This window comes from Flavobacterium sp. Root186, assembly GCF_001428525.1.
Classification (GTDB): Bacteria; Bacteroidota; Bacteroidia; order Flavobacteriales; family Flavobacteriaceae; genus Flavobacterium.
On the sequence record NZ_LMHW01000012.1, the window covers coordinates 288,357 to 403,699 of the forward strand.

General features: G+C 33.2%; 95 protein-coding genes and 6 tRNA genes (1 of these 101 only partly in view). 59 read left to right on the top strand and 42 right to left on the bottom strand.

Going from position 1 to position 115,343, the window contains the following annotated elements:
• Window positions 1-11 precede the first annotated feature (11 nt).
• Genes ASD98_RS12485 through ASD98_RS12555 form a run of 16 tightly spaced genes read right to left on the bottom strand, consistent with a single transcriptional unit; the run spans window position 12 to window position 20,533 of the window.
• The gene (locus ASD98_RS12485; protein ID WP_056205117.1) at window positions 12-839 is read right to left on the bottom strand and encodes a DUF6734 family protein; all 828 of its coding nucleotides are present in this window, start codon (window positions 837-839) and stop codon (window positions 12-14) included.
• The gene (locus ASD98_RS12490) at window positions 836-1,414 is read right to left on the bottom strand and encodes a hypothetical protein (protein WP_056205121.1); all 579 of its coding nucleotides are present in this window, start codon (window positions 1,412-1,414) and stop codon (window positions 836-838) included. Before ASD98_RS12490 ends, ASD98_RS12485 begins: the two co-directional genes overlap by 4 nt.
• Window positions 1,415-1,425: 11 nt before the next feature.
• A complete protein-coding gene (locus tag ASD98_RS12495) occupies window positions 1,426-3,144 on the bottom strand; it encodes a contractile injection system tape measure protein (protein ID WP_056205124.1) in 1,719 nt (572 codons plus the stop codon).
• The gene (locus ASD98_RS12500; protein WP_056205127.1) at window positions 3,128-6,577 is read right to left on the bottom strand and encodes a hypothetical protein; all 3,450 of its coding nucleotides are present in this window, start codon (window positions 6,575-6,577) and stop codon (window positions 3,128-3,130) included. The genes ASD98_RS12495 and ASD98_RS12500 overlap by 17 nt, the downstream gene beginning before the upstream one ends.
• 11 nt (window positions 6,578-6,588) lie before the next feature.
• On the bottom strand, window positions 6,589-9,294 hold the full coding sequence (locus tag ASD98_RS12505; RefSeq protein ID WP_056205130.1) for a hypothetical protein: 2,706 nt from the start codon (window positions 9,292-9,294) through the stop codon (window positions 6,589-6,591).
• Entirely contained in the window at window positions 9,282-12,692 is a 3,411-nt protein-coding gene (locus ASD98_RS12510; RefSeq protein WP_056205134.1) for a baseplate J/gp47 family protein, read from the bottom strand. Before ASD98_RS12510 ends, ASD98_RS12505 begins: the two co-directional genes overlap by 13 nt.
• 13 nt (window positions 12,693-12,705) lie before the next feature.
• A complete protein-coding gene (locus ASD98_RS12515; protein ID WP_056205137.1) occupies window positions 12,706-13,116 on the bottom strand; it encodes a GPW/gp25 family protein in 411 nt (136 codons plus the stop codon).
• A 2-nt stretch (window positions 13,117-13,118) separates the two neighbouring features.
• Window positions 13,119-13,409: a PAAR domain-containing protein gene (locus tag ASD98_RS12520; RefSeq protein WP_056205144.1), complete on the bottom strand. Its 291-nt coding sequence runs from the start codon at window positions 13,407-13,409 to the stop codon at window positions 13,119-13,121.
• 49 nt (window positions 13,410-13,458) lie between these two features.
• Window positions 13,459-15,204 carry a type VI secretion system tip protein VgrG gene (vgrG, locus tag ASD98_RS12525; protein ID WP_056205149.1) on the bottom strand — a complete coding sequence of 582 codons (1,746 nt, stop codon included), beginning with the start codon at window positions 15,202-15,204 and terminating at the stop codon, window positions 13,459-13,461.
• A complete protein-coding gene (locus ASD98_RS12530; protein ID WP_056205151.1) occupies window positions 15,205-15,900 on the bottom strand; it encodes a hypothetical protein in 696 nt (231 codons plus the stop codon). It lies immediately after the preceding gene.
• Between the two features lies 1 nt (window position 15,901).
• Window positions 15,902-16,063: a DUF5908 family protein gene (locus ASD98_RS24125; protein WP_199866293.1), complete on the bottom strand. Its 162-nt coding sequence runs from the start codon at window positions 16,061-16,063 to the stop codon at window positions 15,902-15,904.
• A 7-nt stretch (window positions 16,064-16,070) separates the two neighbouring features.
• Complete coding sequence (locus tag ASD98_RS12535) at window positions 16,071-16,517, bottom strand: phage tail protein (RefSeq protein WP_056205153.1); 447 nt, start codon at window positions 16,515-16,517, stop codon at window positions 16,071-16,073.
• Window positions 16,518-16,519: 2 nt separating this feature from the next.
• Window positions 16,520-16,948, bottom strand: coding sequence for a phage tail protein (locus ASD98_RS12540; protein WP_007806487.1), 429 nt, complete (start codon window positions 16,946-16,948; stop codon window positions 16,520-16,522).
• Window positions 16,949-16,976: 28 nt separating this feature from the next.
• On the bottom strand, window positions 16,977-19,076 hold the full coding sequence (locus ASD98_RS12545; protein WP_056205155.1) for a phage tail sheath C-terminal domain-containing protein: 2,100 nt from the start codon (window positions 19,074-19,076) through the stop codon (window positions 16,977-16,979).
• A gap of 21 nt (window positions 19,077-19,097) precedes the next feature.
• Window positions 19,098-19,934, bottom strand: coding sequence for a hypothetical protein (locus ASD98_RS12550; protein WP_056205157.1), 837 nt, complete (start codon window positions 19,932-19,934; stop codon window positions 19,098-19,100).
• Window positions 19,931-20,533, bottom strand: a complete 603-nt coding sequence (locus ASD98_RS12555; RefSeq protein WP_056205160.1) for a DUF4255 domain-containing protein — start codon at window positions 20,531-20,533, stop codon at window positions 19,931-19,933. The genes ASD98_RS12550 and ASD98_RS12555 overlap by 4 nt, the downstream gene beginning before the upstream one ends.
• Before the next feature lie 919 nt (window positions 20,534-21,452).
• Here ASD98_RS12555 and ASD98_RS12560 point away from each other — a divergent pair.
• Genes ASD98_RS12560 through ASD98_RS12570 form a run of 3 tightly spaced genes read left to right on the top strand, consistent with a single transcriptional unit; the run spans window position 21,453 to window position 29,016 of the window.
• Window positions 21,453-24,683: a hypothetical protein gene (locus ASD98_RS12560; RefSeq protein ID WP_056205163.1), complete on the top strand. Its 3,231-nt coding sequence runs from the start codon at window positions 21,453-21,455 to the stop codon at window positions 24,681-24,683.
• 11 nt (window positions 24,684-24,694) lie between these two features.
• Complete coding sequence (locus ASD98_RS12565; protein ID WP_082577840.1) at window positions 24,695-28,495, top strand: DUF6443 domain-containing protein; 3,801 nt, start codon at window positions 24,695-24,697, stop codon at window positions 28,493-28,495.
• 5 nt (window positions 28,496-28,500) lie between these two features.
• Window positions 28,501-29,016, top strand: a complete 516-nt coding sequence (locus ASD98_RS12570) for a hypothetical protein (protein ID WP_056205167.1) — start codon at window positions 28,501-28,503, stop codon at window positions 29,014-29,016.
• Window positions 29,017-29,187: 171 nt separating this feature from the next.
• Here the strand turns inward: ASD98_RS12570 and ASD98_RS12575 are convergent.
• Window positions 29,188-29,259 (bottom strand) — tRNA-Glu (locus ASD98_RS12575).
• A gap of 117 nt (window positions 29,260-29,376) precedes the next feature.
• Window positions 29,377-30,867 carry a hypothetical protein gene (locus ASD98_RS12580; protein WP_128414829.1) on the bottom strand — a complete coding sequence of 497 codons (1,491 nt, stop codon included), beginning with the start codon at window positions 30,865-30,867 and terminating at the stop codon, window positions 29,377-29,379.
• Between the two features lie 156 nt (window positions 30,868-31,023).
• Between ASD98_RS12580 and yiaA the strand changes: the two genes are divergently transcribed.
• The 6 genes from yiaA (at window position 31,024) to ASD98_RS12615 (ending at window position 35,882) form a co-directional block, all read left to right on the top strand.
• Window positions 31,024-31,497 (top strand): inner membrane protein YiaA, encoded by a 474-nt coding sequence (yiaA, locus tag ASD98_RS12585; RefSeq protein WP_056205171.1) that lies wholly within the window; start codon window positions 31,024-31,026, stop codon window positions 31,495-31,497.
• A 162-nt stretch (window positions 31,498-31,659) separates the two neighbouring features.
• Window positions 31,660-31,890: a hypothetical protein gene (locus tag ASD98_RS24200; RefSeq protein WP_056205174.1), complete on the top strand. Its 231-nt coding sequence runs from the start codon at window positions 31,660-31,662 to the stop codon at window positions 31,888-31,890.
• Window positions 31,891-32,395: 505 nt separating this feature from the next.
• The gene (locus ASD98_RS12600) at window positions 32,396-32,581 is read left to right on the top strand and encodes a class IIb bacteriocin, lactobin A/cerein 7B family (protein WP_157849153.1); all 186 of its coding nucleotides are present in this window, start codon (window positions 32,396-32,398) and stop codon (window positions 32,579-32,581) included.
• 366 nt (window positions 32,582-32,947) lie between these two features.
• Complete coding sequence (locus tag ASD98_RS12605) at window positions 32,948-33,493, top strand: lysozyme inhibitor LprI family protein (RefSeq protein WP_056205183.1); 546 nt, start codon at window positions 32,948-32,950, stop codon at window positions 33,491-33,493.
• Window positions 33,494-33,657: 164 nt separating this feature from the next.
• The gene (locus tag ASD98_RS12610; RefSeq protein WP_056205187.1) at window positions 33,658-35,046 is read left to right on the top strand and encodes a serine hydrolase; all 1,389 of its coding nucleotides are present in this window, start codon (window positions 33,658-33,660) and stop codon (window positions 35,044-35,046) included.
• A gap of 164 nt (window positions 35,047-35,210) precedes the next feature.
• Entirely contained in the window at window positions 35,211-35,882 is a 672-nt protein-coding gene (locus ASD98_RS12615; protein WP_128414830.1) for a hypothetical protein, read from the top strand.
• Window positions 35,883-36,000: 118 nt separating this feature from the next.
• Here ASD98_RS12615 and ASD98_RS12620 read toward each other — a convergent pair.
• A tRNA-Met gene (locus ASD98_RS12620) sits at window positions 36,001-36,073 on the bottom strand.
• A gap of 99 nt (window positions 36,074-36,172) precedes the next feature.
• Here ASD98_RS12620 and era point away from each other — a divergent pair.
• Window positions 36,173-37,054, top strand: a complete 882-nt coding sequence (era, locus tag ASD98_RS12625) for a GTPase Era (protein ID WP_056205193.1) — start codon at window positions 36,173-36,175, stop codon at window positions 37,052-37,054.
• Window positions 37,055-37,273: 219 nt separating this feature from the next.
• Window positions 37,274-38,581, top strand: a complete 1,308-nt coding sequence (gene der, locus ASD98_RS12630; protein ID WP_056205196.1) for a ribosome biogenesis GTPase Der — start codon at window positions 37,274-37,276, stop codon at window positions 38,579-38,581.
• A 76-nt stretch (window positions 38,582-38,657) separates the two neighbouring features.
• Here der and ASD98_RS12635 read toward each other — a convergent pair whose 3' ends face one another.
• Window positions 38,658-40,529, bottom strand: coding sequence for a hypothetical protein (locus tag ASD98_RS12635; protein WP_056205198.1), 1,872 nt, complete (start codon window positions 40,527-40,529; stop codon window positions 38,658-38,660).
• A gap of 344 nt (window positions 40,530-40,873) precedes the next feature.
• Here ASD98_RS12635 and ASD98_RS12640 point away from each other — a divergent pair, with 344 nt between their 5' ends.
• Window positions 40,874-43,636: an outer membrane beta-barrel protein gene (locus tag ASD98_RS12640; protein WP_056205201.1), complete on the top strand. Its 2,763-nt coding sequence runs from the start codon at window positions 40,874-40,876 to the stop codon at window positions 43,634-43,636.
• A gap of 89 nt (window positions 43,637-43,725) precedes the next feature.
• Here ASD98_RS12640 and ASD98_RS12645 read toward each other — a convergent pair whose 3' ends face one another.
• From ASD98_RS12645 to ASD98_RS12685, 9 genes are all read right to left on the bottom strand, one after another.
• Window positions 43,726-44,463, bottom strand: coding sequence for a DUF2490 domain-containing protein (locus ASD98_RS12645; protein ID WP_056205204.1), 738 nt, complete (start codon window positions 44,461-44,463; stop codon window positions 43,726-43,728).
• Between the two features lie 163 nt (window positions 44,464-44,626).
• Window positions 44,627-47,173 carry a TonB-dependent receptor gene (locus ASD98_RS12650; protein WP_056205207.1) on the bottom strand — a complete coding sequence of 849 codons (2,547 nt, stop codon included), beginning with the start codon at window positions 47,171-47,173 and terminating at the stop codon, window positions 44,627-44,629.
• Between the two features lie 253 nt (window positions 47,174-47,426).
• Entirely contained in the window at window positions 47,427-47,840 is a 414-nt protein-coding gene (locus ASD98_RS12655) for an Rrf2 family transcriptional regulator (RefSeq protein ID WP_053470541.1), read from the bottom strand.
• Between the two features lie 12 nt (window positions 47,841-47,852).
• Entirely contained in the window at window positions 47,853-48,632 is a 780-nt protein-coding gene (locus ASD98_RS12660; RefSeq protein ID WP_056205210.1) for a tetratricopeptide repeat protein, read from the bottom strand.
• Window positions 48,633-48,671: 39 nt separating this feature from the next.
• Entirely contained in the window at window positions 48,672-49,487 is an 816-nt protein-coding gene (locus ASD98_RS12665) for a YgcG family protein (RefSeq protein WP_056205213.1), read from the bottom strand.
• A 3-nt stretch (window positions 49,488-49,490) separates the two neighbouring features.
• The gene (locus ASD98_RS12670; protein WP_056205215.1) at window positions 49,491-49,928 is read right to left on the bottom strand and encodes a TPM domain-containing protein; all 438 of its coding nucleotides are present in this window, start codon (window positions 49,926-49,928) and stop codon (window positions 49,491-49,493) included.
• Between the two features lie 62 nt (window positions 49,929-49,990).
• Entirely contained in the window at window positions 49,991-50,581 is a 591-nt protein-coding gene (locus tag ASD98_RS12675) for a LemA family protein (protein ID WP_056205218.1), read from the bottom strand.
• 33 nt (window positions 50,582-50,614) lie between these two features.
• Window positions 50,615-50,947 (bottom strand): MerR family transcriptional regulator, encoded by a 333-nt coding sequence (locus ASD98_RS12680; RefSeq protein ID WP_053470537.1) that lies wholly within the window; start codon window positions 50,945-50,947, stop codon window positions 50,615-50,617.
• Between the two features lie 47 nt (window positions 50,948-50,994).
• On the bottom strand, window positions 50,995-51,972 hold the full coding sequence (locus ASD98_RS12685; RefSeq protein ID WP_056205221.1) for a peptidoglycan DD-metalloendopeptidase family protein: 978 nt from the start codon (window positions 51,970-51,972) through the stop codon (window positions 50,995-50,997).
• Between the two features lie 279 nt (window positions 51,973-52,251).
• On the opposite strand from ASD98_RS12685, the gene alaS reads away from it, so the two are divergent.
• Window positions 52,252-54,888, top strand: a complete 2,637-nt coding sequence (gene alaS / locus ASD98_RS12690; protein ID WP_056205223.1) for an alanine--tRNA ligase — start codon at window positions 52,252-52,254, stop codon at window positions 54,886-54,888.
• Window positions 54,889-55,097: 209 nt separating this feature from the next.
• Entirely contained in the window at window positions 55,098-55,475 is a 378-nt protein-coding gene (locus ASD98_RS12695; RefSeq protein ID WP_056205225.1) for a GxxExxY protein, read from the top strand.
• Window positions 55,476-55,570: 95 nt separating this feature from the next.
• On the opposite strand, the gene ASD98_RS12700 is transcribed toward ASD98_RS12695, so the two are convergent.
• Window positions 55,571-57,316 (bottom strand): ABC transporter ATP-binding protein, encoded by a 1,746-nt coding sequence (locus ASD98_RS12700; protein WP_056205227.1) that lies wholly within the window; start codon window positions 57,314-57,316, stop codon window positions 55,571-55,573.
• A gap of 265 nt (window positions 57,317-57,581) precedes the next feature.
• Between ASD98_RS12700 and ASD98_RS12705 the strand changes: the two genes are divergently transcribed.
• From ASD98_RS12705 to ASD98_RS12745, 9 genes are all read left to right on the top strand, one after another.
• Window positions 57,582-58,376, top strand: a complete 795-nt coding sequence (locus ASD98_RS12705; protein ID WP_056205230.1) for a hypothetical protein — start codon at window positions 57,582-57,584, stop codon at window positions 58,374-58,376.
• 364 nt (window positions 58,377-58,740) lie between these two features.
• Window positions 58,741-59,472, top strand: coding sequence for a hypothetical protein (locus tag ASD98_RS12710; protein ID WP_056205234.1), 732 nt, complete (start codon window positions 58,741-58,743; stop codon window positions 59,470-59,472).
• A gap of 93 nt (window positions 59,473-59,565) precedes the next feature.
• Window positions 59,566-60,525: a GSCFA domain-containing protein gene (locus ASD98_RS12715; RefSeq protein ID WP_056205237.1), complete on the top strand. Its 960-nt coding sequence runs from the start codon at window positions 59,566-59,568 to the stop codon at window positions 60,523-60,525.
• 152 nt (window positions 60,526-60,677) lie between these two features.
• Window positions 60,678-61,910 (top strand): glycosyltransferase, encoded by a 1,233-nt coding sequence (locus ASD98_RS12720; protein ID WP_056205241.1) that lies wholly within the window; start codon window positions 60,678-60,680, stop codon window positions 61,908-61,910.
• Window positions 61,911-62,103: 193 nt separating this feature from the next.
• Window positions 62,104-67,215, top strand: coding sequence for a translocation/assembly module TamB (locus tag ASD98_RS12725; protein ID WP_056205244.1), 5,112 nt, complete (start codon window positions 62,104-62,106; stop codon window positions 67,213-67,215).
• A complete protein-coding gene (locus tag ASD98_RS12730) occupies window positions 67,199-69,517 on the top strand; it encodes a BamA/TamA family outer membrane protein (RefSeq protein WP_082577841.1) in 2,319 nt (772 codons plus the stop codon). The genes ASD98_RS12725 and ASD98_RS12730 overlap by 17 nt, the downstream gene beginning before the upstream one ends.
• A 178-nt stretch (window positions 69,518-69,695) precedes the next feature.
• The gene (locus tag ASD98_RS12735; RefSeq protein WP_056205247.1) at window positions 69,696-70,325 is read left to right on the top strand and encodes a DUF4230 domain-containing protein; all 630 of its coding nucleotides are present in this window, start codon (window positions 69,696-69,698) and stop codon (window positions 70,323-70,325) included.
• A gap of 105 nt (window positions 70,326-70,430) precedes the next feature.
• The gene (locus ASD98_RS12740) at window positions 70,431-70,967 is read left to right on the top strand and encodes a hypothetical protein (protein WP_056205250.1); all 537 of its coding nucleotides are present in this window, start codon (window positions 70,431-70,433) and stop codon (window positions 70,965-70,967) included.
• Between the two features lie 48 nt (window positions 70,968-71,015).
• Window positions 71,016-71,576 carry a hypothetical protein gene (locus tag ASD98_RS12745; RefSeq protein ID WP_056205253.1) on the top strand — a complete coding sequence of 187 codons (561 nt, stop codon included), beginning with the start codon at window positions 71,016-71,018 and terminating at the stop codon, window positions 71,574-71,576.
• Between the two features lie 100 nt (window positions 71,577-71,676).
• On the opposite strand, the gene ASD98_RS12750 is transcribed toward ASD98_RS12745, so the two are convergent.
• The 3 genes from ASD98_RS12750 to ASD98_RS12760 all read right to left on the bottom strand — a co-directional run bounded on the left by ASD98_RS12750 (window position 71,677) and on the right by ASD98_RS12760 (window position 74,526).
• Window positions 71,677-73,443 carry an aromatic amino acid hydroxylase gene (locus tag ASD98_RS12750; RefSeq protein WP_056205256.1) on the bottom strand — a complete coding sequence of 589 codons (1,767 nt, stop codon included), beginning with the start codon at window positions 73,441-73,443 and terminating at the stop codon, window positions 71,677-71,679.
• A gap of 137 nt (window positions 73,444-73,580) precedes the next feature.
• Entirely contained in the window at window positions 73,581-74,027 is a 447-nt protein-coding gene (locus ASD98_RS12755; protein WP_056205447.1) for a hypothetical protein, read from the bottom strand.
• Between the two features lie 88 nt (window positions 74,028-74,115).
• Window positions 74,116-74,526: a group III truncated hemoglobin gene (locus ASD98_RS12760; RefSeq protein ID WP_056205258.1), complete on the bottom strand. Its 411-nt coding sequence runs from the start codon at window positions 74,524-74,526 to the stop codon at window positions 74,116-74,118.
• Window positions 74,527-74,910: 384 nt separating this feature from the next.
• Here ASD98_RS12760 and ASD98_RS12765 point away from each other — a divergent pair, with 384 nt between their 5' ends.
• Window positions 74,911-77,061 (top strand): RICIN domain-containing protein, encoded by a 2,151-nt coding sequence (locus ASD98_RS12765; RefSeq protein ID WP_056205260.1) that lies wholly within the window; start codon window positions 74,911-74,913, stop codon window positions 77,059-77,061.
• Window positions 77,062-77,139: 78 nt separating this feature from the next.
• On the opposite strand, the gene ilvA is transcribed toward ASD98_RS12765, so the two are convergent.
• The 4 genes from ilvA to ASD98_RS12785 form a co-directional block, all read right to left on the bottom strand.
• The gene (gene ilvA, locus ASD98_RS12770; RefSeq protein ID WP_056205263.1) at window positions 77,140-78,384 is read right to left on the bottom strand and encodes a threonine ammonia-lyase IlvA; all 1,245 of its coding nucleotides are present in this window, start codon (window positions 78,382-78,384) and stop codon (window positions 77,140-77,142) included.
• 323 nt (window positions 78,385-78,707) lie between these two features.
• Window positions 78,708-79,244: a DUF4136 domain-containing protein gene (locus ASD98_RS12775; RefSeq protein ID WP_056205267.1), complete on the bottom strand. Its 537-nt coding sequence runs from the start codon at window positions 79,242-79,244 to the stop codon at window positions 78,708-78,710.
• Between the two features lie 157 nt (window positions 79,245-79,401).
• Window positions 79,402-81,381 (bottom strand): urocanate hydratase, encoded by a 1,980-nt coding sequence (locus tag ASD98_RS12780; protein ID WP_056205270.1) that lies wholly within the window; start codon window positions 81,379-81,381, stop codon window positions 79,402-79,404.
• 281 nt (window positions 81,382-81,662) lie between these two features.
• Window positions 81,663-81,845: a DUF5522 domain-containing protein gene (locus ASD98_RS12785; RefSeq protein ID WP_056205273.1), complete on the bottom strand. Its 183-nt coding sequence runs from the start codon at window positions 81,843-81,845 to the stop codon at window positions 81,663-81,665.
• A gap of 116 nt (window positions 81,846-81,961) precedes the next feature.
• Here ASD98_RS12785 and ASD98_RS12790 point away from each other — a divergent pair, with 116 nt between their 5' ends.
• The 5 genes from ASD98_RS12790 to hemL are packed head-to-tail and all read left to right on the top strand — an operon-like array spanning window position 81,962 to window position 85,705.
• The gene (locus ASD98_RS12790; protein ID WP_056205276.1) at window positions 81,962-82,297 is read left to right on the top strand and encodes a hypothetical protein; all 336 of its coding nucleotides are present in this window, start codon (window positions 81,962-81,964) and stop codon (window positions 82,295-82,297) included.
• The gene (locus tag ASD98_RS12795) at window positions 82,294-83,202 is read left to right on the top strand and encodes a 1-aminocyclopropane-1-carboxylate deaminase/D-cysteine desulfhydrase (RefSeq protein WP_056205280.1); all 909 of its coding nucleotides are present in this window, start codon (window positions 82,294-82,296) and stop codon (window positions 83,200-83,202) included. Before ASD98_RS12790 ends, ASD98_RS12795 begins: the two co-directional genes overlap by 4 nt.
• Complete coding sequence (locus tag ASD98_RS12800; protein WP_056205283.1) at window positions 83,195-84,079, top strand: glucosaminidase domain-containing protein; 885 nt, start codon at window positions 83,195-83,197, stop codon at window positions 84,077-84,079. The genes ASD98_RS12795 and ASD98_RS12800 overlap by 8 nt, the downstream gene beginning before the upstream one ends.
• Before the next feature lie 39 nt (window positions 84,080-84,118).
• Window positions 84,119-84,373 carry a hypothetical protein gene (locus tag ASD98_RS24205; RefSeq protein WP_056205286.1) on the top strand — a complete coding sequence of 85 codons (255 nt, stop codon included), beginning with the start codon at window positions 84,119-84,121 and terminating at the stop codon, window positions 84,371-84,373.
• 45 nt (window positions 84,374-84,418) lie between these two features.
• The gene (hemL, locus tag ASD98_RS12810) at window positions 84,419-85,705 is read left to right on the top strand and encodes a glutamate-1-semialdehyde 2,1-aminomutase (protein ID WP_056205290.1); all 1,287 of its coding nucleotides are present in this window, start codon (window positions 84,419-84,421) and stop codon (window positions 85,703-85,705) included.
• A 44-nt stretch (window positions 85,706-85,749) separates the two neighbouring features.
• On the opposite strand, the gene ASD98_RS24400 is transcribed toward hemL, so the two are convergent.
• Together ASD98_RS24400 and ASD98_RS12820 are read right to left on the bottom strand one after the other, a co-directional pair.
• Window positions 85,750-86,481, bottom strand: coding sequence for a hypothetical protein (locus tag ASD98_RS24400; RefSeq protein ID WP_242412109.1), 732 nt, complete (start codon window positions 86,479-86,481; stop codon window positions 85,750-85,752).
• 163 nt (window positions 86,482-86,644) lie between these two features.
• On the bottom strand, window positions 86,645-87,085 hold the full coding sequence (locus ASD98_RS12820) for a hypothetical protein (RefSeq protein ID WP_056205294.1): 441 nt from the start codon (window positions 87,083-87,085) through the stop codon (window positions 86,645-86,647).
• 186 nt (window positions 87,086-87,271) lie between these two features.
• Here ASD98_RS12820 and ASD98_RS12825 point away from each other — a divergent pair, with 186 nt between their 5' ends.
• Together ASD98_RS12825 and ASD98_RS12830 are read left to right on the top strand one after the other, a co-directional pair.
• Window positions 87,272-88,291, top strand: a complete 1,020-nt coding sequence (locus ASD98_RS12825) for a 2-hydroxyacid dehydrogenase (RefSeq protein WP_056205297.1) — start codon at window positions 87,272-87,274, stop codon at window positions 88,289-88,291.
• 76 nt (window positions 88,292-88,367) lie between these two features.
• Window positions 88,368-88,964, top strand: a complete 597-nt coding sequence (locus tag ASD98_RS12830; protein ID WP_056205301.1) for a hypothetical protein — start codon at window positions 88,368-88,370, stop codon at window positions 88,962-88,964.
• A gap of 232 nt (window positions 88,965-89,196) precedes the next feature.
• Here the strand turns inward: ASD98_RS12830 and lysS are convergent, their stop codons facing one another.
• Complete coding sequence (lysS, locus tag ASD98_RS12835) at window positions 89,197-90,900, bottom strand: lysine--tRNA ligase (RefSeq protein ID WP_056205304.1); 1,704 nt, start codon at window positions 90,898-90,900, stop codon at window positions 89,197-89,199.
• 325 nt (window positions 90,901-91,225) lie between these two features.
• Here lysS and ASD98_RS12840 point away from each other — a divergent pair, with 325 nt between their 5' ends.
• From ASD98_RS12840 to ASD98_RS12880, 9 genes are all read left to right on the top strand, one after another.
• Window positions 91,226-91,951 carry a hypothetical protein gene (locus tag ASD98_RS12840; protein WP_056205307.1) on the top strand — a complete coding sequence of 242 codons (726 nt, stop codon included), beginning with the start codon at window positions 91,226-91,228 and terminating at the stop codon, window positions 91,949-91,951.
• Window positions 91,952-92,012: 61 nt separating this feature from the next.
• Window positions 92,013-92,816, top strand: a complete 804-nt coding sequence (locus ASD98_RS12845; protein WP_128414831.1) for a hypothetical protein — start codon at window positions 92,013-92,015, stop codon at window positions 92,814-92,816.
• Window positions 92,817-92,883: 67 nt separating this feature from the next.
• On the top strand, window positions 92,884-93,639 hold the full coding sequence (locus ASD98_RS12850; RefSeq protein WP_056205312.1) for a hypothetical protein: 756 nt from the start codon (window positions 92,884-92,886) through the stop codon (window positions 93,637-93,639).
• A 5-nt stretch (window positions 93,640-93,644) separates the two neighbouring features.
• A complete protein-coding gene (lipB, locus tag ASD98_RS12855; protein ID WP_056205314.1) occupies window positions 93,645-94,346 on the top strand; it encodes a lipoyl(octanoyl) transferase LipB in 702 nt (233 codons plus the stop codon).
• A gap of 23 nt (window positions 94,347-94,369) precedes the next feature.
• Window positions 94,370-95,188, top strand: coding sequence for an AraC family transcriptional regulator (locus ASD98_RS12860; protein WP_056205317.1), 819 nt, complete (start codon window positions 94,370-94,372; stop codon window positions 95,186-95,188).
• 79 nt (window positions 95,189-95,267) lie between these two features.
• Window positions 95,268-95,867, top strand: a complete 600-nt coding sequence (locus tag ASD98_RS12865) for an NAD(P)H-dependent oxidoreductase (RefSeq protein WP_056205320.1) — start codon at window positions 95,268-95,270, stop codon at window positions 95,865-95,867.
• Between the two features lie 171 nt (window positions 95,868-96,038).
• Window positions 96,039-96,893: a nuclear transport factor 2 family protein gene (locus ASD98_RS12870; RefSeq protein ID WP_082577842.1), complete on the top strand. Its 855-nt coding sequence runs from the start codon at window positions 96,039-96,041 to the stop codon at window positions 96,891-96,893.
• A 133-nt stretch (window positions 96,894-97,026) separates the two neighbouring features.
• Entirely contained in the window at window positions 97,027-97,608 is a 582-nt protein-coding gene (locus ASD98_RS12875; protein ID WP_199866294.1) for a Crp/Fnr family transcriptional regulator, read from the top strand.
• Between the two features lie 68 nt (window positions 97,609-97,676).
• A complete protein-coding gene (locus ASD98_RS12880) occupies window positions 97,677-100,052 on the top strand; it encodes a carboxypeptidase-like regulatory domain-containing protein (protein ID WP_056205326.1) in 2,376 nt (791 codons plus the stop codon).
• Between the two features lie 70 nt (window positions 100,053-100,122).
• Here the strand turns inward: ASD98_RS12880 and ASD98_RS12885 are convergent, their stop codons facing one another.
• On the bottom strand, window positions 100,123-100,782 hold the full coding sequence (locus ASD98_RS12885; RefSeq protein WP_056205329.1) for a ribonuclease HII: 660 nt from the start codon (window positions 100,780-100,782) through the stop codon (window positions 100,123-100,125).
• A 170-nt stretch (window positions 100,783-100,952) separates the two neighbouring features.
• On the opposite strand from ASD98_RS12885, the gene ASD98_RS12890 reads away from it, so the two are divergent.
• From ASD98_RS12890 to ASD98_RS12910, 5 genes are all read left to right on the top strand, one after another.
• On the top strand, window positions 100,953-102,932 hold the full coding sequence (locus ASD98_RS12890; RefSeq protein ID WP_056205331.1) for a putative porin: 1,980 nt from the start codon (window positions 100,953-100,955) through the stop codon (window positions 102,930-102,932).
• Between the two features lie 51 nt (window positions 102,933-102,983).
• Window positions 102,984-104,345 carry a pyridoxal-phosphate dependent enzyme gene (locus ASD98_RS12895; RefSeq protein WP_056205332.1) on the top strand — a complete coding sequence of 454 codons (1,362 nt, stop codon included), beginning with the start codon at window positions 102,984-102,986 and terminating at the stop codon, window positions 104,343-104,345.
• 80 nt (window positions 104,346-104,425) lie between these two features.
• The gene (locus ASD98_RS12900) at window positions 104,426-104,908 is read left to right on the top strand and encodes a 3'-5' exonuclease (protein ID WP_056205334.1); all 483 of its coding nucleotides are present in this window, start codon (window positions 104,426-104,428) and stop codon (window positions 104,906-104,908) included.
• 74 nt (window positions 104,909-104,982) lie between these two features.
• A complete protein-coding gene (locus ASD98_RS12905; RefSeq protein ID WP_056205336.1) occupies window positions 104,983-106,254 on the top strand; it encodes a DUF2851 family protein in 1,272 nt (423 codons plus the stop codon).
• Between the two features lie 95 nt (window positions 106,255-106,349).
• The gene (locus ASD98_RS12910) at window positions 106,350-106,577 is read left to right on the top strand and encodes a PspC family transcriptional regulator (RefSeq protein ID WP_056205338.1); all 228 of its coding nucleotides are present in this window, start codon (window positions 106,350-106,352) and stop codon (window positions 106,575-106,577) included.
• A gap of 68 nt (window positions 106,578-106,645) precedes the next feature.
• Here ASD98_RS12910 and ASD98_RS12915 read toward each other — a convergent pair whose 3' ends face one another.
• Window positions 106,646-108,097, bottom strand: coding sequence for an amino acid permease (locus ASD98_RS12915; RefSeq protein ID WP_056205340.1), 1,452 nt, complete (start codon window positions 108,095-108,097; stop codon window positions 106,646-106,648).
• 287 nt (window positions 108,098-108,384) lie between these two features.
• Here ASD98_RS12915 and ASD98_RS12920 point away from each other — a divergent pair, with 287 nt between their 5' ends.
• From ASD98_RS12920 to rplA, 14 genes are all read left to right on the top strand, one after another.
• A complete protein-coding gene (locus ASD98_RS12920; RefSeq protein WP_056205341.1) occupies window positions 108,385-109,260 on the top strand; it encodes a helix-hairpin-helix domain-containing protein in 876 nt (291 codons plus the stop codon).
• Window positions 109,261-109,274: 14 nt separating this feature from the next.
• Window positions 109,275-110,417 (top strand): acyl-CoA dehydrogenase family protein, encoded by a 1,143-nt coding sequence (locus ASD98_RS12925; RefSeq protein WP_056205342.1) that lies wholly within the window; start codon window positions 109,275-109,277, stop codon window positions 110,415-110,417.
• A 151-nt stretch (window positions 110,418-110,568) separates the two neighbouring features.
• On the top strand, window positions 110,569-110,763 hold the full coding sequence (rpsU, locus tag ASD98_RS12930; protein ID WP_012024008.1) for a 30S ribosomal protein S21: 195 nt from the start codon (window positions 110,569-110,571) through the stop codon (window positions 110,761-110,763).
• A 132-nt stretch (window positions 110,764-110,895) separates the two neighbouring features.
• Complete coding sequence (locus ASD98_RS12935; protein ID WP_056205344.1) at window positions 110,896-111,789, top strand: tyrosine-type recombinase/integrase; 894 nt, start codon at window positions 110,896-110,898, stop codon at window positions 111,787-111,789.
• A gap of 34 nt (window positions 111,790-111,823) precedes the next feature.
• Window positions 111,824-112,126 (top strand): ribosome hibernation-promoting factor, HPF/YfiA family, encoded by a 303-nt coding sequence (gene hpf, locus ASD98_RS12940; protein ID WP_053472330.1) that lies wholly within the window; start codon window positions 111,824-111,826, stop codon window positions 112,124-112,126.
• A gap of 90 nt (window positions 112,127-112,216) precedes the next feature.
• Window positions 112,217-112,290: transfer RNA gene (locus ASD98_RS12945), tRNA-Thr, on the top strand.
• 121 nt (window positions 112,291-112,411) lie between these two features.
• Window positions 112,412-112,492 (top strand) — tRNA-Tyr (locus ASD98_RS12950).
• A gap of 82 nt (window positions 112,493-112,574) precedes the next feature.
• Window positions 112,575-112,646: transfer RNA gene (locus tag ASD98_RS12955), tRNA-Thr, on the top strand.
• A gap of 55 nt (window positions 112,647-112,701) precedes the next feature.
• Entirely contained in the window at window positions 112,702-113,889 is a 1,188-nt protein-coding gene (tuf, locus tag ASD98_RS12960) for an elongation factor Tu (protein WP_056205346.1), read from the top strand.
• 60 nt (window positions 113,890-113,949) lie between these two features.
• Window positions 113,950-114,020, top strand: a tRNA-Trp gene (locus ASD98_RS12965).
• 19 nt (window positions 114,021-114,039) lie between these two features.
• Window positions 114,040-114,237 carry a preprotein translocase subunit SecE gene (gene secE, locus ASD98_RS12970; protein WP_008466927.1) on the top strand — a complete coding sequence of 66 codons (198 nt, stop codon included), beginning with the start codon at window positions 114,040-114,042 and terminating at the stop codon, window positions 114,235-114,237.
• Between the two features lie 10 nt (window positions 114,238-114,247).
• A complete protein-coding gene (nusG, locus tag ASD98_RS12975; RefSeq protein WP_007807444.1) occupies window positions 114,248-114,799 on the top strand; it encodes a transcription termination/antitermination protein NusG in 552 nt (183 codons plus the stop codon).
• Between the two features lie 66 nt (window positions 114,800-114,865).
• A complete protein-coding gene (gene rplK / locus ASD98_RS12980) occupies window positions 114,866-115,303 on the top strand; it encodes a 50S ribosomal protein L11 (RefSeq protein WP_026713295.1) in 438 nt (145 codons plus the stop codon).
• A 13-nt stretch (window positions 115,304-115,316) separates the two neighbouring features.
• A protein-coding gene (gene rplA / locus ASD98_RS12985) for a 50S ribosomal protein L1 (protein ID WP_012024013.1) crosses the window boundary here: on the top strand, window positions 115,317-115,343 show its 5' end (the start). Its footprint extends 663 nt past the window's final position; 27 of the gene's 690 nt are visible here — the first part of the coding sequence; it begins with the start codon at window positions 115,317-115,319; its stop codon lies off the right edge, out of view.

Here is a 115,343-nt window from a genome sequence, read left to right on the forward strand (position 1 = left end):
TTATAGTTTTTTTAAACGATACCTTCTTTCTCTAAGGCATTCTTTACCTCTTTGTACCAATACGGAAACAGTTTTAAAAGCCTGTTTTCTATTTCCAGAACAATGTCGCTCCTGTATTTTTTTGAACCTGCAATGTGCGTATAGCCAATGTTATCTGCCAGCTGGCTGTTTTCGAACAGGTTTTTTTTCCACAGCAATAATGTTGGTTTAATATTTTTATGATGTAATAATGAAGCAAGATTATATTGTTCTAAAACCAGACAGGGTTCCATTTTTTCTATTGCCGGATTACAATTTTTTGTAAAAATTTCCTCTAAGCCATAATAAGCGCTTAAAAACTGATCCCGAAGTTCAAAGTCTCTAAAACCGAGCACTCCGCAGTTAAATGCATATCCTAAATCCGGGTTCCAATAGTCTAAATCCTGAATATATTGATTAAAAAAATCTAAACGATATTGGTAAATAGTGTACAACTCATAATCATTTTGTTCAACCATTACCCTGTCAAAATCAAAATTTATTTTTTTCTTTATAAAGACATCATTATCAAGGTGCACAAAAGGTTTGACTTGTTTTTTTATAACATCAATTTTCGATTTCATCCAAATAACAGCGTCTTTATTACTACTAATTTTAGTAACTCTGCAAGGCAGCATATAAAGAAATTTATAAGCTGTTTCATCAGCATAAAGCTCGATATCCTGATACCATAAATGGCTATATAATATACTTAATGCGGTCGAATAAATTGTTTCTTTAAATTTATTCCCTTGATTCCATCGGTTATTACTAATAGGAAATGCATCTAAGCTGTAAATTATTCTAGGCTCTTCCTTCATAAAATATTTTTTTTGATAGTATGAATTAAGTTTTTCTCTTCCAGGAAAGTTACATTGTTATACAAAGAAGCTTTTTTGCTGTGTTTATATAATCGTTTCCATTGATAATTGCTGCCTCTTACTTTTGAGGTGTTTAGATGTATTTCATTATTATGATTTTTTTTACTGAATTCAAATGAGACATGCCAGACCATTTTGCCTAACAAAGACGACTGTGTATAAGTTAAATTAGAAAAATCACTTGGAAAGCTGTCTATGTTAATTGAACCTTCCCCAGCGTTGAATATATTTACTAATGCTTCCCCATTTTTTGTTTTATAGAATTGAGAACTATATCTTCTTGTTGCCAATTTGTTTGTCATGGGCTTTAAATCCAGTTCATTTTCAAAAAGGAAATCTATATCATTAATTGTAATGTCATAATATTCACGAAGATTAAGATAGTCTGCAATACCTCCGCAAAAGACTATTTTAGAGAGATTTACATTGTTAAATACAAATTCTAAAGCCATTTGCTGAAGACTGCGAATATTTTTTTTATCGTATTCTAAAAAAGAGGCATTTTCAATATTCATACTTTTAATTTTTACCAGTTAACATATATGATTCGTTTTTTCCAGGCCAATTTTATGATGCTCAAATTCCAGCTTAATTTGTCTAATAAAATATCTTGTGTTTTTTTTTCTATAATTATTGTGGGAGTTTCGTCTCCATTAATACTCAGTTTTCCGGGGCGTTGCAAAAATTCGTTTTGCAGCAATTCTGCCGATGATGTTTTCATTATATCCCAATTGCTCAATACCGCTTGCAGCATTGCCGCACCTTCTTTTTTCATTTCTTCAGAGAGTACAATGTTTCTTTCAATAGGTTGGGCTATTGGAATATTGCATAAGAATTTTTCGAAGGCCATAGCATTCTCATAATCCTGTTCTTTTCCTGTGGCTATATAATGCAAAAGGTGCGTGGCAACTTCGGGATTATTTATAGTATTGTCTTTATTGAGCAGCTTGCAATTGTCAAAAAGGGATTTCAAAAAGGGATGAATCAATACTAAACCTGCATTGTCAAGATATAATTCGCTGATATCTGTACCTAATATCTCATGTTCTTTCTCAAAAAAAGACTCTTTTTTATCTATTACTTCTTCGTGATTATCTGGAGTTTTTTCTTTTGAGTTATTGGATAAAGATTCGATATTTTCATCGTCGCTGTGAACATTCGCTTCTTTGTTTTTTAACAAAATCAAATCTGGATTTGGCGCTGTCTTTTCATTATTTTCCTGAATTTTTTCTGTTTTTATTTTTGTTTCATTTTCTATTTCTGTATCCGTTTTTATCGCTGCTTGGGGTTTTGCGACAGTTTCTATTCCTGTTTCTTTTTCTTTTAAAATAACTTTGCCTAGTTTTTTTTCGATAACCAAAACAATAGCATCAAGATTAGCCAGCAATTCCAGTTCGTTTTGGTTCTCTATCTGATTTTCAATTTCCTTTAGAAAAAGTGCTTTGTGTTCCAAAAAGCTGTTTTTTTTATGAAATTCAAATACACTGTAAATCAATCTGGAAAGTTTTTGTTTTACAATTGCGGTTTTTGTTTCCAAAATGCTTAAAACAACTATTTCCCATGTCAAAAATCTTTGATTCGGAATTAATTGATTTTTTGCAGTACTGTTTTCAAGGTGTTTTTTTATGGCGCTAATCCTGATTATTTTGGCACTGCTGTCACCACTATTTTTTTTAAACAATATTCCCTTTTTAATGATTGTTACAATTTGGCCGTCACTAAATTGTTTAATGAACCTTGTTCTCACAATTGGTTTTTGGACAGCATTTGCCCATTTAAAAGGAAAGGTTTCATCATTTAATACTTCACCAAATGTAGTATCATCGACTATTTTAAAATCAGGATTTAAGGTTGTCCACCAGGCATTTGTACCTGTTTCCAGAAAATAAAAAAAGCTTTCTATTTCTTTTTCTTGTGGTTTGATGAGCTTATAGCCTTCAATATTTGCATCTTCTTTTTCAAAAACTTCTTCAACTTGTTTTATGATTTTGTTTAAAATTTGCTCTTTAAAATCTTCAAAACCCAAATTTTGATTGATGGCAATATCAAGGTTAAGCTTTTCTAATTGTATGCTGTGGGAAGGATTTTTTGTATCCAATTCATTAAAGTAATTTTCTAAAAACGAGAATATTTCCTTTTGTAAAAACGCATCAATATTGTCCTTGAGATAATACCCTTTTTCTTTAGAATTGGTATTTATCTCAAGGAAAACTTTATTGATAATATGTTTATTTGAATTTAACACTAGCTGTAAGGTCTTCTATTTGTATATTTAAATTGGACAGTATAAAATCGATTTTCGGAAACACGGTTAGCATACTTGACAAAAACTCTTTCAACGATCCGTCTTTATCTGTATTGAATTTTATTTCTACGAAACTTTTAAATAAATTATTAAAAAGTAATGCTGCCGGGATAATTTGTTTTTCAGATGCCTTAAGCGTTTCTGGATCCTGACATCTCAAAATAGTGTAATACAATGAAGTATTTAGCGATATAAGTGTTTGTACCGCAGCAATCTGATTTGCATTTTGTGCTCTAATGGCAGCGGCAACAACTGTAGATATAGAATTGAAATATTCCTGTGTAAATAATTCAGATATTCTAGCATTTGACTTACCGTTGATGTAACTCACAAGGTTTTTGTTAACGTCAGCAAATCTGCTTTCAGTTTCAGAAATAAAGGTAATAGTCTCCTTATTGAATTTATTTAAAATGGAAATTTCTTTTAAATTAGAAGTGGTGTTAATTGAATCTCTTACAAATAGGTCTGCATTGTCAAGACATGTATTTACTTCCACTTTTCTAATCTCAATTGGTCTTGGGCCATCGGTTATTGGGCCGCATTTACTTTCGGCAGTTAATGAAACTAAAATAGAAGGTTCATTAAATGAAGAAATTGGTCTTGTTATTGGATCTTTTTTATCTGTTTTTACTATTTCTTTATTAATATCCCAAGTATAACTATCGGCATTTTGGGAATTGTTGGTTAAGGTTAGCATTCCCGTTGGATCTATAACGAATGTAAAATTGGCAGTAGCCAGATCTAAAAGTGTAATGATAAGATTAGATGGTTTGCCGTCGATCAAAATGGTTACGCTTGTTACACCCAAAGGAACGCCAGCCGGATTAAACTGAACTCCTCCTTTTGTTGTTACAACTCCTTCTCCGGAAATTACTGCCCCTTTTATATTTGGTTCAAGGGTAAGAATCACCGGTTTATCGTTTCTGCAAAAGGATATTTTATTTACTAATTTGCCATCTATTAGTACTTTTGGGTCTTCAATTTCAAAGCTCACAGGATGAGTGGTTTGAAAACCGCAGTTGCCATTGTTTGCATTAAGAGTAACATAAAATGTGAATTTTTTTTGTGATTCACTATTGTACTTGTAGATGTGTTTTATTTCTGTTTTTTCATCTGTAACCGGATCGGTTTTGTCTCCAAAATTCCAGGTATATTTATTACCGGCAAGATTATCTCCGGTTACGGTAAAAGTAACTTCGGTTTCGCTAATTCCTGATGGTTTTAGAGGAACTGCGACAAAATCGAATATTGGTTTTTCAAAAATGGTTATCGCGCATTTAGTATCAAAATTATTAACCGTAAATGTTATGGTTTGACCTATTAATTCTTTGCTGACTAAATTTGGATCAAAAACAAGTATTCCATATTCATTTACTGTTACGCCTCCGTTTTGATCAGGTCGAACATTGGCTTTTATAAAACCTCCCGCTGGAGATACTTTAAAAGGCAGCGGCTGTGTTTTGCTGTCAAAACAAATTTTATCTACCGGTAAAGTAAGGCCTATATTGTTTTCATCACAGCATAAATAAGGCAGTGAAAAATCAGCAACAATTGGGTTTAAAATTGGAATGCCCTCCGTAAATTTTTCAAAATCACCGGTTAATGATGGTCTGCGGGTGTTGTAATAGTAATAGTAAGGTACTTTTTCTTCCAGATATATCATTATAAATGTACCTCCGGGAGCTACGCCTGCTTTATGCTCGTAACCATGGTTTTTGTTGAGGTAATATTCGGTGAATTTCTGGATGGTTTTGTCCAGTTCATTAGCATTTACTGCCAGAATCATTATATTAAATCCAAGTCCGTTTTCTAATCTGATTTCTTGAATAGCTTTTAGCGCTTCTTTGTAATTGCGTCCCTGATGTCCTTCAATTCTATAAAAATCACTGTCAAGATGAATTTCGAGCGGTTTTTTAGTATTCAATAAATCGTCATGGAAACTAACATTGTTTTTTTGTAATCCTAAGATGCTTTTATCAAAATCCCAGGCGTTAATAAGCGAATCGTTTACATTATTGTAAAACGGAATGGCTTTTTTACCCAATTTGCCCATTTGCAAAGAGGGTGTAATTTTTATAACATCATATAAAGGATTGTAGTTTTCTAATAATTGTGCACTTCTCAGAATAAGACTGTACATTCTTTGTCTGGCTGTGTCTTCGCCGTAGCATATTTTTATTTCATCTGCTGTTTCTTCTTTTTTCTTTTTTTCTGAATCTTTACTAATAACCTCATCATCTGCAAGGCAGTCATTACAAGTACTAAGGCTTTTTCCTGTAAGCAAAGGCGATTTGTAAAAAGCATGGCGGAATTCAAAACAAGGCTCTGTTTTTATTAGTTCGCCCAGCATTAAGTGTTTTGGAAAAGCATTAATATCTGGAGAACAATAACTATCGTCTATAGTAAGCAGCAGTGCTCTGGTTTCGTTGTAAGTATCAACAAGATCATTAAGCAGATCATATAGGTATTGAAAATCCTGAGGAATTACAGGGTCTCCTTCAAAATTAAATAGTTCGGTTATCTTTTTTTGAACAGCATCTGAAATGATTGGCATATTTAAACCTGTCAGAAGTTTATTGTAGCCCTCCTGCAAATTCTTAACAACATCGTTTTTAAAAATTCCTTTGGTAAAAGTTTGTTTTATGGCATCAAGATGAACAAAATCTTCTTTTTTTAGTACAATTCTGTTTGATTTTAAGTCCGGTAAATTATGGTATAAATTAGAATAATTGATTTTGCCACTCATGCTGTCATAGGTCATTATTTGTGTGGCTACGTCTTTGCTGACAATTAAAACTTTAAAATTGCCCACAATTTCTAATCCCTGATTGTCACAAGAAAGACTTACGCAAAGGTCAGATTCTTTTTCATACGACTCCAGATACAAAAGAATTACGGCTTCTTTAAACTCGAATTTTGTATTTGTGGTAAATTCTGCTAAAGAAAAATAAGGGTCTTTTTCTTTTTTTTGCTGTTCTTCTGTTAAGAGTTCAAAAAGAGGCAATTGCTTGTTTGACCCATCATAAAAAAAAGGTTTGTAAGCCGCTTTTGTATTATCATAAATTTTGCAGTGCGTATAGGTTTTGGAGTCAAAATCGATTTTTTTGTTTCCCAATACATCTGCCTGATATAATTTAAAAAGATCACCATCAGTAGTAATACCAGTTCCTTGTGTTATTGAAATGGCTTGTTGATCCGCATTATAAGCAGTATAAAATCCGCAAACTATACCAACGCCACTCAGATAAATGCGGGACAGGCGATCCTGATCGTCAAAAAAATCTACTACCTCATTAAGGTTTCCTTCTGTAAGTACCTGATTCTTTGTGAATCTTCGGTATTGTGTTGTTATTGTTGAAAGTTTTGCTGACATGGGAATAGTTTTTATAGTGATCCTAAATTCGTTTTTCCTAATATAATTTTATCTGACAATCGCTCGTTTTCATCGCTGCAGTCAAACAGTCGTCCTGTTGGGTAAACATTGTCCAGAACGGTTAGCGCCTTAATAAAGCTGATTAATTGGGGTTCCGGCTGTTCTTGATTCAAATCAGTTTTGGCGAATAAATAGTCTTTATATGTTTTTTCAAATTGAACAAGCTGGTTTTCTGCTGGGTCTTTTACATCCTTTTCCCTATATCCAATCCAGCATATTTTTGCCAGAACGTGAGCCGGTAATTCTTCCTTAATTATTTTTTCTATATAATTTCTAAAATCGGTATTGGCAAACCGCAATGTATATCCCGGCAGCACTACACTCACACGGTAGGAGTAGGGATCTATTGGTTCGCAATTATCGCACTCATCGGCGCAGATAGGCATGAAAGTATCAGGATTTACTGTTGTTAGATTTACATCCGGACGAAGCATCATGTGTTCTATCAAAAACATTCCTTCTTCGGTAAAATCTTCTTTCATGAATTGAATCAATTCCAGAATCGATTTTTCTAAATCTGGTAAATTATTATAGTATTCAAATCGGCGGGCGATAATACGGTTTGGATTTTTCTTGTCTTTAATGGCTGGATTTATAATGTCGTAGGAATATTTTCCAGCATCTGACTGCTGTATTAAAATATTGTCGACAATGGATAAATCTTTTATTGTGCCGTTTTTAAAAGCCTCTTTTATTTTATATTCCCGGGTCTGAATAATTTGCAATACGGCAAAATAAAGCTCCTTATTTGCAGCAGAAGTATCGAAGTATTCTGCAGTTGAAGAAAGTACAATATCACCATGAGTGTCTACAATACGCCATCTATAGACAGATTGATTGTCTGTATCAATAAAATTGTACATTTCGACAAACGAATTAGAAAGATTCCTGCGGCTGTAATCTTTAATACCAATGAGTCTCGAAATCCTTTTTTCGGCTCCTGAAACATTATTGGTATTCCATAAATTGGCAATGGGCTGTTTGTAATAATCAAAAGCATTGCCGCGCTCTTTGCTTACTACTTTATAATCTTTCAAAAAGTTTTCTTTGTCGCGCAATACTACTTGGTCTGTTGTGTTTCCATAAATGGTTTTGTTAACAAATACATATTCCGAAAAATTTTCGGCAAAACGTGACAAGAGGTGATCTAAAATTTTATTTCTTCGTTCGATATTATTGTCCTGCTGGTCAAAAAGCAGTGCTGTAATAGTTTCATCGTCGTAATTTTTTTCATATCCGTTTACAATGTCATCAACTCCTTCAATGTCTTTAACAACTTGAGTAAAAAGTGTTCGGGACAAATTACCGCTTACAGAAAGCAATTCGTTTACCTTGCCTAATTGTTTAAAATAACTTCCTAATATCTGATCAAAAAATAAAAGATATCCTTTTAATTGTTTTGCTTTAGATTTACGTTCAACAGATGATCTGGAAGGAAGTCCCACTTCGCCAATACCATAGGTTTCAGGAAAATCATTTTGTATGGTTGTATAAAAATCGGTGTTCAGATATTCGCCATTTGGGATATCTAATTCTTTATCCTGACTGGCGTTTGTTGTAGCTTTATCTTTTTCGGCTTTTATGGCGTCTGAATAAATTTTTACCTGAGCCTGATTGATATTGAGCGGCAATAATCCTTTGTTGTAATTGAAAACACTTTTGGCACAAACAACAGGTTTTTGGTAAGGTGAAAGGCAGATAAGCCATTTGTTTTCCAAATCATCACCTCCACAATTTCCTAAAGAAATATCTTTAATAAGCAGCACATCGGGTACAGACATTATTATTCTCATGATATCTGAGAGGCGTACTTCGTTTCTCAAATCGGCCGTAAGCAATTCTTTTGTATCAATAAAACCATTCTCTAAACTTGGACCATCAAAAATTTCCAAAGTTGAATATCCTTTGTCAATCATTTGTTTTAGAGAATAAAAATTAACTGTTGTAGATAAGTAACTTTCCAGAGCGTCAATCACATTTGCATGAACCAGTTCTTCATCGGCTTCCGTATCTACTTCAATATCTGCACATATTTTGATAGGGTAGTCTACCACTTTTTTTATCTCAACAAGATCTTCACATAGGTTTCTGTTTGCATGATACTGCTTTCTTATTTTTTCTTTAACAGCTTCTATTTCTGAAGGTTTTGAGCTTTCAAAATCTACATAAAGATCATATAAACCATTGAGCTCAAAAGATTTTCTTAAATTATCTGGCAGGTTTTCATAATCCTTAATATCATAAGAAAGTTTATCTTTTTTGCAGTCCACATACAATGTTTTTTTATGTTTTGCGAGCCAGCAGTTTCTAACTCCTTTTATGTCTATAAAAAGTTTTCTATAATCATTTTGCGTAACTGGACTTGATGACAATACTTCTGAGGCTTTAAAAAACTGTTTTGGAATGCCTTTATTAATGTCATTAGATTCCAGTATATTTTCTATAGGGAGATTGAGTCTCATCCCAAGATCAGAAATGGCGTAGCAAAGCATCTCCAGCATCGTAATTCCTGGATCGTGCTCGTTAAAATCAGTCCAAAATTTACTGCCAAAAGACTCTATGTATTCAATTCCTTTTTTTCTCAAATAAAAGAAATCCAAATCGTCCTCGGTTGCTGATTTTTTAGGAATGGTGATATGTTGATTTAGTACTGACATTTTTCAGGTTCTTCTGGGGTTGGAGTTGGTATTTTGCAAGTTTCTATAGTGGTACTGATAATATGGTTTTTAACAGAGACTAAAATGTTTTTTGGACTTGATGGGGACAGTGTGTTTAAAAAGTCTAAAAGATGTACATTGGCCTCGTTATTTTCCGTATCTTCTAATGTATCAGGGTGTTCCTTATCTGTTTTTTTATCGATATATATCGCCATCTCAAGCTTAGATAAAAAATCGACATAATATAAATTTTCGATATATTCTATAACAATGCTTCGCTGCAGTTCAACCCCGAATATGATTTGTTTAGAGGTGTCAAATGCCCAAGGAGATAAAAATTTTATAAGATCTTCATTGAGCTGTTTTTTATAGAAATTCTCATCGTATTGGGGATAAAACTTGATATTCAATTTTATTATAACTTTTTCATAATCAGGATTAATGACTTTTGCAGACACTAGCATTGAGTTTTTAGAATTAATAAAACCTTCTATACTGTTCAATGTGGCTGTACTCACTCTTGGTTCATAAATATCGAATACATTTTTGTCCACAATATCCGGAATTACTACCAGCGTTACTTTTCCCGGGGATAAAAACGAGGTACTTGTACCCGAAATAAAAGTATGGTTAAGGCATTTTACTCTAAAAACATTTGGAAATTCCTGTAAAATAAGATGCTCATAATCCCAAAGTGTTATAGCCCTGTTTTTGTGTCGCAAGCGTTCACTTACACGCAGATAATAGGAGGGATCAGACTCCAATGGTTTTCCATCAAATGAATTAAAGGGCTGTTCAATACTTTTAATCTGAGGAACTCTGGTAATTAATTTAGATATAGTTTTGGCAGGTAATGTGCTGTCTAGATGCGCTAAATTGTTGTTGTTATCAAAAAATTGGGCAGTAACAACCTGAGTTTTCACATCGATAACTTTGCAAACGGCATCATAGTCTTTGTGCATTTTTGCTTTTATCCAAATTGTATCGGCTGGAAACAGTGTATTGTCATTAGATGCCTGTTTTGGAATGCTAAATTTTACGATACCCGATTTTAAAAAGTTATCGATGCCATTTGCCAAAATATCCTTATCAAGATTTTTCCAATAATTGTCGCATAATATGTACCATGATACTTTTTCTTTTCCTGTAAAAGTGGAAACGCTGATATTTTCGCTTCCTTCTAATATTTGAAATAATAATGAAATTTGCTGCATTGTTTCGGCATCCTGAAGTCCTACATAAAATTCGCCTCCATTGCAATAATCCGGAACCAGACAATTGGTAGTTGGCGTTCCAGTATCTAAAATCTCTTTAGCGATAGCTTGTTGTTTCAAATAAGAATGCTCTTCGCGCTGACCAAAAGGAGCTTCATGAAACAATTTTATTCGGTTAGACTCGTAGTCAGAAGCATCAAAATCAGTAGTTTCCTCAGCAGAATAATTCAGACTTATACTTTCTACAACCGGTGTGTAAGGTTCATTTGGAATAGGCGTTGATGGAGTTGTAGCCACATTCATTATGGCCAAAGTATATACTTTTGGAAATAACGAATGTAAAAACGATTGATTTAATGTCAATCGTATAGGACCGCTTTTGTCAATCGCATAGGTGCTCCCTTTTACATTGATATTAGATTCATATACTTTATCACCATCAGGATCATCAAATAAATTGATAGTTTTATTTTGTTCATCCCAAACTTCTTTGTTTAAAACAGATAATGTTGCTTTAAAATAGTCCTTTGTAACAATTGGATCGTTTGGGTTTATTGTAAGTGAATCGTTAGTTTCTGCAGCAATTTTTGGTTTTGAATCGGTTTTTTTTGCAATTCCATCTTCAGGTTGGTTGGCATGCATTTTGGCGTCACTGCTATCTTTGATGAAAATGGCATCAAGAAAAATTTGTTTACTTATTGTTTCAAGAAAACTTTTTTTATAGGCAGCATAATGGGTTTCGAATGATAATGGAGTGTTTTTCCACTTGATGTTAATATCTGCCTCTGTCCATTTTTTAGAAAAGATTTCGGGATAGTTTATTATAAAGGAACTGTTTTTTTCAGGTTGAGGTGTAAAAGGGTAAAAGGGTTTTGCAGCATTAAGTAAACCGTTATCACTCTCTAATAAAAGAGATTTTACATCCTTAACTTCAACTTTTGTGGTAATGCTGCTGATTGCTTTTGTGACTAAAGCTCTAAAAAGAGTATGGCCATTTTTATTTTGGGTATCGATTAATTTATTTTGCGTATTGATTAAAAATCGAATTACAGGAAGTTCTGTAGAGAAAAATTCGCCTAAAACTTTCTGGTCGTAGTTAACAATTGCCGGATCATCTTTTGGTATCTGAAAAACCAATTTTAATTGTTTGCCGCCAATGCTGGAAGATTCATTTCCAGTCTTAAAAGCGACGCTTTTGCTAAGTTTAAAATTTCCAATCCATCCTTTTTTGCCACTATACAGAATGCTGATGTTTGCCAGAAGATCGTCTGGAGTAAAGGGAATTTTAAAAGTTAAGTCATCAACAAAAGTAATAGTGACAGCGATATTTCTATCGCCTTCTTTAAGATTAAATAATTCTGAAGCTATTGCAAAACCTAATTTGGCATCGTCTAATTTCGGGTACTTTTTTTCATTGGATGTATATCCAAAAGGAAACCAATAGGGAGTGTCTTCTTTTAGCGGTTCTCCTTTTCCGTCAAGGGAATTTGCAATTTCGCTGTATTTTATTTCACCCAGATCAATATCATTATACACACTTTTTAGGTATGCTATATTGGCTTTATTGGCAATAAATTCTTCTGTGGTTTTGTATATTAATTTTTTGCCATCGGGATCTTTTCCTGCATCCAGTTCTGTATTTACGGCGATTTTTTCTTCGGCGATTTTTTTTGCCAGCTCAAAAATGATACTCACCTTATCTGCTTTTGCAGGAAGTTTTTCTATTTGCAGGATGTCTTTATAAAAAAAGTCTAAATGCTTTTTTGTTATAAGATTAAGTTTGTTTTGGGATAATTCCAATAATTTCAGGAAACACACAAACAATGTCATGTGAGGAGTAAGGTCTTGATTGATATTGGCAGTCGATAATGTTTTGGTAATGTTTTCTTTTAAAGCAGCATATTCTTTATCTGTTCTTTTTGGGATGCCATCATCCGGAAGATTATCTTTTGAAAAGCCGAAATAGTTAAAAAATTCCTGCCAGTTGCCTTCTGGGGTTTTATCGTTATTCGTGTCGAAAAAATTGACTTGTTTTGCAAAATTATAAGCAAAGAGCAGCCAGTCTTCAATAGTAAAATCATGAAGCTTCAAGTTGCCCGGCTCTAGTGCGTCACTAAAGCGTTCTTCCTGATTGACTCCATTTCTTTTAAAAATAACATTGTCTATTTGGCTGTTGGTACTCATAGCTTATAAACTTTTAAATATTAGTGCCTTCTCCTTTGTAAAATGGATAAACAAGATTGCTTCTTGAGTTTGTACTTCTTATTCTGTAATCGATTATGACCAATAATTCTCCTTCTAAATCATCGCCTTGTGTGATGTCAATTTTGTCAACATCAATTCGGGGTTCGTAATATAAAATTGCCGTTTTTATTAGTTCTGAAACATAGGTTTTAAGTGTTCTGTCTAATGTTTCAAAAAGTAATTCATCCATATTACATCCATATCTGGGCAGCATAATGCGCTCGCCGATTTTGGTAGAAAGCAATATCTCCAGACTGCTTTTAATATCTGCCTCGTCAGATGTCATCACGACTGCTTTAGTGTTTTTTTTAAACTCTGGCGGAAAACTCCATCCAGTACCTAAAAAAGCTTCTTTATTTTCCATAATTAGCCTATTAAAACGGTTGGACATCCTATTACAATTGTTCCGCCATGTGCAGTTGAATCTCCCATTCTTGCAGCTGGTTTTCCTCCAATGAGCACTGTACTGGAGCCCGCTATAATACTATCAGGAGGACCTGTGCAAGTGATCATATCTCCCAAACAGGCTGCCGGCTGGCCGCCTATCAGTACTGTAGGTGCACCTGGCGGTAATATTGGGCCGCCTACATGAGGAACAGTTGCTGTTACCATTGGGCAAACATGCATATCGTTAATTCTTGCGGCTGGTGCTCCCATAATTTTTTTTATTTAAGAGTTTAAGAACTGAAAATGATGCAGTGATGAGTTAATTTATCTGCACAATGCTGCCTTTTACAATCGCCACTGCTGCCGACGACATTTCTGCGCCAGCACTGCCTTCGGCTTTAAATTGAGCGGTTGCTTTTACATTTACATTGGTGCCTTCAATTTTTACATCACCTGTTGCTTTTATTGTAATATCGCCTGCACTTTCCATTTTTATTCCTGCGCTGTCAATTGTAATCACGTTCGAATTTTCGTCTTCAATAACGATAGATCCTTTGTCTTCGTCCAGTGTTATTTTTTTTCCTGCCGGAGTTTCAATGGCTATCGATTTTTTATCATCATCAAACAGTACTTTCATTTCGCTTCTTGTAAAAATCCCTTTTTGATGGTTATCGTCAGCTGCTTTTAGCGGAGCGGGTTTTGCGCTGCTGTGGAGCATTCCTAATACAATAGCATCATTAGGATCTTCGTTGATGAAGCCAATAATTACTTCGTCTTCAATTTCGGGCCTAAAAAAAGTACCTCTGTTGTCACCAGCATCTAAGGCAGCTACTCTGCACCAAATGCCCTGTTCTTCGTTATTGATAATGGGTATTTTTACCAAAATTCTGTCTTCGCTGTCGGGATCGTCCTGAAGTTGGGTTACAATACCAATATGCAATCCTTTTATGGATGGAATTATTCCTGAAGCCGATGGTGTATTGACATCATAAGTTTCAGAAAACCATTCTGGATTCAATCCAAACTGCGCATTTACAGTCCAATTGCCGTTTGAAATTTCATGGAAAACCCCTGTTATGTATGCTTTGCCATTAAAACGATCTCCTACGCCTTCAAGTGTAATAATCGTGTTGGGTTTTACTGCGGGAATACCTTGAAATTTAACTCTTCCGCGAACTTTTGAAAGCTGTTGGAATAATAATTTTGCATCGGCCCAATCCTGTAGTTCAGTATCGGTAACATGACCGCCGTGACGCAATTCTAAATTTTCGAGCTTTACGATATCAGATAAATCCGAAGGAGATAAATTTCCGTTTAGGCTTACGCTGGGATCTTTGCCTTCAATTTCTAATAATTCCTGATTAGATGCGTTCCAGCTATAGGATGAAACTTTGGCAAACTGATTTCGAGCATCAATTTCGGCATCAAAATCGAGCATACTGGCACCAAAAGAAACTGTTTCAACTGCTTCAGAAGCCAAATCTGGTTTTTTAATCGAAATTTTGCCGTTTTCAACAAAACATAATTTTCCATTGGCTTGTGCACGGGAGACAATAAAATCCCAATCGGAAGTATTGTACTGCACTAACTCTTTATGACTATAATTAGTGCTTTCCACATCTTTTTCTAATCCATAAGTACCTATAATGTCTTCAAAAGCATCACTGTCTTTTACATCATAAAAATATTTGCTTTTTCTGCCAATAGTCAGTTTTACTGCTTCGTCTTTGCATTCTACAATTAACAGGGATGAATTGTCTTTTATTTTTATGGAATGTTTTACAACTATTCCTTTGTAAATAGTTTCTTCGTCACTGTGATAGCCTGCTTTTATTTCTATTTTTTTTCCCGGAATGAGCAAATCTTCGTTGCTTAATTTAAAATCTCGTGCAGCAGCATCTCCATCGGTCAAAATAATTTGCGCCATAGGTATTCTGTTAACCTCATTATGAACTACAATGCTCATTACTTGGTAAATGCCAGACAGCTCATTTCCCTCAATGAGCAATTTGTGCGTTACTAAATCTGCACTTTTACTGGTTTGTATGACGCCGCTATTGTTCATCTATTGTTGTTTTTGTAGAGGAGGGAAAAATATTTTTTGGCCAATTTTTAATTTTCTGAAATTGATAAGCTTGTTAGCTCTTGCTACTTCGAGATAATATTTTGAATCACCATAGATTCTAAAAGACATTAAAGGAAGCGTATCGCCTGCTTTTACAATTCTGGTATGTGTTAAATCAGGAGATTGATTGTTTTGCTGTTTTGCCCTTAACTCATCCTCAACAACTCCTTTGAATTTTCCTTTTGCAATGGCTCTAATGGGTGTTCCATCTGGCCTGAAAAGTTTATACTCAATGGTCATTTCTGTAAGAGATCCTTTGAATAGCAGACTTCCCCAAGCAATTTTTAAATAGTTTGGCTTATGTTCTGTACCATTATATTCTAAAATTACTTTTCTAAAATGCTCAATGTCTTCAATAACGCCATTTTCGGTACTTTCCTTGCCGGCAATTACGCCTGTTCGGTCAAAAACAAAATCCAATTCTAATTCTTCCGGAGCAATTGCTGTAAATCTTGGCGCAGGACTGCTCGTTCCGGCGGCTTGAGTTGTATCTTGCTCTATCTTGTAATGAAAAGTATACTTTTCGGGATTCATCAAAGTAATGAACTCTTCAATATCCGAAATTGGATTGTTGAATTGAGGATCGCTATAAGCAATGATCTTCAGTTTTTTTAATTCACCATTAGTCGTTGTCATATCAGCGTTCTTTTTTTCGTTCAATAATTTTCATTACTTGCTCGACACACTCAGCTATAGTATCTTTTTCAGCAGCAGATGATGAAGAAGCTGGTTTTGCACCCGAATTTGAGCTTTCGTTCACGTTTATTTTAATGTGAAGCTCTTTGATTTCAATTGGCATGGTAAAATTATTTTTTATGAAGAGTGAAATAATTATAAGCAAGCTCAAAGCTTTCAATAACAATTTTGCTTTCTAAAGCACTAAAATCTTCAACTGCCCATTTTACGGGATAGGCATGTATAACTTTCCAGTGCATTAAAGGCTCGTGGTCCTGATTCAAGAGTTTTACAGTTAAATCGACGGGCTTAAACTCGAAATTTTCTAATGCTTTTCTGCACCATTCAATTACGTCAGAATCAATAAGTATCCCCCTTTTTAAAACCAAATTGGGATATTTGGTTTTAACGGGAAGTTTATGTTTGAATCTGTTTTCTCCACCCTCAACAATTTCTTCTGTTTCAAGATCTACAGAAAGTCCTGATACGGATTGAAATTGATGGTCTTTTTCTTTTGTGCCCAGTTGATCAAATTCAACCAGAAAATGAAAACCTACGGGTGGATAATAGTTAGCCATGACTAGTCATTTTGAATAGATAAACCTTCATGAACCAATTCGATTGATTCGATGGCTACTTCGTTTCCGTCGGCTTTTAAATCAGTCGACTGCACTTTTGTTGGCCATGCATTTTTTACTTTCCAGGTAATCACTGGTTCGTGCTCCTCATTAAGTAATTTGATGGTAATATCCCTTCTTTCGATGGTGTTTAGTTTTACCGTATTCCACCAGGCGTAATACTCATTGTCGCTTTTAAAAGTGCCTCTTTTCATGGTAATGTTAGAGTATTTCTGCATGCCCGGCATTTTAATTTTGCTGTATTCCGGACTTGCACCCTGACGGTACTCAATAACTTCAGTTTCTACATCTAATCCGGAAACTTCTGTAAACCCTATTTTTGTTCCTCCCCAGTCAACTGAGAAATGAAACTTTGGTAATGGATAACTCATGATCTATATTTTTTTAAAGATGATTTAATTAAGATTCCTGCATTTTGTGAGAGAAACGAAGAATGATGAACTCAGCCGGACGAACTACTGCCAGACCAATTTCGATTATCATTTTACCGTCTAAAATATCCATAGCCGACATAGTTTGTCCCAGTCCGATTCTTACATAAAAAGCTTGTTCTGGTTTTGCTCCGGCCAAAGCTCCGGCTCTCCATTGAAGAATTAAGAAATTCTCAATCATAGCTCTTACTCTTATCCAGGTATTGGCATCGTTAGGTTCAAAAACAAACTGTTCGGTTGCTTTTTTAATAGATTCTTCGGCCATATTGAAGAAGCGGCGAACTGGTACATAGCGCCATTCACTATCATTACCGGCTAAGGTTCTTGATCCCCAAACCAAGGTTCCTTTGCCGGTAAACGTTCTGATAGCATTGATCGATTTACCTGCAACAGTATCAATATTTAAATTGTCCTGAATGGTATTTGTTATTTGAACGGTTGGTTTTATTACATAGTTCAGACTTACATTTGCAGGAGCTTTCCATACACCTCTGTCTCTATCAACTCTGGCATAAACTCCCGCAATAGCAGAGCTTGGAGGAAGTGTTATTGGCAGGTTGTAAATTTCAGTAAGTATTTTATTAAAAGTCACATTGTCGATACTTTCCAAAGTGCTTAATTTTCTTCCGTTTAATGCTCCATTATTTACATCTTTTCCACTAACAGATTTAATCGCATTTACAAGTGTAAGCAAGGATGCTTTGATACCGGAAAAATTGTTTGTAACTACCGTAATTGCGGTTTGAGTATTCAAAGGAGTATAGCTGACAAGTTTTTTTAATTCTTTATCAAAACTTACAGTATCAGTTGATATAATTTTAAGCAGTTTCGCTGTTGCGTTCTCGTCCTGTATTTTCTTTTTTAATGTTTTTAAGTTTTTATATACAGAGTCAATTTTATTTACGTCACTAAAGTTCAAATTAAATGCAGTTAAAGCACTTGAGATACTATTCGCAATAACCATATCCTCATCAGATATCGTGCTGATTGCAGCATTTGCTTCATCGTTCAGCGAATTTCTCAAAAGCGATAAACTTTCTAAAGAAGTAAGCAGAACATTCAGTTTATTCAGGAAAGCTGTTTTTTTGGCAGGGTTACTAACAAAGGTTCCGCCTAAATCAAAACCGTTTGCATCATTACTGTACATCTGTAAAAGTACATCGCTCATTTGACCCGAAATATTTCCGGGAACAGTGGTAACGTCAATCAATTTAGCTACGGTTGCATCAATCCCTGTAGTAGGATTTTCGATGGTTACCAGTCCTGCAGCGATTTGATCATAGGCTTTTGCTGTATAGGAGTAATGTTTTAATATAATTTTGCTGCTGTCAAAAGCATAGTCCAATATGGTTTCTAAATGAGGATAATAAACAGCTCCGTATTTAATAGTGTCTTTTTCAGAACTAATTTTAGCTCTTAAATCATCTATATTAGTATCTGTTGGACTTGATTCATCATAACTTAAAGTATCAATTAAGGTAAATCTGTCCTGAAGATTTTGGCATTGCATTAATGCATTATTGTATAATCCGTAGAAATCAGTTATCGTTATTCCACTTACTTTTGTTGCATCGGGAAATAGAATTAATGTTGGTTCGTCTACCTTTTCTAATTCTGCTAATCCGTCGTTCAACGCAGTGCTGTTATTGATTGCGGTAATCTGAGTGTCTGCTTCATCTAAATCATTTCCATAACGCCCTACCGAAATAATGTAGCAAGGACCACCGCCATTTGCAAAAAACAACTGCAATGAATAATACATTAAAAAAGGTTGTTTTGAAGTTGGTTGATCGACAACAATAGATCTTGTATCTCCATTATCAGTTGAAACATCATTAATGGTAACACTAATTGTTGTCTCTGGTTTTGCAAAGCCAAAAAAGCGTTCGTATTCTAAAAGAGATGTTATTCTTGTTGGTTTCAATTTCAAATCTCCATTAATCTTGTTCGTAGCTTTTTCTGTATAGCCAATAAAAGCAGGAATCGCTGTCTCTACCTGGGCAACAGAAGGAGGAAACTTTACGATTTCCTCAACATATACTCCAGGCGTTTTGTAAGTTGTTGCCATAATTGATTTGTTTTTTAATTATTAAATAAATATTTCCGAATAGTAATCACTATTGATTTTTGTTATTGATTTTACAGATGGATTTGGGTATTGACTTTCTGCCGGTTGTGAAGGCGTAAAATCGGTAAGCGGGTCAATTTCAACAAAGCCGGAGCGTGTTAATGGTTTTGCGGCATTGGTTTTAATTTCGGTTCCTGCTTTACGGTTGATATATTTCCAAAGTGTTTTTCGATTATCAAAATGGATTTTAAAATTTGGGCTTATCATTTTTCCCAAATTGTTTACTATGTTTCCTGAACTGTTGTCGCCCTTAGCGGTTAGTGAAATAAGTCCAAAGACATTTTGTTGTTCTGACGGCTGCAGTGTTGAAATTAAATTAGCAGTGGTTTCTTCAGATACTAAATAAGCATTGGAAATTAGTTTGTTGTCATTTATTTTTGGAAGATATTCAAATGAAACCGGTTCAGTCAATGGTTTAACATTGCTGAAAAGATATGCCTGAGTAAGAGCAAAATCAAGATTAGTATAATTTTCAAATTGATAATCATTTATTTTAATTAAAAACTTTAGGTTTAAATCAACAGGGACTTTTATAAATGGGTCCAATTCATCTTTCACTTTAATGTATACTCCGAAACCTGTTTTGTTTTTTTTGAATATCATTTTGTAGTTTTTGAGTACAATATTGGTTTCTAAAGTTGGCGTTATTGCCATAAATACATCTGTATTAAATTGCTGCAGCATTTTTTCTTTATCAGCATTTGTCATACTTGCAAAAGTTTCTTCTCCGTTATTCAAAAAATAATTATGAAGAAGTGTTACTTCAAATAGCAATTGATATGTAGCAGTAAAACTCATGACTGTTCTTTTCTTTTGGTTGTTCCTGTAAATTCACCAATAACTTGTCCTTCTGCTTGTACAATATTGCGTTCAATTTGTATCATACTCACTTTATATAAGGCCGACGGAAGCTGTTTTCCGCCCAATGTTCCCCAGATATAATTTAGTTCTTCAAAAGTGGGAGTATAGAGTTCAACCGTAAATCTAAAGTTGTCTACATTGCTCATTGCACTAGTGCTTCTGTTAAAGATGGTATTGGCTTGGGTAAAAAGTCTTTTTCCCTGAAAAAATTCAATTATTTTCGAAATATCCTTAAGTGAGTTGATATATTTATCTCGATTCGCACTAAAAAGTATATACAGATTTAAATTGACGATACTGTTTCTATAAATTGTTTTAGTATTTTCAATAGTATGATTTGGGAAGTTTTTTAAAGTAGCTTCTTCGGCTAAATTGATTAACGTAAGTGCCACGCCATCTTTCAAAGCTGTACCAATATCTTCATTTTGAGACTCTAAAAAAGCAATATTTTCAGGAACAACAGATTTGTCCAGCCCAATTTCCTCGAGATAGTTGTTTACTTGTTCTGAAATTATTTGTATTACTTCAAAAATCATCTTTTGATAAAATTTATTATAAATACTAAATGAAATTGTACTGAAAGGAATTAGATTCAGGGCGCAGATTGTAAATAGAATGGGGCTTCTAACTGTGCTTTAAACTTGTAATGAAAACAAGGCTGATAAGATTTGACTAAATTAGATAAATGTAAGGGTACCAAAAAAGGGGAATTTTCCCCTTTTTTTATTTATTTAAGATATTGGTTATTAGTTTGTTGTGTTGATATTAGGACTTTATGTTTATTTCTTAGTAAAAGCGGGTTTGTTGAATAGTTAAGTGATATCAGAAATATTGAATCTATTAAAAATTGTAATATGCTTTCTAAAACTTAAAATGTGCATATTGATTAGTGGTAAATTATATTCTTAGAGAATTTTTTACTGATAATATTGAATGACAGAAGTTGACCTAGAAATTATCTAAGTTATTTACATTAATCTTTCTTAATTTTTTGGACTTGTTAAATTAATTCTAACTGATAGTTATAAGAAGTAAAAACAAAGAAGTCTGATTATTCTGTTTTTTTTTAAAATTTATAATTTGAAAAATAGTGTTTATACTGTTAATTTTTCTAAATTCGGCACTTCAAAATTGTATTCATAATTTACTTATTGGCGAACTGTTTTTTTATATGAACAGATGTTTAAAATACATACATATTCAAGCTTGTTTTCTAATAACGATTAAAAATTGACTAGAATATTTTGCCATATGCAGAGTAAATGGCTGTAAAATAAATAATCAATAAAATAAATGAATATCCCTCTCAAAGCTAAAAAATATCATGTAAAACGAAAAATACTAAAACCATTTACCTTCCTACTCGAAGTTTGCACCTTACTTAATTTATAAAGATTAATTCTAAAAAAGATCTTTATTATTCGCCTTAAAATTATAATACATTTAAAACTATCTATGAATAAAGTACTTTCTACTACGTTAAAAATTTATATCTTTTTTTTATTAGGAAAAATTTATGCACAAACCCCCTTACTTCCCCCTGCCAGTATGCCTGAAAGTGTAGTAATATCTACACCAGATGTAATGAGTTTCCAGAAATATGGAAATACTCCGATAAATCTTTATAGTGGTAAAAGTGATATTGTTATACCATTTTATGAAATTCAAGCAGGGAAGATTAAAGTTCCAGTTACTTTAACGTATAATTCTGGCGGAATTAAAGTAGATGAAATTGCATCTAGTGCCGGGCTTGGATGGAATCTTAATGCAACGGGTAATATTTTAGTAGGAGTAAAAGATCTGAGAGATGGTGTCTTAAAATATGAAACTTACGGTACCCCTGTAAAAATTCCAATAGATATTGGGTACAACAGAAGATATTTTCTTAAAGACCCAATTTATAATTCAAACGCAGAATTGTATGCGAACTTAGATTCTTCACCAGACTTTTATTATGTTAATGCTCCAGGATTAAATAATGTTTTTATTATTGATGATTCTAATCCTAATGATTATCAGACATCACATACACAAAGAAAATATGTTTCTTCATTTTTATATCCTAAGGGATATAAATTAGCAGAACTAAAACAAGAAAATCTTGGAAGCTTTCAGGGAATTGGTTTTACAGGAGAAGAAGATGGTAATCCTAGTTTAAACATCCCTACAAAACCTGCAGATGTAAATGTTGTTGGTTTTGTTACTTTTAAAACTTTTACTATTACAAATGAGCAAGGACTGGTTTATACTTTTTCTGTTGGTAACATGATTGAAACCAGGACTCTGCCTGTTTTAGTCGATCCAACAATTGCAAGATTAGACCCTTCATACAGTATGGGAATTAATACTTATAATCTAACTTCTATTTATGACCCGTCAACGCAGCAAAAAGTAGATTTTTTTTATGAAAAGTATCAAATAACCCAGCCACAGCGAATTAAATTTTTGTCGAAGAAAAATAATATTGGAACTAGCGATTCCTGCAATTTTGGGTTTATTCCTGAATTTGAAGGACAGCCAATATATTCAAATGAACAGCTGATTAAATACCAGGCAGCGACAAGATTACAAAAGATTGTTTATAATGGTGGGGAAGTGACTTTTTCATATTTATTAGATAGAGAAGATTATAATGATCAATCATTAGATTTAATTACCATAAATGACAATTTGGGTAATACAATTAAGAATTACCGTCTTAGATATTCCTATTTTGATTCAAAAGAAGGGTGTACAGAAAAAGAATGTAAGAGGCTTAGACTCGATCAAATAGATGAATGGTTTCCTAAAGCAAAATTGTATTATAAATTTGAATATAATTATACTAATAAACTGCCTAAACGTTTTTCTTATGAGCAGGATTTTTTAGGATATTACAATAATAATGGCTATCAAAATACAGCATACATTGGGGCAAAAGAATCCGGTCCACAGCCTAAATTATATTTCTATCCAAACAAAGGAGAATTTTCTATTTTACCTTTTGAAAAGAAAAATGATACACAAGGGAGACAAATTACGGGCGATTATAGTTTTGTTCCAAACGATTATTCTTTAACCGGTCTGTTAAAAAAAGTCACTTATGAAACAGGTGGTTTTACAGAGCTTAATTATGAAAATCACACTTTCAATTTTGATGGTGCAGAATATATTGCTGGGGGTGCAAGAGTTGAAAGTCAGGTAATAAATGATGGAAACGGGAATGTTAGGAACATAAAATACAAATATCAGGAAATAGATGGGAAATCATCAGGATATATAAGTGGTTTACCAATATTTGCCTATCCAAATTCTAAAATTACAAATCCTAATTCACCTCCAGGTCAATGGACACCTTTCTCGTTTACAACTTACGATTTTGACAAATCAGGATTAGAATTAACTCATGATACTTTCGTGGGTTATTCAAGAGTAGAAGAAATAGAAACAGGAAATGGAAAGACAGAAACTTTATTTTATTCTCCTAAAGATTATCCGGATAATAAGTCTGTCAAACAATATAGAGATGATTGTGGTAGATATTTAACAGAGAACAGTGCTTTTCCAGGTAAACTTTTTGAAGATTTAAAAAGTAGAAGAGGCACATTGAAACTAAAGAGGATACTTGATGAAAGCGGTAATAAAATCTCTGAAAGCGAAAATGTATATGAATACAAAATTTTTTCGTCTATAGATATAAAAAATCATAGTCCTTATAGAATAAGTGATAATAAATATAATCCGAGAATTCGTGTACCAAATTATTATGTTAGCGAAACCTCAAAAATAAACAGAGAGAGAAATCTTCAGACAAAAGTTATTACTACAGAATATTTTAAAAATAATCCTGTTTTAAATACGAGCACTAACTATGTCTATGATCCTAATTTGGATTTACTTAAGGAGATGACTGTTGTTAATTCTGATGGAAGTGAAATTAAAACAAGATACAGATACCCTTTAGATTATGATCTTGCTCCTTTGTCTTTGGTTTCTTCAAACGATAAATTAATTGATATAGCAGCACTAGTGACTAATAATATAGTAAACACGCCAATTGAAATCAATAATTCTATAGTAAAAGGAGGGGAAGAATACATGACTGATGGACAGCTTAATTATTTTGAAAACTTAAAACCAGAAAAGTTTTTTAAGTTAGAAAGCAGCGCTCTTATTAATGTAAATGATTTTAATTTTTCGACTGTTATGTACCCGCCAGGTTTTGTTGCTGACAGTAGATATAAAGAAAAAACATCTTTTACAAAGTATGATAATAAAGGAAATATATTAGAAATAAAACCGGCGGATGGCATTGTAACAAGCTATATATGGGGTTACAACAGTCAATATCCAATCGCTAAAGTTGTAAATGCTACATATCAGGAGATTACTAATGTTTTAGGTGCTTCTACGTTGACAAGACTTAATGATGGGGTTAAATACATGCCAATACCCCCGAATCCACAAATTCAGAAGATACCATTAACAGATGCAGAAGTCCGCAGTATGTTAAGCGTTTTACGAACAAATTTAACGAATGCACAAATAACAACTTATACTTATAAGCCTCTTATTGGTATGACAAGTGAAACAGACATTAATGACAAAACTACATATTATGAATATAGTGATCTAAATAAATTGAAAATTGTAAAGGATAATGAAGGTAATATACTTTCAGAAAATGAATATAATTATAAAAAATAATTTAGAAGATCATGAAAAAAATAATATTCTTAATGTTTATATTGTTTCCTGTTTTAGTTTTGAGTCAGACAAAGGCAGTAAATTATATAAAAACGACGACCTATAAGGTGCCGGCACAAACTAGTATCCCGGCACCAACAATTATTCAGGCCAATCAAAACATAAATTATTTTGATGGGTTGGGACGCCCTATTCAACAGATTGCACATCAACAATCACCAACTGGAGCAGATGTTGTTACTCCAATAATATATGATGGCTATGGACGTCAGGAAAAGGATTATTTGCCTTATGTTTCAAATGTACCTGCTTCACTTAATTATAATACTAATGCTTTCGCAGAAGTTGGAACATTTTATAATACGGGTTTATATGAGAATACCACAAATCCTTATTCTCAAAAAGGATTTGAAAAATCGCCACTTAACAGAGTTTTGAGTCAGGCAGCACCTGGTGAAGATTGGAAAATGGGGAATGGTCACGAAATAAGATTTGATTATCAGACCAATATAAGCGATGACCAGGTTAGAATTTATGGTGTTTCTTTTACAGCAGGTAATATAGAAGACCCTAAATTGACAAATCTTGGTTTTTATCCTGTTTCTAAATTATATAAGATAATTTCCAAAGATGAAAATTGGCAGGAAAATCAATCCAACGCAAAAGATAATACCTCTGAGGAATTCAAAGATAAACAAGGGCGTCTACTTTTAAAGAGAAAGTATGGGACTGTTGGAGTAGGAACAACTACTGAGAAGTATGATACCTATTATGTTTATGATGATTTTGGTAATCTAACTTTTGTGATTCCTCCTAAAGCAGCAGATATCATTGGAAATAGTTCCAGTAACATATTAGCGGATGAAACATCTTCGGCAAAAATTAACGCACAAAGTGTTCCGCTGAACATAAGAGCTACTAATTCAATTCGGTTAATTGACGGTTTTCATGCACAAGCAGGTAGTATATTTACAGCAGTTATTACGGTTAGTACAGATAACATTTTAGATAATTTATGTTATCAGTATAGGTATGACTCTCGTAAAAGACTTGTAGAAAAGAAAATGCCGGGAAAGGATTGGGAGTATATAGTGTATGACAAGCTAAACAGACCAGTATTAACTCAGGATGCCAATTTGAGAGTTAATAAAAAATGGATGTTTACCAAATACGATCTTTTTAATAGACCGGTATATACAGGTGAATATGTAAACAATGTTGAAACAACTCGCTCTGCTGTACAAGGTTTGGCCAATAGTAGTGTTTTGTTTGAAAGCAGACAAACTGTTGCACAAATAATAGCAGGAACAGCTGTTAATTATTCAAACTTAGCTTTTCCTAATTCAGGAATTAACTTGTTTACTATTAGTTATTATGATGATTATCTAAATGTAGACCTGTACAATGGTACAGCAGCAAATGCCTTATCTTATGGTATAACACCTATGACTAATGCAAAAGGTTTAGTTACGTGTTCTAAAATACGTGTTTTAAATACGAACAGCTGGATAACTTCTGTTATATATTATGATGGAAAATCAAGGCCTATCTATAATTATAATAAAAATATTTTTTTAGATATTGAGAGTACAGTAAAAAGTAAGCTTGATTTTACAGGGAAAATTCTGGAAACAACAAGTACTCATCAAAAAGGAGCAAATGCAGTTATTACAATAATTGATATTTTTGCCTATGATGATATGGGAAGAATGCTTACTCAAAAGCAAAAAATAAATACACAGGATCCAGAACTTATTGTATCTAATACTTATGATAGTTTAGGAAAACTAATCACTAAAGGTGTTGGCGGAAAAGTGAGTAATTCTAATAGATTGCAAAATATTAATTTCACTTATAATATTCGTGGCTGGTTAAAAGGTATAAACGATTCAGACAGTAACAATGCAACCATTACACTGTCTGATAGTAGTTTGTTTGGATTTCAGATTAGTTACAATAAACCTTCTTCTGGAAAAGGATTGTATAATGGAAACATCAGTCAGACTTTTTGGAAGAGTGCGAATGGAGATAATAGCTTAAAAAGTTATAATTACAGCTACGATGTACTTAACAGATTATCTAATGCAGCAGACAATTTAGGGAAATTTAATGAAAGCATGCAATATGATAAAAATGGAAATATTACCTATTTAAAGCGTTTAGGAGAAATAGTAGGTGGTAATATTGTTCCTGATATTAATGTTCCATCTCATTTTGGTGTAATGGATGACTTGACGTATACCTATGATTTAGGTAACAGATTAATGAAAGTCGCTGACTCTGCCCCAATTGACGAATTTGGCTTTAAGGATGATGCTGTAAATACTGCAGCAGATACTCAGGATGACTATAGTTATGATAAGAATGGAAATATGCTAACAGATTCAAACAAAGGAATTATTGGTATTTCATATAACCATCTTAATCTTCCTGAAAAAATAACTTCAAATGCGGGTATTATTGATTATGTTTATGATGCTGCGGGAGTAAAACAACAAAAAACAGTAAATAATATGGTAACCAATTATGCTGTTGGATTTGTTTATGAGAATGGTATTTTAAAGTTTATTTCGCAGCCAGAAGGTTACATTGTTAATAATGGTGGAACTTTTGATTATATTTACCAATATCTTGATCATCTTGGAAATGTGAGGCTTAGTTATGGTGATGCAGATAATAATGGAGTAATTACTAATACTGAAATTATTGAAGAGAACAATTATTATCCTTTTGGTTTAAAACACAAAGGATATAACTATGTAACAAGAATTGGAAAAGGGAATGCAACCGCACAAAGATATAAGTACAACGGAAAAGAGCTGCAAGATGAGAATGTTAATGGTTTTCAGTTAAACTTTTATGATTATGGTGCTAGAAATTATGATCCTGCATTAGGAAGATGGATGAATTTTGATCCTCTTGCAGAAAAAGGACGAAGATGGTCTCCTTACAATTATGCAATGGATAATCCTGCGTATTTTATTGATCCAGACGGAATGTGGCCAGATCCTCCTATTGGTTTTAATGCCAGTTTAAGAATTAGTTTTAGTTCTAGTGGTTTAAGTTTCAAAGCTAATGCATCAATAGGTGTTGGTACTGGCGGGTCGAATCTTCAGGGAGTTGGTTTTGCAGGAGTGAGTGTTTATGCAGGAAATCAATTAGGAACATCTTCAATGGCAAGAGGTATTCAGTTTGATGCTACAGCAGGAGCTTATGCTACCCTGGGAGCTGGTAATGGAAATAGTCATGTTGTAAATACATTAAATCCTGATACGCCATCTGGACTTACTAATGATTTTAAAACCTCAATTACCTATGGACAAATGTTTACTTATAGTTCAGCTATAAATGCAGAACGAGGGCCACGAGATGGTGAAGCTATTCAACGATTAGCAATAATTGGCCTAAAAGGAGCTGATATTTCTTTTACAACTTCAAATGATACTGGAATTATGGGAGGAGGAGATACTGATAAAGGTCAAACAGGAAATGGGACTTTAAATGTTGGTGGAGCAAATGGTTTTTCATTGTCTTATTTAAATTATACAGGTTCTTATGATATGAACCAAAGTAATGACATGAAGGCTTCTACTTTTGTTGGTTATGGGCAATATTACAAACAAACACCATATCAGCAGTCTTTAAACCAATCCGCTTTTAGAATTGATGCGTTAGGTAATAGTGTAATAGGGGGTACAAGTAATGGAAGTATTCAGAATGGTATCCATTCGCAAACAAATACTGGGTTATTTATTTATCCTAACTCTACAATGAACTCGAGCGGTTTATTTAATTTATTTTACAGTTATTAAAACTTATGAGAAGTATTTTACTGCTTATACTTGTGTTATTTGCAAGTTCATGTCGATTAACGCAACATTATACAAAGTATATTGATGAAAATCAGTATGGGAGATTGCATTTGAAAAAAATGAAGTTTGAAAAGTCTTTTACAAAAGAAATGTCTGGTAAAATTGAAGCAGATGCTGTGTATTTTAGTTTTTATGAAAATAAAACTATAGATTTAAAGGGGTATGACTATTTGAGATTTTTCAAGTCAGGTCAATTTGCTATTTTTGGTAGTAAAATTAACGAAGTTGATGTAAACGATGTTCAAAAAGCTTCTGTAGTAGGTTATTATAATGTAGTAAATAATGTTTTGTTATTAGAGCTTCCTAATACTTCATTTAGTAAAGCCGGAAAAAGGACAATTAAGAAATTTGAAATAGAAGGTACTACATTAAGGCAGATAGAGAAGAGCAAGAATGAAACAGAAACAATTTTTACTAAAATAAAAGTAAAGGAAATAAAGCCAGTTTTACCAGATTGGTAAAATTGATACATAAGAATCTAAGACTGCTATAGTAAAACATATCTCTCTTATGGTAATTATAAAAAACGCAAATGTCTCTGACTTTGCGTTTTTTTTTAGAAATGATTAAAGTTTTAAAAGCTTTTACTACAAAACAAAAAAGCTCCAGATTTCTCTGAAGCTTTGTGTTAGTAGTCCGTGGGGGAATCGAACCCCCCTTACCAGGATGAAAACCTGGCGTCCTAACCGATAGACGAACGGACCTGTTTTTCTATTGCGGGTGCAAAAATGTAACTAATTTTTGAAAACCACAAAAGATTTCAAAGAAACTTTTTTAGTTATTTTGAAAGAGTTAAAAGTCAGTAATTTAAAAAAAAAACATTACGCAGAATGTGTAGCAGGGAAATACATTGTCAGGAGATTTAAAGTTGTTTCATAGACCGTTTTTCGTCTTACTTTTGCAAGCAGCCAGGATAAAAAACTCATAATTACAATATCTTTAGGTCCCTTTTGTGCTGTAATTATAAAATCTTCAATTGCTTTTTGAAATTTTTGTGTTTGTATAATTTCAGGTTTCATTACATACTGTTCTACAAACAAAAGATATTGAACAACACGCTCTTCATTTACCGTTAAAAGGTATTTTTTATAACGTCGTTTAAAACTTTTTATTCGGGATAAAGCCAGTTCTGTGTTTTCTTGTTGCACATGCAGAAGAATTTCGACAAGACATTTTTTTATGGTCCAGTCCATGCCCATTTTTTTTTCGTACCAACTGTCGGTATGGTTTAATTTTGCAATTTCCTTTACAGCATTGCTTCCGGCATTTTGCTGTATGTAAAAAACGATAAGCATAAGACGGATGTCGTTACTGTCGTTAAAATCTGCTTTTTTGTTTGAAGAAAGAGATTTTTCGGCAATTTCTATTGCTTTTTGAGGATGCCCCAGATAATTTTCATTAAAGGCAAATAATAAAAAATATCTAAGACAGAAACGCTGATAATACTTGCCGGATTGTTTTTGAAGTTCTGTAAACATCAAATCAAGATAACTTAAAGATTTAGTAAACTGACCATTACGAAAATAGAAGTTAGCGATAAAATACAAAATGTATATATGATAGTATAGATGTCTATCTGTCAGATCAGTTTTTTTACTAATGAACCTGTAGCTTTTAACAACAAAAGGCTGTATAAGTGAGTAATTGTTGTTTATAGAAGCATATTCGTTGGCAATAAATAATATTTGATACAGAGATTTAAAAGTTAATCCCTGTTTTAATGATATTTCATGTGTTTCAATAGTGTTTTTTATAAGTGCCTGAAGATCTATTATCCGACCTTCGTGATAAATAGCAGCAAGTTCACGACGCAAAACAGCATAGCCTAAATTAAGCTGTTCCTCATATTCAAGTTGCTTTTTATTTGCTTTAAACTTTGCTATTATTTTTTCGATAGGTTCTGAAAGATTGAAATGGGCAAATTGTATCTGAGTCAGATAGATTTCATTAAGAAGATTAAAATGCTCAATATTCAGCGCTATTTCTTCAGCTTTTGCAAGACATTTAAAAGCTGTTTTTATAAGTTTATGTTCAAAAAATAACCGACTTACAACAATAAAACGAAGTATTGTATTTTCTTCTGAACTATCATTTTCAAAACTTCGATTAGCCATGAAACTAATCATGTTATCATAAAGTCTTTTTCTAAGAGCATGATAAGCATCGGTACTTTTTTTATCTTCTAAAACCTTTTTATTAAATTTTATATCGTCAGTTTTTAACGAATTGAATAACTCTATATTGCCAGTGTCTTTGCGCTTGTTCTTTTTTGATAGATATTGTATAAATGCTTTTTTATCAGTATAATTCATCATATTCGATATTTCCTGGAGCGCATTCATAAGTATGGTTTTATCAGGATAAAAATAGTAAAAAGTATTTTTATATCATCAGTTTTGTGAATAAATTAGTTTTTAGAACTCCTTTTTCATGCTGACATTTGCCTCATAATTATAAAACATAAAATTATGGAACCGCTAAAATCAAATGAATCAAACAACAATTCAGAATCAAAAAATGCAAAATCAAATTACGGAAATAACTCTTTAAAGCCAAGTGCCGCTTTCGTTGGCGCATCCTGGATGACATTACTTATAGGTATGACCTCCTATTGTATTGGACTTTACAATTCGGCCATGGCTTACAATGAAAAAGGATATTATTTTACAATTCTCCTTTTTGGTCTTTTCTCTGTAATATCAGTACAAAAAAGTGTAAGAGACAGACTGGAAGGAATTCCAGTAACTGATTTATATTACAGTATAAGCTGGTTTAGTACCATTGCTTCGATAGTATTACTAATAATAGGACTTTGGAATGCCAGTTTATTGCTCAGTGAAAAGGGATTTTTCGGAATGTCGTTTGTATTAGGATTGTTTTCTGCCCTTGCTGTACAAAAAAACACCAGAGATCTTAAACAATTTGAATCGACTTCTGTATAGTTTTTAGCGGGCCTCATTACTGTCACACAATTGTGCAGTTTTGAGGTTTTCTAATTTTTAAAAAACCTATGTATATGAAAATATAAATACAAAACGTCTATTTATATTATTGGTGTAATGTTGTTAATAATTAGCATTTTAGATAAAATTTGCTGGATATATATGTGCGCAAAATACACTGAATTTGAAGAAACCAAAGCCGCTTATCTTAGCTTATTTCCTAAGTTTATTGCTAATGCTTTTTTCTTAACTATTATTGATATAATCGCATCGGGAATAGCAGCTATTATCTTTTTTGAATCTAAAAAGGCAGGTTATTTGAAGAGACCATCTAAAGTTTTGATGATAATCTCTTTAATTCTTTGTGGATGGAGTATTTTTTCTTTGATGTGATAGATGGGGTTTTAAATTACAACTATCTTTTGTTTGTGAGGATAACCAAGATTAAGTAAAACAAAAAAAGCTTCGGAGAAGAAATTTTCTTTTGATTCCAGTCTTCTCCCAAATCATAAGCTAATGTTTCCTGTTTTATGTTAAGCTCGTAAATATTCTTTTTATCAGATATTCTATCCAAATCTGGAATAGTTATGCATTTGAATGAATGTATTCTTAAGAGGTAATGTAAATAATTGAATAAAAGTTGCAAAATGAGGTAAGCCCGTAATAATTCAATATTTAGATAAAGTATATTCGTATAATGTAAATTGTTTTCTAAAGAAATAGCCATGAGTGGATTAAAATATTTTCTAAATGATTTTTCAGAAGAAAAGTAAGCATTTGAGAATTTTTTTTTGGTTCAATTATAAATATAGAAAAAATTCTTGCGCGAGGATAGACAAAAAATCCCAGGTGTCTTTAAATGATTGGGGTATTAACTAAATTTTTAAAACTTTCGATTATGTTAAAAAAAATTTTAAAATTAAACGGAGCTCAAGAATTATCTAAAGATGAGTTAAAAGCGGTAAATGGTGGAATAACAGAAATTTGCGTTAAAGGGATTGCAAGTGGACTGGCCATTTTAAAAACAGGACCATGTCCTCCAGAGTATCCTCTAGTTGGCGGAGGATGTTGTTTCGCAGATTAATAATTAATTTGCAAAAAAATATTGATTGTAAGACATGGAAAATTTAAGAGGTTAAGCTACCCCATACAAAGGCAGTAAAATTTTTAAACAAAAAACTTAAACTAATGCTCTTACATTGTTGATTGTATAATGATGTACTATCTTCAATATTTATATTTTTTTAAGAAGAGAGGAATTTGTTTCCTCTCTTTTTTATTATAAAATTTCAAATTTCTTACTGCTGTTGCAATTGTTCCGATCATGAACCCGAAGTTATTTTTTTCTATTTAAGATGATTTGGTAAATCCGAATAATGAGCTTAATTTAGTCCCAAACCTGTTTTAGTTGCGGGACATTATTGGCTGGCTTAGAAAAACCTAATCTTATATGAAACACTTTTTTTTATCAATTATTTTTTGCTTTATAGGAAACATTGCTCTTGGGCAAAATAGTCCAAAAGAAATATCTCCGGAAGTTTTAAAAAAAATAAAAGCAGATGTAGAAGCCCAAATTCCTAAACTAAAACTAAAGCTTGTAAAACAAGAATTAAATCCTGATGAGATAGAATTCAAAATAGACACTTTCCGAATAGAAACAATAACTTCTAAACGAATGGATATTGATTATTCAACAGCAGGAATGAATATAACAGTTGATGAATTGACTACTAATTATGACAAGTTAATGAATAAGTATTATAATAAACTTATGAAATCCCTAAAGCCCGAAGACAAGAAGGTTCTTATAACAGCTCAAAAAGCCTGGTTAGCTTTTCGTGATGCCGAAATTAAGCTAATTGGCACAATGACTGAAGATCAATATTCAGGGGGCGGAACAATGCAGTCAAATATACGAATGGGGCAATATTCCTCTTTAGTAGTTGAAAGGACTATTGATATTTTTCATTATTATAATGGAATTATTAAAGATTAGTAAAGTTATTTTATAAAAAAAACAAAAATTGTGGCGCGAGTGGGACCCTCGAGCCAGCAGGGGATTTTTGAAAACCCATAAGCACTTAATTTGTCACACATATAAATAAGTTGGTGGCAATTTTGCGAGACATCTCACCTACATTAATTATCAAGAAATAAAAAATGAAATTAACAATTACAATCGGGCTTCTTTTAATTGGACATCTTACATTTGGACAAGACAGAATTCAAAAAATTGACAGTTTACTCAATTCTCTTTATTCAAAAGAGAAAATCAATGGAAATTTTCTAATTGCAGAAAAAGGGAAAGTTATTTATAGCCATAGTTTTGGACTTGCAAACGAAACAACAAAAGATAAGTTGAACGAAAATTCGATTTTTGAATTGGCATCTTGTTCAAAGCAGTTCACAGCTATGGGGATAATGATACTTAAAGAAAAAGGGAAGTTGAATTTGGACGATGATATCACAAAATACTTACCCGAACTTTCTTTTTATAAAGGTATAACTGTAAGAAACTTATTGAATCATACTGGAGGTCTGCCAGACTATATGCAGCTTATGGATAGTTTATTTGACAAATCTAAAATTGCCACTAACAAAGACATAATTAATATATTTAGTAAACATCAACCAAAAATAGTATTTGAGCCAAATACTAAATGGGAATATAGTAACACGGGCTATGCACTTTTGGCATCAATAATTGAGAAAGCATCGGGTATGACATACGCTGACTATTTAAAAACAGCTATTTTCCAACCGTTGAAAATGAAAAATACCTTTGTGTACAATCGTAGATTATCGCCAAAGAAAATTGACAATTATGCTTTTGGATATGTTTACTCAGATAGTTTGAAAAAATATGTTTTACCAGACGAATTGAAAGAAACTAAATTTGTTATTTGGCTTGATGGTATTGTTGGAGACGGAACAGTTAATTCAACTGTAAACGATTTATTGATTTGGGATAGAGCATTATATACCAATAAATTACTCACAAAAGAAGGAATGAAATCAGTTTTTGAATTAGCAACTTTGAAAGACGGAGCTAAAAGGAATTATGGTTTTGGTTGGGGAATTGAAGAAAATGCTGATTTTGGAAAAATTGCAAACCATAATGGGGGTTGGCCAGGCTATGTAACTTTTATCGATAGACATATTACAAATGATAAAACAATAATAATACTTCAAAATCACAACAACGTTACAATTCCTTCAAAAGCAATTAGAAGTATTCTATATAATAAACCATTGCCTGTGCAAAAAATCAGAAAAGAAATTAGTATTACTACTGAAGAACTTCAAAAGTTTGTTGGGACTTATGAAGTTGAAAAAGATTTTGAAATCAAAATTTCATTAGATAAAGACCAACTATTTTCACAATTGACAGGACAAGATGCGTTCAGAATATTTGTAGAAAGTGAAATGTTATTTTTCTACAAAGTAGTAGATGCACAAATTCAGTTTGAAAAGAACGAAAAAGGAGAAATTTCAAATTTGTTTTTATTACAGAATGGAAAAAAGATAGAAGCAAAACGGACGAAATAAAAACTGCTACCAACACACACTACAAGTAATTTGGGTATTAGGCTTAATTTGAAATTGGTTTTGTGTTTGAATGATTTGGTGAAATTTGAAAATAGAAATTAATTTAGTTCTAAATCCGCTGTATTCATAGAAATGTTATGCATAATTATTTCAAACCTATTAAAATGAGACACATAATTATCCTTATCTCTCTACTCTTATTTATTTCTTGTGAAAAAAAAGAAGTTGAAAAACTAGAAAAATTAGAAATAGAAATGACAACTAAAGACGTTGTAGGAACTCCGAATTTTCATAAAATTGATTATAGCGTAAAAGAAAATTATTTAGACAGTTTAGCGAAGTTTATAAAACCTAATCGAAAATATCAATATTGGCAATACGTTGCGTATTATCAAAATGCTGCTTCAGAAACCTATACTGTTTTAAAACAAGGCGGAGATTCTTTATTGAGAAAAAAAATAAATGAGAAACCAAGACCAAATTATAACGCTGGAATTTTTTTTGGAGGACATCCAAGTTTTCGTTGTAATTATATTGTGACAATTGATAATGGCAAAGTAAACAGCTTAAAAACCGAAGAACAATTTCGCGATTTTTTAGGAACAATTGATAATCTTGAAGAAGCAATTCTTTTAGCAAGGACTTATGACTATCAGTTAGATAATGATATAAGAGGAAGTGAGTACAGAAATTTGCAAAATGGTTTCGAATTACATCTTATGAAATATCATGAATTTCCAACCCGAAGAGAGTCTGTTGAAATAAAAATTAGTAGAGATGGATTTATTAAGACAAAGAGTCGGGGAATATACTGCGAAGGTTTAGATTGCCGTTGATAAAATATTGTCACCGCTTTCGAACGACTCCTTTTGTGTGACATAAAGTGAATCGACAAATAATTAAAACTATACTAAACAAAAAAGCTCCAGATTTCTCTGAAGCTTTTTATCTTAGTAGCGGGAACAGGACTCGAACCTGTGACCTTCGGGTTATGAGCCCGACGAGCTGCCTACTGCTCTATCCCGCGATGTTTCGGGTGCAAAGATATCCAACGAAAACTTAAAAAAATGTTTTATTTTCTGTATTGAGTTGATATGACTACCTTTGCAAATTAAATATTATGCAAATGTCACATAAAGCAGGTTTTGTAAACATAATCGGGAATCCAAATGTTGGAAAATCGACACTAATGAATGCCTTTGTTGGAGAAAGATTATCAATCATAACATCAAAAGCACAAACAACACGTCATAGAATCTTAGGAATCGTAAATGGCGAAGATTTTCAACTCGTATTGTCAGACACTCCCGGAATCATCAAACCCGCTTATGAAATGCAGGAGTCGATGATGAACTTCGTAAAATCGGCTTTTGAAGACGCTGATATTTTAATTTACATGGTCGAAATAGGAGAGCAGGACTTAAAAGATGAAGCTTTCTTTAATAAAATCATTTATGCTAAAATTCCGGTTTTGTTATTGTTGAACAAAATCGACAATTCAAACCAGGAACAATTAGAAGAGCAAGTTGGTTTCTGGAAAGAAAAAGTGCCAAACGCTGAAATTTTCCCAATCTCGGCTTTACAGAATTTTAATGTTCCGGAAGTTTTCGGAAGAATTATCGAATTGCTTCCAGAATCTCCGGCTTATTATCCAAAAGATCAATTAACAGACAAACCGGAACGTTTCTTCGTAAACGAAACCATTCGTGAGAAAATCTTATTGAATTACAGTAAAGAGATTCCGTATGCAGTAGAAATTGTAACAGAAGAATTTCATGAAGATGAAAAAATTATCAGAATCCGTTCTGTAATTATGGTGGAACGCGATACACAAAAAGGGATTATCATTGGACATAAAGGTGCAGCGCTAAAGAAAGTTGGAACTGATGCCCGTGCAGATTTAGAAAAATTCTTCGGAAAACAAATTCACATCGAACTTTACGTAAAAGTGAATAAAAACTGGAGAAGCAATGCTAATATGCTGAAACGATTTGGTTATAACCAATAGTTTTAATTGTTTCAAGTTGAACATCAGGGCTTAACTTGAAACCTTAAACTTGAAACAAAAACAATAAAAACTTAGGTACTTAGAAACTTAGCATCTTAGCAACTTTTTTTAACTACCTTTGCAAAAAATTTAAAGACAGCATTTTGGATTTACAATTTAATATGATTTTGTCAAAAACAGAATCTAAAATTGGAAATCTAAAATCTAAAATTCAAAAAAATGAATAACATTGTTGCGATAGTAGGAAGACCTAATGTAGGGAAATCAACCCTTTTTAATAGGCTGATACAAAGAAGAGAAGCTATTGTAGATTCTGTATCTGGGGTTACCCGTGATAGAAACTATGGTAAAAGCGAGTGGAACGGAAAAGAGTTTTCTGTAATTGATACCGGTGGATACGTTCGCGGATCTGACGACGTATTTGAAGGTGAAATCCGTAAACAAGTAGAGCTTGCTATCGATGAGGCAGATGTTATTATTTTTGTAGTTGATGTAGAAGAAGGTATTACACCAATGGACGAAACGGTTGCAAAGTTGCTTCGTAAAGTAACAAAACCAGTTTTATTGGCTGTAAACAAAGTAGATAACGCAATGCGTGAAAAAGATGCGATTGAGTTTTATAATCTTGGATTAGGAGATTATTTCACTTTCGCAAGTATTTCAGGAAGCGGAACAGGAGATTTATTAGATGCTTTAATTGATGCTTTTCCAGAAAAAGAACCAGTTGAGGTTACAGAAGAATTACCTCGTTTTGCAGTTGTAGGACGTCCGAATGCAGGAAAATCTAGTTTTATCAATGCCTTAATTGGTAAGGATCGTTATATCGTAACTGATATTGCAGGAACTACGCGTGATGCAATCGATACAAAATTTGACCGTTTTGGATTCGAATTTAACTTGGTTGATACTGCGGGAATTCGTCGTAAAGCAAAAGTAAAGGAAGATTTAGAATTTTACTCGGTAATGCGTTCTGTAAGAGCAATTGAGCATGCCGATGTTTGTATATTAGTAATCGATGCAACTCGTGGCTTTGAAGGACAGGATCAAAGTATTTTTTGGCTTGCAGAGAAAAACCGTAAAGGTGTTGTAATTTTGGTAAACAAATGGGATTTGGTTGAAAAAGATACCATGTCAAGCCGTGATTACGAAGAGAAAATTCGTAAAGAATTAATGCCTTTTACAGATGTGCCAATTTTATTCGTTTCGGCTTTAACAAAACAACGTTTATTAAAAGCATTGGAAGCTACAGTTCAGGTTTTTGAAAGCAGAAAACAAAGAATTGCAACTTCAAAATTCAACGAATATATGTTGAAAGTAATCGAAGCTTATCCGCCGCCGGCTACAAAAGGGAAATATGTAAAAATTAAATATTGCATGCAATTGCCAACGCAAACACCTCAATTCGTGTTTTTTGCCAATATGCCGCAATACGTTAAGGAACCATATAAAAGATATCTGGAAAATAAAATTCGTGACAACTGGGATTTTGCAGGAGTTCCAATCGATATTTACATCAGAGAAAAATAGATTTTCAAGAATCTTTATAAATCAAAAAAGCAGTATTTCAATTCGAAATACTGCTTTTTTGATTTATGAAATGATTTTAAACATCATAAAAGAATAATTGTTCAAGTGGAGTACTACCGTCAGAATCGCCATAATCTCCGTTATGTTTTCTGGTTGACGAATATAGTTTTAATGTATACGTACAGCGCGTCATATCAGCTGGAGGATTATTCAGCTGCGAACTATTATTTGTTCTTTCGTCTACAGCCGGAAGCGCGTTTATTACGCCATCTAAAATATCTCTTTCAACCGTATGACTATTGTTGTTTAAGTGCAGACTACAGCCTGCTAAATATGGATGGTAAACCGTATATCGGCCATGTATTGTGCCGCTTATCGGACTGCAAAGACTGCTTTCGTCTAGTTCTTTTATTGATAATTTTCTATATATAGGATTATTATTCATCACAACAGAATTCAATGTTTTTCCGTTTCCGCCAATAACTCCAAAATTATTAGAAGGTTTATCGATCACTTCTCTGATTTCAAATCTGACAGCAAATTTTTCTAACGGAATTTTACTTCCCGCAGGAATATTCTGCCCCGGATTAATACTGTTTGGTGGAATGCTTGGAGCTGTTGTAAGTACAGTAGTATTTAGCGAAATCAGCGTATCTTCTTCAATAATATTATAAAGAGCTAAATCGGCAGGAGTTAATCCCACGGCAATTAAAGTTCTTTCAATAGCATGATTGACATCAAACCAGCCTTCGGCATCAAAATCACTTTGGTCGCTCCAAACAAAAATATCGTTAAGAATAAAAGAGAAAACTTTACGGGTTAGTTTAGAAACTACGCTAGGATAAAATAACCCAGGTGTTACCCCAACGATTTTGGTAAAATTTGATTCTGGCAAACTCACCGTATTATTTGGTGCCGTCGTGTCACTGACTCTAAAGCGATATTCGATTGGATTTCCTGAACCTGATTTCAGCGCAGCTTGCCCTGTTAATCTTATAACAGAAAATAAAACATTTTTACCAGACCCGGCAAAACCATCGGCATCAAAATCATAACTACTTGATCCGTAAGACGAGCTAAAAGCAGCTCCAATTCCTGTCCATGCACTTGGGAAATTCGGATCATTAGGATCTACAACATTTACATCCGAACATAAATTTACACATAAACAAAAACCAACATTTTTGCGTGCGTCTGCTTTAGTTTCATCAACTAATTTTGTACCGCCTAATTCAGCCTTAAAATAAACATCAGGTCCGCTTTGAAAAGAAAGAAAACTTGGATCCGTTTCTATGTTTATCCACGGCGATAAAAAAGTCTTTTTAAAATCGGCCGAAGTATAATCAATTCTAAAATGTCCGTTTGAATCTGTTGTTGCCGTTCCTAAATTATCATCGGTTAAAAAATCGGCATCCATTGCCGTAACCTTCGCATTAGCAATTGGTTTATTGGTTTGGCAGTTCATCAAATGCCCGCAGATAACCCACGCATCAAAAAAGTGTCCGCGAATATAACACCACCATTTATAAGCAATTGCATATTCCCATCTGTATTTTTCATCTTTTGCTTGTTTTTCGAGTTCTAAACGCATCGAAAAAGTCGTAATATGGAGCTGTACTATTTCATCTCTTTTTGGTTTTGGATGTTTTGGCGGCACAGTACCGCAGACAAAATCAATATCGAAGCTCGAGCCTACGTGTTTTTCATCGACTTCAATTTGAAAATTACCTGCTGCATCTGTTTTTGCTTTGTAAACAAGCAGCTCTGCTCTTTGTTTTGCTTCTTCTTTTGAAACGAAACGAAATGTTTCTTTTGCATTAGATGCCGTATTTGCAGTAGTATCAGCATTTCTGTATGGATGGTAAATTAAAATTTCTACTTCAGATACGGCCTCAAGACAATCTTCACATACATATCCTCTTAAGGAACCTTTAAAAATATTTTTCATGGTAATTGGTTTTTAAGTTGCCTACTCTTATCAGTTTTCGACTTTTCTGTCATACTCTGTTTTAGGATTTTCTGAATTCTCCTTTTGGTTGTTGCTGCAAAGTTTTTGTATTTTGATGAAATAGGAGTTAGGCTAAATACTGTTTTTAAAAGGGGAGTTTTACCCTTTTTTATCGGGTCTAATTTTTTGATAATCAGTAATTTAAAATTTAATATAATAGATTGTGAGTATTTTTTGTTATCTTAATAAAGGTTAAAATGGCATACTATTTGAATAAATGTAAAAACTACAATTAAACCTTTTGGCTTTTATGTAGTCTAAACATCTAACTAACCAAATTTTTTATGACTAAGATTTATTCATTTTTATCGTTTTTCTTCCTTTTTGTCTTTACCGCCCATTCGCAGAATGATATTACCATTAGAGGGGCAGTTTTAGATGTCAATACCCAATTACCGCTGGAAATGGCAACGGTTTATTTTACTACAATTAAAGATTCTACTGTTATTGAATATGCCACTACAGATAAAAACGGTGCTTTTAGAATGGATATTAAAAAATATGACAAACCTGTATTTTTGAAGGTAAGTTATATGGGATATCAAACCTATTTTGAAGAGTATAAAGGACTTACAGAAAGTAAAGATTTCGGTAAAATATACATGCTGGAAAATGTAAATGCCTTAAATGATGTTGTTATTAAAACAGAAGCAGCGCCTATAACCATCAAAAAAGATACTTTAGAATTTAATGCAGGATCTTATAAAGTCCGTCCGGATTCTAATGTTGAAACTTTACTGAAGCAATTACCCGGATTTGATGTCGATAATGATGGAAAAATTACTGTAAATGGACGAGAGGTTAATCAGGTTTTAGTAAACGGAAAAACTTTTTTTGATAAAGACGGAGCTATTGCGATTAAAAATTTACCGGCAGATATTATAAAGAAGATTCAGGTTTCTGATTTTAAAACCAAGAAAGAAGAACTGGCAAAACAAGAATCAACCTCAGATTTTTCGAGTATTAATATTACTATTGATGAAAAGAAAAACAAAGGATATTTTGGAAAAATAATGGGCGGTTACGGCACAGATGATCGCTATGAAGCCAATGTCAACCTGAATTATTTTAATAATAAACAAAAAATAAGCTTGCTGGCTTCTTCTAATAATATCAATTCGACGGGATTTTCGATGGATGATGTTTTTGATAATATGGGCGGCGGTAGAAACAGCAGTGGAAGAGGCGGAAGCTCTGGTTCTGGCGGAAGCGGAAAGGGAATAACACAGTCAAACTTAGTTGGTCTTAATTATTCTGACGACTGGACAAAAAACCTGCTGGCGATGGGAAGTTATAATTTTTCGAATACGATTAATAATAACGACAGCAAATCAAATCAGCTTAGTTTTTTGCCAACCGGAAATATTATTACAGAGGCCGAGGCTAAAACAAGAAATGAAAGCACCGGAAATAATGTCAATTTTGAATTAGAGTATAAGATTAATCCAAGTATGCGAATTGTTGTGGCGCCTAAGTTGAATCAATCGCGAACAAACAGTAACTCGACTTCATCAAGTTCGTCTGAAGATGAAAACGGAAATGCATTAAACGAAAGCAATTCTAAATCGTATTCTGAAAGTGATAATTTTAATTTTGGTAATACAATCAACTTTAATAAAACTTTTGAAAAGAAATCTCGAAATTTAAGTTTTGTTTTCACAAATAATAATACAAGTACGGATGCTAATGGTTTGAATCTTTCTGAAACAATTTTCTATCAGGACAATCAGCCAAATGATGAAAGAAATCAAACTACGAAAAAGAAAAACAGCAGCGATGCCTATTCTGCAGATATCGAATATACGGAACCAATAACCGATTCTCTAAGAGTTAGATTTGGATCTGATTTTGATTGGAATACTTCTGTAAACGATGAAAAGACTTTTAATTTCAATCCTGATACACAAGAATATAGTGACCTGAATTTGTCTTTGACTAATTATACAAGTTCCGTACAAAATTCGGTTACACCAAAAGTTGGAATTACATTGCAAAAAAACAAGTTTACATTAAATCTTGACAGCCGAACGTCAATTGTAAATTTTGATAACCATTCGCTGTATTTAAATAATGCAACCGATTTAAGTAAAAAATATGCATTGCCGTTTGCGACAGCTATATTTAGATACAAGTTTAGTCGTTCTAAAAATTTATCCCTAAAATATGATTATTCAAATGCATTGCCATCTGCAACACAGTTAATGCCTGTGGTGAATCTTAATAATCCGCTGAATACCATTGTTGGAAATCCAGATTTGCATCCTGTTGAAAAAAGCAGTGTGAATTTCAATTTCAAAAATTACGATTTCCGTTCGCGTTCTGGTTACAGTTTATATTTAAAAGGAGATTATTATGATAATGATATTGTCTCAACTTCTATATATGACGAAAGCGGAAAAAGAAATACAACTTATGTGAATATTTCGGGAGTTTATAATGCTTCTATTGGCGCAAACTGGAATCAGTCGGTAAAAAGCGGGGCACATACTTTAAGATACGGTTTAGGATTAAATGCAGGTTATTCTTTTGACAAAGGATTTACAAATGCTGTTTTATATAATGCAAAATCGACTTCGATTACCCCAAAGGTTTATTTATCATATGATTATGGAGAAATTTTGACAATTGCACCATCTTATAATTTATCATACAATCAGTCAAAATATGAAAATTATTCAAGAGATGCGACTTCAAATGTGGTACACAGAATTAATTTGCAGACGACAACATATTGGCCAGAAAATCTAATCTTCGGAAATGATTTTGGATATACTTATAATTCAAATATTTCAGGCGATTTCAAAAAAGATTTTTACCTATGGAATACTAGTTTGTCATACGGATTTTTAGATAAAAAACTGTATGCAAAAGTGAAAGTGTATGATGTTTTAAATCAAAATTTAAGTGCAACACGAACAATTTCTGCAACAGCAATTCGCGATGAAGAAAATACCGTTTTAAGACGTTACGTAATGTTTTCTTTAGCTTATAAAATAGGTAACTTTACTGGATCTGAAAAAGGAGGGAAGAGAAGGCAGCGAGAATAGGTTTTTTTTGAGGTTCAGAGGTTCAGAGGCTCAAAGGGATACATAAAACCCGGATCAAATTAAAATTTGATCCGGGTTTTATCTAAAATCTAAAATCTGCGATCAATTCTATGATAAAAAGTAAACCTAATAATATCACGATCATAGAAGTCAACTCCGCTTGCGCGTCTTTGAAAACTTTTTAAATATCCTAATTCCAGACCAATATTTGGATTAATATGGTAACGAAGCGCAGCATAAAGACGATTTTGGTCGAAGGTGTTTCGTTTATTGTCTTTTCCAAAGTTGAACATAATTTCATCTGAAATCGTACCTTTTAGACTTTGTTTTTCTTTCTTCCAAAGATCAAAAGTCGACTGTAATCTGTAACGAAACCGGTATGCAAAAGTGTAACCATCCAGTAAATCTATTTTAGAAGCTTTTTGAGTAAAACGTTCTTCAAGCTGAAACCGATTATGGAAAGTGATTTTTGCTATATCATTTATAAAAGTAATATCCTGCTGTATTCGATACTCCGGAATAGAGAAATCCGGATCAATGTCTGGGTCTTGTGTATTTACGTTAAAATAAGCAACCCCCCCGCCAAGATCAATAATTTTCGAAGCACGAAATCTTCCCTGAACCCTTACAACAAATAGATTTTGGTGAATTGGATTGACAAAACTTCTGTTGTCAAATTCAGAATGCAGTGCCCATTTTTCAGTTAAAGGAAAAATATTATAATAGCGAATCCAGGTCAGCGTTTGCTGATCTGTTTTCTTTTGATTTTGTGCCGATAAAAATGAGCTTATAAAGCCTAAAATAAATACAAATTTAAAAATCTTCATTCAACCGATAAATTCAGGCAGCGAATATATACAACGAAAATTGATTTATGGCAGAATAAAATTTGCTTTAAAGCTTTATTTGTGATTTCAATTTTAAATAAAAAAACGAGATACGTTTTACCGTATCCCGTTAATTAGTTTTTAGTTTTAATTTTATTTGTTCTTACAAGTTGTATTTCAATGTGATTCCGTAAGTTCTTTGGTCACCTAATACACCAGCATATTGTCCTGCGTTACCTCCTGCAGGCAATAACTGCTCATAATAATCTTTGTTTAAAAGGTTGCGTCCCCAAAAGTGAACAGATAAACCTTGACTTGCACGGAAACCTAAACGAGCATTAAAAATTGCATAACCCTGGACAACTAAATATTTTGAAGCCGAAGGGCTTGAAGAAAATTCAGAACGAGCGTAAGAATCAATAGCAAGGAAAACTTTTCCTGAGTTTCCAAAGAATCTTGCATTATCTGAAAGTTCACCACCTAAAGATCCTGCCCATCTTGAAGCCCCCGGAAGATCAGTTCCAGAAACATCTTTGAAAGACACCGGAGCTCCGGTTTCTTCTAACGGAAGCGGTGCATTAGTAAATTTTTCATAAATAGCATCTGTATAAGTTGCTGCACCATTTATGGTTAAATGTGAACTTATAACAAAACTTGCATCTAATTCAACACCTTGTACACGTACTTTATCTGCATTGGCAAGATAACCACGGTTTACACCCAATTCAGCAGCCTGAACGTTAGTTTGAAAATCTTTAATGTCTGTTCTAAAGGCAGCAATATTGAAGATTGAATTTCTAAAAGGAGAAGTTTTTACTCCAACCTCAAAATGATTTACTTTTTCGGGTCTGATAACGGCAAGATCTAATAATGGAGCACCTTTAGAATCTGTTGGAAGACCAGCAACGTTTACACCAACAGGTTTGTAACTTTTTGCATAAGTTCCATAAGCGTTGATTTTATCATTTGCTTTAAAAGTAACGGTTATGTTTCCAGAAAAGTCAGTATTATCTGTACTTGAATCGAAAGCCTGATCAGAGTAAACCAGTTTTTTTAACGCTAATAATGCTGGATCAGTAGTTTGTAAACCTCCGTATGTTGTACGAGCATAATGAGCATCTTTTTTATCGAAGTTATATCTTAAACCTGGTAAAACGTGCAGCCAATCTGTAATTGCCCAGTCAATTTGTCCAAATACAGCAGCACTCGAAGCTCTGATTCTTGCATCAGTTTTGATTCCGTATCCTTCAAAAAGCCCCGGAGTTTTCCATAATGCACTTGTTGTACTTTGAGAAAATCTCCATTGTGCATTTCCAGATTCTTCTGTTCCATCTGTTTGAGATGTTTGATCAATAAAGAATACTCCGGCAACACCGCTGATTTTAGAAGTTAACTGTCCTGCGTAACGAACCTCTTGTGTAATTTGAGTTTGTCTTGTTGGGTTTTGAGATTTAGCCAGTACTTGTAATCCTGTAAAATCCCTGTCATTTGATGGATCCCAATTCCAAAAACGCCATGCAGTTGTAGAAGTAAGAGTTCCGCCTCCAATTTTTGTATCAATATTTAAAGAAAGCCCTCCCATATCCTGATTAGAACGCCAAGGTGTATCCTGATCAATTCTGCGATCAAAAGCATTTTGGCTTGGAAGCTGATAATTCAAATCTTTAATAATAGCATCAAATTGACGATAAGCAGCTCTTTGAGTTGGAGCAACACCAGCAACAACTTGTGCATATCCGTCAGGGCGCTGTGTTGTAATATCAGCAGCAAATACAACATTTGTATTTACAGTTGGAGTCCAAAGCAACTGACCTCTAATACCTTGATTGTTTAATGTATTGGTAGCTCTTCCAGTTGCAACATTGTCAACTAAACCATCACGTGATGTACCTGAGAAAGATAATCTACCTGCAACTTTGCTGCCTAAAGCACCCGTAACAGAGGCTTTAGCCTGCAAGAAAGAATAATTTCCGTAGCTCACTTCAAAGTCAGCGCCTGATGTAAAACTTGGTCTGCGAGTTGTGATATTGAAAGCTCCGGAAGTGGTGTTTTTTCCAAATAAAGAACCTTGTGGTCCACGTAAAACTTCGATTTGTTCTACGTCGATAAAGTCAAGAGTTGTAGCAGCCGGACGAGCGTAATAAACACCGTCAACATAAAATCCAACTCCCGGATCGATACCGTCATTTGTTAACCCAAACGGAGAACCTAAACTTCTAATGTTGATCCCTGTATTTCTTGGATTTGAAGAATAAAGCTGAACCGAAGGAACTAGTTCTTTGATACGGTTTACGTTAAAAGCTCCGGTTTGTTCTGCCTGTTTTCCTGTAATAACAGAAATAGCAATTGGCACATCCTGAACTTTTTCGATTCTTCTTCTTGAAGAAACGACAACTTCAATAAGTTCGTTTTCTTCTTTGAGCGCAATTTGAATTGGATTTACCGGAATAGAAGTTACTTCTATTTCAGATGTTGTATAGCCAACATACTGAACTAAAAGCGTTATTGGTAATCTTCCTTTTGAGTCCATTATAAATTTACCGCTGTTGTCTGTAACGGTACTATTTGTAGTTCCTTTAATTACCACGTTTACGGCTTCTAAAGGGATATTTTCGCTTGTTGTAACAACACCTTCAATGTTTTGTGCAAAAGATACAGTGAAAGTTAAAAAGAATAATATTGTAAAGATATTTTTTAAAGAATTTTTCATTTTTTATAGTAAGTATATGTGATTAGTAGAATTTAAAATAAATTTTTTTTAAATCAACAGCACATACACATCATAGATGAATTTCTCTTTACTGTAGCAGAAAGCCTTGTTTGTTTATTTTGCAAAAGTTTTGATACACCCGATGGACTAAAATGTACTTTCATGTTAAAATCTTTGTAAATGGTTAGTTAATTATTTTGTGCAAATATAAATATTAATTCTATCGATTTACTAGGAATTAGAAAATATTTTTTTATTTATTTACTAATGAAGCTATTGTGATGCCTTCCATTGCCTTCAAAGTTTTATCTCTGATAAGCATTAAACCGTGACGCAGACTGCATTCAGACTCGGTTTTACAATCAGAGCAAGGCTCGTAAAAATTTAAAGAAGCGCATGGCAAAAGTGCAATTGCACCGTCAAATAATCGATGAATTTCTGCCAAAGTAATGTCATTTTTTGATTTTATCAGGTAATATCCACCAAATTTTCCCTGCTTACTGCTCACAAAACGTCCTCGTTTTAGATCCAAAAGAATCTGTTCTAAAAACTTTTTTGGAATGTTAGCGCCATCAGCTATTTCTATAGTTCTAGAAATGTGATTTTCGTCTTGTTCAGCTAAATAAAGTAAGGCCTTAAGGGCATATTTTGCTTTATGTGATAACATCTATAATATGTATTATTTTTTACAAACTTCGGTTATTAATTCTTTTGCAGGCAAATAACCTAGGTTAAGAGCCGCCTTAAGATCAGAGCAATAATCTTTTTTAATTTTGAAATTAATATAATATAAAGCTCTGTTATAATATCCTTCTGGATTTTTTGGAGCTAAAGCTACGGCTGTATCAAAATCATTTAGAGCATCTTTAGCATTTATCATTGCTTTACAAACAGCTCTACTTTGAAAGGATTCTGCAGATTTAGGATTAGCCTTTATTACTTTATCAAAATCTAATATTGCATCTCTGTGTAAATTTAGTTCTTTTTCTATTAATCCCCTATTTTCATATGCGAGAATATATTCAGGATTGATTTTTATACAATGTGAATAATCATTTAAGGCACCATTTAAATCACCAATCTTTGATTTTGAGTAAGCTCGATTGAAATAAGCTTTATAGGAATTTCCATCCAAAGAAATAGATTGTGAAAAATCATTGACAGCATCTTTATAATCTTTTAATTTAATGTATAAATTTCCACGACTAAAATAAGTTTTAAAGTCATTTGGATTTAAAGATAATGATTTATTATAATCAGAAAGTGCTTCTGAATAATTTCCTATGTCATAATTGTAATAACCTCTATAATAATAATTATCGACATCAGGAAATTTTTGAATTAAACTGTCCAGTACTTTTAAATTTTTAGTATTTTCTATTTTCTCATTGTCAAAAAACTCTTGAGAATAACAAGAGAAACAGTAACTAAAAATAAATAAAAAGAGATTAATTTTCATAGACGATTTAAAACAAAACTAAACTTGAAACAAAAACTTCTACCAGCTTCCTCCAGAACCACCTCCAGAGAATCCGCCGCCGCCAAATCCACCGCCGAAGCCGCCTCCGCCTCCAGATGATCCTCCTCCAAAACCTCCAAAACCACCGCCGCTGCTTCTGCCAAGACTGCTTAAAAGAATTACATCCATCAGGCTTGGGCCGCCACTGCTGCCAGAATTTCCTCCACCGCCTCTTTTGCTGCGGGAAAGTAAAATTAAAACAATTACAACAATTACGATAAATGGAAGTATAGGAAAGCCTTTTCCTTTAGATTGCTTGCGTTCTCCTTTGTATTTGCCTTTAAAAACATCAAAAAGTGCATCGGCACCTTTATCAAGTCCGCGATAATAACTTCCGGCTTTAAATTCCGGGATAATAATGTTTCGGGTAATTTCCCCGCCAATTCCCGCCGTTAAGCGGTCTTCTAATCCATAACCAGGCGAAATCCAGATTTTTCTTTCGGCTTTAGCCAATAAAATCAAAACCCCGTTATCTTCTTTTGCTTGTCCAATTCCCCATTCCTGAGCCCATTTTGGAGTAAGAATCCCAATATCTTCTCCTTTTAAGCTTTCAATAGTAATCACTACAATTTGAGTGGAAGTTGAATCAGAATAACGAATTAATTTTTCTTCTAACTGCGTTTTTTCAGAAGCACTTAAAACATTGGCGTAGTCGTAAACAGAGGTTTGAAAATCCGGTTTTTTCGGAATATCAAATTGAGCAAAAATGCTATTACTGATAAAAAGCGTGATAAACAAAAGAGTAAACTGAAAAATTCTATTGGAATTTAAAATTTTATTATTGGAATTTTTCATTATTTATCCTTTTGAGATTTCGTTAGATAATTCGTTTGTATCGTCTGCTAATGAAGGAAAATGCTTTTTTAGCTGTTCGCCGGCATTCAAAATACCATCAACAATTCCCTGCTTAAAGTTACCAGATTTAAAATGATTGGTCATAACGTCTTTGGTACAATCCCAAAAATCATCAGCAACCAAATCATCGATTCCTTTGTCACCGCAAATCACGAAGTTTTTATCATCAACTGCAAAATAGAGTAATACACCATTTTTTAGTTTGGTTTCATCCATTCGCAATTCATGAAAAACTTCTAAAGCTCTGTCATAATGAGCTTTAGAAGTTGTTTTTTCTATATGGACCCTAATTTCGCCAGAAGTATTATTTTCGGCCATGCGAATAGCTTCAACAATTTCCTGCTCTTCTGCTTTGGTTAAAAAATCTTCTACTTTTGACATTTTGATAATTTTAGAGTTTAGATTTTAGAGTTTAGATTTTTTCTAAAAATATTGAATTCCTTTTAGAATTTTACTTCAACTGGTTTGTCTGCTCCGGTAGAAGCTTCGAAGTATGGTTTTTCTTTAAGACCATACATTCCTGCCAATATATTTCTTGGGAAAGTATTAATATTATTGTTATAAGGCTTAACAGCTTCATTAAAACGAGTTCTAGCTGTTAAGATTTGATTTTCCGTACTAGTCAATTCATCTTGTAACTTCATAAAACTTGCATCAGCTTTAAGATTTGGATATTGTTCAACACTTACCAATAATTTTGATAAAGATGATGAGACTCCTGATTGTGCAGAATTGAATGCTGCTAATTGTTCTGGTGTAACATTTGACGGGTCAATAGTAATTCCTGTCGCTTTAGCACGAGCTTCAATTACCGCAGTTAAAGTACCTTGTTCATGTTTAGCATATCCCTTTACAGTATTAACTAAATTAGGAATAAGATCGTTTCTCCTCTGATACGCAGTATTAACATTTCCCCAGCTTTCTTTTACGTTTTGGTCAAGTGTTACTGCAGTATTATAAATGCCGCTTGCCCAGCTGTATAATCCAATAACTATTACAACTACAACTCCTAGAATTATCAATCCTTTCTTCATATTTTTTTTATTTAAGTTTATTTCTATTTTTAATTACAATTCGTTTTTGATGTCGTTCAATTGCGTTTTTATGGTCTCTAATTTACGTATTATTTCGAATTTATCTAATGTTTTCTTCTGACCTTCTTTTAAATGTGTTTTCGCGCCTTCAAGCGTAAAACCTCTTTCTTTAACTAAATGATAAATCAATTGCAGGTTGGTTACATCCTCCGGAGTAAACATTCTGTTGCCTTTGGCGTTCTTTTTTGGTTTTAGGATATCAAATTCGCTGTCCCAAAAACGTATCAATGATGCATTGACATTAAAAGCTTTGGCAACTTCGCCAATGCTGTAATATCTTTTATCTTTTGAAAGCTCAATATGCATGTTTTTTTGTTTCTAATTTTATTTCAAAAATAATACTTTTTGTAGTATTAATCTAATGACTGATTTTCCTGGTTTGCCATATGCGAAATTGCCACATATTCTGCCGCCGAAATATTTCCGTAATAGAAGTTCAGCGGGTTCACCACTTTTCCATCTTTATGCACCTCATAATGACAGTGCGGCCCTTCAGATCTTCCTGTACTTCCTACATAACCAATAACATCGCCGCGTTTGACATGTTGTCCGGGTCTGCAGTTATATTTGCTTAAATGCGCGTACAAACTCTCATATCCAAAACCATGCCTGATCACAACATGGTTCCCAAAGCCAGAAGCTGTGTTGTCAGCTCTTGCCACAATGCCATCTCCGGTGGCATATACAGGCGCTCCTGTGTTGGCAGTAAAATCCATTCCGTTGTGCATTTTTCGCACTTTCGTGAAAGGGTCGATTCTGTACCCAAAACCGGAAGCAACACGTTTTAAATTTTCATTTTGAACAGGCTGAATTGCCGGAATCGCTAATAATAAACTTTCTTTTGCACCGGCCAATTTCAGTATTTCATCTAATGATTTTGATTGAATTGCCAATTCTTTTGAAAGTTTATCGACTCTTTTTGTCGTGTTCAAAACCAGCTGAGAATTGTTGTAACCTTCTAAAGTCTTATATCTTTCTGGGTTTCTAAAGCCTGCTTTTCGAATAGAATCCGGAATTTCGGCTTTATTAAAATATACCCTGTAAATATTATTGTCACGTTCCTCTAATGCATCTGCGGCAGCGTCAATTTCGTCGAGTTTTTTGTTCAAAATCGAATATTGCAGTTTTAAATTTTCAATTTCACGTGCCTGTAAACGATCTTTTGGCGTTTCAAAATACGGAGTATTAATTAAAAGTACAAAAACTAAAAATCCAAACAATGCCGAAGCCACTAAAAACAGTAAAGCATAACCGATTTTGATTCTTTTTCTGGTTTTTATTTTTGTATAAGCCAGATTTTCTGAGTCGTAATAATATTTTACTTTCGCCATATTTTAAAATACGCTATTTTTGCAGCTTGTAAAATCAATTAGTCGAACAAAAGTGCTAAATGTTTCAGTTGTTGACGGCTTTTTTACAAGAACAAAATAATTTGATAATTTGGGGGAATTACATAATTATATAATGCGCAAAATAGGGAATTTATTGTTGATAACATAAGTTTTTAATTTTCGATTTTAAAATCAACGCATTATTAATTTGAGATTATTTCTAATTATCACATTATCAAATTGACACATTTGTAAACAGATACATTTTCTAATTTAAATATGAAATCACAAGACGTACGTAAGCAATTTTTAGACTTTTTTAAAAGCAATGGGCATTTAATTGTTCCATCTGCACCAATCGTTCTTAAGGACGATCCAACTCTTATGTTCAATAACTCGGGAATGGCCCAGTTTAAAGAATATTTTTTAGGAAACGGAACTCCAAAAAGTCCAAGAATAGCCGATACGCAAAAATGTCTTCGTGTTTCAGGAAAACATAATGATCTTGAAGATGTTGGTTTTGATACTTATCATCACACTATGTTTGAGATGCTTGGAAACTGGTCTTTTGGTGACTATTTCAAAAAAGAAGCAATCAATTGGGCATGGCAGCTTTTGACAGAAGTGTATAAAATTCCAAAAGAAAATCTGTATGTTTCTGTTTTTGAAGGAAGTAAAGAAGATAATGTTCCTTTTGACCAGGAAGCTTGGGATATCTGGAAAACTTTAATCGACGAAGACAGAATTATTCTTGGAAATAAAAAAGACAATTTCTGGGAAATGGGAGATCAGGGGCCATGCGGACCTTGTTCTGAAATTCATGTTGATTTACGTCCGGAATCTGAGAAAGCTCTAGTTACAGGAAAAAGTTTGGTAAACAATGATCATCCGCAGGTAGTTGAAATCTGGAATAATGTATTCATGGAATTCAACCGTAAAGCTGACGGCTCTCTTGAAAAACTTCCTGCACAGCATGTTGATACCGGAATGGGATTTGAGCGTTTATGTATGGCTTTACAAGGAAAAACATCAAATTATGATACCGATGTTTTTACCCCGCTTATCGAAAAAGTAGAACAAATTACAGGTTTAAAATATACCTCTGATGAAGTAAAAAACATCAGCGAAGAACAAAATAAAACCAATATTGCAATTCGTGTTATTGTAGATCACGTTCGTGCCGTTGCTTTTGCAATTGCTGATGGTCAATTGCCATCAAACACGGGAGCTGGATATGTTATTCGTAGAATTTTACGTCGTGCAATTCGTTACGGATTTACATTCTTAAACACCAAAGAACCTTTTATCAATAAATTGGTAGAAGTTCTGGCAAACCAAATGGGAGAATTTTTCCCTGAAATTAAATCACAACAGCAATTAGTTACCAATGTAATTCGTGAAGAAGAAGCTTCTTTCTTAAGAACTTTAGATCAGGGATTACAATTGCTGGAAAATGTAGTTGCAGAAACTACAGGAAAAGAGGTTTCTGGCGCTAAGGTTTTTGAATTGTACGATACATTTGGTTTTCCAAAAGATTTGACGGCTTTAATTTTAAAAGAAAAAGGTTTCTCTTATAATGAAACAGAATTTGAAGTTGAATTACAAAAACAAAAAACACGTTCTCGTGCGGCTTCTGAAGTTTCAACGGAAGACTGGAATGTTTTGATTCCGGGAAATGTAGAAACATTTGTAGGTTATGATAAAACTGAAAACGAAGTAAAAATTACTCGTATCAGAAAAGTTGATTCTAAAAAAGATGGTATTTTGTACCAAATCGTTTTAGATAATACGCCATTTTATCCAGAAGGAGGGGGTCAAGTTGGTGATAAAGGAACATTAGTTTCGGCAAACGAAACAATTGAAATTATTGATACCAAGAAAGAAAACAACTTGATTTTACATTTTGCAAAACAGCTTCCGGAAAATGCAGCAGCAGTTTTTGTGGCAAAAGTAAATACGGATTTAAGAACATCAACTTCAAAAAATCACTCGGCTACGCATTTAATGCATTTAGCTTTGAGAACTATTTTAGGAACGCATGTGGAACAAAAAGGATCGTTGGTAAATCCGAATTACCTGCGTTTTGATTTTTCTCATTTTAGCAAAGTTTCTGATGAAGAAATTAAGCAAGTTGAAGCTTCTGTAAATGCTCAGATTGAAGCGCAATTACAATTGGTTGAACATAGAAATATTCCAATTCAGGAAGCTTTGGATAAAGGAGCAATGGCTTTATTTGGCGAAAAATACGGCGATACTGTTCGTATGATTGAGTTTGGTGAAAGTAAAGAGTTATGTGGAGGTATTCACGTAAAAAACACAGCAGAGATCTGGCATTTCAAAATTATATCTGAAAGTGCTGTTGCAGCTGGAATTCGTCGTATCGAAGCAATCACCGGTGATGCAGTGAAAAACTTCTATCTAAACCAGGAAAATACCTTGGCAGAGATAAAAGAAACGCTTAAAAATCCACAGGATATTTTAAAATCTGTTGCTTCACTTCAGGATGATAATGCTAAGTTGAAAAAACAGGTAGAACAGTTACTTAAAGAAAAAGTTAATTCATTAAAAGCTGAGTTAGAGAAAAATTTCCAAGAAGTAAACGGAGTAAATTTTCTTGCTAAACAAGTAGACTTAAGCATGGCTTCTACAAAAGATTTAGCTTCGGCTTTAGGAAGTTCAAAACCAGATTCGTTTGTGTTTTTAGCTTCTGTTGAAGACGGTTTGCCAAATATTCACTGTTATATCGCTAAAGAATTGGTTGCAAGTAAAAGCTTAAATGCTAATGCAGTTATCAAAGAATTAGGAAAATATATTGACGGAAATGGAGGAGGACAGCCTTTCTTCGCATCTGGAAAAGGTAAAAATGCTGCCGGAATTGCTGAGGCTTTGGCTAAGGCAGTTGAGTTTGTGAAGTAAGGTTTTCAATCTCGCAAAGTTGCAGAGTCGCAAAGTTTTTTTATAAGCTTTGCGGCTTTTTTATTGTGCTGATTTTATTGCTAAGTTTTTTTGTGAAGAAAGGTTTTTTTAATCTCGCAAAGTCGCAGAGACGCAAAGTTTTTTTAAGCTTTGTGGTTTTTTTGTTTTAGAAATTTATATTTGTAGGTTTTTACTTTAAATTTTTAAAGATGACTGAAAACGAAATTTCAGCTATTGTAGTTGATGCTTGTTATAAAATACATGTCAAACTTGGCCCGGGTTTGTTAGAATCGGTTTATGAGGCTATTTTACATCATGAATTGACAAAGAGAGGGTTGAGTGTAGAAAGACAAAAAACGTTGCCTGTTATTTGGGACCAAATAAATCTGGATATTGGATTTAGAGCAGATTTAATAGTAGAAAATAAAGTGATTTTAGAAATAAAATCAATAGAACAACTAACAGATATCCACGCAAAACAAGTTTTGACTTATCTCAAAATTACAAAAATGAAACTAGGGTTACTTATAAACTTCAATGTACCAATAATTAAGTTTGGTATAAAAAGAGTAGTTTCAAATCTTTAATTAAACACTTAAAAAAACTTAAAATAAAAGCAAAAGTCGCAAAGCTTATAAAAAACTTTGCGACTCTGCAACTTTGCGAGATTCTTTACACGCAACTATTTTCGTTCTCCAATCTGCTGACGCCACATAGCATAATATAAACCTCTCTCAACAATTAAATCATCATGTTTACCTTGCTCGATGATTTTACCTTGTTCTAGAACAAAAATTCTATCAGCGTGCATTACGGTTGATAAACGGTGAGCGATCAAAACCGTGATTCTGTTTTTATCAGATATATTTCTGATTGTAGCATTAATTTCTTCTTCGGTAATTGAATCCAAAGCAGAAGTTGCTTCATCAAAAATCAATAAATTCGGATTTCTTAATATAGCTCTGGCAATAGATAAACGCTGTTTTTCTCCACCTGAAACTTTAATTCCGCCTTCACCAATTGTAGTGTTTAAACCATCTTCGGCACGTTTAAGAAGTTTGTCGCAGCTTGCCCTTTTTAAGGCATCATATAAATCTTCGTCGGTTGCATTTGGCTTAACGAATAATAAATTTTCGCGGATTGTTCCAGAGAATAATTGCGCATCCTGGGTTACAAAACCTAATTGTTTTCTTAGATCAAGTAAATCAATTTCTGTAGAATCAATTTCGTTATACAAAACCTGACCTTCAGCCGGAGTATACAATCCAACCAATAATTTCACCAAAGTTGTTTTTCCTGAACCAGACGGGCCGACAAATGCAACGGTTTGACCTTGTTTGATTTCAAAATTGATATTTTCAACGGCTTTGAATTTTGCCGTTTTATGCTGAAAACTCACATTCGAAAATAATAACGACTGAATAGCTCCAACATGTTTTGGGCTTTTTGGACGAAATTCTTTTGGAGCACTTAATAAGGTTTTGAAATTTTCCATTGAAACTTTGGTTTCGTTCAATGCAATAATGAAATTTCCAAGTTCCTGAAGCGGACCAAAAATGAAAAAAGTAAAGAAAACCATTGTCAGCAAATCACCCACAATAATTTTTCCTCCAAATAAGAAATAATATAAAGTGAAAACTACACAGGTTCTTAAAAAGTGAACCGTTGTTCCCTGAATAAAACTCAAGCTTCGAATAAATCGGATTTTTTCTAATTCTAATTGAAGAATTTTAAAAGTGTTTAAATTCAAACGTTTCTCTTCCTGATACGTTAAACCAAGACTTTTTACAAGTTCTATATTACGTAAACTCTCTGTTGTAGAACCCGCTAAAGCATTAGTTTGATTAACAATTTTCTTAGAAACAATTTTAATTTTTTTACCTAAATAGGAACTTACCAAAGCAATAATTGGTGCTGTAACTAAAAAGATAAGTGAGATTCGAAAATCAATTCGGGCAACATATAGAATTACAAATATGAACCCGATAACGGTTTGAAAAATCAAAGAAATAGAAAGTGTAATTAATTTTTCAGAATCAGAACGAACTTTGGTTAGCTTACTTAAAGTTTCACCGCTTCGCTGATCTTCAAATTCGGCGTAAGGTAAATCGAGCGATTTTTTGATTCCGTCGGTATACATTTGCGCACCAGTTCTTTGGATCACAACATTCGTGAAATAATCCTGAAAGTTTTTGGTAATTCTGGAGATCATCGCAGCACCAAGCGAAAGTCCAAGCCAAAAAGAAAGGGATTTGATAAAACCAGTTGGATTTCCTTCGTATTTGTGTAATCCAACACCGCAATCCTGCATTAATTTACCGGTAATAATAGAGTCTGATAAACTGAAACAAATGTTTATAGAGGCCATAATCAACGCAAAAAGCAAAAGCATTTTGTGTTTGATTATATAAGAATATAATAATTTCATAGAGTATTTTAAAAAAATGGAAGATGCAAAAGTAAGCAAATGTTTTAGTTTCTGAAGTTGATTTTTGTTATTAAAAATGTAAATTTTTAATTAATATTTTTAAGAGATAAAACTATAACTGAAAAATTGTCCGAATTGTAAATCTGGAAGATATTTTAATATAAAATATTTTAATAATAGTACTGAATATATGATTTTGTACAATTGATTTTTGTTAATATTTATTTATAATTTATTTTATATTTGATACTTCAAAATATACCATATGAAAAAAATACTATTTTTTAGTGCATTAGCATTAATTTTAGCATCATGCTCTAATGATGAGAATTCTTCTTCCTCTGAAGATACTTCGGTTTTACCCAAAACAATTTCATACATATATCCTAATATATATCTGGGAACAAATAGTAAAAGTACCCTCACCTTTAATGGAAATAAAATTATAAGCAGCATTACACCTGACTCAAAAACTATATTTACTTACAGTGGTGATTTAATAACAAAACAAGAAGCGTTTGATATAGATCAACAAGGAAAAGAGACAAAAGACGATGAAGTTGTATATACTTATGAAAGTGGAAAGTTAAAGACAAGAATCTTTAAAGAGAATATTACTACCGAATATCCTGATGGACAATACATTGAAAAAACGGTTTACACATATAGTTCTAACGATCTAATTTCATATATAAATTATTCAGTAAATAAGGATACAAAAGTAGAAACCAAAAGTAGTGAAGGTAATTTGGCCTATAAAGATGGTAATCTTGTAAAAGAAGAGCAAAAAGTTAATTCAGTAACAACGACAAGAGTTTATGAATATGATACAAAGAATAATCCTCTTAAGAATATTCTAGGCTTTAATTTATTACTAAATGAGATTAGTTATATAGGGAAAAATAATATTGTAAAAACTACCAGAACGTCATCTGAAAACTCTAATACAGCGGTTTATGTAACCAGCTATACTTATAATGTAAGCGGCTATCCGTTAAGAAATACTTCATTTGATGGAGGAGGCACATCAATAGAATACGAAATTGAATATACTTACTAGTTTTTAAAACGTAAAAAAAATGTAAAAACCAAATACAGAAGTATTTGGTTTTTTTATTGGTGTATATTTTTTGAATTTCATGAATGATTGAGCTTTTATCATGATAAAAGATTTCATTTATAAAGTTTAAGAAAAGAGCTAGGTATTTATACGGTGCAATTAATTTTATTCATTTTACTCAAAAAAACATGTATGTGTACTACAACTTTGACTTTTAAATAATTATAATGCTGCACAGACAATTAAATTATTTTACTATCGCAGTAGACTTTTTTTTGTAATAAAATAGGCTTAAAAATAATTGGATAATATGTAATGTTTCAATTACATTTATTTCAATAATTAATAATTTAACCTATAAAAAATGAAAAAACTTTTACTTCTTTTTGGAGCTTTGACTCTTACTTTAACATCTTGTTCGAGCGATGACGATTCATCTTCTGATTCAGTTTTACTTAAAAAAGTTATCTTAACTGGAGAAGGCGGAAAAACAACTGTAAACTATACATACGATGGTAATAAAATCGTAAGTGTAATCGATGATGCTAAAGAAATAAACATGCATTATACTTATACAGGAGATGTAATTACTAAACTTGAATTTAGACTTCCTGATGGATCTGTAGAGCAAACAAACACGTTTACTTACGGTGCTGATGGGAAATTAGCAACTTTTTTGAGAGTTGAACTTGATGATGATCAATTAAGAGGACATAAAGAAGTTTACACTTATAATGCGAATGGAACAATTTCAGTAATATTATATAGTGGAGATGATAAAACTCAAACTGATGAATCAGGAACCGCTACAATTAAATTTCTTGATGGAGAAGTAAGTGAAATAACAAGCACCAATTCACCAAATCATAAATATGTATATGATTCTAAAAATAATGCAGCAAAAAATGTTTTAGGTTTAGATAAAATTGCTTTTGTTGATGGTGAAGGAGTTGGAGTTTTCCATAATGAAATTTCGGATACTTCAGGAGGAGAAGTATCGTCTACTTATTCTTATACTTATAATGCAGATGGATATCCACAAACAAGTGTAGACAATACAGAAGGACTTCACTTCACTTCAGAATATTTCTACTAGTAGATGATTGACATTTATAATCAAAAGCCAGATGCATTTACATCTGGCTTTTTTGTTTCTAAAAAATAACCGAAATTTACACAAAATAGTATTATGCAATTCAGAACCCAAATTCCAATTTCAAAAAGTAGCAATCCAATCGATTATAATTCGAAGATACTTTCTGTTGGTTCTTGTTTTGCAGAAAATATGGCCGAGAAATTCGATTATTTTAAGTTTCAAAATGAAACGAATCCGTTTGGAATTATATTCAATCCTGTTTCAATAGAGAAATTGTTTAACCGGGTTTGTAAAGAAGAATTGTTTACAGAAAAAGATGTTTTCTTTCATAACGAACGCTGGCATAGTTTCGAAGTTCATTCCGATTTAAGTAATTCTGATAGACAAGAATTATTAGAAACACTCAACAAGGCCATTTTAGAAACCAATAAACGGATAAAAGAATCCACACATGTAATTATCACATTTGGAACTTCCTGGATTTACAAAAATCTTGAAAGTGAGGAAATCGCTGCCAATTGCCATAAAGTACCTCAAAAACAATTCTCAAAAGAATTATTATCTGTTGATGTAATTCAAAAAAGCATTCAAAACACCATAGATTTAATTCAGACTTTAAATCCGGATGTCAATTTCATTTTTACGATTTCGCCAGTACGTCATATAAAAGATGGTTTTGTAGAAAATCAACTAAGCAAATCACACTTATTCACAGCACTTCACCAAGTTTTAAAAAGTCACAATCCACAATTCACAATTCATGACTATTTCCCTTCTTATGAAATCATGATGGATGAACTACGCGATTATCGTTTTTATACCGAAGATATGCTGCATCCCAATCCAATTGCAGTTGATTATATTTGGAAACTTTTCAGTGAAAATTATATCTCACAAGAATCTATTTCTACAATGCAGGAAGTAGAGGAAATTCAGAAAAGTCTTCGTCATAGAAGTTTTAATCCAGAATCAGAAGAGCACAAAAAATTCTTAGAAAAACTGCAGCAGAAAATAAATCTGCTTGGAAAAAAACTGCCTCATATTTCATTTTAATTTCAAGAATATTTTTTGCTTATTTAAGGAAATTTCCTATGTTGTTTGTATGTTTGCTTTTTCTTTAAAGAAAACATTGCGGAGAACTTAGGCTTTTGGGCAGTAAAACTGTCTTAAAAAGATAAAAAAATTAAGTAAAAAATAAGTTTAATATGAAACCTTTAAAATCAAAAATGGGACTTCCCCGTATTGTTTATATTGGGAATGATGAGCCAGAACTTAAATCTATACAATTAAGTGATTATGAATCGAATGATTTAGATGTCTTGTATTTAAAGAATGATGAGAATATTAATAAATACATTATTTCATTTAACCCTGACTGCATCATAACTACCGGTAATTCGCCAGAAGACTATCCAAACCTGATGAATTTGTCAATAGATATTAGACGCAGATGGTTGAATTTACCAGATTCTACAAAAGAAGAAATTGGCGAAAGCGCTTATAACTGCGCAATGAATTATATTTTATCATCACAAACAGAAGATTTAATTTCATTTTTCACACCAGTTTACAATACAGGTGAAATCCTTCTTCGTACTTATGATTCGATAAAAAAACAAACCTATATCAATTGGGAATGGGTGATCGTTAACGATTCTACTGATGATGGAAAAACTTTAAAAATTGCTGAAGATATAGCAGCCCGGGATGTAAGAGTTAAAGTGTATGATTTTAAGAAAAAATCAGGAGGATTAATTGGCGAAGTGAAGCATCGCGCAGCATGTATGTGCAATGGAGACTATCTGGCAGAACTGGATCATGACGATTATTTAATGCCCGATTGTGCATTTGATATCGTAGCAGCATTTAGAAATCATCCCGAAATTGGATTCGTCTATTCAGATTGTGCTGAGATTGATGAAAACTGGAATTCATTAACATATCCCGATGGATTTGCTTTTGGATATGGAAAATATGAAAATCAGTTTATTATGGAAAAATGGATGAAAGTTTATATTTCTATGAATATTAATCCAAAAACTATACGTCATATTGTTGGGGTTCCCAATCATATTAGAGTTTGGCGAAAATCAATCTATCATCAGATAGGAGGACATAACAGAAGATTATCTATTGGCGATGATTATGAATTACTGGTAAGAACTTTTCTTTCGACTAGATTAATGAGAATTCCAAAAATTGGTTATCTGCAGTTTATTTACTCCAATCAAAATGCGGCGAACACTCATGATACAGCACGGGCAGATATACAGCGCAGAGTTAGATCTATAGCAGGCTTTTATAATGAAAAAATAAAAGAACGTTTTGAAGAACTTGGTGTAGAAGACTGGGCATATCAAGAAAACCCAAACAATCCATTATTAACCCAAAGCCGATTTGGAAAAGAAGAAGGATATGTGAACCTGATCGCTTTTTAAAATAAGTATTTATAGATTCAAGTAAATCAACAGTAAAAAATAACAAATATTTATTTCACATTCAAACTACAATGAAATTTTAGAATAATTGCCAATAATTATGTAAATTGTTAAAGGTTTAAATTTTACATTTTTGTAAGACGTATTACTGTGCTTTTTTCAGAAGCAATTAAATCCTGTATTTTATTGACGTATGAATAAGAAACCTATTTATTATTTTAAAAAAACACTTCGTGTACTGTTATGGTGCGTGGTTTCTGTAGTTGCACTTTTATTACTTCTAATAATATTAATTCAGGTTCCGTCTGTTCAGAATTTGGTTAAAGACAAAGCGATAACGTACCTCCATAAAAAGATAAAAACCAAAGTTTCTTTAGATCATATTTCTATTAAATTCCCTAAAGATGTAGTGCTGGAAGGTTTTTATTTTGAAGATCAGAAAAAAGATACACTGCTGGCAGGAAAACGATTAGAAGTTGATGTTGATCTTTTCAAACTGGTGAGCAGTGAACTCGAAATCAACTCTGTTTCACTTGAAAATGTAAAAGCCAATATTTCAAGAAATAAAGACGGTATTTTCAATTTTGATTATATCATAAAAGCATTCGAATCCAAAGAACCAAAAGTAGAAGATCCGGATGCTAAACCATTCAAAATATCGGTTGTAAAAGTAAATCTGGATAACGTCAAATTTAATTTTAAAGATGATTTTGCTAAGAACGATATTGCCGTAAAACTAACGCATTTCGATACAAAATTCAATAAATTCGATTTAGATAAAATGGATTTTGATATTCCAAATATTGATCTTGACGGATTAAAATTGGTTTTAAATCAGGATGTTGTCGAGCAGATTGCTGTTGTTTCAGTAAAAACTGTTGATACAATTTCAAAACGAAAAGACTTCAAATTAAAACTCGGAAAAATCAGTTTGTCAAAAATTGATATTGCTTACGATAACAAAGATTCGAAACTAGATTCAGGAATAAAACTCGGAAACTTAGATTTGTCCGTTAATGAAATTGATTTAAACAAACAGCTTCTAGATTTTGATACTTTCGAACTTAAAAACCTAACCGGAAATTTAAGATTAGGAGCAAAGGACAAACAAATTCAGGCGCCAAGTTTAGATACAACGGCGATTAAACAAGTAGGCTGGAAAGCAAAATTAAACAAAGTCAACATACAAAATATAGCCTTTAAATTTGATGACATGCAATCGAAACCAGCTTCAAAAGGAATCGATTACAGTCATTTAGATTTGAGTAAATTTAATCTGGAAGCCGAGAAATTATATTATGCAAATGATACCATTTCGGGAAATATAAAATCACTTGCAGCAACAGAAAAAAGCGGTTTGAACATTCAGTCTTTAAAAACAAATTTTTTCTATGGGCCTAAAAACGCTTATTTAGATAATTTGTATTTAAAAACACCGCAAACACTTGTAAAAGATAAAATTAAGGTAGAATACAAATCACTCGCAGCACTCCAAAAAGATATCGCAAATCTTGCTGTCGATGCCAATTTAAAAGATTCAAACATAGGATTCAAAGACATCTTGTTATTTGCTCCCGATTTACAAAAAACAAATCCGTTTAAAAGTAATCCAAATGCCATTTTATATGTAAACAGCCGTGTAAACGGAAAAGTAAAAGATTTGAATATTCCGAAATTCGAAATGAGCGGAATTGGGACAACAAAAGTTTCCCTTTCGGGGAAAATAACCGGACTGCCAGATGCTCAAAAAGCGTATTACGATTTGAATATCAAAAAAATAGCAACGACTTCTAAAGACATAAATACGTTTGTACCAGCCGGAACAATTCCGAAAAACATGCAGCTTCCTTCGCAAATAAATCTGCAGGGAAAATTTAAAGGTTCTGCTCAGAATTTCAAAACTAATCTGGCCTTAAACAGTAATTTCGGAAATGCAAAAGTTGACGCTTTATTTGACCAGCGCGTTAAGAAAAAAGAGAAATACGATGCAACGGTTTATTTACTTGATTTTGATTTAGGCCGATTAATCAAAAACGATTCAATTGGAAAAATTACGCTTAAAGCGAAAGTAAAAGGAAATGGTCTGGACCCGAAAACAGCAAAAGCAGAATTGGATGGAATCGTTCAAAAAGCAGTTTTCAACAGATATACCTACAGAGATTTAGCATTAAAAGGAGATATAGCAAATGGTTCATTCGCAGTAAAATCAGAAATGCAAGACCCAAATTTGAATTTTGATTTAGCTGCAAGCGGAAATACACAAGAAAAATATCCGTCAATAAAATTAAAGCTAAACCTGGATATTGCCGATCTTGAAAAACTAAATCTTCATGCCGGGCCAATGAAACTTCGCGGTATTGTCGATGCCGATATTGCCAATAGCAACCCGGATTTTTTGAATGGAAAGGTATTTCTTTCGAACATTCAGATTTTGCAGGATAAAGAACCAATCGTTTTAGACTCTGTTCGTGTCATTGCTTTTTCAGACAACACACGAAATAATATTAAAATCTCCTCTCAGTTTTTAAAAGCCGAAGTTGACGGAAAATACAAACTGACCACATTGACAGCGGCAATAAAAAAATCATTGTCAAAATATATCGATTTGAAAAATCCGAAAGCAAACGGAGAATCTGATGAACAGCGATTGGCTTTTACATTAACGGTTGATAATGACCCGATTCTTTTTAAACTAATTCCAAAACTGACAGGTTTAGAGCCAATTAAAATTACCGGAAAATATAATAATGTAACCGATTCTTTAGAAATAAGAGGAACAATTCCGAGAATCGTGTACGCAGATAATACAATAGCAGATGGAAAAATTAATATTGAAGCCAAAGAAAATGCTTTAGAATATTCTGTTTCTGTAGCTACAATCGAAAGTGGTTCATTAAAAGTTCCGTTTACCAGTTTATCAGGAAAAGTAGAAAATAATATCTTGACTTATGCGCTTGAAGTTCAGGACGCAAAAGAAAAACCTCAATATTTTATTGCTGGGGAATTTAAAACGGAAGATTCTAAAAACATCTTTAAAATTGATGCCGAAAACTTCATTTTAAACTATGATAAATGGAACATCGACCCGGAAAACGCAATTGAATTTGGAGACAAACGATTATATGTCAATAAATTTTTCCTGAATAATAACGGAAATGAATTGAAAGTTCAATCGCAGGGAACACAGGACAATGCGCCGTTGCAAGTCGATTTTGTAAACTTCAAAATCGAAACCATTATGAATATGGTTAAAAAAGATAAGTTGTTGATGCAGGGTTTAATTAACGGAAATGCCGTTGTTGAAAATGTCATGACTAGCCCAACTTTTACTTCTGATTTAAAAATTGATGATTTTGCTTTTAGAGGAGAAGCTGTTGGTGATATTGAAATTAAAGTTGATAATAAAACTAATAATTTACTGAATGCAAATGTGGCATTAACGGGAGAAGGAAACGAGGTAAACCTGACCGGAAATTATAAAATGGATGACGGAAGTCTTGATTTCAATTTAGATCTAAATAAATTGTATGTCAAAAGTATTCAGGGTTTTACAATGGGAAATGTAACAGATGGAACGGGATATTTATCAGGAAACTTTAAAATTCTCGGGAATGCATCAAGCCCAAAAGTTTCGGGAGAATTAAATTTTAATGATGCTGGTTTTAGAATTACGCAGCTGAATTCCTTTTTCAAAACGGATAATGAAAAAATCACATTTAATAACGATGTAATCACTTTTGATAAGTTTACGCTTCACGATGAAAATGACAACGAATTGTCGGTAGACGGAACCATTCAATCGCCGGATTTCAAAAATTATAATTTTGGTTTAGTTATTACGGCAGACGATTTTAGAGCCATACATTCTAAAGAAGTAGATAATGATTTGTTTTATGGTGATATGTTTCTGGATACAAAGCTCAATATTAAAGGAAATCTCGAAAGCCCTGTTGTCGACGGAACTATTAAAATAAATAAAGAAACCAAGTTTACGGTCGTTATGCCTCAGTCAGATCCTTCAATTGCAGATCGTGAAGGAATTGTAGAGTTTGTCGATGAAGATAATATGTATTTAAGACAAACTGTTGAACTGCAAAATGAACTCGATCAATCTGAAGTAAAAGGAATGGATGTGAATGTGGCCATTTCGATTGATAAAGAAGCAGAACTTACTTTATTAATTGATAAGGCAAATGGGGATTATTTGAAATTGAAAGGCGAAGCAGAATTAGTTGGCGGAATCGATAAATCAGGAAAAACAACTTTAACTGGGAAATATGAGTTTACAGATGGGGCTTATGAAATGAATTTTAACGGAATCAAAAGAAAATTTGATATTCAGAAAGGAAGTTATATTACCTGGAATGGTGAACCAACAATGGCAAATTTAAATATTACGGCAATTTATAAAGTAAATGCAGCGCCAATTGATTTATTAGGAAACCAACTTGGAAACGACGATTCGGCTGTAAGAAATACATACAAACAAAAGCTTCCTTTTCAGACTTTACTGAAAATGAAGGGAGAATTAATGAAACCCGAAATTTCTTTTGGAATTGTACTTCCTGAAGGAAATTATGATGTTTCTTCGGATGTGGTTGAGCTTACTCAGACAAAGCTGAAACAATTAGAACAAGATCCGGCAGAATTAAACAAACAGGTTTTTGCACTTTTATTATTGAACCGATTTGTGGGCGAAAATCCATTTGCAAGTGAAAGCGGCGGTACAAATGCAGAGTCTTTGGCAAGACAAAGTGTGAGCAAAATTCTTTCGCAGCAATTAAACAATCTTGCCGGAGAATTAATTACCGGATTTGAAGTCAATTTTGATTTAGAATCTACAGAAGATTATACTTCCGGGACAATGCAAAACAGAACCGATTTGAATGTTGCCGTTTCTAAAAAACTGCTAGATGACAGATTGAAAGTAACCGTAGGAAGTAGTTTTGGTGTTGAAGGCGCGGAACGTGCCAACGAAGAAAGCACCAATATTGCCGGAGACGTAGCGCTGGATTATCAGCTTACAAAAGACGGTCGTTATATGGTTCGTGCTTATAGAAAAAATCAATATCAGGTAGCAGTCGAAGGTCAGGTTGTAGAAACGGGAGTTGCTTTTATTATTACAATGAGTTACAATAAATTCAGAGAGCTTTTTCATCGCTCAGAACAGGAAAAGCAAATGATACGAGAAGAAAAAGCCCGTAAAGAGAAAGAAAAACAAAAAAAGAAAGAAGCAAAAGAGAAGGAAAAACTAGAAGAAAATCAGCAGGAAAATCAAATTGAAGGAAATGAACAAAAAACATAATCATATAAAAGATAAATATGTAAAGTATTTTATACTGTTCTGCCTGTTTTTTGTTTTAGGCTGCAGTAATACTAAATATTTGCCGGAAGGCGACTTGCTTTACGTTGGCGGCTCTGTAAAAGTCAAAGATTCTTTAATAAAGAAAAAAGAAAGAAAAGCACTCGAAAAAGAATTAGAAGATTTATTACGTCCAAAACCAAATAAACAAATTTTAGGATTACGTCCTAAATTATGGATATACAATCTTGCCGGAGAACCTAAAAAACAAAAAGGAACAAGATATTGGCTTCGCAATAAAGTAGGAGAGCCGCCCGTACTTTTCAGTAAAGTCGATTTAGATTATAATGCTTCTGTTTTACGAAATTTTACCGAAAACAGAGGTTATTTTAAAACCCGTGTTAGTGCCGATTCTACTGTTCGAAATAAACGAGTTACGGCAGAATATACTGTTATTCCTAAAAAACAATACATCATCAAAAGCGTTACTTTTCCTGATGACTCTCTGGCAATGTCCAGAATTATAGGAAGATCAAGCCGAAGAAGTTTATTGAAAGTTGGAAAGCCGTATGATTTGGACGTTATAAAAGCTGAAAGAGAACGAATTGACGCAAGACTTAAAGAGAAAGGTTATTTTTATTTTAACCCAGATTACCTTTTAGCTCAGGTAGATAGCAGTAAAGGCGATCACGAAGTAAAAGTTAGAATTGTAATAAAGCCAGATACGCCGCCAAAAGCCCTTACAGCGTATAAAATCAATAATATTTATGTGTATCCCAATTATTCACTTTCGAATGACAGTGTGGTTTATAGAAAAAGAGATATTACAAAATACAAAGATTTTACAATCATCGATACAACAGAAACCTTTAAACCAAGGATTTACGACCGAACGATATATTTTAAAAAAGGAGATTTATATAATAGAAAAGACCATAATCTAACCTTAAACCGTTTTGTAAATCTGGGTACTTTTAGTTTCGTAAAAAATGAATTTAAACCTTCAGATAGTATTCCTAAGACTTTAGATTCATATTACTACTTGACGCTTCTGCCTAAAAAGTTTATACGTGTTGAGGTTTTAGGGAAAACAAATTCAGCGAGTTATACCGGAACGGAGGTTAATTTAAATTGGAATAACCGAAACTTTTTTAAAGGTGCGGAATTATTTACTGTTTCTGTTTTTGGCGGTGCCGATTTCCAGCTTGGCGGTGTAAATAAGGGAAAAAATATTTATAAACTTGGAGGAGAAGTTAGTTTAACCTGGCCAAGATTTATAACGCCCTTTAATATTGAAGGAAACAGCGAATATGTACCAAGAACTAAAGCAACTTTGCGATATGAATATCAAAAAAGAACACAATTGTATGCACTTAATTCCTTTAATACTTCTTTTGGATATTTATGGAAAGAAAATATTCGAAAAGAACATCAGTTAAATGTGATAGATGTAACGTATGTAAGTCCAAACCATGTTACGCCGGAATATTTAGAAGATATTGACCAAGATCCGGCTTTAGAGAAAGTAATTGAAAAGCAATTGATTTTTGGACCGACTTACAGTTATACTTACACGAATACAATGCAGAAACGCCGAAAAAACACGATCTATTTTAATGGAGAATTAGATTTAGCCGGAAATATTACCGGATTAGTTACAGGCGCAAATTATAAAAAAGACAATGTAAAAACGATATTTGATGTTCCGTTTAGTCAGTATGTGAAAATCAGATCCGATTTTAGACATTATTTAAAATTAGGAAAAGAAAGTGAATTAGCCAGCCGATTAATCGTAGGTGCAGGATTTGCTTACGGAAATTCAAATACACTGCCAACATCAAAACAATTTGTAGTAGGGGGAACCAATAGTATTCGTGCCTTTCGAGCAAGAACTTTAGGGCCGGGAAGTTATGTAATTCCGCCAACAACAAACAACAATTATACACCAGATCAATCGGCAGATTTAAAACTGGAATTCAATACAGAATATCGTGCAAAATTATTTAGTATTGTAAGAGGCGCTGTATTTATAGATGCAGGAAATATTTGGCTTTTAAATGCCGATCCAGACAAACCCGGAGCCGAAATTTCAAAAGATTTTATGAAAGAACTTGCCATTGGAGCAGGCGCAGGTTTACGTTTCGATTTGTCGTTCCTGATTTTAAGAACAGATTTAGCTTTCCCTCTTCGAAATCCAGCTCTTCCAGACGGACAAAGATGGGTAATCGATGATATTAATTTCGGAAGCGGACCATGGCGAAAAGACAACTTGATTTTGAATATCGCTATTGGATATCCTTTTTAGTATTATTCGTCACGAATTCACGAATTATCACAATTTATAGGAATGCTTAAAATTGAATTTCACGAATTTTAATTTGTGGACTTAGAAGATTTATGCGAAAAGAAATTAACGGAAATTCGTGAATTCGTGACGAAAAAAACTAAAAAAAGAAGTAAATTCGTCTAAATATTTAACAGGAATGCAAAACTTGATCAAAAGAATTATTAGCATCGGTATTATTATTTTAATCATTGTTCTGGCTTTTAAATACTGCCAGTTTAAAAAAGATGAAGACTCTACAATCGATTATAATACCAATTTAATTCAGCAGCAAATTTTAAATGTTGGAAAACTGGTGGTTACCGAAGGACATTTCTCAGAAGTGATCACTTATAAAAATCAGCAGAAGTATCTGATGGATATGATTTCATTTGAAAAAAAGGCACTTATTGTGGTCAATGCCAATGTTACCGTTGCCTACGATTTGCATAAAATGAAATACGATATTGACGAAAAAAACAAAACCATTACGATTTTAAATATCCCAAAAGAAGAAATCACAATCAATCCCGATATTCAGTTTTATGATGTCGAACAAAGTAAACTGAATCCGTTTACTGGCGACGATTACAATAAAATCAACAAATCGGTAAAAGCCAGTCTGGCAAAAAAAATCGAAAAATCAACCCTAAAAACAAACGCCCAAAATAGATTAATAAGTGAATTGTCTAAGATTTTAATTATGACAAATTCAATGGGCTGGAAATTACAATACAACGGAAAAACTATTGAATCTGAAAGCGAGCTGAATCAGGATTTGAAGCTTTAATTTAAGGTTCAAAGGCTCAAAGTTGCAAAGTTGCAAAGGCTCAAAGGTTTTGGTTTACTGTACATTAATCTGAAAAGATAAAAATATTAAGGATAGAAGAAATATATGAAAATAACTTTACAAAGAAAAATAGCAGTTCTTTGGTTTGCGCTTTCGATTTTTAATGCAATAAATTATGTTTGCCAAATCATTCGATTGCGAGGTACTTTCGGTAGCTTTGGAGACAGCGTTTTTACTACATCCTATTTTGCACAGATTTTTTCGTATGAGTTATTTGAAATGTTTATTCCAATTTCAGATGAAAACTTATATTTTGTGTATCAATTGGAGTGGTATTCAAATATAGTTTTGACTTTATTGTCAATACTTATTCCTGTTATATTATTTTTTAATTTAAAATATTCCAGAACAACAGCAAAAGCGTTTTTAATTTTGTTCATATTATTTAATGTCTGGGCAATTTTTATAAAAATGACTTTGTTTTTGCCTGTTGCTGATGAATTATCTAAATATGAAATAATGATTAATAAGAAAGTTGCGAACTATATTCATTATTATTCAGCAGTATTATTGATTGCAATTTTAATGTCTGTAGGGTTATTTTATAAATCCAAAAAAGAAGAAAGTATTGAGACTATTTAAGCTTAGTAATGATAATAAGTATTTTGAAGATTGTAAAATAAATAAACCATGAAAACCACTTTATTACTGTTTATTTCATTCTTAAATTTCAATTTTTTTGGAATGGATTATTACATCGAAGCAAATGTAAAAACTCCGTGCAAAGATGATTTTCCTTCTGGTTTGTCTTTCTTTTTTGAACAAGTTGGCGGGTATGAAGAAAAAAGCATGGCTAGTCAGGTTGAGAAAATTCTAAAAATTGATCTTTCTACTTTTCAGGAATATGATTATGAAGATTCTACAATGCCTAATAAATATTGGAAAAATATTAATCTTTTTGAAAAAACAATTGATGATTTATTATTGAAAATAAAAGCAAATCCTAATTATTTTAAAAAGGTAAAATACAATCCTGTTTATGAGGATTATGTATATTCTTCTGATAAAAAAGACATGGAAAAAAATCTACAAAAAATGAAAGAGTTTGAGAAAAACCCATTACACGAGTATCCATATAATAATGGATATTTAAACTCAAATAAATTTGTGGCAGAATTAAACCAATTAAAAGCTCTTCTAAAATGCTATAAAAAACATGGAGCCACAAAAATTAAACTAACTTACATGTAATTATAATAAACTTTGCGACTCCGCGACTTTGCGAGATTAAAAAAAATCAGCGTATATCAGTTTAAATCAGTAAAATCAGCGGGCAAAAAAACTTCGTGCCTTAGTGCCTTTGCGGCAAGGAACTATCAAAAATTAAATCCAATCCCCCAGAAATCAAATGCGCAATTTCAGGACGTTTTTCTTTCAATTGATCCAAATAAACTAATACTTCCTGTAAAAGCTGTTTCTCATCAGAATCTTTCAAAAGTTCAGCGATTTCAACAGATAACAACCAATCGTTTGAATGATTATTTTTTAGGTTTTCAAAAATAGATTTCAATTCTGTTTTAGAACCCTTATTTTTTCTAATATCTCTAACTGACGCATATAAATTCTCTAATTCATCACGTTCGTCGGTATGTTTAGCTTTTATAGTTTTAGTTGTTGGAACAATATTTATTAAGTCAAAACTATTTACATCGGCTGGACCTGAAAAAGCAGAAATCACTTTTTTGCCAATCGCCATATCGTAATTTCCCCAATCAGGTTGAAATAAAACAGTTTCGCCATGTGTTACAGTACAATTTCTAAAACTGATTAAAATGATTTCTCCATGTAAGTTTCTAGAACCTGTAATAATCTCACCTTCAACAATAATATTACCTTCAAATTCCAGTTTTACAGTCTCATTTTCAACAATGCTGTAAGCCTGCAAATCCTTCGGACTCATATCTTCTATCGCCAAATTAAAGCCTTTCAGTTTCCCAATCGGACTTCCAAATCCGTGTGGATGCGTCAAAGTCCCGTGGCCGACTAATTCTTTTTCACGATATGATAAAGCCGTTTTTCCAGTTGTTTGAATGTAAACCGGTTTTCCTTCCTCTTCAATAACATTCGTAAAAACACCAGAAATTTGTAAACCTGTACTCAATTCAATTGTACCTAAAGCATTTGATTGAATTAATTTTTTAATTCCCGAAAGCCCTCCGGTACGCAGCGCCATTTTATTCGCAAACTCTTCCAGAATCAAACTTAAATATGAAAAATTAGGTGTAACATAAAGTTGAGGCTGTAACTGCGTAATATCAAAATTTTGATTTGCTGCCGAAATATCATAAGGGATCTTCTTTACATTATCCGTCATACACCATGCACTTTCACCAATCGAAGAAAGTAATCCTGCGCCATAGATTTTTGGATTTTCGATCGTTCCGATCAAGCCATATTCAACCGTCCACCAATGCAGGTTACGAATTTGAGCCATTTCAGACAATTCGCCCATATTATTTTGTAAATCGGCAACTGCTTTTTCAGCTTCCTCGATTTTATCCAGCGGTGTATCTTCCGCTTCTTTCAAAATCGAAAGCAATCGAATCGCTTCATACATTTGATAATCTTTGTGAGAAGAAATCGCTTTACAGCCAATTTCACCAAAACGTCTTAAATATTCTGCATATTCAGGATTTGCAATAATAGGAGCGTGGCCGGCACCTTCGTGAATAATATCCGGAGCAGGTGTATATTCAATATGTTCTAATTGTCTAATATCTGATGCAATAACCAAAACATTATAAGCCTGAAACTCCATAAAAGCATTTGGCGGAATAAACCCGTCAACTGCAACAGCAGCCCAGCCAATTTCAGTTAGAATACGGTTCATTCCGTACATGCTCGGAATAGAATCAATCTCGATTCCCGTTTTACGCAGACCGTCCAGATAAGAATGATGCGCCACTTTAGAAAGATAATCTACGTTTTTGCGCATAACATATCGCCAAACCGCCTGATTAATTGGTGTGTAATCACTATAATCCTGAGGCTTAATAAATTGCTTTAAATGTTTTGGCAATCGTTCTAATAACGGATTGGTTTCTATAGATGCATTCATTTCGAAAACGTTGTAGATTAGAATGTAAAATTACGAATTTAGGTCGCTATTTTTTGCTATTCATCACAAAATTTTTATTCGAAAGTGATTTTTATTGCGTTTTTATAGATTTTTTGAAGTTGACAGAAAGCTGGTTTTTAACAGTCATTATTTTCATAATTAACTTTTTCCATTGTTTTCTCGAAGTTTTCAAGTTCTTTCTTAGTCATTACAGCTTCTTTTAAATCAACTGGTAATTGTTTTTTAGCATCAGAACTAATCCATAAACCAGTAAAAGTATTTCCGGTTTTCTTTAGAATTAAAACACCGCTAAAACCATGTTCAACTAAGACAAATTCATTCTCTTTCTTTTTATTTTGCGTAATATCAAGCTGTATCCATTTTTTTGATTTGTCATATCGATACATAGATGTATACATTAAATCGGCAGTACATGGATTTTCTTCTGTTTTAATATAAACAGTTATAGATATTTTTCCGTCAACAGTTCCTTTGTATAAACTAGAAACCGGGGCTTGAGATTGTGCACTTAAATGGTTTAAAAAAAAGATACAGATTATACAGAACAGGATAATTTTTTTCATTTTAAATATTGATTGGTTTTTGGTAGTATTTGGTTCAATCAAATTTATTTAATTTAAAATAGTATCCAAATTTAATTTGTCAGATATTTTAAGATTTACCTGATGAATTTCGTAACTCATTTTCGGCATTTCTAAAATATTCAATTTTGTGGCTGAACATAAAAGCCATATTTGTGGCACGCATTTTTGCTTCTTCGGTAATTACCCCTGCAAATTGCGCATCGATTGTAGTATTAAAAATCTGAATCCAGCGGTCAAAATGAGTTTTATCAACCGGTAATTGTTTGTGCGGAGGAAAAGGTGTTCCGGAATAAGCGCGAACATCAAATAAAATAGTCTGCCAAAAACCATACATTTTTTGCAAATGCGGTTCCCAGCGATCTTGTAATTTATCATTGAAAATAGGACCAATAAGATCATCTTTTCTAACATTATCATAAAAGCTGTTGACCATTTGTTTAATATCTTCTATAGTCGAAATATCTTTAAGCGTTTCCATGTTTTCTAATAAAATTGAAATGCAAAAATACGATATAACTTCAGGTTCGATCTATGATATTTGTCATTTATGAAATAATTATAAGTCGCATTTTGGATTAAAAAACCATAATTAAATGACTGATTTTAAAAGTTTTGTAAATGTTGAAATTTAAATGTAAGTTTTTTATGGTTTTTAATATTTTAAATAATTGATTTTTAATTATTTATAAAAAATAAAGATGTGTTTTTGTTAAGGTAATATTTACAAATGATGTGTATTTGTAAAGTTGTAATTATAACGATTTCGTGAAAATTGATATATTTTTGAATCGTTTTAATAAAAATAATCATAATAAAATGAGAAAAATTTAACTATCAACAAACCACAAAAACCACAAAAAAGATGCACAAAACTACTCAAAAACCTACAAACCGAGTAAGAGCTTTTATGACACAAGTCATTATTATAATGCTTTTATTTATTACCAAAACAAATGCACAGACGGTTACACCTTTTATAACATCAGGTGATCAAACGCGATTATTACAACAGCAAGGTACTGTAAGTTTTGGAACAAACTCAGGAACAAATCCTTCTACAGTTACAGTAAACGCAGGAACAACGTACCAAACTATGGATGGTTTTGGTTATACGCTTACTGAAGGAAGTGCCGAAGTGATTAGCGGAATGGCAGCAACACAGCAAAACCAGTTATTGAATGATTTGTATAATCCGAATACAGGATTAAATGCAAGTGTAATTCGTATTAGTATTGCAGCTTCAGATTTAAGCAATTCTTCTTATAGTTATAATGAAACTTCCGGAGATACTAATATGAATAACTTTAGTTTAAACGGACCGGATTTAACGTATCTAATTCCGATTATCAAAAAAATTCAGCTGATTAATCCAAACATCAAAATTTTGGCAACACCTTGGTCCGCGCCACGATGGATGAAAACCAACGGTTCATGGGTTGGTGGAAGTCTGCAGACGCAATATTATGCCGCTTATGCCAGATATTTTGTAAAATACATTGCTGCTATGCAGGCACAGGGAATTCCGATTTGGGGGATCACACCGCAAAACGAACCTGAAAATCCAAACAACGAACCAAGTATGCTGATGAATTCTACAGAACAAAAGAATTTTATCAATCAACAACTCGGGCCTCAATTAGCTGCAGCTGGATACGGAGGAGTGAAAATTATTGCTTTTGATCATAATTGCGACAATACAGCATATCCAATTGATGTTTTAAACAACAGCAGTTATGTTGACGGAGCGGCATTCCACTTATATTTAGGAAATATCTCGACGATGTCTACAGTACGAAATGCAACAAACAAAAACGTTTATTTTACGGAACAATACACAGGTTCTGGCGGAAGTTTTAGCGGAGATTTTGGCTGGCATATGCAAAACGTTGTTATTGGAAGTACCAACAACTGGTCGAAAACTGTTTTAGAATGGAATGCTGCAAACAATTCAAGTTTAGGGCCAAGAACTCCGGGTGGATGTAATACTTGTTTAGGAGCGATTACAGTTAATAACAGCACAAATTATACTAAAAATGTGGCCTATTATATTATTGGTCAAATCTCTAAATACGTAAAACCGGGTGCAGTAAGAATTGGTTCTTCAAGCACCAACGGCAGTATTTTATCTGTTGGATTCAAAAATCCTGATGGCTCAACTGCACTTGTAATTTACAACTCAGGAGGATCAAATACCATAAAAGTGGTTTCAGGATCATCAGCATTTAATTATACAGTTCCGGGATCATCAGCAGTTACTTTTACGTGGGGAGCAGGAACACCACCTCCAACTGGTTTTCCGGGGTATTATAATATTATTTCAAGAAACAGTAATAAAGGACTGGATGTAGCAGATAATTCAACTACAAGCGGTGGAAGAATACAGCAATATGATGTAACAGGCGGCGGCGGAAATAACCAGCGCTGGAAATTTGTTTCTGACGGAGCAGGAAATTATTACATTATTGTAAAATCAACCGGAATGTATCTGGCAGTTGAAAACAACGGAACGGCTAATGGATTGAAAGTACAGCAAAAAACGTTTTCTAGTTCTAATGAATTTAAATGGACGGTTGCAAGTCTTGGAGGCGGGTATTATAAAATTACCAATGTAAATACGGGTAAATCTCTTGATGTTGAAAATGTTTCTACAACAAATGGGGCTAATATTCAGGTTTGGGATTATACTGGCGGACTGAATCAGCAATGGCAGTTTGTTCAGGTTGAATCGACAGCAAAAAAAGCTTTGACGATTACTGAAGAAAACGAAACTTCAAACGATATGGCAATTTTCATTAATTCGGCAAACGATTATTTAAAAATTGACACCAATCATGAAGGAAGCGCAGATATAACAATATTCAATATTGCAGGACAAAGCATCTTGAAGAAAAATGTAAACTTTGTAAAAGGAAATCAGTCTGAAATTGAAATCTCCAGACTTCCAAAAGGAGTTTATGTAGTAAGAGTAACGGATAGTCAGGGATCTTATTCTAAAAAAGTATTAAAGCAATAATTACAAATCGAGAATTCAATTAGTAATTTTATATTGATGTTTAAAAGGCTGTCTAATTTTTAGGCAGCCTTTTATTTTTTATCCAATTAGTTGTGTAAACAAATCCTGATTGTCGTTTAAGTATTGAAATTCAAAACCATATTGTGTCATTTTCATTTTAATAGGCAGAATGTCTTTTTTCTTTTTCAATTCTAAACCAACAATAACAGAACCAACTTCACGGCTGTTTTTCTTAGCAAATTGAAAATACGTAATATCGTCATCTGGCCCTAAAATATTGTTTACAAATTCTTTTAAAGCTCCAGGACGCTGTGGAAACTGAACCATAAAATAGTGCATTAAACCTTCATAAAGTAAAGAACGTTCTTTTATTTCGGCCGTTCTTTCAATGTCATTATTACTGCCGCTGACAACGCAGACTACATTTTTACCTTTAATTTTATCTTTGTAAAAATCCAAAGCAGCAATTGTCAAAGCACCCGCAGGTTCTACCACCATGGCTTCTTCATTGTACAATCTTAAAATTGTCGTGCAGACTTTTCCTTCGGGAACAAGAATAATGTCTTCCAGATTATAGCGGCAGATTTCAAAAGTTTTATCTCCAACTTGTTTTACGGCCGCACCATCAACAAATTTATCGATTGTTTTTAAAGCTGTATTTTTGTTTTCTTCAATTGAAGTTTTCATTGAAGGAGCTCCTTTTGGCTCAACGCCGATTATTTTAGTATTCGGACTTAAATGTTTAAAAACTTCAGACAAACCAGAAGCCAGTCCTCCGCCGCCAATTGGAACAAAAACATAATCGATTGGTTTTGTAAAACTTTCCAGAATTTCAAGTCCAACAGTTCCTTGCCCTGCAATTACTTTTTCATCATCAAAAGGATGAATAAATGTTTTGTGATTTTTAATCGCATCTGCCGTTGCCGATGCATAAGCGTCATCAAAAGTATCTCCTGTTAAAACAATTTCTACAAATGATTTTCCAAACAATTGTACTTGTTTTACTTTTTGTTTAGGAGTTGTTTTGGGCATATAAATTTTGCCATTTATATGAAGCAGATTACATGAATAAGCAACACCCTGCGCATGATTTCCTGCACTGGCGCAAACAATTCCGTTTGCTTTTTCTTTATTATTTAACGTAGAAATCTTGTTGTAAGCGCCTCTAATTTTATACGACCGAACAATTTGTAAATCTTCTCTTTTTAATAAAATAGTCGATTTAAATTCATCTGAAAGATTTAAATTTTGGGTAAGGGGCGTCGCGGCAACTACATTTTCGAGCTGCTTTTTTGCGTTAAGTACTTCGTTAAATAAACTCATGAGAATTTGTTTTTTTTCGCCACGAATTCACGAATTATTTTTGATAATCTTTGAATATATAAATTCGTGAATTCGTGGCTGTTTAAAATTATTTTTAAAATAAAAAACCTCCCGATGTGGGAGGTTTTTATAAATTATATTTTACTTATTTATATAACACCTCGCCATCATTGCTGAATTGCAATAATGCTGATAATAGCGATAATAATGTTATTAAAGTTTTTCATTTTTAACTGATAGAGTAACAAATGTACTTATTTTTTTCGAAGTAATAAACAGCAGTTTTGTAAAAAAACTGAATACTAAATACTGAAAACTGAATACTATTTTTTAACCGGCGGATATTGAGCTAAAATTTTGTTTACAAACTCTGCAATCTTTTCGTCTTTTTTATCAACGTTTTTAGTCAGAGTTCCTAAACCTTCGCCCTGCCAGATCATTTCTTTCTTTTTGGCATCAATTAAATCAATGTACAAAGTTCCTTCTGTAGAAGTAGAAACGGTTGTTTGTCCACCGTACATCATATAAGGATTCCAGCCCCAGCCCCAGCCGTAACCCCAGCCAGCGCTAAATTGGTTTACGTTTACTTGTTCTCTCGATTTAGTAAAAATGTTTACTAATAAATCAGGATTATCACTTTTTGTAAAACCTTTTGCCGCCATTTCATTATCTATAGCGTGAAGAATACGTCTTTTATCCAAATCAGAAATTTCAACCTTGTCAATTCCGGGCTTAAAGAAAGCATAAGTTTTATAAGGCGCAAAATCGACATTTTTGTCGTAATCAGAATAAACAGTAACACTGCTGCAGGATGAAAGTATCAAAAGCAGAAAAATCGGAACTAACTGGAATGTTTTCATAATTATTAGAAATTTAATGTTCTCGTTCTGTTTATTTTATCATAAATGCAACTTTTATATTTGTCAGGCTGAGCGAAGTCGAAGCCCTTTTTTGCTTATAGCCTTCGACTTCGCTCAGGATGACATTACGATTATGATAAAATCTTTTCAAAGAACTTTAACCAAGCAGACTTTCGTCAACAATATTTGGTAAAGTTACTTTTAATAAAGGCTCGACTTGCATGGCTCTTTTTATAGCAAAAATTGCCTCATTATTTCGGGCCCAGCTTCGTCTTGAAATTCCGTTGTTAACATCCCAAAAAAGCATTGATGCTAAACGCTTTGAAGCCTCTTTAGAACCATCAAGAACCATACCAAATCCACCGTTTATAACCTCTCCCCAGCCAACTCCTCCGCCGTTATGAATCGATACCCAGGTTGCACCTCTAAAACTGTCTCCAATTACGTTTTGGATCGCCATATCGGCCGTAAAACGAGATCCGTCGTAAATGTTTGAAGTTTCTCTGTAAGGCGAATCAGTACCGGAAACGTCATGATGATCGCGTCCTAAAACAACCGCACCAATTTCACCTTTTGCAATCGCTTGGTTAAAAGCCTCAGCGATTTTAATTCTGCCTTCAGCATCGGCATATAAAATACGAGCTTGAGAACCTACAACCAGTTTGTTTTCCTGCGCACCTTTAATCCATTTAATGTTATCCTGCATTTGCTGCTGAATTTCGCTTGGAGAAGTCTTCGCCAATTCTTCTAAAACCTGACTTGCAATGGTATCTGTTTTTTGTAAATCTTCCGGTTTTCCAGAAGTACACACCCATCTAAAAGGCCCAAATCCGTAATCAAAACACATTGGTCCCATAATATCCTGAACATAACTAGGATATTTAAAATCGATATTATTTGCCGCCATTACATCTGCACCAGCGCGTGAAGCTTCAAGTAAAAACGCATTTCCGTAGTCAAAAAAGTAAGTTCCTTTTGCAGTGTGTTTATTAATGGCTGCAGCGTGACGACGTAGTGTTTCCTGAACTTTTTCTTTAAATAAATCTGGATTCTCTGCCATTAATTGATTGGCTTCTTCAAAAGAAATTCCAACAGGATAATAGCCTCCAGCCCATGGATTATGAAGCGAAGTCTGATCTGAACCTAAATCAATTTTGATGTTTTCCTGATCAAAACGCTCCCAAACATCAACAACATTTCCTAAATAAGCAATTGAAACCGTTTCTTTATTGGCTTTCGCCAAAGCTACTCTCGCCACCAATTCATCGGTAGAAGTTACAACTTCATTAATCCATCCTTGCTCGTGACGAATTTTAGTAATTTTGGGATTTACTTCGGCACAAACCGTAATACAACCGGCAATATTTCCGGCTTTTGGCTGTGCGCCAGACATTCCTCCAAGACCAGAAGTTACGAATAAACTTCCTTCCGGATTTTGTTTTATTTTTCTAAAACCGTTCAAAACCGTAATTGTCGTTCCATGTACAATTCCCTGCGGGCCAATGTACATATAACTTCCCGCCGTCATTTGCCCATATTGAGAAACTCCAAGCGCATTCATTTTTTCCCAATCGTCCGGTTTTGAATAATTTGGGATAACCATTCCGTTTGTAACCACAACTCTCGGCGCTTCTTTATGCGAAGGAAATAATCCCATCGGATGCCCAGAATACATTGATAAAGTCTGCTCGTCTGTCATTTCAGACAAATATTGCATGGTCAATAAATATTGTGCCCAGTTTTGAAAAACAGCTCCGTTTCCGCCATACGTAATCAATTCGTGCGGATGCTGTGCCACCGCATAATCCAAGTTGTTCTGAATCATGTGCATAATCGCTTTTGCCTGAAGCGATTTTCCTGGATATTCATCAATTGGACGTGCATACATTCTGTAATCCGGACGAAAGCGGTACATATAAATACGTCCGTATTTTTCTAATTCCTCTGAAAACTCAGTAATTAATTCGGCATGATGTTTTGGTTCAAAGTAACGTAATGCATTTTTTAAAGCCAGTTTTTTTTCTTCAGCCGAAAGAATTTCTTTTCGTTTAGGCGCATGATTAATCGCTAAATCGTATTCTTTTTTTGGAGGCAATATATTTGGAATTCCTTGTTGTATTTCTTCTTTGAAAGTCATTTTTTTAAAGGTTCTAAGTTGCTAAGATTCTAAGTTACTAAGGTTTTTTATAGTGATAATAAAAGATAATAACTTCTAAATTTCCGTTCGAAAAAAATGAACTAGGGATAACGAATATCCGACCTGTGATAGGATTTGTGGATTTTAATCCTAAATTTTCGTGAGCGAATATCCATATAATTATTTTAGATTTTAGACTTCAGATTTTGATTGGAATTTGGAATTTTAAAAAATTGGAATTTATTTTAATTATCTAATTTTCAAATTGAAACATTATCTAATTAGCCTTTTTTTCTTATTTCGCCTGTTCGTTTGTCAAAACCATATGGACAATGACGGCAGCCGCTTTTGCAGCAATACCCTCTTTTTAAATGATGTTTTTCAGTAAAGCATTTGTAACCTTCGGGTGTATAGTAAAAATCTTCGCCTTCGATTAATTTATTTTCATTACTTTGCTCTTTCATAAATCTGCTTCGCGTTCGTGTTTCGTAACTTTAAAAATCAAAAATATAAATATTTGATTATGATTTTATTGAAATCGAACAATTTTATAGCTACAAATTTATAAATTTTACAGCCAATGTTTCTGATTGTTGCCAAATATTTAATTCCGAAAGGATATCGAGGAATGGCTGTATTTCCGTTTGTGATTGTAAAAGATGGTTTTGATAAAGCAAATGGAGTTTTTGTTAATCATGAAAAAATCCATTTAAGACAGCAGTTAGAACTTTTGGTAATTCCGTTTTTTGTCTGGTATTTTCTGGAATATTTAATTCGGTTAATTCAATATAAAAATGCAGAATCAGCGTATCGAAATATCAGTTTTGAAAGAGAAGCTTACGCAAAAGAAACCGATTTGAATTATTTAAAAAACCGATCTTTTTTTCAGTTTCTACATTACATTAAACTAAAATGAACCCAGTTTTCAATCAACATATTTCTATTAATTTCCCTAATGATATTTCTTTGACAATAAAACGCGAAGATCTAATTCATCCGTTTGTTTCGGGAAATAAATTTCGAAAATTAAAATACAATTTACTTCAGGCTAAAGCCGAAAACAAAGAGACTTTATTGACTTTTGGCGGTGCATTTTCAAATCATATTGCGGCAGCAGCTTTTGCTGGAAAAGAGCAGGGTTTTAAAACTATCGGGATTATTCGCGGCGATGAACTTTTTGATAAAATGGATGAAAATCCAACTTTGAAATTCGCCCAGGAAAACGGAATGCAGTTTGAATTTGTTTCTCGCGAAGAGTATCGTTTAAAAAGCGAAACTTCCTATATAGAAAAGTTAAAAGAGAAGTTTGGCGATTTTTATTTAGTGCCCGAAGGTGGAACAAATGAACTCGCCGTAAAAGGATGCGAAGAGATTTTAACGGATGAAGATTCGGTTTTTAATTACGTTTGCTGCGCTGTTGGAACGGGCGGAACAATTTCCGGGTTAATAAATAGTGCGCTGCCAAATCAGAAAATTTTGGGCTTTCCGGCGTTAAAAGGTGACTTTTTAAACGATGAAATTCGTATTTTTGCAAAAAAAGATAACTGGAATTTAATTTCTGACTATCATTTTGGAGGTTATGGCAAGATAAATTTGGAATTAATCGAATTTATCAATCGTTTTTTTGAAGAAACAAAAGTGCCCTTAGATCCAATTTATACGGGAAAGATGGTTTTTGGCGTTATAGATTTAATCAACAAAAATTATTTTCCTGCACATTCAAAAATATTACTCATTCACACCGGCGGATTACAGGGAATTGAAGGAATGAATATAAAGTTGAAGCAGAAAAAATTACCAATACTCAAAAAAAATGATTAAAAAAATTGTACTGCTCTTTACAATAATAGTTTTGGCAAGCTGTTCGTCAAGCAAACCAGCTGTCGCTACGACGAAAAAGGCGACGGTTCAAAAACCAAGAGTGGCGACGACGAAAAAACCGGCTTACAACAAACCAGTTAAAAATTACCCTTCTACCAATAATACAACTGAGGTTATTCAATCTACTTCAAAAACAGTTGTTACCAGCGATTTAATCAATAATTACATTTTGCAGTTCAAAGATATTGCAATGGGAAATATGAAAACATACGGAATTCCGGCTAGTATAATTTTGGCGCAGGGAATCTTGGAATCGGGTGCAGGAAAAGGAGATTTAGCTATTGAAGCGAATAATCATTTCGGAATAAAATGTCACAAAGACTGGCTTGGCGAAAGTGTTCGTCATGACGATGATTCGGCACAGGAATGTTTTAGAAAATATCCCGAAGCGGCAGAATCATATAAAGATCATGCTTTATTTTTAGTTGGAAAAAACAGATATGCAACTTTATTCACTTACGAAAAAGATGATTATAAATCATGGGCAAAAGGTTTGCGAGCGGCAGGTTATGCAACAGATCCTAATTATCCAGATAAATTAATTAGTTATATTGAGCGTTACAATCTGCATCAATATGATTGTCAGGTTACCGGAAAAAATTATACGCCAATTAGTAAAACGACCGCAAGCTCAAGTAAAAATACAACGCCGGTTAAAAATACAAATTTAAACGATCCTAATTTGTATGAAGTACAGCAAGGCGATACATTATATTCAATTTCAAAAAAGTTTAATTTATTGGTTGATGACTTAAAACAAAAAAATAATTTAACCGATAATGCAATTTCAATAGGGCAAAGGTTGAAGGTTAAGTAAGAAGTTTTCAGTCGCAGTCACAGTTTTCAGTTTGGATGTATGAAGAAAAAGAAAGTTTTAATTATAATTTTTATTTCTGTAATAATCTTCAGTATTAAGCTTTTTTGTGGAGTTTATATTCATGATGAATTTGCAGGAAAACATTTTTTCATAAAATATCGGCCTATATTGAAATGGACATTTTATTCACCATTAGGACAATCTGATAAGAAAATAGAAGAGCTTTCAAAAGAAGAACAAATAGAACAAAAATATTTCAATGAGTTTGTTTTAGATCAAGGTTTAAGCCGATAATTAAATCAAAAATCTAAAGTCTAAATTCTAAAATCTAAAATAAGAATGTTATATAAAAGAAGTAGTCAGCTTTTTGCTGAAGCAGAAAAAGTAATTCCGGGAGGAGTAAATTCACCAGTAAGAGCGTTTAAAGCAGTTGGCGGAACTCCAATTTTTGTAAAAAGTGCCAAAGGCGCTTATTTGTATGATGAAGACGGAAACAAATTAATAGATTATATCAACTCTTGGGGACCAATGGTTTTGGGTCATGCTTATCAGCCGGTTGTTGATGCGGTAATCGAAAAAGCAAAACTGGGAACTTCATTTGGAATGCCAACAGAACTGGAAACAGAAATCGCAGCTTTGGCTGTTTCTATGGTTCCGAATATTGATAAAATTAGATTTGTAAATTCGGGTACAGAAGCTTGTATGAGTGCAATTCGTCTTGCAAGAGGATTTACAAAAAGAGATAAAATCATCAAATTTGCAGGTTGTTACCACGGACATTCTGATTCATTTTTGATTCAGGCGGGAAGCGGCGCTGTAACTTTTGGATCTCCAAATAGTCCGGGCGTTACAGAAGGAACTGCAAAAGATACTTTGTTGGCAAAATACAATGATTTAGAGAATGTAAAAACTCTAATCGAAGCTAACAAAGGTGAAATCGCTGCGATAATTATTGAAGCAGTTGCAGGAAATATGGGATGTATTCCGCCTGCAAAAGGTTTCTTAGAAGGCTTAAGAGAATTGTGTACAGCAAACGGAATCTTATTGATTTTTGATGAGGTAATGACAGGTTTTCGTTTAGCCCGCGGAGGAGTTCAGGAATTGTGTAATATCAATGCTGATATTGTTACTTTCGGAAAAGTAATTGGTGGAGGACTTCCGGTTGGAGCTTTTGCTGCCCGTGAAGAAATCATGAATTATTTAGCACCGCTTGGCCCGGTTTATCAGGCAGGAACTTTATCTGGAAATCCGTTAGCAATGGCGGCTGGATATGCAATGTTGAAAGCTTTGGATACTGACCGTGAAATTTTTACTCGTTTAGAAGAAAAAACAGCTTATTTAGAAGCAGGAATTGACAGAGTTTTAAAAGCAAATAATGTTGTTTTTACCATCAATAGAGTAGGTTCTATGATTTCTGTTCACTTTGATGCAAATCCGGTTACCGATTTTCAAACGGCTGCAAAAGGAGATAACGAAATATTTAAAAAATTCTTCCACGGATTGTTGCAGGAAGGAATTTATATTGCGCCATCTGCATACGAAACATGGTTTATTACAGATGCTTTAACGTACGAAGATTTAGATTTTACTATTAATGCGATCGACAAAGTTTCGAAAACATTTTAATAACAAAAAAGAGGCTTTTAAAGCCTCTTTTTTTTGATCTCAATTTACATTTTATCTTTTCGGTGATCTTTCATTTTGTCTTTATGCTCTTTTTTAATTGCAGTCCATTTTTTATATTGATCTGCATTTAAAATAGATTTCATTTTAGCGTCAAAAGCTTTGTGATCTTCTTCCATTTGTTTTTTCATGGCTTTTCTTTCAGCATCAGTTGGTTTTGCATCAGAATCTTTTCTGCTTTTTTTAAGCATTGCCATTTTGGTACTTCTGTCAGATAAAAGTTCACTTACTTGTTTTTGCTGATCAGCATTTAGATTTAAATCAGTTGTCAATTTTTGCAAATGTGCCTGATCGCGTTGTTGAGGTGTTTTAAAATCACCTTTTCTGTGATGGCCTTTGTGCTCTTTTTTTAGGGCCGTCCATTTTGTGTATTGATCAGCGTTTAAAATTGCTTTCATTTTAGTATCATTTGCTTCTCTTTCAGCTGTCATTTGTTTTTTAAAAGCTTCTCTTTCTGCATCAGTAGGTTTTGTTTTACTGTCTTTTCTTGAATCTCTGAATTTTACTGCTTTAGTACTTCTTTCCGCCAAAAGCTGTTTTACTTGCTCCTGCTGCTTTTTATCTAAATTCAAATCAGAAGTTAATTTTTGTAAATGCTTTTCATTACGCTGTTCCGGAGTCAGTTTTTCTCGTTGATCGCGTGCCGGTTTCTGATTGATGTCTTGCGCAAAACTTACTATTCCAACGAATAATAAAGCTGTGATAAATAATTTTTTCATTTTTCGTTTTTTTAAAGGTTTATAGCAATTAGACTTCAACAGATTTATTAAGTTTAATGAGATTGTCAGATTTATCTTTTATTTAACAGAAACTATTAATGAAAACATAAATCAATTTTAAAAATAAAAAAGAGGCTCGAAGGCCTCTTTTTGCAAACTATATTTAGTTGTTTTCTTTTTTGTAATCTTTCATTTTGTCTTTGGCTTTTTCTTTATTTTTTTCTCTTAAAGATTGCCATTTTGTATATTGATCAGCAGTTAAGATTGCTTTCATTTTTGCTTCGTTAGCTTCTTTTTCTGCTTTTAATTCATTTTTAAAAGCTTCTTTTTCAGCATCAGTTGGTTTTACATCGCTGTCTTTTTTAGCCTCTCTTGCTTCTCTGAATTTTTCAGCTTTAGCACTTCTTTCAGCCAGCAGTTGTTTTACCTGTGCTTGTTGATTGGCATCTAAACCTAATTCTGTAGTTAACTTTTGTAATTGCTTTTCGTTACGTTGTTCAGGAGTTAATTTTTCTCTTTGTTCACGTGCCGGTTTTTGATCGGCATCTTGTGCAAAACTTGCTATTCCGATCAATAGCATAGCTGCGATAAATAATTTTTTCATGATTTGTTCTTTTAAGGTTATAATGTTTAGACTTTATTAAACTGAATAGGTTTAATTAATATTGTTTGAATTGTTGATTATTTAACTTTTTGAGATGTAGATTTTTAAAGTTTGGTCTTCCTGTATATTGAAAATATTTTCTTATTTTTAGAAAACCAATAAAATACAATTCAAAACCAAATTATCATGAACTCTTCTTTATCAAACAATAAAATAGCTTTTTTTTCAACGCAGCCTTACGATAAAGCTTTCTTTAATAAATATAATGCCGATTTTGGTTTTGAATTGGATTTCTTCGAAACACAATTAAATCCGCAAACCGTAATTTTAATTGAAAAAGCAGAAATTGTCTGCGTCTTCGTAAACGACATTGTGAACGAAGCTGTCATTAAACAGTTAGTAGAAAAAAACGTAAAAATTATTGCATTACGCTGTGCCGGTTTTAATAATGTCGATTTAGAAGCTGCTAAAAAATACAATTTAAAAGTCTGCCGTGTTCCGGCATATTCGCCGCAGGCAGTTGCAGAACATGCTATGGCCATGATTTTGACTTTAAACCGAAAAACACATAAAGCTTACAACAGGGTTCGTGAACAAAATTTCTCTTTAAATGGATTGTTAGGTTTTGATTTATTCGGAAAAACAATCGGGATTATTGGAACGGGAAATATTGGAAAAGCATTCGCTAAAATCGCTTTGGGTTTTGGCTGTAAAGTCTTGGCTTATGATATTGTTACCAATGAGGAAATGATAAAAGACAGGGTTTCTTTTGTTGGTTTAAATGAAATTTTTAAATCGAGTGATATTATCTCACTTCACTGTCCTTTAAATGATCAAACGAAGCATGTCATTAATAAAGATTCGATCGCTTTGATGAAAGACAGCGTTATGATTATCAATACAAGCCGCGGTGGATTAATAGAAACGGCCTGTGTTATCGAAGGTTTAAAAGAAGGTAAAATAGGTTATTTAGGAATCGATGTTTACGAACAGGAAGAAAAACTATTCTTTAGAGATCTTTCTGCCGATATTATTCAGGATGATGCGATTCAACGTTTAATGAGTTTTCCGAATGTTTTGGTCACGGCACATCAGGCATTTTTTACCAACGAAGCTTTAACGCAGATTGCTTTGGTTACTTTTAATAATATAAAATCGTTGTTGACGCAAAATGATATTGAAAATAAAGCGGCATTGCTGGTTTAAGTTAAATTATCTTGTCGAATATTTTTCGTAATTTAATTAGTTGTAAAGGAAGATGTAGATTTAAAAATATCAGATTATGAAAAATAAAATTCTAATTCTAATCATAATTTTGGCATTGTATTCTTGTCAAAGTAAAAACGAATCAAAAAATATTATTAAAACGATTGTTCAGGATACACTATATAAAACAATTGGAGGAACTGCGGATGTAAGTAATTCTCCTGCAAAAGAAGATAAAGCAGTCGAATTGATTCGAAAGCAATTAAATGTTTTATTAAAGAAAGATATTCCGGCAATGGCAAAAGAAGACCGATTCTTTTATTACGAAGCTTTTGATTTAAATAACGATCAGAAAAACGAATACCTTGTTGGTTTTTCTAATTCGTATTTATGCGGAAGCGGAGGCTGTTCGGGTTATATTTTAAATAACAATGGAAGTATAATTAATTATTTCACTGTTACCGATTTTCCAATTTATGTAACCACTTCCTCAACGGAAAATTTTTATGATCTTTTAATGAAAAGCGGAGGTTTGTTTCATCATATAAAAATGAAAAACGGAAAATATCCAACAAATCCATCTATTGAAGAAAAATGGAAAGGTGATGTTCCAAAAGAAAGTACGAAGGTTTTGGATATTTATGAGAAGAAGTTGGAGAAGTATCCGTTTTAATCAAATTATTTAATAGCTACAAAACCTGACAGGTTTTAAAACCTATCGGGTTTACTATACGTAAGAATGCACGCAAAGATATTCCGTAGAGACGTACAGCAGTGCGTCTACGCAATATAATTCGACAACAATAAGGCATAAAAAAACAAACCCGACAGGTTCTTAAAACCTGCCGGGTTGAATATTAGTTAATTTTTGGAATTTGGAATTTCCAAAATTGGATTTTTAAAAATTACTCCACCAATTCCACAGTTTTAAACTCTCCGTCAACGACAACTTTAGTCAAACCATGTTTAGATAAATTTTTCATAGACGCATCCCATTTTTTACCGCTTAAGTTAGCTGTAACTTTTAGCTGCGCTAATTCCATTTTATTTTCGTTTCCTTTCAATAAAGTAATGATTACTTTTTCTTCTTCAGAAAGTTCGATCTGAGCTTGTTTTTTCTCCGGACGCATTTGTGGGAACAATAAAACTTCCTGAATAGAAGCATTATTTGTTAAATACATAATCAAACGATCCATACCAATTCCCATTCCAGAAGTTGGAGGCATACCGTATTCAAGAGCTCTTAAGAAATCTTCGTCGATAATACCATTTGCTTCATCATCACCTTTTTCAGATAAACGCATTTGATCTTCAAAACGCTCACGCTGATCAATTGGGTCGTTTAATTCAGAATAAGCATTTGCGATTTCTTTACCGCAAACCATTAATTCAAAACGCTCTGTAAGTTCAGGGTTGTCGCGGTGTTCTTTACACAAAGGCGACATTTCTTTAGGATAATCAGTAATGAAAGTTGGCTGAATATAATTTCCTTCGCATTTTGCTCCAAAAATTTCATCAATCAATTTTCCTCTACCCATTGTTTTATCAACATCAATTCCCATTCCTCTTGCAGCTTCAAACAATTCGTCTTCATTTTTTCCAGAAATATCAAAACCAGTAAAATGTTTGATAGAATCTGTCATTGTAACACGTGCATAAGGTGCTTTAAAGTTGATTTTGTGCTCACCAAAAGTAACTTCGCTTGTACCATTTACCGCAATGGCACAATGTTCAAGCAATCCTTCCGCAAATTCCATCATCCAGTTGTAGTCTTTGTAAGCTACATATATTTCCATTGCAGTAAATTCAGGATTATGCGTTCTGTCCATACCTTCATTACGGAAGTTTTTAGAGAACTCATAAACACCTTCAAATCCACCAACAATTAATCTTTTTAAATACAATTCGTTTGCAATACGCATATAAAGCGGAATATCAAGCGAATTATGGTGCGTGATAAACGGACGTGCCGCAGCTCCACCCGGAATTGGCTGTAAAACCGGAGTTTCAACTTCAATATAACCGGCGTCATTAAAATAACCACGCATTGCGTTAAATAACTTAGTACGTTTGATGAAAGTATCTTTAACGTGTTGATTTACCGTTAAATCTACATAACGCATTCTGTAACGTAACTCTGCATCATTAAAGGCATCGTGTACGTTTCCTTCTTCATCAACTTTTGGTAAAGGAAGCGGGCGTAATGTTTTACTCAAGAAAGTAAATCCGCTTACACGGATACATTTTGCGCCAACTTGTGTAGTAAACAATTCACCTTCAATACCAATAAAGTCACCTAAATCAGTTAATTTTTTAAATACCTGGTTGTATAAAGTTTTATCGTCACCTTCACACAAAACATCGCGATTCACGTACAATTGAATACGTCCTTCGCTATCCTGTAATTCAGCAAAACAAGCTTTTCCCTGATCTCTCACGCTCATCAAACGACCCGCAACGATAACCTTCTTACCTTCTTCAAATGACTCCTTTATTTGCTTAGAAGTATGATTTACAGGAAAAAGATTAGCTGGATAAGGATTGATTCCCAGACTGCGTAAGTTTTGAAGTTTTTCTCTTCTGATGATTTCTTGTTCTGATAATGCCATTTTGTGCTCTTTTTTTAAGTGTGCAAAGATAAAGAAAAGAATGTAGATTTTAGAATGCAGGTTTTAGATTTTTTGCAATAGCAATTTATTGTATTTCAATCTTTAAAATGAATGGAGAAATGGCTGGGAAGATTAATAAAAAACGAATAAAAAATGGACGGAGTGAAATCCGTCTCTACAATATATTCCGTTCCTACGGAACTCTTTTGCATAAAATTCCGAAAGAATGATTTATATTATAGCAACGGATTTTAATCCGTTGAATGGTTGTAAGAAATTAAATTAAAAACTCAGTATCTTAGCAACTTAGAACCTTTCAAAAAAAATGAAATACCTATCAGCCTTTCTATTTCTAATTTTACTGACAAGCTGCCAAATTACTGAAACGATTACAATTAATCCTGATGGAGGCGGGGATATCAAAATGGAGCAGCTTCGCGAAGAAAATAGTTATATGCAGCTGGCTGGAGAAATGTACGGACGCGAAAATGTGTTTGAGGATACAACTTATGTTTTTAAGGAATATATCAAAAAATACAATGAAACCTTTTTAAAATATACGCCCGAAGAACAAAAGCTGTTTCAGAAATATACCAATGTAAAAGAGCAGCTTAAAAAGAGTTCTTTTGAGAAAGAATTTCGAGATGTATTTTCACTTCACTTTAATAAAGTTTCTGAAATTCCGGATTTGTATAAAACAGAAGATTATGCAGATGATCTTGAAAATAATTATGCCTTAACTGCAGAAACTCATTATTACAAGATTTCATATGATTTTGATGGAAAAATTTTTAAACGCTCTGTTTCGATTATTAATGCAGAAGAACTGCAAAAGGCGAAAGATGGATATAAAAACTATGAATCTAAATACGGTAATTTAAAATTAGTACAGACTTATACTTTAAAATATAGTTTTCCTCAAAAAATAAAATCAGTTTCAAATGATAAATCGGTTATCAGTTCTGATAAAAAATCTTTAAGCTTAGAATTTCAGCTTTCTGATTGTTTACGAGATCCTGAAATTACAAATCTGGAAGTGGTTTTAGAATAAAAACTTCAAATAATTTTTTAAAAGAAAGTATCTTCGTCGCAAATCAACCTAAATATAAAATATGAAAAAAATTCTACTTTGTTTCCTTGTCTTATTATGTATTTCAAGTTGTACCCTTAAGGAAAAGATGATTATGAATGATGATGGATCAGGAACTTTCTCGTACGGATTTGATATGTCACCGATGTTTAAACTGGGAATGAAAAAAAGTGATTCTACAAAAATCAACAAAGTGGTGGATACTTCTTTTACCTTCAAAGAAGTGTTTGCCAAAATAAAAGACAGCATCTCCAAATTACCAGGAGCAGACAAAGAAAAAATTGAGATGCTGGAGAAAGAAAAAGAAAAACTTAAAATTTTGGAAAATTTTAAAGTCAGCTTAAAAATTAATGAGGAAAAACAAGTGTTCGAGTATAATATGGCATTCGATTTTCCTAGTGTAACGGGTTTTCAAAATCTTGCAACACCAGCCGAAAGCTTAGAAGCGCTGGCTGCTACAGACAAAAAACGATTAGGGGCTTTTAGTGCTGTTCCAAAGCCGGAAGAAAAAGCGAGTGCTTCAATTTTTTATGATGGCAAGGTTTTTATTAAAACGATCACGCCTTCTAAAGAAGATAAAAAAGTTAAAAAGAAAAAAGAAGAAAAGAAAGAAAAAAATGACGATCCATTCTCAAAAAAAATGGACGATATGCTCAAAGAGTGTAAATACATTGCTGAATATCATTTTCCTAAGAAGATTAAAACCGTTTCAATCAAAAACGCTGTAATAGCAGCAGACAGAAGAAGTTTTACTGTCGAAATTCCTCTGGGAAATATGCAGGAAAGCAATGTAGATTTTGGTTTTAAAGTAGAATTTGAACAATAATCTGATATTTTCAATAAAACTTATTTTTAAAATAGTCTTTGTATCTTTGATAAAAAATTATACTACGATGAAATTATACAAACTACTTAGTTTTTCTTTTTTAATCGCAACCTTAACAAGCTGCACTTTCACCGAAAATATTTATATAAACGATAACGGAAGCGGAAAATTCTCTGTAGACATGGATGGTTCTGCATTGATGGAAATGGCGGGTGACCAAATTGGAAGCCAGATGGGAGCCGATGCCAAAAAAGACATCGATTCGACTTTTACCTTCAAACAATTATTTGCAGAAAAAAAAGACAGCATCGCAAAAATGTCTCCAGAAGCACAGCAAGAAATTAAAAAACTCGAAAATTTTGTAGTGCATACCAAAATGAGCGCTGAGAAAAAACAGTTTTTAATGACACTGGAAACTGATTTTAAAAGTGTAAACGAGCTTCAGGATATTTTGCAAACGGCAAGTACACTTCAAAAATTAGAAGGCGGCGCAGCTGTGGCAAGTCCGATGGGAAGCGGTTTTGGAAACAATAACAGTAAACTAAGCTATACTTACGACGGAAAGAAATTTACCCGAAAAGCAATAATCGATCAGCAAAAACTTGCAGAAGTAAAAAAAGATTCGGCAGCAGATATGTCTAAAATGATGTTTGCTTCATCCAACTATATTATCAAATATCACTTTCCGAAGAAAATAAAAAAAGTATCAAACCCGAATGCTTTATTCAGTGACGATAGAAAATCAATTACAATTCAATACACTTTCACGGATTATATGGAGAATCCTGACAAACTTAACTTTGAAGTTGAGTTTGAAAAATAATTAAAATGAATACAAAAATTCAACTGCAAGATCTTGGAAACCGAGATTATAAATTGACTTGGGAATATCAGGAACAACTTTTTCAGGATATTGTCGACTTAAAAATCAAAAACAGAAGAGAAGAACTTGACTTGCCAACACCAAATTATTTGTTGTTTGTTGAGCATCCGCATGTTTATACTTTGGGCAAAAGCGGCGATTTTGAAAACTTATTAATAAACGAAAAACAGCTCGAAGCAAAAGGAGCAAGTTTTTATAAAATCAATCGCGGCGGTGATATTACGTATCACGGGCCGGGACAAATTGTTGGATATCCCATTCTTGACTTAGAAAATTTCTTCACCGACATTCATAAATATCTGCGTTTTCTGGAAGAAGCGATGATTCTAACTTTGGCAGAATACGGTTTAGAGTCGGGCAGGAGCGAGGGCGAAACCGGGGTCTGGCTTGGCGTTGGAACTCCGTTTGCACGTAAGATCTGTGCAATGGGCGTTCGCGCTTCACGCTGGGTTACCATGCACGGATTTGCTTTAAACGTAAATGTCGATTTAGGCTATTTTGATAATATTATTCCATGTGGAATTCGCGGAAAAGGCGTTACATCCTTAAACGTAGAACTTGGCGTAGAAAAAGTTGATGAAGATGAAGTAAAGTCTAAAATCATCAAACATGTAGCTAATTTATTTGAAGCTGAGTTTATTAAATAAGCTTCTAAAAAAAATATTATAGTATGGAAAATGCTGAAGAAAATAACAATTACAGAATTGCGGTTCCTTCAGCATTTGAAACTGTTTTTTCGCATTTTTATTTTGCCGAAAATAAAACGGAATTTCCCATCACAAAAACCTTATTACCAAGTTTTCAAACCATTCTGGCTTTTAACTTCGGAACAAAATCCTCTTTAAAATCACAGCAGAATACTTTTTTAGAAGTTGAAAAATGCATTGTTTTAGGTCCAATCAAACAAGCTTTTGATTACACTTTAGAACCGGGTTCACAGATTTTAGTTGCTAATTTTAAAGAAGATGCTTTTTACAGATTCTTTGGCAATGCACTTTTTGATTCATTGCCCATTCATCCCGATGATTTAATTAATGAAAACTGTTTTACCCTTTTATGGGAAGAACTCACAAAAATTTCTGGCACAAAAGAACGTGTCGATTATATTTTAGATTTCTGCAAACCCTATTTGCGGGAACAAAATACGATTACCACCCTTTTAAACGATTTTCAGAATGAGAATTTAAACCCAATAAAAGCGATTGCTTCGCAGATCAACCAAACCGAAAGAAATATTCAGCTCAATCAAAAAAAGGTTTTTGGATATTCGATTAAAGAAGCCAATCGGTATGAAAGGTTTTTAAAAGCGGTGAATCAAATTCAAAAAAATATAATAAACGAGTTAAAAATAGATTGGTTAACAATTGTTGATGAATGCGGTTATTATGATCAAAGCCAGCTCATTCACGACTTTAAATATTATATGAATATTTCGCCAACGAAGTTTCTCAAATTTCAAAGCGACATTTGCAGTTCAAAACGGCAATAAAGGCGATTTCGTTTTCTTACAATTACTGCCAAAACCTGTGTTATACATTTGTCATGTTCAATCTTTAAAAATAGAAAACATGAAAAATTTAATTATTTACGCACATCCAAACGAAGCAAGTTTAAACCATTTCTTTAAAAACACAATTGTAGAAGCTTTAGAAAAATCAGGACAGGAAATTGTGGTTCGCGATTTAAACGAAATCAATTTTAATCCGGTTCTTTCGTTGCAGGATATGCAGGGGCAAAGAATGGGACAAGTTGCCGAAGATATCAAAACAGAACAGGATTTTATTTCGTGGGCAGATCAGATTGTTTTTGTTTACCCAATTTGGTGGACGGGTATGCCGGCTATTATGAAAGGTTATATTGACCGTGTTTTCAGTTACGGATTTGCGTATCGATACGATCAGGGTATTCAAAAAGGTTTGCTGACAGGAAAACAAACTATTATTGTAAACTCTCACGGAAAATCAAATGCTGAATATGAGAGTCTGGGAATGGACAAAGCTTTGGAATTAACTTCAGATACCGGAATTTTTAAGTATTGCGGATTAGAAATCAAACAGCATTTTTATTTTGATAAGGCAGACAGAGCTTCGGAAGAAAGCGTTTTAGAATGGGAAAATGAACTTAAAAATACTTTTAAACTGACCGATGAAGTTTCTGTTTTTCAATAGAAATTTAATTTTCAAAAGAATAATTGCAAAAAATCTAAAAATGGTCAGCTAAGAACCCGGATTTTAAAATTGATAGCAAATTGCAGCAATATCGTGGTTTTCTAATGTTTTTATGGTAAATTTGGTTTTATACTTTAATATAAGCTTTAACTAAATCTAATCTAACAACTTATGAGAAAAATCTACTTTGTATGTTTCCTATTTATGCTTAATGGTCTTTTTGCTCAAAAGAAGGATAAATTAAATCCGATTGCAGTTTATGAAAAAGTCTGGCAGGAGAAAAATAGTGATGCAAGATTAAAACTGATAAAAACAATCTGGCTGGACGACAGTACTTTTGAAGATCCTTCGGCTTCTATAAAAGGTCAGGCTGCCTTAAATAATGTCATAAATGAGTTTTATAAAAAGTTTCCTGATGCTGTATTAACATCGGGGGCAAAAGTTGTAAAAGACAATTATGTAAGCTGGGATTGGAAAATTATTGATGCAAAGAAAAAAGAACCTATAATGGGAGGCCGTGATTTTGCCCGATTGAATGGTAAAGGGCAGGTAAGCAAAATTATTGGTTTTTGGAATACAGATGTGACTTTGTCTGATGCTGAAGTTTTGCAAAATCTCGAAGCTGATAATTATAAAGTTGTAGCGCAATATTATGATTGTCTTTTTAAAACCAGGGATTTTATAAAAATAGCAGCATTAATTGAAGATGGCGCAGTTTATAGCCAGGCAGAAGGACTGCCTTACGGCGGAACCTATGTTGGTTTTAATGAATGGACGAAAATGTACGCAAAATCGACTGAGTTTTTTGATTTAGAAATTGAGAAAGAACCGGTTTATTCTAGCGATGCGTCTAAAAATGAAGTTGTCATTTATTTTACAATAAAATGCAAAGCAAAAAAATCTGGTAAATCGCTTTCAATGCCTATTTCAGAACATTTTGATTTAAAAAATGGAAAAATTACAGCAATTCGACCATTTTATTTTGATACCAAACAGTTTGCCGAATTCTTAAAAAGCAGAAAATAACATACGGGAAGTTAAATGACTGCATAATATGTTATGTTTCTGTTTATTAAAGTTTTTAGTGCAATTTTTTCCGATAGTTTAAGTTATTTATTTTAACAACCAAAAACTATTTTATTTCTAAAACCTTGATATCATGGAATGTGTTATTACAGATTTATCCCGAATGATAGAATTTAATGAAGCCGAAAGTTTGGCTTTTGAAAACATACTTCGCTTTAAAACAGTCAAAAAAAACGAACATCTTTTGGTAGAAGGAGATATTTGCAATTTCGGAATTTTTATTGCTGAGGGCAGTATTCGTTATTATTATTTGGTTGACGGCGTAGAATCAACCGGAAATTTCTTTTTTGAAAACGATTGGTATTCAGATTTTGAAAGTTTTTTATACGGCAAACCTACTTTATTAAATATTGAAGCTCTCGAAGATTCGGTGGTTTATTTAGCCTACAAAGAAGATTTTGAAAAATTAGTTTTAGAATATCCTGTTTTTAATTCTTTCCTGAGAATTATGATGGAACGTACCATAAAAGGTTTAACGGGAAGAAATATGGCAATGTCATTATTATCTCCCGAAGAACGTTATCTGCATTTCGTAAAATACTGCCCAAAAGTGGTCGAAAGGGTTTCCTTAAAATATATTGCCAGTTATTTAGGAATACAGCCCGAAAGTTTGAGCCGAATCAGGACCCGAATTACTTTAAGCAGCAAATCTTAACCGAAGTCAATTTTTAAGAAATCTCAGCATTCTATTTTTGCTTTTATAACCAATAAAGCAAAAATAAAATGAAGAATATACTATCAATTGTCTTAAGCCTTTTAGGCTTGATTTCCTATGCTCAGACGGGCGTTGTGAGAGGAAAAATAATTGACAAGCAATCTGAAAAACCTATCGTCGGAGCCATTATTTCTTTAGCCGGAGATGAAAGCATTCAAACAGAATCTGACACAGAAGGAAGTTTTAGGTTAATCAATATTCCGCTTGGGAGGCAGAGCATTAATATAAGTTTTGCGGGATATGAAAACACTTCAGTTTCAGATCTTGATGTTACAACCGGAAAAGATAACCTGCTGACTGTTTCGCTGATTGAAAAGTTTAATACACTTGATGAAATCGTGGTAACATCTGGAACTAACAAAGCAAAGCCGTTAAACAAAATGGCATTGGTTTCGACAAAACAATTTACTACAGAAGAAGTAACAAGATTTGCGGGCGGACGAAGTGACGTGGCACGCTTGGTTTCTAATTTTGCCGGAGTTTCTACCGGAGACGACAGCCGAAATGATATTGTTGTGAGAGGAAATTCTCCATCCGGAATGTTATGGAGAATTGAAGGAATGCCAGTTCCAAGTCCGAATCACTTTTCTACTTTAGGAACAACGGGTGGGCCAGTTTCGGCATTAAATCCAAACCTTTTAGCAAATTCTGATTTCCTGACTTCGGCTTTTCCTGCAGAATATGGAAACGCAATTGCGGGTGTTTTTGATTTAGGTTTTAGAAAAGGAAATCCAGACGAATACGAATATATGATTAGTGCCGGAGCTTATCCGGGATTAGAGTTTATGGCTGAAGGACCGCTGGGTAAAAAAGGCGGATCGTTTGTTGCCGCAGCAAGGTATGGTTTTGTAGGCATTACCGGATTAGCCGGAACTGATGCACAACCCAATTACAGTGATATTAGTTTTAATGTTGATTTTGGAAAAAGTAAATTGGGAAATTTTTCTGTTTTTGGAATTTACGGCGTTTCTGATATTGATTTTCTGGGCGATAAAATCGACAAAGAAGACCCTTTTGCAGCGCAGGACGAAGACAGTTATGTGACTTCTGGTTTTGCTTCTTTCGGATTAAAACACAATTTAGAGATTGGATCAAAATCGTATCTTAAAACCATTGTTGGTTATTCGAATGCCAATAATTCGTATAAAAATTACCGATATTACAATTATGATACACCAACCGAAAATAGACTTCCATTTTCGGATATTAAAAACGATGAAAACCGATTTACTTTTTCGACTTTATTTAATTCTAAAATCAATAAAAAAATCACTTTTAGAGCTGGATTATTGTATGAAAATTATACGCTTGATGCAAAAATGTCTTCAAGAGACAGACAGCAGGATTCTGACTGGGATGGATTTCCAGATTTTGTTCCGTTAATTAATAACAACGGAAATTATAATGTCGTACAGCCGTTTGCGCAGGGGCAATTCCGCTTGACGGAAAAATTAACTTTCAACGCGGGAATTCACGGGCAGTATTTTTCAATTAATGAGCAGTTTGTTTTTGAACCAAGAACAGCTTTATCATATGCCTTAAATCCTAAAAACACCGTAAGTTTTGGTTTCGGAATTCACCATCAAAGTGTTCCCGTTCCTATTTTATTTTTGAATGAATTTGTAAATGGAACTCAGGTTCAAACCAATAAAAATCTGGATTTAGTACAAAGCCAGCATTATGTTTTAGGTTATGATGTTCGTTTGGCCAATAAATGGCGCGGAAAAGTCGAATTATATTATCAGGATATTAGCAAAGCTGCGGTCGAATCTTTTCCAAGCAGTTATTCTTCTTTAACTGAAGGCGCAGATTTTGGCTATTCTATCGATAAAACTTCTTTGGTAAGTAAAGGAACCGGATTTAATAAGGGAATTGAATTTACGGTTGAAAAGTTTTTTAGCGAAGGCTATTATGCATTATTCACCACTTCTCTTTTTGAAAGTAAATATAAAGGAAGCGACAATATCGAGCGAAATTCTCCTTTTAATAATGGTTACGTAATCAATCTTTTAGGAGGAAAAGAGTTTAAAGTTGGCAAAGCAAAAAGAAATGTATTTTCAATCGATACCAAATTTACAACAGCGGGCGGACGTTATTATACACCTGTTGATTTAGCAGCATCAAATAATGCAGGTTATGAAATTAGAGACGATGCAAATGCTTTCAGCAAGCAATATGATGCGTATTTGAGACTGGATGTAAAATTCGGAATCAAATTAAACAGTAAAACCAAGAAGAGATTTCATCAATTTTATATCGATCTTCAAAACGTAACCAATAATACAAACGTGTTTACAAGAGAATATAACAGATTAACAAACAGCGTAAATCAAAAAGATCAAATTGGTTTTTCCCCGGATTTTGGATATAAATTTCAGTTTTAGTTAAGAATGTCTTGCGGCAGATTTTTAAAACAAAAAAGGCTTATCAATTTAGATAAGCCTTTTTTATTCTTCAAAAATTAAGTTCTAATTGGTCTGGCAGAAGCCTGAAACTCATTCTATGGTATTTTGTTGGTCCATATTTTCTAATGGCTTCGCGATGTTCTTTTGTTGGATAACCTTTATTTTGTTTCCAGTTGTACATAGGGAATTCTTCGTGAATTTGATCCATATATTCGTCACGATATGTTTTTGCCAAAACAGAAGCCGCGGCAATACTAAGGAATTTTGCATCGCCTTTTATAATACTTTGATTAGGAATTGATTTTAATAACGCAATTTCTTCCTTAGAAAACTGTCTTCCAAAAGTATTTTTTAGACCAAGTTTTGCATTTAGAGAACGGTTTCCGTCAACAATAATATATTCAGGAACATGTTTTAGTTTTAAAATACATTCCTGCATTCCTTTCATCGAAGCATTAAGGATATTTATTTCGTCAATTTCATCTGGAAATAAATGCGTTACAGCAAAACAAACAGCGTGTTTTTCGATAATTGGTTTTAAAAAAAACCTCATTTTTTCAGACAATTGTTTACTGTCATTTAAAACTTCGTGTTCAAAATCTGCGGGCAGAATTATGGCTGCAGCAGTTACCGGGCCTGCAAGACAGCCGCGGCCGGCCTCGTCAGTTCCAGTTTCTAAAACAAATCCTGAGAAATTTTTTGCAAGCATTTTTTTGAAATTTAAAAGGCAAATAGTATAAAATTTTATACAAAAATATTCGTTTTCATACTGTCTGCCAAGGTAATTGTATAAATTGAAGTGTTTTTTTATTTATACATATTTATCTTTTACCTTTGCTCAACAAATTTTGTCGAAATAATTACATATAAAGCCATCAAATGAGAATATTCATTTTTCTATATCTATTAATTGTACCAGCATTATTGTTTTCTCAGGAAAAACCAAAACCAGCTTCTAAAAATAATTTAGATATGAATACGCAATATTCTAGTATAACAGATACTGTGAAAAAAAAGAAGGCAAAAATTGCAACGATAGATCAGTATCAAATTATTACGTTAGAACACGATACTATTTATGCCGATACGTCGCTGACAATAAAAAGTGCTTACAAGCAAAATCATCTTCGAAAAGATCTTTTTGGACTTTTAGAATTCTCTAATATTGGTCAGCCGTTGAATACATTGCAATATAGTTTAACGAGTTTTTCGCCGTATCCGGAAATTGGTTTTAGTGCCATGCATTCTAATTATATACAAGCAGACGAGGTTAGATATTACTCAGCTGCGACACCTTTTACAGAATTGTTTTTTAATACAACTATTAATAAAGGACAAAATGTTGACTCGTTCATCACGCTGAATGTTTCTAAAAATCTTAATTTTTCTATTGCATATAGAGGTTTACGATCAGAAGGAGATTATATAAACCAATTGGTAAGCGCCGGAAATTTTAGATTTACAACAAGTTACGCTACGACTAACAGAAGATATGCGTTGAATGCACATTATACGTATCAGGATAATTCGAATGAAGAAAACGGAGGAATTACAACTACGGAAGATTTTGAAAGCGACGATCCAGATTTTAAAAACCGTCAGCGTCTGCAGGTTTATTTAACAGATGCCAAGTCATTTTTAAAAGGAAGACGCTTGTTTTTTGATCACGCTTTTAGAATAAATCCTACACATGGAAACAACAATTTATATATAAACCATCAATTAAATTACGAAAATAAATTTTTCGAATACAACCAGCCAACAGTACTTTCTGTAGTTGACGGAATTGAAGATCCGGTAAAACGTTTTGGTGAATCGTATGTAACAAGTAATATAAACGACCAAACACATTTTGAAAGACTTTATAATAAAGTAGGACTGGCTTATGAAAATTCTCTTTTAGGAAAATTTAATTTTTTTGTTGATGATTACAGGTCTAATTATCAATACGATAAAATTATTATTTTTAAAGATGGCAGAATTATTCCTGATAATTTGTTTTTGCAGATTAATAATGTCGGCGGTCAGTATGAATATCAAAAAAATAAATGGAATGGTCGATTCTTGTACACAAGATCGATAACAAATCAATCGCTTTCTGATCTTGATGCAAAATTGCGTTATACATTAAACGATAAAATTCAGTTTGATTTTAGATATAGAAACATCAATAAACTGCCAAACAACAATTATAATTTGTACCAAAGCAGTTACGTATCATACAACTGGTCCAATGATTTTAAAAATGAAAAAATCAATTCATTAGGAGCCACCATTAATACGCCTTGGTTAAATGCTGAAGTTAATTATACTGTTTTAAATGATCATTTGTATTTTAAAGATGAATCGGATGCTGATGACGATGCAGTTAGAACGCAAATCATAAAACCGGCTCAATACGGAAATGCGATTAATTATTTAGAAATAAAGGCAAATAAAGAATTTAAATTTGGAAATTTTGCTTTAGACAACACACTTTTATATCAAAAAGTAGATCAATCAGACTTGATTTTAAATGTACCTGATTTTGTAACCAGAAATACACTTTATTATTCAAATTATTATTTCAAAAAAGCATTATATGCTCAGGCAGGAGTTGTGTTTAATTACTTTACAAAATATTATGCCAACGATTATAACCCGGTTATTGGGGAATTTTTTGTGCAGAATAAAAAAGAAATCGGGAATTATCCCACTTTTGATGTTTTCATAAATGCAAGAATTCGCCAGACACGTTTTTATGTAAAAGGAGAACATTTAAATGCTTTGTTTTCAAGTAGTAATTACTACTCTGCGCCTAATAATCCGTATCGTGATTTTGTAATCAGATTTGGTTTAGTATGGAATTTCTTCCAATAAAAAACAGATCGTAACTTTACTTAAAAAACCAAATATTAAATTTAAATAAAAATGGACTTTTCAAATAATATTTTAGAAACAATTGGTAATACGCCATTGGTAAAACTCAACAAAATTGTTGCTGAAATTGATGCGTTAGTACTAGCAAAAGTCGAAACTTTTAATCCTGGAAATTCTGTAAAAGACAGAATGGCTGTGAAAATGATTGAAGATGCCGAAGCTGACGGCCGACTTAAACCAGGCGGAACTATTATTGAAGGAACTTCTGGAAATACAGGAATGGGACTTGCTCTTGTTGCGATTATAAAAGGTTACAAATTGATTTGTGTAATCTCAGACAAACAGTCGAAAGAAAAAATGGATATTCTGCGTGCTGTTGGCGCAAAAGTAGTTGTTTGCCCTACAGATGTAGAACCTACTGATCCTCGTTCTTACTATTCAGTTTCAAAGCGTCTGGCGGAAGAAACACCAAATTCTTGGTATGTAAACCAATATGATAATTTGTCAAATTCATTAGCGCATTACGAACAGACCGGACCAGAAATCTGGAAACAGACAGAAGGTAAAATCACGCATTTTGTTGTAGGTGTTGGAACTGGCGGAACAATTTCCGGAGTTGGAAAATATTTAAAAGAGAAAAACCCAAACATCAAAATTTGGGGAATTGATACTTATGGTTCTGTTTTCAAAAAATACCACGAAACCGGAATTTTTGATGAAAACGAAATTTACTCTTATATAACAGAAGGAATAGGAGAAGATATTTTACCAAAAAATGTTGATTTTTCTCTAATTGATGGTTTTACGAAAGTGACCGATAAAGACGCTGCGGTTTATACAAGAAAGATTGCGATGGAAGAAGCCATTTTTGTTGGAAATTCTGCCGGAGCTTGTATAAAAGGTTTATTGCAACTGAAAGAACATTTTAAACCAGATGATGTTGTCGTGGTATTATTTCACGATTCAGGAAGCCGTTATGTTGGAAAGATGTTTAATGATGACTGGATGCGCGAGCGTGGATTCTTAGAAGAAAATGTTACTAAGGCAGAAGATGTTATCAAAGATCACATCGATAAAGAATTAATCGTTGTTCGTACAGAAGAATTAGTTTCGCATGCTATTGAGCGTATGCGTAAATATAAAATTTCGCAGATACCGGTTGTTGATATCAACGGATTTGTTGGTTCTGTAGATGAAACAGATTTGTTTAGAAGTTATGTTGCAGATAAAAACGTAGCCGAAAAACCAATTAAAGAAGTAATGGGAAAACCTTTCCCGATTGTAAAATTAGGAACTCCAATCGAAGAAGTTTCGAAATTATTTACAAAAGAAAATGATGCCGTTTTAGTTGATTTAGGAAACGGAAGCCATCATATTATTACTAAATATGATATTATTGGTTCGATAAAATAAGAACCTGTAAATAAATTTTATCCATAAATCTGATTGTGCTGCAATTAGGTTTATGGATTTTTATCTTTAAAAATACTTACATGAATTTTACGGCTATAGATTTTGAAACTGCAACGGGACATCATCCGTGTTCTGTGGGAATTGTTACTGTCGAAAACGGAATTATAGTGGATGAATTTGTTACTTTAATTAAACCGCCAAATAACGAATACAATCCGTTTACAATTCGTGTTCATGGCATTTATCCAAAAGATACTCTTAATGCAAAATCTTTTTTTCAGGTGTATCCAGAAATTGAGAAAAGATTGAAAAACAAGGTTGTGGTGGCACACAACGAAAGTTTTGACCGGAATGTTTTAATGAAGTCGATGTTGTTACATGGTTTGAATTATGAAGATTTAAATATTGCCTCAAAATGGGAATGTACAGTTAAAATTTATAAAGCAAAAGGTTTAAAGCCAACAAAATTAAGTGATTGCTGTCGTGAAATGAAAATACAGTTAAAGCACCATGAAGCACTTTCGGATGCAAGAGCTTGTGCTAAATTATATATGCTTAGATAAATACCTTTATTAATTGTAAGAATAGTACTAAATTTTTATTATTTTAGATTTTTGTAATACTATAAAATCTAAAAATGAGAGAAGACTTCCTTCATTATCTCTGGAGATTCAAAAAGTTTGACACTTTGAATCTTGTAACGGCTCAAAATGAATCTATTACCATTATTAAAACTGGCGATTATTTAGAACTTTCGGGTCCGGATTTTTTTAACGCTCATCTTAAAATTGGCGATCAAAAATGGGCTGGGAATGTAGAGATACACGTAAAATCTTCAGATTGGTATCTGCACAATCATGAAAAAGATGTCGCTTACGAAAATGTAATTCTTCATGTTGTTTGGGAAAACGATACTGCAATTTTTAGAGAAAATAATACCGAAATTCCAGTTTTAGTTCTTAAAGATTATGTAGAAAAAGAAGTTTTGGATAATTATAATGCACTGCTTTCTCCTAAAAACTGGATTTCATGCGAGAAGCAAATACATGAAATTAACGACTTTGTTTTTAAAAATTGGCAGGAAAGATTGTTTTTTGAGCGATTAGAACGCAAATCGAAATTTGTTTATGAATTGCTGGAAGAAACAAATCAGGATTGGGAATCGGTTTTGTTTTGCCTTTTGGCGAAGAACTTTGGTTTAAATACAAACGGTTCAGCTTTTCTGAAAATGTCAAAATCAATTCCTTTTTCAATTATCAGAAAAGAAAGTTTTGAAATTGAAAATCTGGAATCGCTACTTTTGGGGACTTTAAATTTATTAGACGAAGAAAAAGAAGATATCTATTTTAAAGATTTAAAGTTTAGGTATTTTTATCTTTTACATAAGTATCAGCTAGAGAAAACGTTTCTAGACCCTGTCCAGTTTTTTAAGCACCGACCGGATAATTTCCCGACAATTCGGCTTTCTCAACTGGCAAATTTATATCACAAACATCAAAACTTATTTTCGAAAATAATTGCTTTAAAATCAGCTAAAAGTGTTTATGAACTGCTAAATGTTTCGGTAAGTTCTTATTGGCAGAATCATTATCAATTTGATAAAGAAAGTCCAAAGAAAGCAAAAACATTATCAAAATCATTTCTTGACTTAGTAATCGTAAATACAATAATCCCAATCCAGTTTGCTTATTCTACTATAATGGGAGAATTTCTTTCTGAAGATTTGATTGATTTTATGAATGAAGTTGCCCCAGAAAAAAATGCCATTATAGATAAGTTTAATTCTTTCGGAATAAAATCAAAAAATGCATTTGATACCCAAACATTACTGGAACTTAAAAATGAATACTGCAATCACAAAGCATGTTTAAAATGTGCATTAGGAATGGAGCTGCTTAAAAATAATTAGGGAATTAGAAAATGTGATAATGAGATAATTTGTACTTTTGTTCTAAGCGAAGTCAAAGAATCTAAAATTTAAAGCCTTAAATCAAAAATCAATAAATGTCAGCTATTTTAAAACTAAAATTCTTTTTTGAAAAACACGGTTTTCATGTATCGTCAAGACTTGCAGATAAACTCGGAATGCGTGTAACAAGCGTAAGGTTGTTTTTTATTTACATTTCGTTTGTAACGGCTGGTTTAGGTTTTGGAGTTTACCTAACATTAGCTTTTTGGATCCGTTTAAAAGATTTAATCCGGGCTAAACGTACTTCAGTGTTTGATTTGTAAAACTTAAAAGCATAAAAAAAGGATCATATAATTTATATGATCCTTTTTTTATGCTTTTATCTGGAATATTATTTTTCCGGATTATTTAATTTACTGTTTTTCTTGCCATAAATAAAGTATATAACAATCCCTAAAGCCATCCAGACAACAAGTCTTGCCCAGCTTTCGTTTGGAAGCGAATACATTAAAGCTAAACAAATTACAATACCTGCAATTGGTACAAACGGTACCAGAGGAGTTCTGAAAGCTCTCGGAGCATCTGGCATTTTTTTACGCATAACCATCACGCCAATACAAACTAAAACAAAGGCTAATAATGTTCCGATACTTACCATGTGTCCTAAATCACTTACAGGAACAAGTCCGGCAAATAAGCTTACGAATACTAAAAAGAAAAGATTAGTTTTCCATGGAGTACGGAATTTAGCGTGAATTTCACTGAAGAAAGGAGGTAATAAACCATCTTTACTCATTGTATAGAAAACACGGCTTTGTCCCATAAGCATTACTAGCATTACAGAAGTATAACCAGCCAAAATAGCTACTATTAAACCCGTTTGTAAAAAGTCGTATCCTGTTACAGCAAAAGCAGTTGCAGCAGGTTTTGCATCTCCTGCGAATTTATAATAAGGTACAAGTCCTGTCATAACGTGAGAGAACAATACATATAAAAGTGTACAGATTATCAATGATCCTAAAATACCAATTGGCATTCCTTTTTGTGGATTTTTAGCTTCTTGTGCAGCAGTAGAAACGGCATCAAAACCAATAAAGGCAAAAAATACAGTACCAGCTCCAGCAGCAATTCCAGACCAGCCAAATTGACCAAAAACACCAGTATTTTCAGGGATGTAAGGAGTATAGTTTGTAGGATCTATAAATTTCCATCCTAAAACAATAAAGATGATAACTACAGCAACTTTAATAACAACTAAGAAATTGTTTAATGAAGCTGATTCTTTAGTTCCTTTTATTAATAATAAAGAAAGTAATGAAACAATGAATATTGCCGGTAAATTTACAATTCCGCCATTTATTACAGTTCCATTGCTAAGTGTTAGTGTTTCCCAAGGAGAACAAATTAAGTCAGGCGGTAAATGTATCCCGTATTTTGCAAGAAGTTCGAGTAAATAACGGGACCAGCTCACACCAACTGTGGCGGCACCCAAAGCGTATTCTAAAACTAAATCCCAACCGATAATCCAAGCCATAAATTCACCCATCGTAGCATAAGAGTAAGTGTATGCACTACCCGCAACCGGAATCATTGATGCAAATTCAGCATAACAAAGTCCGGCAAATGCGCAACCTACAGCTGCTAAAATAAAAGAAATTGTTACCGCCGGACCTGCGTGGTCAGCAGCTGCAATTCCTGTTAGCGAAAATAGTCCCGCTCCAATAATTGCTCCAACTCCAAGTGCAACAAGCGAACGTGAAGATAAGGTTCTTTTTAGTCCTTTTTCAGATTCGGATGCTTCACCGAGCAGTACCGAAAGAGGTTTAGTTTTCCAAATTGACATACTATTATATTGGTTTATTGTTATTAAGCTCCAAATGTATCGTTTTTTGTAAAAAATAAAAACAATTATCTTCTTTTAAGTTATAAAATATTTAAATTTTTGATTTTTCCTCCTATCAATGTTCTGTAAGAGCGGAATTTATTTTAATCTCTATTATATCGATTGAGTTTGAATGTATCAAATTAATAAATAATATTTTTAGTATTTTTCTTAATAAATAAAAATTTTATCCCGTATTTTATACTTTTTATAATAGCAATACATTTATAATAATCACAGATTTCAATATGTTCAAGCAATATTTTAAATTTACAAGCCAACAAAGAATCGGTATTTTTTTACTTTTTATAATTATTATTGCGCTGCAGTTAATTTATTTTTTTGCCGATTTTAATCGACCTATAAAAACTTTTGCGGAAGAGGATAAATGGTTATCGTTACAAAAAGAAATAGATGGAGCAAAAGAGACAAAATATAAGGAGAAACAAAAAGTGTATACTTTCAATCCTAATTTTATTTCTGATTATAAAGGATACAAACTCGGAATGTCTGTTGAAGAAATAGACCGTTTATTAGCTTTTCGAAAACAAGATAAATATGTAAACTCAGCCGAAGAGTTTCAAAAAGTAACACAAATTTCAGATTCATTATTAAAGGTAATATCTCCATTGTTTAAATTCCCGGATTGGACTCAAAAGAAAAATGACATTAAGACGGAGAAAAAAGAATATGTTCAAAAAACATTTTCTAAAAAGGAAAACATAATAATCAAAGATATAAATCAAGCCAGTCAAGAAGATTTAATTGCAATATATGGTATTGGAGAAGCATTGTCTTCAAGAATATTAAAACAGAAAGAAATTTTAGGTGGTTTTGTTTCTATGGAGCAGCTTGAAGAAGTTTGGGGACTTTCGCCAGAAGTTATAACGCAGCTAAACAGTCATTTTAAAGTTATTATTCCAGCAGGTTTTAAGAAGATAGCCGTAAACGACGCGACATTAAAAGAATTATCGCAATTTCCGTACTTTAAATATTTTCTTGCAAAACAAATTGTTACTTATAGAAGTATGAACGGAAATTTTAATAATATTGAGGATTTGTCAAAAATTAAAGGTTTTCCTGTTGAAAAAGCAAAAATAATTAGTTTATATTTGGAGTTCTAAAAAATTAGTAAATAATGAATTTTGATTATAACGAAATGCAGTCGATGATTGCTCAATCTATAAAAGACTTTGCAGAAAAGAATATAAAGCCCTATATAATGGATTGGGATGAAGCCCAAATTTTCCCGGTAGATTTATTTAAAAAACTCGGAGAAATGGGGTTTATGGGAGTTTTAGTGCCTGAAGAATATGGTGGGTCTGGATTAGGTTACCACGAATATATTACAATTATTGAGGAAATTTCAAAAGTAGATCCTTCAATTGGTTTGTCGGTTGCAGCACATAATTCGCTTTGTACAAACCATATTTTGACATTTGGAAACGAAGAACAAAAGAAAAAATACTTACCAAAATTAGCTACTGCCGAATATATAGGGGCCTGGGGTTTAACAGAACATAATACAGGATCTGATGCCGGAGGAATGAATACTACGGCTGTTAAAGACGGAGATTTCTGGATTATTAATGGTGCTAAAAACTTTATCACACATGCTATTTCTGGAGATGTAGCCGTTGTAATCGTTCGAACAGGAGAAAAAGGCGATTCTAAAGGAATGACTGCTTTTGTATTAGAAAAAGGAATGGCAGGGTTTTCTTCGGGTAAAAAAGAAAATAAATTAGGAATGCGTGCAAGCGAAACAGCTGAATTAGTTTTTGACAGCTGTCGTATACCTGATGCAAATAGATTAGGTGAAGTTGGGCAAGGATTTGTTCAGGCAATGAAAATTTTAGACGGAGGCCGAATTTCAATTGGAGCTTTATCTTTAGGAATTTCAAAAGGAGCTTATGAAGCCGCATTAAAATATTCAAAAGAAAGATATCAGTTTGGTCAGCCAATAAGCAGTTTTCAGGGAATTTCATTTAAACTGGCGGATATGGCAACAGAAATCGAGGCCTCAGAATTATTATTGCACAAAGCGGCCTATTTAAAGCAACAGCATAAGCCGGTAACAACATTGGGAGCAATGGCAAAAATGTATGCTTCAGAAGCTTGTGTAAAAATCGCAAATGAAGCAGTGCAGATTCACGGAGGTTATGGTTATACAAAAGATTTTCCGGTAGAGAAATTTTACAGAGATTCTAAGTTATGTACGATTGGTGAGGGAACAACTGAAATTCAAAAATTAGTTATCTCCAGAAATTTGTTGAAAGAGTAGATTTTGTTGTAAAATGTAAAAAGTGATATGTCAGATAAAAATCAGTTTCACAACTTACATTTTACAACAAAAAAATAATTCACAATTTATAATTCATAATTCATAATTAATTTCTACATTTGCAGCCTTAACGAGAGGAGGTGTCTATATTATGTTAATTATACCAATTAAAGACGGAGAAAATATCGATAGAGCATTAAAGCGCTATAAAAGAAAATTTGATAAAACAGGAACTGTTCGTCAATTAAGAGCACGTACTGCTTTTATTAAGCCTTCTGTTGTAAAAAGAGCTCAAATTCAAAAAGCTGCTTACATCCAAACTTTGAAAGATAGTTTGGAAAGTTAGTATTTCGCTTTTCAAAAATAATTACCGTTAGTCATCAAAAAGTTTTAACTTTGATGCTAACGGTTTTTTTTATTTTAAAAATCTTCTGATGATTTATATATAATAGGTATAAATCAAAAAAAAATCTTTCCTATGAAATCAAATAAAGAAGCTTTTCGTGATTATTTACAGTTGGAAAAAAAATATTCTCCACATACCGTTAATGCCTATTTGAATGATATTGGTTTTTTTGAAGAATTTAATAAATCTCGTTTTGAGCAGGAAAATGTCGAGAAAGTTAATTATGCTCAGATAAGAAGCTGGATTGTTTCTTTGGTTGATCAGGAAATCTCTAATGTTTCTGTAAATCGAAAAATGGCGTCCTTAAAAGCTTTTTATAGATTTCTTTTAAAAATTAAGCAAATAGAGGTGAATCCTATGCTTAAGCATAAAGCGCTTAAAACTCCTAAAATTGTCCAGATTCCGTTTTCAGAAAAAGAAGTAAATGATTTGATGCTTGGGGTGGATTCTCCATCCGGATTCGAAGAAATTAGGGATAAGCTTATTGTTGATCTTTTTTACACCACAGGGATGCGGCGTGCAGAATTAATAAGTTTAATGATAAAGAATGTTGATTTGTCTTCTAATCTTATTAAGGTGTTGGGAAAAAGAAATAAGGAGCGAATTATTCCGCTTCTGCCTATTGTTGCGGATCAAATTAATTCGTATTTAAAAGAAAGATCTGGGGTTGAGGAAATCATAGATTCTGATTATTTTTTTATTTCGAAAAAAGGGTTAAAATTGAGTGAATCGTTTGTGTATCGATTAATAAATTGTTACTTTAGTAGGGTCTCTGAAAAGGTGAAAAAAAGTCCTCATGTGCTTCGGCATACTTTTGCGACTCATTTATTAAATAACGGAGCAGATTTAAATTCAGTTAAGGAATTATTAGGACATTCGAGTTTGGCATCTACGCAGGTTTATACTCATAATAGTTTAGCAGAACTTAAAAAAGTTTATTCAGATGCTCATCCAAGAAATAAATAATAATTCTGAAATGTTTAACCCTAAAATAATTATTATGAAGGTAGATGTTCATGCAGTTAACTTTACTGTCGACAGAAAATTGGTGGATTTTATTCAAGAAAGAATGGATAAGCTGGAAAAGTATTACGACCGAGTTGTTTCGGCTGATGTTTTTTTAAAAGTTGAAAGAACAAGTGATAAGGAGAATAAGGCGGTAGAGATTAAGATTAATGTTCCGGGAGATGAATTTTTGGTTAAAAAGCAATGCAAATCGTTTGAAGAAGCAGTTGAGCTTTCGGCAGAATCTTTAGAGCGTTTGCTGGTAAAAAGGAAAGAAAAAATAAGAGCACATATTTAATTGAAATTTTTTTTAAAAAATGTTTTGATTCAAAGATAAAATAGCTACATTTGCAGTCCGTTAGAAATAGCGGACTTTTTTAATGCATTCGCCGATGTAGCTCAGCTGGCTAGAGCAGCTGATTTGTAATCAGCAGGTCGTGGGTTCGAGTCCCTCTATCGGCTCAAAAATATTTCAAATGCGATTTGAAATTGGTTCTTTTAAAATATTGGAAAACAAGAATTTACGGTATAAATTATGGTTGAGGTAATCTAAAATCTACAAATTAAAAACCATAAATCATTCGGGGAGATACTCAAGCGGCCAACGAGGGCAGACTGTAAATCTGCTGTGTGAACTTCGCAGGTTCGAATCCTGCTCTCCCCACAAAAAAAGAAGTTAAGATTTTAAATTTTAGATTTTTGAAAATCTAAAATCTGAATTCAAAAATCTAAAATCAGAACTCTCTGCCGGTGTAGCTCAGGGGTAGAGTGCTTCCTTGGTAAGGAAGAGGTCTCGGGTTCAAATCCCGACATTGGCTCAAGTAAGTAGGAAATTGAAAATTAATATATAACTAAGATTAAAAATTAAGTAAAATGGCAAAGGAGAATTTTAATCGTTCCAAACCGCACTTAAACATAGGTACAATTGGACACGTGGATCACGGAAAAACTACATTAACTGCTGCAATTACAAAAGTATTGTCAGATGCTGGTTACTGTCAAGCAAAATCGTTTGATCAAATCGATAACGCTCCAGAGGAGAAAGAAAGAGGTATTACTATTAATACATCTCACGTAGAGTATGAAACAGCTAACCGTCACTACGCTCACGTTGACTGTCCAGGTCACGCGGATTACGTAAAAAACATGGTTACTGGAGCAGCTCAAATGGACGGAGCTATCTTAGTAGTTGCTGCTACAGATGGTCCAATGCCACAAACTCGTGAGCACATCCTTTTAGGACGTCAGGTTGGTATTCCAAGAATCGTTGTTTTCATGAACAAAGTGGATATGGTTGATGATGCTGAGTTGTTAGAGCTTGTTGAAATGGAAATTAGAGATTTATTATCTTTCTACGAATATGATGGAGATAATGGTCCTGTTGTTCAAGGTTCTGCTTTAGGAGGATTGAATAATGATCCTGCTTGGGTACCAAAAATCATTGAATTAATGGAAGCTGTTGATGCTTGGATCGAAGAGCCAGTGCGTGACGTTGCTAAACCATTCTTGATGCCAGTTGAGGACGTATTTACAATTACTGGTCGTGGAACTGTTGCTACAGGTCGTATCGAAACTGGTATTGCTAATACAGGTGATGCTGTTGAAATCATCGGTATGGGAGCTGATAAATTAACTTCTACTATTACAGGAGTTGAGATGTTCCGTAAAATCCTTGATAGAGGTGAAGCTGGAGATAACGTAGGTTTATTGTTAAGAGGTATTGATAAAGAATCTATCAAAAGAGGAATGGTTATCATTAAGCCAGGATCAGTAAAACCACACGCTACTTTCAAAGCTGAGGTTTATATCTTGAAAAAAGAAGAAGGTGGACGTCATACTCCATTCCATAATAACTACCGTCCACAGTTCTACGTACGTACAACTGACGTAACAGGAGTTATTACTTTACCAGAAGGAGTAGAGATGGTAATGCCAGGGGATAACTTGACTATCAATGTTGCTTTGTTAAGCCCAATCGCAATGAGCGTAGGTTTACGTTTTGCTATCCGTGAAGGTGGTAGAACTGTAGGTGCAGGTCAGGTGACTGAAATCGTAGGATAATCCTATAAAAACTATAAAAAGCCAGTTGATTTTCTTAACTGAAATCACTGGCTTTTAATTACGGGCGTAGTTCAAGGGTAGAATAGCGGTCTCCAAAACCGTTGATGGGGGTTCGAATCCCTCCGCCCGTGCAATAAAAAAATATATCAAATGACAAAAGTTACTAATTATTTATCAGAGGCTTTCGAAGAATTAAAGTCAAATGTTACTTGGCCTGCTTGGGCTGAAGTTCAAAAATTGACAATTGTTGTGGCTGTATTTTCGATTCTGTTCGCTTTGGCAACTTGGGGAGTAGACGAATTTTTTGCAAAAGCTTTGGCTGGATTTTTTAACTGGTTAAAAGGATAATTTTTTTGTGATGGCAGATAATAATGTGAAAAAATGGTATGTGGTTAGAGCTGTAAGCGGCCAGGAGAATAAGGTTAAAGCTTACATTGAAACCGAGATTGCCAGATTAGGTATGGGTGATTATGTTTCCCAAGTTTTAGTGCCTACTGAAAAAGTGGTTACTGTAAAAGAAGGAAAGAAAATGTCTAAGGATAAAGTTTATTTCCCTGGATATGTTATGATCGAAGCTAACTTGGTTGGTGAGATACCTCATATTATTAAATCTATTACAAGTGTAATTGGTTTCTTAGGTGAGATTAAAGGAGGAGAACCTGTTCCTTTGAGATTGTCTGAGGTAAATCGTATGTTAGGTAAAGTAGATGAGCTAGCTGTAAATACAGATACTCGTGCTATTCCTTTCAGCTTAGGTGAGACAGTAAAAGTGATCGATGGTCCTTTTAATGGTTTCAATGGTACGGTTGAAAAAATCAATGAAGAAAAGCGTAAACTTGAAGTAATGGTTAAAATTTTCGGAAGAAAAACTCCATTAGAATTGAGTTTTATGCAAGTTGAAAAAGTATAATTTTTTGTTACATATAATATCTATCACAATCGCTTCCAATTGATTGTGGTATTAAATTTTTTAAAAATGGCTAAAGAAATTAGTAAGGTAGTTAAACTACAAGTTAAGGGAGGTGCTGCGAATCCGTCGCCACCGGTTGGACCTGCTTTAGGAGCTGCTGGGGTTAATATCATGGAGTTCTGTAAGCAATTTAATGCTAGAACTCAGGATAAACCTGGCAAAATTTGTCCAGTGCAAATCACTGTGTACAAAGACAAATCATTCGATTTTGTTGTTAAGACTCCTCCAGCAGCAGTTCAGTTAATGGAAGCTGCAAAGCTAAAATCTGGTTCTGGTGAGCCTAATCGTAAAAAAGTAGCTAGTGTTACTTGGGAACAAATTAGAGCTATTGCTGAAGACAAAATGCCTGACTTAAATGCTTTTACAGTAGAAAAAGCAATGAGTATGGTTGCTGGAACAGCTAGATCTATGGGTATAACCGTATCAGGAGATGCTCCTTTTTAATTAAGAAAAAGACATGGCAAAATTAACAAAAAAGCAAAAA

What these genes read in the sequence shown, in the direction of transcription:
- ASD98_RS12765 (WP_056205260.1), top strand. Translation starts at nt 74,911, where the DNA reads ATGCACAAAACTACTCAAAAACCTACAAACCGAGTAAGAGCTTTTATG.
- ASD98_RS12715 (WP_056205237.1), top strand. Translation starts at nt 59,566, where the DNA reads ATGCAATTCAGAACCCAAATTCCAATTTCAAAAAGTAGCAATCCAATC.
- ASD98_RS12905 (WP_056205336.1), top strand. Translation starts at nt 104,983, where the DNA reads ATGAGAGAAGACTTCCTTCATTATCTCTGGAGATTCAAAAAGTTTGAC.
- ASD98_RS12730 (WP_082577841.1), top strand. Translation starts at nt 67,199, where the DNA reads ATGAACAAAAAACATAATCATATAAAAGATAAATATGTAAAGTATTTT.
- ASD98_RS12780 (WP_056205270.1), bottom strand. Translation starts at nt 81,381, where the DNA reads ATGACTTTCAAAGAAGAAATACAACAAGGAATTCCAAATATATTGCCT.
- ASD98_RS12790 (WP_056205276.1), top strand. Translation starts at nt 81,962, where the DNA reads ATGTTTCTGATTGTTGCCAAATATTTAATTCCGAAAGGATATCGAGGA.
- ASD98_RS24125 (WP_199866293.1), bottom strand. Translation starts at nt 16,063, where the DNA reads ATGCCAATTGAAATCAAAGAGCTTCACATTAAAATAAACGTGAACGAA.
- ASD98_RS12700 (WP_056205227.1), bottom strand. Translation starts at nt 57,316, where the DNA reads ATGAAATTATTATATTCTTATATAATCAAACACAAAATGCTTTTGCTT.
- hemL (WP_056205290.1), top strand. Translation starts at nt 84,419, where the DNA reads ATGTTATATAAAAGAAGTAGTCAGCTTTTTGCTGAAGCAGAAAAAGTA.
- ASD98_RS12710 (WP_056205234.1), top strand. Translation starts at nt 58,741, where the DNA reads ATGAAAAAACTTTTACTTCTTTTTGGAGCTTTGACTCTTACTTTAACA.
- ASD98_RS12640 (WP_056205201.1), top strand. Translation starts at nt 40,874, where the DNA reads ATGACTAAGATTTATTCATTTTTATCGTTTTTCTTCCTTTTTGTCTTT.
- ASD98_RS24400 (WP_242412109.1), bottom strand. Translation starts at nt 86,481, where the DNA reads ATGAAAAAATTATTTATCACAGCTTTATTATTCGTTGGAATAGTAAGT.
- ASD98_RS12685 (WP_056205221.1), bottom strand. Translation starts at nt 51,972, where the DNA reads ATGGCGAAAGTAAAATATTATTACGACTCAGAAAATCTGGCTTATACA.
- ASD98_RS12895 (WP_056205332.1), top strand. Translation starts at nt 102,984, where the DNA reads ATGGACTTTTCAAATAATATTTTAGAAACAATTGGTAATACGCCATTG.
- ASD98_RS12745 (WP_056205253.1), top strand. Translation starts at nt 71,016, where the DNA reads ATGAAAACCACTTTATTACTGTTTATTTCATTCTTAAATTTCAATTTT.
- ASD98_RS12910 (WP_056205338.1), top strand. Translation starts at nt 106,350, where the DNA reads ATGTCAGCTATTTTAAAACTAAAATTCTTTTTTGAAAAACACGGTTTT.
- ASD98_RS12675 (WP_056205218.1), bottom strand. Translation starts at nt 50,581, where the DNA reads ATGAAGAAAGGATTGATAATTCTAGGAGTTGTAGTTGTAATAGTTATT.
- ASD98_RS12830 (WP_056205301.1), top strand. Translation starts at nt 88,368, where the DNA reads ATGAAAAATAAAATTCTAATTCTAATCATAATTTTGGCATTGTATTCT.
- ASD98_RS12875 (WP_199866294.1), top strand. Translation starts at nt 97,027, where the DNA reads ATGGAATGTGTTATTACAGATTTATCCCGAATGATAGAATTTAATGAA.
- der (WP_056205196.1), top strand. Translation starts at nt 37,274, where the DNA reads ATGAATAACATTGTTGCGATAGTAGGAAGACCTAATGTAGGGAAATCA.
- ASD98_RS12750 (WP_056205256.1), bottom strand. Translation starts at nt 73,443, where the DNA reads ATGAATGCATCTATAGAAACCAATCCGTTATTAGAACGATTGCCAAAA.
- hpf (WP_053472330.1), top strand. Translation starts at nt 111,824, where the DNA reads ATGAAGGTAGATGTTCATGCAGTTAACTTTACTGTCGACAGAAAATTG.
- ASD98_RS12510 (WP_056205134.1), bottom strand. Translation starts at nt 12,692, where the DNA reads ATGAGTACCAACAGCCAAATAGACAATGTTATTTTTAAAAGAAATGGA.
- ASD98_RS12705 (WP_056205230.1), top strand. Translation starts at nt 57,582, where the DNA reads ATGAAAAAAATACTATTTTTTAGTGCATTAGCATTAATTTTAGCATCA.
- ASD98_RS12735 (WP_056205247.1), top strand. Translation starts at nt 69,696, where the DNA reads ATGCAAAACTTGATCAAAAGAATTATTAGCATCGGTATTATTATTTTA.
- ASD98_RS12530 (WP_056205151.1), bottom strand. Translation starts at nt 15,900, where the DNA reads ATGACAACGACTAATGGTGAATTAAAAAAACTGAAGATCATTGCTTAT.
- ASD98_RS12840 (WP_056205307.1), top strand. Translation starts at nt 91,226, where the DNA reads ATGAAATACCTATCAGCCTTTCTATTTCTAATTTTACTGACAAGCTGC.
- ASD98_RS12680 (WP_053470537.1), bottom strand. Translation starts at nt 50,947, where the DNA reads ATGCATATTGAGCTTTCAAAAGATAAAAGATATTACAGCATTGGCGAA.
- ASD98_RS12900 (WP_056205334.1), top strand. Translation starts at nt 104,426, where the DNA reads ATGAATTTTACGGCTATAGATTTTGAAACTGCAACGGGACATCATCCG.
- ASD98_RS12670 (WP_056205215.1), bottom strand. Translation starts at nt 49,928, where the DNA reads ATGTCAAAAGTAGAAGATTTTTTAACCAAAGCAGAAGAGCAGGAAATT.
- ASD98_RS12610 (WP_056205187.1), top strand. Translation starts at nt 33,658, where the DNA reads ATGAAATTAACAATTACAATCGGGCTTCTTTTAATTGGACATCTTACA.
- ASD98_RS12650 (WP_056205207.1), bottom strand. Translation starts at nt 47,173, where the DNA reads ATGAAAAATTCTTTAAAAAATATCTTTACAATATTATTCTTTTTAACT.
- ASD98_RS12500 (WP_056205127.1), bottom strand. Translation starts at nt 6,577, where the DNA reads ATGTCAGCAAAACTTTCAACAATAACAACACAATACCGAAGATTCACA.
- ASD98_RS12645 (WP_056205204.1), bottom strand. Translation starts at nt 44,463, where the DNA reads ATGAAGATTTTTAAATTTGTATTTATTTTAGGCTTTATAAGCTCATTT.
- ASD98_RS12580 (WP_128414829.1), bottom strand. Translation starts at nt 30,867, where the DNA reads ATGAATTATACTGATAAAAAAGCATTTATACAATATCTATCAAAAAAG.
- ASD98_RS12720 (WP_056205241.1), top strand. Translation starts at nt 60,678, where the DNA reads ATGAAACCTTTAAAATCAAAAATGGGACTTCCCCGTATTGTTTATATT.
- ASD98_RS12635 (WP_056205198.1), bottom strand. Translation starts at nt 40,529, where the DNA reads ATGAAAAATATTTTTAAAGGTTCCTTAAGAGGATATGTATGTGAAGAT.
- ASD98_RS12540 (WP_007806487.1), bottom strand. Translation starts at nt 16,948, where the DNA reads ATGAGTTATCCATTACCAAAGTTTCATTTCTCAGTTGACTGGGGAGGA.
- ASD98_RS24200 (WP_056205174.1), top strand. Translation starts at nt 31,660, where the DNA reads ATGTGCGCAAAATACACTGAATTTGAAGAAACCAAAGCCGCTTATCTT.
- ASD98_RS12535 (WP_056205153.1), bottom strand. Translation starts at nt 16,517, where the DNA reads ATGGCTAACTATTATCCACCCGTAGGTTTTCATTTTCTGGTTGAATTT.
- nusG (WP_007807444.1), top strand. Translation starts at nt 114,248, where the DNA reads ATGGCAGATAATAATGTGAAAAAATGGTATGTGGTTAGAGCTGTAAGC.
- ASD98_RS12560 (WP_056205163.1), top strand. Translation starts at nt 21,453, where the DNA reads ATGAATAAAGTACTTTCTACTACGTTAAAAATTTATATCTTTTTTTTA.
- ASD98_RS12725 (WP_056205244.1), top strand. Translation starts at nt 62,104, where the DNA reads ATGAATAAGAAACCTATTTATTATTTTAAAAAAACACTTCGTGTACTG.
- ASD98_RS12565 (WP_082577840.1), top strand. Translation starts at nt 24,695, where the DNA reads ATGAAAAAAATAATATTCTTAATGTTTATATTGTTTCCTGTTTTAGTT.
- ASD98_RS12865 (WP_056205320.1), top strand. Translation starts at nt 95,268, where the DNA reads ATGAAAAATTTAATTATTTACGCACATCCAAACGAAGCAAGTTTAAAC.
- ASD98_RS12605 (WP_056205183.1), top strand. Translation starts at nt 32,948, where the DNA reads ATGAAACACTTTTTTTTATCAATTATTTTTTGCTTTATAGGAAACATT.
- ASD98_RS12520 (WP_056205144.1), bottom strand. Translation starts at nt 13,409, where the DNA reads ATGGGAGCACCAGCCGCAAGAATTAACGATATGCATGTTTGCCCAATG.
- ASD98_RS12920 (WP_056205341.1), top strand. Translation starts at nt 108,385, where the DNA reads ATGTTCAAGCAATATTTTAAATTTACAAGCCAACAAAGAATCGGTATT.
- alaS (WP_056205223.1), top strand. Translation starts at nt 52,252, where the DNA reads ATGAAATCACAAGACGTACGTAAGCAATTTTTAGACTTTTTTAAAAGC.
- ASD98_RS12505 (WP_056205130.1), bottom strand. Translation starts at nt 9,294, where the DNA reads ATGTCAGTACTAAATCAACATATCACCATTCCTAAAAAATCAGCAACC.
- ASD98_RS12665 (WP_056205213.1), bottom strand. Translation starts at nt 49,487, where the DNA reads ATGAAAAATTCCAATAATAAAATTTTAAATTCCAATAGAATTTTTCAG.
- ASD98_RS12825 (WP_056205297.1), top strand. Translation starts at nt 87,272, where the DNA reads ATGAACTCTTCTTTATCAAACAATAAAATAGCTTTTTTTTCAACGCAG.
- secE (WP_008466927.1), top strand. Translation starts at nt 114,040, where the DNA reads ATGACAAAAGTTACTAATTATTTATCAGAGGCTTTCGAAGAATTAAAG.
- ASD98_RS12660 (WP_056205210.1), bottom strand. Translation starts at nt 48,632, where the DNA reads ATGAAAATTAATCTCTTTTTATTTATTTTTAGTTACTGTTTCTCTTGT.
- ASD98_RS12755 (WP_056205447.1), bottom strand. Translation starts at nt 74,027, where the DNA reads ATGAAAAAAATTATCCTGTTCTGTATAATCTGTATCTTTTTTTTAAAC.
- ASD98_RS12615 (WP_128414830.1), top strand. Translation starts at nt 35,211, where the DNA reads ATGAGACACATAATTATCCTTATCTCTCTACTCTTATTTATTTCTTGT.
- ASD98_RS12760 (WP_056205258.1), bottom strand. Translation starts at nt 74,526, where the DNA reads ATGGAAACGCTTAAAGATATTTCGACTATAGAAGATATTAAACAAATG.
- ASD98_RS12740 (WP_056205250.1), top strand. Translation starts at nt 70,431, where the DNA reads ATGAAAATAACTTTACAAAGAAAAATAGCAGTTCTTTGGTTTGCGCTT.
- vgrG (WP_056205149.1), bottom strand. Translation starts at nt 15,204, where the DNA reads ATGAACAATAGCGGCGTCATACAAACCAGTAAAAGTGCAGATTTAGTA.
- ASD98_RS12515 (WP_056205137.1), bottom strand. Translation starts at nt 13,116, where the DNA reads ATGGAAAATAAAGAAGCTTTTTTAGGTACTGGATGGAGTTTTCCGCCA.
- era (WP_056205193.1), top strand. Translation starts at nt 36,173, where the DNA reads ATGTCACATAAAGCAGGTTTTGTAAACATAATCGGGAATCCAAATGTT.
- ASD98_RS12550 (WP_056205157.1), bottom strand. Translation starts at nt 19,934, where the DNA reads ATGAGTTTTACTGCTACATATCAATTGCTATTTGAAGTAACACTTCTT.
- ASD98_RS12890 (WP_056205331.1), top strand. Translation starts at nt 100,953, where the DNA reads ATGAGAATATTCATTTTTCTATATCTATTAATTGTACCAGCATTATTG.
- ASD98_RS12655 (WP_053470541.1), bottom strand. Translation starts at nt 47,840, where the DNA reads ATGTTATCACATAAAGCAAAATATGCCCTTAAGGCCTTACTTTATTTA.
- yiaA (WP_056205171.1), top strand. Translation starts at nt 31,024, where the DNA reads ATGGAACCGCTAAAATCAAATGAATCAAACAACAATTCAGAATCAAAA.
- ASD98_RS12860 (WP_056205317.1), top strand. Translation starts at nt 94,370, where the DNA reads ATGGAAAATGCTGAAGAAAATAACAATTACAGAATTGCGGTTCCTTCA.
- tuf (WP_056205346.1), top strand. Translation starts at nt 112,702, where the DNA reads ATGGCAAAGGAGAATTTTAATCGTTCCAAACCGCACTTAAACATAGGT.
- ASD98_RS12545 (WP_056205155.1), bottom strand. Translation starts at nt 19,076, where the DNA reads ATGGCAACAACTTACAAAACGCCTGGAGTATATGTTGAGGAAATCGTA.
- ASD98_RS12490 (WP_056205121.1), bottom strand. Translation starts at nt 1,414, where the DNA reads ATGAATATTGAAAATGCCTCTTTTTTAGAATACGATAAAAAAAATATT.
- rplK (WP_026713295.1), top strand. Translation starts at nt 114,866, where the DNA reads ATGGCTAAAGAAATTAGTAAGGTAGTTAAACTACAAGTTAAGGGAGGT.
- ASD98_RS12485 (WP_056205117.1), bottom strand. Translation starts at nt 839, where the DNA reads ATGAAGGAAGAGCCTAGAATAATTTACAGCTTAGATGCATTTCCTATT.
- ASD98_RS12820 (WP_056205294.1), bottom strand. Translation starts at nt 87,085, where the DNA reads ATGAAAAAATTATTTATCGCAGCTATGCTATTGATCGGAATAGCAAGT.
- ASD98_RS12555 (WP_056205160.1), bottom strand. Translation starts at nt 20,533, where the DNA reads ATGATTTTTGAAGTAATACAAATAATTTCAGAACAAGTAAACAACTAT.
- ASD98_RS12870 (WP_082577842.1), top strand. Translation starts at nt 96,039, where the DNA reads ATGAGAAAAATCTACTTTGTATGTTTCCTATTTATGCTTAATGGTCTT.
- ASD98_RS12850 (WP_056205312.1), top strand. Translation starts at nt 92,884, where the DNA reads ATGAAATTATACAAACTACTTAGTTTTTCTTTTTTAATCGCAACCTTA.
- ilvA (WP_056205263.1), bottom strand. Translation starts at nt 78,384, where the DNA reads ATGAGTTTATTTAACGAAGTACTTAACGCAAAAAAGCAGCTCGAAAAT.
- ASD98_RS24205 (WP_056205286.1), top strand. Translation starts at nt 84,119, where the DNA reads ATGAAGAAAAAGAAAGTTTTAATTATAATTTTTATTTCTGTAATAATC.
- ASD98_RS12795 (WP_056205280.1), top strand. Translation starts at nt 82,294, where the DNA reads ATGAACCCAGTTTTCAATCAACATATTTCTATTAATTTCCCTAATGAT.
- ASD98_RS12800 (WP_056205283.1), top strand. Translation starts at nt 83,195, where the DNA reads ATGATTAAAAAAATTGTACTGCTCTTTACAATAATAGTTTTGGCAAGC.
- lysS (WP_056205304.1), bottom strand. Translation starts at nt 90,900, where the DNA reads ATGGCATTATCAGAACAAGAAATCATCAGAAGAGAAAAACTTCAAAAC.
- ASD98_RS12695 (WP_056205225.1), top strand. Translation starts at nt 55,098, where the DNA reads ATGACTGAAAACGAAATTTCAGCTATTGTAGTTGATGCTTGTTATAAA.
- ASD98_RS12935 (WP_056205344.1), top strand. Translation starts at nt 110,896, where the DNA reads ATGAAATCAAATAAAGAAGCTTTTCGTGATTATTTACAGTTGGAAAAA.
- ASD98_RS12885 (WP_056205329.1), bottom strand. Translation starts at nt 100,782, where the DNA reads ATGCTTGCAAAAAATTTCTCAGGATTTGTTTTAGAAACTGGAACTGAC.
- ASD98_RS12600 (WP_157849153.1), top strand. Translation starts at nt 32,396, where the DNA reads ATGTTAAAAAAAATTTTAAAATTAAACGGAGCTCAAGAATTATCTAAA.
- rpsU (WP_012024008.1), top strand. Translation starts at nt 110,569, where the DNA reads ATGTTAATTATACCAATTAAAGACGGAGAAAATATCGATAGAGCATTA.
- ASD98_RS12775 (WP_056205267.1), bottom strand. Translation starts at nt 79,244, where the DNA reads ATGAAAACATTCCAGTTAGTTCCGATTTTTCTGCTTTTGATACTTTCA.
- ASD98_RS12785 (WP_056205273.1), bottom strand. Translation starts at nt 81,845, where the DNA reads ATGAAAGAGCAAAGTAATGAAAATAAATTAATCGAAGGCGAAGATTTT.
- ASD98_RS12570 (WP_056205167.1), top strand. Translation starts at nt 28,501, where the DNA reads ATGAGAAGTATTTTACTGCTTATACTTGTGTTATTTGCAAGTTCATGT.
- lipB (WP_056205314.1), top strand. Translation starts at nt 93,645, where the DNA reads ATGAATACAAAAATTCAACTGCAAGATCTTGGAAACCGAGATTATAAA.
- ASD98_RS12880 (WP_056205326.1), top strand. Translation starts at nt 97,677, where the DNA reads ATGAAGAATATACTATCAATTGTCTTAAGCCTTTTAGGCTTGATTTCC.
- ASD98_RS12915 (WP_056205340.1), bottom strand. Translation starts at nt 108,097, where the DNA reads ATGTCAATTTGGAAAACTAAACCTCTTTCGGTACTGCTCGGTGAAGCA.
- ASD98_RS12845 (WP_128414831.1), top strand. Translation starts at nt 92,013, where the DNA reads ATGAAAAAAATTCTACTTTGTTTCCTTGTCTTATTATGTATTTCAAGT.
- ASD98_RS12925 (WP_056205342.1), top strand. Translation starts at nt 109,275, where the DNA reads ATGAATTTTGATTATAACGAAATGCAGTCGATGATTGCTCAATCTATA.